73 protein-coding genes, 3 tRNA genes and 3 pseudogenes (1 of these 79 only partly in view) are annotated in these 80,840 nt (G+C 55.8%); 35 read left to right on the top strand and 44 right to left on the bottom strand.

Annotated features, from left to right (window positions below; all coding sequences use genetic code 11):
- The 5 genes and pseudogenes from N6P30_RS13925 to N6P30_RS13905 form a co-directional block, all read right to left on the bottom strand.
- Nucleotides 1–164: pseudogene (locus N6P30_RS13925) on the bottom strand (site-specific integrase); the annotation flags it as partial.
- A complete protein-coding gene (locus N6P30_RS13920; protein ID WP_008322898.1) occupies nucleotides 97–1,299 on the bottom strand; it encodes a tyrosine-type recombinase/integrase in 1,203 nt (400 codons plus the stop codon). The pseudogene N6P30_RS13925 and the gene N6P30_RS13920, both read right to left, overlap by 68 nt.
- Nucleotides 1,300–1,594: 295 nt before the next feature.
- Entirely contained in the window at nucleotides 1,595–1,894 is a 300-nt protein-coding gene (locus tag N6P30_RS13915) for a hypothetical protein (protein ID WP_001019190.1), read from the bottom strand.
- Nucleotides 1,895–1,914: 20 nt separating this feature from the next.
- A complete protein-coding gene (locus tag N6P30_RS13910) occupies nucleotides 1,915–2,121 on the bottom strand; it encodes a helix-turn-helix transcriptional regulator (RefSeq protein ID WP_154827270.1) in 207 nt (68 codons plus the stop codon).
- Between the two features lie 280 nt (nucleotides 2,122–2,401).
- A complete protein-coding gene (locus tag N6P30_RS13905) occupies nucleotides 2,402–3,247 on the bottom strand; it encodes a DUF6387 family protein (RefSeq protein WP_001067212.1) in 846 nt (281 codons plus the stop codon).
- 480 nt (nucleotides 3,248–3,727) lie between these two features.
- On the opposite strand from N6P30_RS13905, the gene N6P30_RS13900 reads away from it, so the two are divergent.
- The 3 genes from N6P30_RS13900 to N6P30_RS13890 are packed head-to-tail and all read left to right on the top strand — an operon-like array spanning nucleotide 3,728 to nucleotide 7,940.
- The gene (locus tag N6P30_RS13900) at nucleotides 3,728–4,939 is read left to right on the top strand and encodes an integrase domain-containing protein (RefSeq protein WP_023294366.1); all 1,212 of its coding nucleotides are present in this window, start codon (nucleotides 3,728–3,730) and stop codon (nucleotides 4,937–4,939) included.
- 9 nt (nucleotides 4,940–4,948) lie between these two features.
- A complete protein-coding gene (locus N6P30_RS13895; protein ID WP_094316794.1) occupies nucleotides 4,949–6,580 on the top strand; it encodes a VPA1262 family N-terminal domain-containing protein in 1,632 nt (543 codons plus the stop codon).
- Nucleotides 6,573–7,940, top strand: coding sequence for a hypothetical protein (locus N6P30_RS13890; RefSeq protein WP_023294368.1), 1,368 nt, complete (start codon nucleotides 6,573–6,575; stop codon nucleotides 7,938–7,940). The genes N6P30_RS13895 and N6P30_RS13890 overlap by 8 nt, the downstream gene beginning before the upstream one ends.
- A 206-nt stretch (nucleotides 7,941–8,146) precedes the next feature.
- Here the strand turns inward: N6P30_RS13890 and N6P30_RS13885 are convergent, their stop codons facing one another.
- The 3 genes from N6P30_RS13885 to N6P30_RS13875 are packed head-to-tail and all read right to left on the bottom strand — an operon-like array spanning nucleotide 8,147 to nucleotide 9,709.
- Nucleotides 8,147–8,713, bottom strand: a complete 567-nt coding sequence (locus tag N6P30_RS13885; protein ID WP_023294369.1) for a phage polarity suppression protein — start codon at nucleotides 8,711–8,713, stop codon at nucleotides 8,147–8,149.
- Between the two features lie 16 nt (nucleotides 8,714–8,729).
- On the bottom strand, nucleotides 8,730–8,975 hold the full coding sequence (locus tag N6P30_RS13880; RefSeq protein WP_023294370.1) for an ogr/Delta-like zinc finger family protein: 246 nt from the start codon (nucleotides 8,973–8,975) through the stop codon (nucleotides 8,730–8,732).
- Nucleotides 8,972–9,709: a hypothetical protein gene (locus tag N6P30_RS13875; RefSeq protein ID WP_023294371.1), complete on the bottom strand. Its 738-nt coding sequence runs from the start codon at nucleotides 9,707–9,709 to the stop codon at nucleotides 8,972–8,974. Before N6P30_RS13875 ends, N6P30_RS13880 begins: the two co-directional genes overlap by 4 nt.
- Before the next feature lie 538 nt (nucleotides 9,710–10,247).
- On the opposite strand from N6P30_RS13875, the gene N6P30_RS13870 reads away from it, so the two are divergent.
- Genes N6P30_RS13870 through N6P30_RS13850 form a run of 5 tightly spaced genes read left to right on the top strand, consistent with a single transcriptional unit; the run spans nucleotide 10,248 to nucleotide 13,948 of the window.
- Nucleotides 10,248–10,514 (top strand): helix-turn-helix transcriptional regulator, encoded by a 267-nt coding sequence (locus N6P30_RS13870; RefSeq protein ID WP_023294372.1) that lies wholly within the window; start codon nucleotides 10,248–10,250, stop codon nucleotides 10,512–10,514.
- Complete coding sequence (locus N6P30_RS13865; RefSeq protein WP_023294373.1) at nucleotides 10,511–11,059, top strand: host cell division inhibitor Icd-like protein; 549 nt, start codon at nucleotides 10,511–10,513, stop codon at nucleotides 11,057–11,059. The genes N6P30_RS13870 and N6P30_RS13865 overlap by 4 nt, the downstream gene beginning before the upstream one ends.
- On the top strand, nucleotides 11,056–11,283 hold the full coding sequence (locus tag N6P30_RS13860; protein WP_001216598.1) for a hypothetical protein: 228 nt from the start codon (nucleotides 11,056–11,058) through the stop codon (nucleotides 11,281–11,283). Before N6P30_RS13865 ends, N6P30_RS13860 begins: the two co-directional genes overlap by 4 nt.
- On the top strand, nucleotides 11,280–11,600 hold the full coding sequence (locus N6P30_RS13855) for a DUF5375 domain-containing protein (RefSeq protein WP_023294374.1): 321 nt from the start codon (nucleotides 11,280–11,282) through the stop codon (nucleotides 11,598–11,600). Before N6P30_RS13860 ends, N6P30_RS13855 begins: the two co-directional genes overlap by 4 nt.
- Before the next feature lie 14 nt (nucleotides 11,601–11,614).
- A complete protein-coding gene (locus N6P30_RS13850) occupies nucleotides 11,615–13,948 on the top strand; it encodes a primase-helicase zinc-binding domain-containing protein (protein ID WP_023294375.1) in 2,334 nt (777 codons plus the stop codon).
- 467 nt (nucleotides 13,949–14,415) lie between these two features.
- Here the strand turns inward: N6P30_RS13850 and N6P30_RS13845 are convergent, their stop codons facing one another.
- The 3 genes and pseudogenes from N6P30_RS13845 to N6P30_RS13835 form a co-directional block, all read right to left on the bottom strand.
- Nucleotides 14,416–15,462 carry a bifunctional transcriptional activator/DNA repair enzyme AdaA gene (locus tag N6P30_RS13845; protein WP_023294376.1) on the bottom strand — a complete coding sequence of 349 codons (1,047 nt, stop codon included), beginning with the start codon at nucleotides 15,460–15,462 and terminating at the stop codon, nucleotides 14,416–14,418.
- Nucleotides 15,446–16,222, bottom strand: a complete 777-nt coding sequence (locus N6P30_RS13840; RefSeq protein ID WP_032664213.1) for an isocitrate lyase/phosphoenolpyruvate mutase family protein — start codon at nucleotides 16,220–16,222, stop codon at nucleotides 15,446–15,448. Before N6P30_RS13840 ends, N6P30_RS13845 begins: the two co-directional genes overlap by 17 nt.
- A 158-nt stretch (nucleotides 16,223–16,380) precedes the next feature.
- Nucleotides 16,381–16,578: pseudogene (locus N6P30_RS13835) on the bottom strand (nucleotidyltransferase domain-containing protein); the annotation flags it as partial.
- A 386-nt stretch (nucleotides 16,579–16,964) separates the two neighbouring features.
- Between N6P30_RS13835 and N6P30_RS13830 the strand changes: the two are divergent.
- Nucleotides 16,965–17,321: a hypothetical protein gene (locus N6P30_RS13830; RefSeq protein WP_008502540.1), complete on the top strand. Its 357-nt coding sequence runs from the start codon at nucleotides 16,965–16,967 to the stop codon at nucleotides 17,319–17,321.
- 105 nt (nucleotides 17,322–17,426) lie between these two features.
- On the top strand, nucleotides 17,427–17,987 hold the full coding sequence (locus N6P30_RS13825) for a YceI family protein (protein ID WP_023294379.1): 561 nt from the start codon (nucleotides 17,427–17,429) through the stop codon (nucleotides 17,985–17,987).
- On the opposite strand, the gene N6P30_RS13820 is transcribed toward N6P30_RS13825, so the two are convergent.
- The 3 genes from N6P30_RS13820 to N6P30_RS13810 are packed head-to-tail and all read right to left on the bottom strand — an operon-like array spanning nucleotide 17,979 to nucleotide 19,832.
- Nucleotides 17,979–18,770 (bottom strand): anti-sigma factor family protein, encoded by a 792-nt coding sequence (locus N6P30_RS13820; RefSeq protein WP_023294380.1) that lies wholly within the window; start codon nucleotides 18,768–18,770, stop codon nucleotides 17,979–17,981. The two genes, N6P30_RS13825 and N6P30_RS13820, sit on opposite strands and share 9 nt — an antisense overlap.
- A complete protein-coding gene (locus tag N6P30_RS13815; RefSeq protein WP_023294381.1) occupies nucleotides 18,767–19,324 on the bottom strand; it encodes a sigma-70 family RNA polymerase sigma factor in 558 nt (185 codons plus the stop codon). Before N6P30_RS13815 ends, N6P30_RS13820 begins: the two co-directional genes overlap by 4 nt.
- Complete coding sequence (locus N6P30_RS13810) at nucleotides 19,305–19,832, bottom strand: tetratricopeptide repeat protein (protein ID WP_023294382.1); 528 nt, start codon at nucleotides 19,830–19,832, stop codon at nucleotides 19,305–19,307. Before N6P30_RS13810 ends, N6P30_RS13815 begins: the two co-directional genes overlap by 20 nt.
- A gap of 758 nt (nucleotides 19,833–20,590) precedes the next feature.
- On the opposite strand from N6P30_RS13810, the pseudogene N6P30_RS13805 reads away from it, so the two are divergent.
- The 4 genes and pseudogenes from N6P30_RS13805 to N6P30_RS13790 all read left to right on the top strand — a co-directional run bounded on the left by N6P30_RS13805 (nucleotide 20,591) and on the right by N6P30_RS13790 (nucleotide 34,293).
- Nucleotides 20,591–29,431 (top strand): annotated as a pseudogene (locus N6P30_RS13805) (BapA/Bap/LapF family large adhesin).
- A gap of 80 nt (nucleotides 29,432–29,511) precedes the next feature.
- On the top strand, nucleotides 29,512–30,915 hold the full coding sequence (locus tag N6P30_RS13800; RefSeq protein WP_023294384.1) for a TolC family outer membrane protein: 1,404 nt from the start codon (nucleotides 29,512–29,514) through the stop codon (nucleotides 30,913–30,915).
- Nucleotides 30,912–33,113 (top strand): type I secretion system permease/ATPase, encoded by a 2,202-nt coding sequence (locus tag N6P30_RS13795; protein ID WP_023294385.1) that lies wholly within the window; start codon nucleotides 30,912–30,914, stop codon nucleotides 33,111–33,113. Before N6P30_RS13800 ends, N6P30_RS13795 begins: the two co-directional genes overlap by 4 nt.
- A gap of 10 nt (nucleotides 33,114–33,123) precedes the next feature.
- Entirely contained in the window at nucleotides 33,124–34,293 is a 1,170-nt protein-coding gene (locus tag N6P30_RS13790; protein ID WP_123277562.1) for an HlyD family efflux transporter periplasmic adaptor subunit, read from the top strand.
- 83 nt (nucleotides 34,294–34,376) lie between these two features.
- On the opposite strand, the gene N6P30_RS13785 is transcribed toward N6P30_RS13790, so the two are convergent.
- The 3 genes from N6P30_RS13785 to N6P30_RS13775 form a co-directional block, all read right to left on the bottom strand.
- Nucleotides 34,377–34,886 (bottom strand): DUF6622 family protein, encoded by a 510-nt coding sequence (locus tag N6P30_RS13785; protein ID WP_023294387.1) that lies wholly within the window; start codon nucleotides 34,884–34,886, stop codon nucleotides 34,377–34,379.
- A gap of 85 nt (nucleotides 34,887–34,971) precedes the next feature.
- Entirely contained in the window at nucleotides 34,972–36,153 is a 1,182-nt protein-coding gene (locus N6P30_RS13780) for a PLP-dependent aminotransferase family protein (protein ID WP_008502551.1), read from the bottom strand.
- 20 nt (nucleotides 36,154–36,173) lie between these two features.
- Nucleotides 36,174–37,061 carry a LysR family transcriptional regulator gene (locus N6P30_RS13775; RefSeq protein ID WP_023294388.1) on the bottom strand — a complete coding sequence of 296 codons (888 nt, stop codon included), beginning with the start codon at nucleotides 37,059–37,061 and terminating at the stop codon, nucleotides 36,174–36,176.
- A gap of 97 nt (nucleotides 37,062–37,158) precedes the next feature.
- Here N6P30_RS13775 and N6P30_RS13770 point away from each other — a divergent pair, with 97 nt between their 5' ends.
- Nucleotides 37,159–37,761, top strand: coding sequence for a short chain dehydrogenase (locus N6P30_RS13770; protein WP_023294389.1), 603 nt, complete (start codon nucleotides 37,159–37,161; stop codon nucleotides 37,759–37,761).
- On the opposite strand, the gene N6P30_RS13765 is transcribed toward N6P30_RS13770, so the two are convergent.
- The 7 genes from N6P30_RS13765 to N6P30_RS13735 form a co-directional block, all read right to left on the bottom strand.
- A complete protein-coding gene (locus tag N6P30_RS13765) occupies nucleotides 37,755–38,489 on the bottom strand; it encodes a class I SAM-dependent methyltransferase (RefSeq protein WP_032664218.1) in 735 nt (244 codons plus the stop codon). The genes N6P30_RS13770 and N6P30_RS13765 overlap by 7 nt on opposite strands.
- 126 nt (nucleotides 38,490–38,615) lie before the next feature.
- Nucleotides 38,616–39,995 carry an amidohydrolase family protein gene (locus N6P30_RS13760; RefSeq protein ID WP_023294391.1) on the bottom strand — a complete coding sequence of 460 codons (1,380 nt, stop codon included), beginning with the start codon at nucleotides 39,993–39,995 and terminating at the stop codon, nucleotides 38,616–38,618.
- A 1-nt stretch (nucleotide 39,996) separates the two neighbouring features.
- Nucleotides 39,997–40,953 (bottom strand): carbamate kinase family protein, encoded by a 957-nt coding sequence (locus tag N6P30_RS13755; RefSeq protein WP_023294392.1) that lies wholly within the window; start codon nucleotides 40,951–40,953, stop codon nucleotides 39,997–39,999.
- Nucleotides 40,950–42,503, bottom strand: a complete 1,554-nt coding sequence (locus tag N6P30_RS13750; protein WP_008502557.1) for a hypothetical protein — start codon at nucleotides 42,501–42,503, stop codon at nucleotides 40,950–40,952. The genes N6P30_RS13755 and N6P30_RS13750 overlap by 4 nt, the downstream gene beginning before the upstream one ends.
- A gap of 11 nt (nucleotides 42,504–42,514) precedes the next feature.
- The gene (locus tag N6P30_RS13745) at nucleotides 42,515–43,930 is read right to left on the bottom strand and encodes a DUF1116 domain-containing protein (protein ID WP_023294394.1); all 1,416 of its coding nucleotides are present in this window, start codon (nucleotides 43,928–43,930) and stop codon (nucleotides 42,515–42,517) included.
- A complete protein-coding gene (fdrA, locus tag N6P30_RS13740; protein WP_023294395.1) occupies nucleotides 43,930–45,471 on the bottom strand; it encodes an acyl-CoA synthetase FdrA in 1,542 nt (513 codons plus the stop codon). Before fdrA ends, N6P30_RS13745 begins: the two co-directional genes overlap by 1 nt.
- A 108-nt stretch (nucleotides 45,472–45,579) precedes the next feature.
- Nucleotides 45,580–46,185, bottom strand: a complete 606-nt coding sequence (locus tag N6P30_RS13735) for an ankyrin repeat domain-containing protein (RefSeq protein ID WP_021241968.1) — start codon at nucleotides 46,183–46,185, stop codon at nucleotides 45,580–45,582.
- 319 nt (nucleotides 46,186–46,504) lie between these two features.
- Here N6P30_RS13735 and N6P30_RS13730 point away from each other — a divergent pair, with 319 nt between their 5' ends.
- A complete protein-coding gene (locus N6P30_RS13730) occupies nucleotides 46,505–47,434 on the top strand; it encodes a LysR substrate-binding domain-containing protein (protein ID WP_023294396.1) in 930 nt (309 codons plus the stop codon).
- On the opposite strand, the gene N6P30_RS13725 is transcribed toward N6P30_RS13730, so the two are convergent.
- Nucleotides 47,431–47,589 (bottom strand): YqaE/Pmp3 family membrane protein, encoded by a 159-nt coding sequence (locus N6P30_RS13725; RefSeq protein WP_008502562.1) that lies wholly within the window; start codon nucleotides 47,587–47,589, stop codon nucleotides 47,431–47,433. The two genes, N6P30_RS13730 and N6P30_RS13725, sit on opposite strands and share 4 nt — an antisense overlap.
- Nucleotides 47,590–47,770: 181 nt before the next feature.
- Here N6P30_RS13725 and N6P30_RS13720 point away from each other — a divergent pair, with 181 nt between their 5' ends.
- From N6P30_RS13720 to N6P30_RS13710, 3 genes are all read left to right on the top strand, one after another.
- A complete protein-coding gene (locus tag N6P30_RS13720) occupies nucleotides 47,771–48,070 on the top strand; it encodes an ArsR/SmtB family transcription factor (RefSeq protein ID WP_008502563.1) in 300 nt (99 codons plus the stop codon).
- Nucleotides 48,071–48,079: 9 nt separating this feature from the next.
- The gene (locus N6P30_RS13715; protein ID WP_021241967.1) at nucleotides 48,080–48,601 is read left to right on the top strand and encodes a rhodanese family protein; all 522 of its coding nucleotides are present in this window, start codon (nucleotides 48,080–48,082) and stop codon (nucleotides 48,599–48,601) included.
- Nucleotides 48,602–48,680: 79 nt separating this feature from the next.
- Nucleotides 48,681–48,860, top strand: coding sequence for a hypothetical protein (locus tag N6P30_RS13710; RefSeq protein ID WP_008502565.1), 180 nt, complete (start codon nucleotides 48,681–48,683; stop codon nucleotides 48,858–48,860).
- Nucleotides 48,861–48,898: 38 nt separating this feature from the next.
- Here the strand turns inward: N6P30_RS13710 and stpA are convergent, their stop codons facing one another.
- Complete coding sequence (gene stpA / locus N6P30_RS13705; RefSeq protein ID WP_008502566.1) at nucleotides 48,899–49,303, bottom strand: DNA-binding protein StpA; 405 nt, start codon at nucleotides 49,301–49,303, stop codon at nucleotides 48,899–48,901.
- A 493-nt stretch (nucleotides 49,304–49,796) separates the two neighbouring features.
- Here stpA and alaE point away from each other — a divergent pair, with 493 nt between their 5' ends.
- Nucleotides 49,797–50,246 carry an L-alanine exporter AlaE gene (alaE, locus tag N6P30_RS13700; protein ID WP_023294397.1) on the top strand — a complete coding sequence of 150 codons (450 nt, stop codon included), beginning with the start codon at nucleotides 49,797–49,799 and terminating at the stop codon, nucleotides 50,244–50,246.
- Between the two features lie 32 nt (nucleotides 50,247–50,278).
- On the opposite strand, the gene N6P30_RS13695 is transcribed toward alaE, so the two are convergent.
- Complete coding sequence (locus N6P30_RS13695; RefSeq protein WP_008502568.1) at nucleotides 50,279–50,623, bottom strand: DUF2002 family protein; 345 nt, start codon at nucleotides 50,621–50,623, stop codon at nucleotides 50,279–50,281.
- 160 nt (nucleotides 50,624–50,783) lie between these two features.
- On the opposite strand from N6P30_RS13695, the gene N6P30_RS13690 reads away from it, so the two are divergent.
- From N6P30_RS13690 to leuA, 13 genes are all read left to right on the top strand, one after another.
- Entirely contained in the window at nucleotides 50,784–51,110 is a 327-nt protein-coding gene (locus N6P30_RS13690; protein WP_008502569.1) for a DUF883 domain-containing protein, read from the top strand.
- Nucleotides 51,111–51,352: 242 nt separating this feature from the next.
- The gene (gene nrdH, locus N6P30_RS13685) at nucleotides 51,353–51,592 is read left to right on the top strand and encodes a glutaredoxin-like protein NrdH (protein WP_023294398.1); all 240 of its coding nucleotides are present in this window, start codon (nucleotides 51,353–51,355) and stop codon (nucleotides 51,590–51,592) included.
- Entirely contained in the window at nucleotides 51,589–51,999 is a 411-nt protein-coding gene (nrdI, locus tag N6P30_RS13680; protein WP_023294399.1) for a class Ib ribonucleoside-diphosphate reductase assembly flavoprotein NrdI, read from the top strand. Before nrdH ends, nrdI begins: the two co-directional genes overlap by 4 nt.
- Nucleotides 51,972–54,116, top strand: a complete 2,145-nt coding sequence (nrdE, locus tag N6P30_RS13675; protein ID WP_023294400.1) for a class 1b ribonucleoside-diphosphate reductase subunit alpha — start codon at nucleotides 51,972–51,974, stop codon at nucleotides 54,114–54,116. Before nrdI ends, nrdE begins: the two co-directional genes overlap by 28 nt.
- A gap of 9 nt (nucleotides 54,117–54,125) precedes the next feature.
- Nucleotides 54,126–55,085, top strand: coding sequence for a class 1b ribonucleoside-diphosphate reductase subunit beta (gene nrdF, locus N6P30_RS13670; RefSeq protein ID WP_023294401.1), 960 nt, complete (start codon nucleotides 54,126–54,128; stop codon nucleotides 55,083–55,085).
- A gap of 330 nt (nucleotides 55,086–55,415) precedes the next feature.
- Nucleotides 55,416–56,618 (top strand): glycine betaine/L-proline ABC transporter ATP-binding protein ProV, encoded by a 1,203-nt coding sequence (gene proV, locus N6P30_RS13665; RefSeq protein WP_008502574.1) that lies wholly within the window; start codon nucleotides 55,416–55,418, stop codon nucleotides 56,616–56,618.
- Entirely contained in the window at nucleotides 56,611–57,675 is a 1,065-nt protein-coding gene (gene proW / locus N6P30_RS13660) for a glycine betaine/L-proline ABC transporter permease ProW (protein ID WP_008502575.1), read from the top strand. The genes proV and proW overlap by 8 nt, the downstream gene beginning before the upstream one ends.
- Nucleotides 57,676–57,684: 9 nt before the next feature.
- Nucleotides 57,685–58,680 (top strand): glycine betaine/L-proline ABC transporter substrate-binding protein ProX, encoded by a 996-nt coding sequence (proX, locus tag N6P30_RS13655; protein ID WP_023294402.1) that lies wholly within the window; start codon nucleotides 57,685–57,687, stop codon nucleotides 58,678–58,680.
- A gap of 184 nt (nucleotides 58,681–58,864) precedes the next feature.
- Complete coding sequence (locus N6P30_RS13650) at nucleotides 58,865–60,049, top strand: MFS transporter (protein ID WP_023294403.1); 1,185 nt, start codon at nucleotides 58,865–58,867, stop codon at nucleotides 60,047–60,049.
- A 314-nt stretch (nucleotides 60,050–60,363) separates the two neighbouring features.
- Nucleotides 60,364–60,894, top strand: a complete 531-nt coding sequence (mprA, locus tag N6P30_RS13645) for a transcriptional repressor MprA (protein WP_008502578.1) — start codon at nucleotides 60,364–60,366, stop codon at nucleotides 60,892–60,894.
- Between the two features lie 126 nt (nucleotides 60,895–61,020).
- Nucleotides 61,021–62,193, top strand: a complete 1,173-nt coding sequence (gene emrA, locus N6P30_RS13640; protein WP_021241959.1) for a multidrug efflux MFS transporter periplasmic adaptor subunit EmrA — start codon at nucleotides 61,021–61,023, stop codon at nucleotides 62,191–62,193.
- A gap of 16 nt (nucleotides 62,194–62,209) precedes the next feature.
- Nucleotides 62,210–63,757, top strand: a complete 1,548-nt coding sequence (gene emrB / locus N6P30_RS13635; RefSeq protein WP_008502580.1) for a multidrug efflux MFS transporter permease subunit EmrB — start codon at nucleotides 62,210–62,212, stop codon at nucleotides 63,755–63,757.
- 204 nt (nucleotides 63,758–63,961) lie between these two features.
- Nucleotides 63,962–65,617 (top strand): 2-isopropylmalate synthase, encoded by a 1,656-nt coding sequence (leuA, locus tag N6P30_RS13630; RefSeq protein ID WP_023294404.1) that lies wholly within the window; start codon nucleotides 63,962–63,964, stop codon nucleotides 65,615–65,617.
- Here the strand turns inward: leuA and N6P30_RS13625 are convergent.
- The 17 genes from N6P30_RS13625 to mltB all read right to left on the bottom strand — a co-directional run bounded on the left by N6P30_RS13625 (nucleotide 65,604) and on the right by mltB (nucleotide 79,845).
- A complete protein-coding gene (locus tag N6P30_RS13625; RefSeq protein WP_032664531.1) occupies nucleotides 65,604–66,368 on the bottom strand; it encodes an AraC family transcriptional regulator in 765 nt (254 codons plus the stop codon). The genes leuA and N6P30_RS13625 overlap by 14 nt on opposite strands.
- A gap of 64 nt (nucleotides 66,369–66,432) precedes the next feature.
- A complete protein-coding gene (gene luxS, locus N6P30_RS13620) occupies nucleotides 66,433–66,948 on the bottom strand; it encodes an S-ribosylhomocysteine lyase (protein WP_008499539.1) in 516 nt (171 codons plus the stop codon).
- 153 nt (nucleotides 66,949–67,101) lie between these two features.
- A complete protein-coding gene (gene gshA, locus N6P30_RS13615; protein WP_008499540.1) occupies nucleotides 67,102–68,646 on the bottom strand; it encodes a glutamate--cysteine ligase in 1,545 nt (514 codons plus the stop codon).
- 83 nt (nucleotides 68,647–68,729) lie between these two features.
- The gene (locus N6P30_RS13610) at nucleotides 68,730–69,158 is read right to left on the bottom strand and encodes a YqaA family protein (protein WP_008499541.1); all 429 of its coding nucleotides are present in this window, start codon (nucleotides 69,156–69,158) and stop codon (nucleotides 68,730–68,732) included.
- Complete coding sequence (gene yqaB / locus N6P30_RS13605) at nucleotides 69,155–69,721, bottom strand: fructose-1-phosphate/6-phosphogluconate phosphatase (RefSeq protein WP_008499542.1); 567 nt, start codon at nucleotides 69,719–69,721, stop codon at nucleotides 69,155–69,157. Before yqaB ends, N6P30_RS13610 begins: the two co-directional genes overlap by 4 nt.
- A gap of 125 nt (nucleotides 69,722–69,846) precedes the next feature.
- Nucleotides 69,847–69,923, bottom strand: a tRNA-Arg gene (locus N6P30_RS13600).
- A 64-nt stretch (nucleotides 69,924–69,987) separates the two neighbouring features.
- Nucleotides 69,988–70,064, bottom strand: a tRNA-Arg gene (locus N6P30_RS13595).
- A gap of 4 nt (nucleotides 70,065–70,068) precedes the next feature.
- Nucleotides 70,069–70,161: transfer RNA gene (locus N6P30_RS13590), tRNA-Ser, on the bottom strand.
- Nucleotides 70,162–70,503: 342 nt separating this feature from the next.
- Complete coding sequence (gene csrA, locus N6P30_RS13585) at nucleotides 70,504–70,689, bottom strand: carbon storage regulator CsrA (RefSeq protein WP_000906486.1); 186 nt, start codon at nucleotides 70,687–70,689, stop codon at nucleotides 70,504–70,506.
- 241 nt (nucleotides 70,690–70,930) lie between these two features.
- Complete coding sequence (gene alaS / locus N6P30_RS13580; RefSeq protein ID WP_023294406.1) at nucleotides 70,931–73,558, bottom strand: alanine--tRNA ligase; 2,628 nt, start codon at nucleotides 73,556–73,558, stop codon at nucleotides 70,931–70,933.
- Nucleotides 73,559–73,689: 131 nt separating this feature from the next.
- A complete protein-coding gene (gene recX, locus N6P30_RS13575; RefSeq protein ID WP_023294407.1) occupies nucleotides 73,690–74,190 on the bottom strand; it encodes a recombination regulator RecX in 501 nt (166 codons plus the stop codon).
- Between the two features lie 68 nt (nucleotides 74,191–74,258).
- Nucleotides 74,259–75,317 (bottom strand): recombinase RecA, encoded by a 1,059-nt coding sequence (gene recA, locus N6P30_RS13570; protein WP_008499546.1) that lies wholly within the window; start codon nucleotides 75,315–75,317, stop codon nucleotides 74,259–74,261.
- Nucleotides 75,318–75,406: 89 nt separating this feature from the next.
- Nucleotides 75,407–75,904, bottom strand: a complete 498-nt coding sequence (gene pncC / locus N6P30_RS13565) for a nicotinamide-nucleotide amidase (protein ID WP_008499547.1) — start codon at nucleotides 75,902–75,904, stop codon at nucleotides 75,407–75,409.
- 130 nt (nucleotides 75,905–76,034) lie between these two features.
- On the bottom strand, nucleotides 76,035–76,919 hold the full coding sequence (locus N6P30_RS13560; protein ID WP_032664228.1) for a metal ABC transporter substrate-binding protein: 885 nt from the start codon (nucleotides 76,917–76,919) through the stop codon (nucleotides 76,035–76,037).
- A gap of 14 nt (nucleotides 76,920–76,933) precedes the next feature.
- Entirely contained in the window at nucleotides 76,934–77,794 is an 861-nt protein-coding gene (locus N6P30_RS13555; RefSeq protein ID WP_021241951.1) for a metal ABC transporter permease, read from the bottom strand.
- On the bottom strand, nucleotides 77,791–78,444 hold the full coding sequence (locus N6P30_RS13550) for a metal ABC transporter ATP-binding protein (RefSeq protein ID WP_023294409.1): 654 nt from the start codon (nucleotides 78,442–78,444) through the stop codon (nucleotides 77,791–77,793). The genes N6P30_RS13555 and N6P30_RS13550 overlap by 4 nt, the downstream gene beginning before the upstream one ends.
- A 300-nt stretch (nucleotides 78,445–78,744) precedes the next feature.
- Nucleotides 78,745–79,845, bottom strand: a complete 1,101-nt coding sequence (gene mltB, locus N6P30_RS13545) for a lytic murein transglycosylase B (protein WP_008499552.1) — start codon at nucleotides 79,843–79,845, stop codon at nucleotides 78,745–78,747.
- 251 nt (nucleotides 79,846–80,096) lie between these two features.
- Here mltB and srlA point away from each other — a divergent pair, with 251 nt between their 5' ends.
- A complete protein-coding gene (srlA, locus tag N6P30_RS13540; RefSeq protein ID WP_003862164.1) occupies nucleotides 80,097–80,660 on the top strand; it encodes a PTS glucitol/sorbitol transporter subunit IIC in 564 nt (187 codons plus the stop codon).
- Nucleotides 80,657–80,840, top strand: the 5' end (the start) of a protein-coding gene (locus N6P30_RS13535) for a PTS glucitol/sorbitol transporter subunit IIB (protein WP_008499553.1). The gene runs 776 nt beyond the window's last position; 184 of the gene's 960 nt are visible here — the first part of the coding sequence; it begins with the start codon at nucleotides 80,657–80,659; its stop codon lies off the right edge, out of view. The genes srlA and N6P30_RS13535 overlap by 4 nt, the downstream gene beginning before the upstream one ends.

Genomic DNA, 80,840 nt, shown 5'->3' with positions numbered 1-80,840 from the left:
TATATTAAGTTTGTAAGATTGATTCCGTTATTTTCAATCGAACTGACGATTTTATGTTCATGCAAAGACATTTTATCAGATTTATTTTTAATTAAATTATTCATCAAATTCTCCTTTGAATAGTTGCTCTTGTTGTTCAAGTGCAGTTTTTTTCGATAGCTCATAAATATGCCTGCGATTATAAATCATTGAAGTTTCTGAACCCGGTCGCCATCCCATGAGATAAGAACGGATTTGTTGCTCTTTTTCATCGGATATGTCCTGATTCTTGTCTATTGCTTTCGAAAACTCATAATTCCATGTATGTCTGAGTTTGTGACCTGTCAATCCCCCTAGAAGTGAGGAGGATTGACGAACAACACTCACCACTTTGTGATATGAAGAAAATGAAATAGGTTGCCCTTGAGTTTTTCCTTCCTTATAAGTAATAAACAGGAAATCATGTTTGTTAGAATTTTTTATGTTTCTTCGATCATTCAGAATATAATCTGAAATTTCAAACATGAGCTTTTTATCAGCAATTAATTTCCTCTCACAAGTTTTAACTAAAGGCTGATACACTCGCGGATCTGTTTTATCATTTGCTCTTCTTCTTATTGCAATTGTCGATTCTGCAAAATCTATATCACCAATTCGCAGATTCAAAAGTTCACCTGCTCTCAGGCCAAAGCAGTGTAATAGCAGGAATATTAGATTGTTTCTTTTTTGCACTTTTTCTGAAAAAGGATTTAATTTGCTACCCGGTGCAAGAATGCTAAACAAAGAATCCAATTGTTCATTATTTAAACTTTTTTCTATATCCATATTATATTTATCATTATTTCTCGGTTTCTTTCGTTTTATGTTGTTTATGAAATCTAAAATATATTTGAGAGTATCCTTCTGTCCTGTATGAGAAAGATGTATTTTGCACAGCCATTCCAGATAGTTAGCTATGGTTGTTATCCGAAAGTACTTAGTTGGTTTTTTGACATTTGAACTTCTAAAATTATCATTCTCGCCATCTCGAAAATTGAATGAAGTGAATTCGATCAAATCTTCAATTTCATGAGGAGCCAGAAATATCCTTTTCTGAATTCTTTCATCAATATTGATATTTTTTCTCATAAAGAATCGATATAACAATGAAATGCTCCCAGCGATAACCTTCATTGTTGATATAGACTCTGACCGATTCCTGACTTGTGTTGTTATATACAAGTTTGGATAATACAATGGCTCACCAGTATCTTTATTTACAACATGACAATATCTCTCACCATTTTCGAACATAAAAGAATCCACACAAATACTGCACATATTTTCCTCCTAAACTTTACAAAAAGTATAATTCCAATATATTAATAATAAGCATTTCGTAGATTTACAAATTTATTTGGATCGATTAAGATATTTATTTAAATTAAAACAGTGAGATAGACGATTATTCTTGTCAAATTATCATCTGGTAGATCTAGTTATTATTATGTACACCTAATACTTCGAAAACTATCTCACTGCCTTGCTAATAAACGGCAACCAAAATAATGTAAGTTATTCTGTAAAGTTTTAAGATAAATTATGCAGCCAAACTTTACATTTTCATAAAAAGCTCTTAATCCATTAGATATAAAATTATCCGCTTCGCTAGGAGTTTCAATTCATCAGGACATTTAATTAGAGATAACCAGGTCTCGTAAACATATATCTGTTTGCAAGCATTAAGCTCAGAGATCGAGTCTAAAGGTTCTCTCAGATTTCCTACAAGGTACTGACTGAGCCAGTAAATGATTTCTTTATTAAACTCGTTATTAGGTAAGTCATAAATCACTTCTTGGTCAAAGATCTTGTAAAAAAGATCTCCGCATAAATTGCACATATGGTTTTCTTCGCTTACAAATTCTTCGATATTCATAAAATCACTCCTAAGTTCAATTAAGCAACATTATTTCGACTTGTTTCGATAACAGACTGAATCCAGGTATCAATCTCACTTTCAACGAAAGCTACTGCACGACTTCCAATTTTGACAGGAGCAGGAAACTTACCATCGTTGATCAGACGATATATCCAGGCTTTTCCGTAGCCAGTTCGTTCGAGAACTTCTGGTAATCGTATTACGCGGGTTGCTTGATTTTTCATTTCGTTATCCCTTGTCGTTGCGGTGAAGTCACTATACGAACAGTTGGGAAAAGAAAAGAGCGAAGCTCCTGAAGCGGAGGTTCTTCGTAGCTATGCAGGATGGTTTTCTCGAAGTTGGTGCCGTACAGAAAAGGGGAACTTGAGAGTAGCTGAAATTCCCCCGTTTTATAGCAAGTGTCAAAATGCCCGGTTTAAAGTAAAAATCGCAAAAAAAAGCACCATTCACAATGATGCCTTTAGTTAATTTTAACAATTAAAACAAATAGTTATAAATGTAATTCTAATCAGATAGTTTCATTACATCAGAGACTTTCATTTGCTTCAAATGGCTATTTTTGTTCATGAAGTAATGGAATTGTCGGATAAAGTCAGTTGTGCAGGATTTAAGAGCCAAAGGCCTGTCGGTATCTTTGATTTGGCTAGACTGCCTCATTTCGCTTTCTTCGTCATCGTCTGTATATAGCAGTCTGGATAACCTGTCGTCAGAGACACGGATTTTTTTAACGGCTGCCCACACCAGGATATCCAGCATAGGTATCACACGATAACTGATGAGTTTCTTGATAGTTCCATACCCAAAGCGAACTGATTCTAAAGGATCTGGTTCGATACCTTTGATTTTACGCCACTGCGGTAATGCAGCTTTAAGCGACTCTGCAATCTCTTCGTCTGTGCCACTTGCCAAATCAATCTCGAACATGACTGTTCGTGAAAACTGATCTGGCATAATATCTGAAAGTGATTCTTCCCGAAGATCTCTGTTTATTGAATAATTGTCATCACCATCCCAAACAAAACCTCCGCGTTGCATAGCAATGATGCTCGTTTCAGCAAGGCGATCAAGAGTTGTTAGAAAAAAATGGGGAGGCTGAAAAAGTTTATTGGCAGGAGTCATGTATCCCAGTTGCCCTTCTTCAATTAAAAAAGGATTGCCACTGAAAATTTTTGAGAAGTAACCCATAAGAGTTCTGCTCTCAAACTCTTCCCGATACTCCTTAAAGAACAAGTTACGAGCCCATATCTCATGGTAAAACTGGAGCAATGAGAGGTCTTCAAATTTGCGATATGTATCAATCTTAAACCAACTCTTGATGTCTTTTGTGTGCTCTGGTGACCAGTTGTTCAAAATCCATTCTCCACCTATGCTGGTACTGCCCTACGGATAGAATTCAGTTTCGCTGAAAAACTACCGCATTCACTAATCGGTGAAAAGCAGATCCTGCTTGCGCAGTTCAGCTACTAGCAGGGAGTTGAACTGAAGAATTTGTTTCCTTTTGATACAATTCTCCAATCCGCTAATCGTGATAACCCATACCATTACGATTTATGGTTCCTTTTTAGAACCACACATAAAATTCAAAGTATAAATAACATTAAAAATCAATGGAATGAATGGCTAATTACAGGGACGCCAGCCCACCAAATAATGATCCGGATACGTCCGGTGAAGTACAGAAAGCCCGCACGGCACAAGCCCTGCGGGCTTTTTTGTGTCTGTCATTGTCCGAGGACATCCGGCTAAATCCGGTGATTATTGGTATACGTTTAGGTATACGGTAGGATGTATACCTAAAAGCGTATACCAATTCATGAAGGAGCGGCCACAGTGGCACGGACAACACGCCCCCTTACCAACACCGAAGTTCTTCGCGCTAAAGCGTTAGAGAAGGATCTAACTCTGCATGATGGCGATGGCCTTTTCCTGATAGTGAAAACCAGCGGGAAAAAGCTCTGGCGTTTCCGTTATCAACGTCCAGCGACAAAACAGCGGACAATGATGGGGCTTGGTGCTTTCCCCGCCCTTTCACTTGCTGACGCCCGAGGGTTAAGAGCGGATTACCTTGCCTTGTTAGCCAACGGAATTGACCCACAAGTTCAGGCCGAAGTTGCAGAGGAACAACAGCAAATCGCTCTGGACAGTATTTTCTCAACGGTCGCCGCTAACTGGTTCCAGCTCAAAAGTAAAAGCGTTACCCCTGATTACGCAAAAGACATCTGGCGCTCATTGGAGAAAGATGTATTCCCTGCCATCGGTGAGATCCCCGTTCAGCAAATTAAAGCCCGAATATTGGTTGAAGCATTGGAGCCAATCAAAGGTCGTGGAGCGCTTGAGACTGTACGTCGACTGGTGCAGCGTATTAACGAGATAATGATTTATGCCGTAAACACTGGTCTGATTGATGCCAATCCAGCATCAGGTATTGGAATGGCCTTTGAGAAGCCCAAAAAACAAAACATGCCGACGCTGCGGCCAGAAGAATTGCCGAAGCTGATGCGTTCTTTAGTCATGTCAAATCTGTCTGTTCCGACTCGCTGTCTCATTGAATGGCAACTCCTGACGCTCGTGCGCCCTTCTGAGGCTTCCGGTGCTCGTTGGGCAGAGATCGATCTCGATGCAAAGCTCTGGACTATTCCGGCCAAAAGGATGAAGGCCAAAAGAGAGCACATCGTACCTTTATCTCCTCAAGCATTAGAAATTTTGGAAGTGATGAAGCCAATCAGTGCCCATCGTGAACACATTTTCCCAAGTAGAAATGACCCTAAACAACCAATGAATAGCCAAACCGCAAACGCTGCGTTGAAACGAATTGGATATGGAGGGAAACTTGTTGCACATGGCCTACGCTCTATTGCAAGTACAGCTATGAATGAAGCCGGTTTCAATGCGGATGTTATCGAAGCAGCTTTAGCTCATTGCGATAAAAACGAAGTAAGACGTGCTTACAATCGTTCAACTTACTTACTCAAAAGAACAGAGTTAATGGATTGGTGGGGAGAAAGCATTCATGAGAATAGTATCACTAAACAATTACGGTAATCATTAATCATGCAAAATATAATCAATGACATCGAATTAGCATTAAAGGATGGAATGCTTGGCTTCAATAATATAATTGAGGTTACCGAAGTTTTCTCATTATCACCTGATAATAAAATCAACAATATTTTAACGCTAATGGTTGCTGAAAATATTAACAAACCGGTCGCCACTGGAGAATCTTTTTTAACAAATAAACTGATTTCTATCAACCAACTCAAGAACTGGCGATTTGGTATTAAAAGATATCATATTGAAATTAATGAACTCTTTCGCAAATTAGAAATTTTAACTCAAGATGGAGTGTGGGATAAAAATCAAAGCGACATTACTAATCTAAAAAAAATAGATAAGTATTTTGTCTCTCCTAATTCATATGAGTCAGTACCAATTAATAATATATTAAAAAATAACTTTCATAATGGAAGTTATGTTTTTGAATGGTTTGACTTCGACAAAGAAAACCATCAAGAATTGTTATCGTCTCCTCAAGCATTACAAAGACTATCTGATAGGATAAATGAAGTTCTACCTATATCCATTTCAAGTGTTTCAGATAGAATAGGGAATTTTTTACTGCAAATACCTAGCACTGTTTTAATGGCTCGTTTTGGGCTAGAAAAACAAAATGAAACATACTCATTAAATTGTAGTATAGCTTGGCATGAATATGCTCACAAAAGGGATCTGATAATAAATTGTCACTTAAGTGAAAATGATAACGTCTGCGAAGGTTACTATACTAAAATTCTAAAAAGTGATGAATCTAATCTTTCATTACCAATAGCAAATAAACGTGCTCATATTGGTACTATCTGGGATCCTGAAAATAACTTTATACTAGCGAGAACCAGACCATCAGCCTTCATATCTCCTAATGCAAGAATTACAACTACAGTTTCCACATTTAAAGAAAGAGTTTTAACGAACAATGGGACATCTAAAGTAATTAGTGTATTAAAGCCAGACAATAATACAAATAAACCTCGGCACGAAAAACCCATTATTAACTGGACGGAAAAAAGGATTTATGAAAATAGCAGCGCCGAGTTAAAGAAAAGCCGTAATTTTGTTCAATACAATTCCAAAGGAATTAATAAAACCCAATCAAAAAGCGAAGCTCTTGAGGATTTAGTTTATTTAATCAATAAATATGGGCAACGTGCAGTCTGGTTATGGGATCCTTATTTAAGCTTTCAAGATATATTCGACACATTATTAATGAACAAATACTCAAACTCCATTATGAAAGCAATTAGCTCATTAGAGTTACCACCGGATTCGAATGAAATATCGTCACGAGAGATTTATGAATCAAAGACACTTCAGACCATAAAAGAATATAACAAAAGCTTTAATGCCTTACCTTTAGAGACAATTAAGACTTTAAATTTAGAGTTTAGATGTAAAACAGGAAATAATGGATGGAGCTTTCATGATAGATTTATTATCTTCCCATCAACTGATTATCATTCGAATACTTTAGCTTGGTCTTTAGGTACATCAGTCAACTCATTTGGCACGAGTCACCATATATTACAAAAAGTACAGGATGCACAATTGATCGCTAATGCTTTCTCAGAGTTATGGGAATCTTTATCAGGAAATGATTGTTTAGTATGGAGCAACAGCAATGTTTAATAATTGGGAGCAATTTCGTAGTTCAGTTAAAAATACTCTTACTATGATTGATCGCATGAGTCATGATAATGGCTATCGCGATTATAAAACAATAGTCGAAAATTCAGAAACTTATTGTTTACTCGACTTTTCGAAAAATAATCACCACTCTAATAACCACAATCAGCATGTAATTCATGAGTTAAAAGAAATATTTGAAGAATACGAAAACTGGTCACCAATTTTTATTTTTATCAGCTATCTCATGAACCCTGAGTTCATTATATCCAAGATCATTGATAAAACATCACCTAATGCTTATTTTTTAAATCAAGCCCGCACTTGTATAATTAATTACTATATACCCAGTGAATTTAGTGAACACTATTCCGAACGTTTCAAAATAAAAGACTTAGATATATCTACACTTGATTCCCCTCATGAGGTTGAAGTTATTGATCGACAATTAAGTTATTACAATGATCTGCTACCAGACATAATACCTAACGATGTCAGGATTTCATTATATGTTTTATCCGAATATAATTGCGAGATGCTTAACGATGTTTTATCTAGTTCAATAAACATCATCAAAACATACTGCCTTTCATCTTGCATTAGCATGGAAAAAAGAATCAACCTAGTAAATTTATCTAATGCAACGCATGTTTCAAAAATTTTGACATTCTACATTTTCAACAATACAAAAACAAATAAGAAAAACATTGAAATTAACAACCATCATTTGGTTAAGTTGTTTGAAACTCTTTACAAAAAAGGAGAGTTTGGCTATTGGATGAAATATATAAATACATATCCGTGTAGATTCCCCGACATACAACCATATTTAGGGGAGGCTTTAGCCCTCATAAATTCTCCAGAGGCACTGGAGTTATACCTTGACTCAATTAAACTACATAACAATGACCTAGACCGCTCTTACACTAACTCCAGAGAATTAGTAGCGCAATGCTTAACAATATTCAAGAAAAGTTCCACTTCGGCTTTACAAGCATATTGCTGGGATAAGGCATTTATTAAATGGAGTAAATGGAATTTTGGACTAAATACAAATGATTTATTATTTTCCATTTCATTATCAGAATTAGACTATCCTGTAATACAATACTTTCTAAACAACACTACTGAAATAGAGAGAGAACAATTTATTGATGATATATGGGAAAAACTATCATCCATTGATAATATATGGCATGATTCACAATCACAGCAAGTTAGCTACTATTACAGATGTGCGTCTACTCTACAATTACCTTTGCATGCAAAATTAGCAAAAGAAAAGAACGACTCAAAAGTAAATCTTTTTTTACGATTTGACCTGGATATTTCAAAATATAACCAGATGCTTTTTGGAGTTTAATACTTTGGCGCGCAATGCTCTCCCCACCACGCCTGCCCGCTTAAGGGGCCGCTTTTAATGCAGGTGCAAAGGCGGCCTCAGGTCGCGCCGCGACTGGCGCTGGTCGGGAGTACAGGGGCGGGAAAACGCATGCAAAACCATGCACCCTTTGGATGCATGGCTTAATTCGGGAAAAATGACGGGATTTACAGGGATTGTTTGACAGGCTACTGCGCGGCCAGTTCGGCGCGTCGACGGGTGTAAATCATGCTCTGTGCAGGGGTGAATTTTTCACGATTATCATCCCGCGAAGGTGCGTCAGGCCTGTATCCGATGGCCGTTAAAATGTCATTGTCCTGTGCGGAATAATTAATTTCATTTCCTGCGGCCAGCCAGACGGAAAGAGCTTCTCGCAGGTATGCTACTGAACGGTCAAGCGCACGGTTTTTTATCATCGTGGGCTGGTTCTTAATTCCCATCAGCTCGGGTGCCAGCGCGGCGGCCAGCTCTGCGCCGTTCTGCTGCATAAAATCGTACAGCCGGTTACGGATGCTGATGCGCTGCACCTCCTCATGCGAGGAAATATAGCGACCGGCGGCCTGATTAACCTCCCATTTTTTTACGTCAATGCGGTCGCGCAGCGACTGTAATCTGCGGGAGCCTGATGCGTTGTCATCCAGCAATAATGCCTGATATTCCTGCTCGGCAGCGGCCAGTTCGGCTCTACGGTTCAACCATGCGGTTTTGTTCGTCTGACAGGCCTCAAACGCCTGCTGTAAGGTCAGGGTGGTCACGGGTTGTCTCTCCTGATTAATGGCGGAACGGTGAGCTGTAACAGCCTTTCACCTGACGTGGAGCTACGGGTGCTGTCGGCACCGGTGCGGGTTTCTCATCGACGACCGGGGAACGGATCACCTCAAAGATGGACTCATGCGTTTTGAATGTCGCCGAGCAGTGCACATTCTGGCACTGCAGGTAACTTTCTTTGACGCTCTCCGACATATAGCGGCTGGTGCGAACGTGGGCCGCCGTGCGGCAGAATGGACAGCGCATCATGACAGTAATCCCCGTGCTTTCAGGTCGGCCTCACGTTCCCGCATTTTTTCCTGCCAGACTTTGCGCTGGCCGGGCGTGGTCGCAACGTCATGCTCCATATGCGGCAGGGTGGAGGCCGACAGACCTGTTTTAAACAGCACGGGTTCATCAGTCAGACGGATATTGCAGCCCCTCACCGCCTGCTCAAGCCACGTTTTCACCTGCTGCATAACGGCATGCTCTGGCTCGACATAGCCCTGATGACCGATGGTGTTGGCAAGCGGATTTTCTTTAACCAGAATGCTGAGTTTCATTGCTCTGACGAGGGCACTGCAGCTTTCACGCAGGGCAACATCGAGTTCATGCTCTGCATACTGACTGAGGGCACCGTGATGTGCCTGACGGTATGCTCTGGCCGTGCGGTCACAGGCTCCCCGGAGGCTATCCAGCTCGAAAGAAAGCACCTCAGCCATGTTGTCACATTCCTGCGCCAGTTCACGCCGTGTCACGCGCTCTATATGGCGTTGTTTCAGCTCATCGGTAATGACAGCACCTCCGGCACGAAAGGCGGTACGCCATGCGCCGGAATCAGTGCCGTTTTCCTGCTCCAGCTCATTTTTTTGGGTTTGCACCTGGCGGATTGCCGTCGTGGTTTCGTCCATACGTCGGGCATTGGTGAGATGCGCTTCTCTGGCCGTTTCGAGGCGTTCTATCGAGGGTTTAAGGTAGTCGGGAATAATAGCGGTCTGCGTCATGTCGGGTCTCCTCTTTGTTTCAATCTGAGGAGATTCTGCCGCGCCAGACACAACAACACGATTCATTGCCGTTGTGGCAAAAATGGCACAAACAGACCTTAAAAACCGGCTGGCCAGAGAAAGGTCTTTGGAAAACCTTACTCACTGTTTGTTTTTTTAATAATAACTATTCACTACTGTTCACTGAAAAGAAAAAGATAAGTAATACAGTGAGATAAAGGGTGAACAGTTGAAGGTATAAGTGTTCACTGACTATTCACTACTGTTCACCCTCCGATTTTATTGCTGATGTCATAGCTTAGACTTTATTTCGATTGATATTGATAAATATATAACTAAAAGGAATCGAAATTGCTGCAATGTAATGCAGTGATTTGCATCTGTTTGCCAGCGTTTGCCTTTGTTTGCCATAGCGAAAAGTCAATGTTTGTTTCCCCGAAAATCTCACATGACCTGAGGGAAAATATAACCATAATAAGGAGCTACCCGAAGCCGGACGGACACGACCGGCACTGTATGGACTTTGTGAGGTAGCCCGATGCACACTGCTTTTTCTTCCCCGTCTTCTGCCCCTGCCGCGCCGCTGATGCCGGTCTCTGACGCCGTTCATGAGCGTTTTATTCGTCTGCCCGAAGTGATGCATTTATGCGGCCTGTCTCGTTCGACTGTTTATGACCTCATCAGTCGGGAGGCCTTCCCGAAACAAATCAGCCTCGGCGGAAAAAACGTGGCGTGGGCGCAGTCAGAAATCACCGCATGGATGGCGGATCGCATTGCCGAACGCAACCGGAGCTATGACGCATGATGATGACCGTTCAGCAAACAGCCCCTTTTTCTGGCTTGCTTCTTTTCGGCATTTCCAGGTATAGTTTTCCCGCTGTCGCAAAATCGGCAGCCGGGCGTGAGAACCCGAGTTTAACTGTGGCGACACCGGACGCGCCATGCGTCTTTTTTTGTGTCTATGCTTTTGCACACCCATTTATCGGGCAACGGTTCTTTGTCTGTTGCGCCGTCAAAATAATGGTGGCTCAGGCGGGGCAGCTTTCGGGCTGGCCGGTTTCCATAGTTGCCGGTTTCTCACCCCCGTCTGGGCTACCACCATCGCGTGAGAACTTCGGTGGTAGCTGTAATCAGCTAACTATGGAGGTTGCCCTTATGGCTACGACCCTCACCCCGTCATATCCGCAGTTTGTCTTTGTGTTTGCCGCCGTTCGTCGTGCAGACCGTAAACCCCGTATCTGTATGCTTCGTACCGTTGCCGGTGATGAACACGCCGCACGTCTTTCCCTCGTTCGCGATTACGTCCTCTCGTTCGCTGGTCGTCTGCCGGTTGCGGAGGTACGCGCATGAGACACACCACCATTACCGCCCGTGACCTCGAATGTCTGGAGCATATGCGCAACGTCGGCCAGCTCGTCGGCGACCTGATGCAGGTGCAGGACTGCGCCACCGTTCGCCGTGACCCGGCGCAACAGTTACAGCTCACCTCCGTGATTTACCTTATGACCGCCCAGCTCGACGGCGTGGTCGAACGCTGCAATCAGCACTGGCTGACCGGGGAGGGCAACGTATGAAAAAGCCATTACCGCCCGTATTACGCGCCGCGCTGTATCGTCGCGCAGTGGCCTGTGCATGGCTGACCCTGTGCGAACGTCAGCACCGCTACCCGTATCTCACCCTTGACACGCTGGAAAGCGCCATTGCCGCCGAGCTGGAGGGTTTCTACCTGCGCCAGCATGGCGAGGAAAAAGGCCGTCAGATTGCCTGTGCACTGCTGGAAGATTTAATGGAAGCCGGACCACTGAATACCGCGCCGTCACTGTCCTTTCTCGGGCTCGCGGTGATGGATGAACTTTGCGCCCGTCACACCACACCGCCTGTACTGCACTGAGGGAGAAAATAACAATGAAAATGAACGTAACGGAAACCCTAAAACAGGCGTGCGGCCACTGGCCACGCATTCTCCCGGCGCTGGGTGTGAAGGTGATTAAAAACCGCCATCAGGCCTGCCCGGTATGCGGCGGCTCTGACCGCTTCCGCTTTGACGATAAAGAGGGGCGCGGCACGTGGTTCTGTAACCAGTGCGGTGCGGGTGACGGACTGAAACTGATTGAGAAGGTATTCGATGTATCTGCCTCAGAGGCCGCCCAAAAGGTGAATGCCGTCACCGGCAATCTGTCGCCGGTCGCCCCGGAGGTGATTGCGGCCACAGAAGCTGAAACCGATGTCGACCGCAAAGCGGCGGCCGAGCTGGCCGCGAAACTGCTGGAGAAAACCCGACCGGCCACCGGCAACACCTACCTGACCCGTAAGGGCTTCCCCAGTCGGGAATGTCTGGCGCTGACGGCTATTCACAAAACCGGCGGCGTGACGTTCCGCGCCGGTGATGTGGTGGTGCCGCTATATGACGATACCGGCGGACTGGTTAATCTTCAGCTTATCCATTCTGACGGTCTCAAACGCACCCTGAAAGGCGGAGCGGTAAAAGGTACATGCCATATCATCGAGGGGCAGAAACAGGCCGGAAAACGTCTGTGGATAGCGGAGGGTTATGCGACCGCGCTCACCGTGCATCACCTGACCGGCGAAACCGTCATGGTGGCGCTGTCGTCCGTGAATCTCCTTTCTCTGGCGAGCCTTGCCCGTCAGAAATACCCGGCCTGTCAGATTGTGCTGGCCGCCGACCGTGACCTCAACGGCGACGGCCAGACAAAAGCCGCTGCGGCCGCAGAAGCCTGCGAGGGCATTGCTGCGCTGCCGCCGGTGTTCGGTGACTGGAATGATGCGTTTATTCAGAAAGGTGAGGAGGCCACGCGGAAAGCGATTTATGACGCCATCCGACTACCGGCTGACAGTCCTTTCACTACCATGAGCGAAGCGGAATTTACCGCCATGAGCACCAGTGAAAAGGCAATGCGGGTACATGAACATTACGGCGAAGCGCTGGCCGTGGATGCGAACGGCCAGCTCCTGTCCCGCTATGAGGCCGGTATATGGAAAATCATTCCGCCGTCGGATTTTGCCCGCGACGTGGCCGGGTTGTTCCAGCATCTGCGCGCGCCTTTCTCGTCAGGGAAAATTGCCTCAGTGGTGGAGACCCTGAAACTGATTATTCCGCAGCAGGACTCCCCTGCGCGCCGTCTGATTGGCTTTCGCAACGGCGTACTCGATACCGCCACCGGCACATTCAACCCGCATCATAAATCACACTGGCTGCGCACGCTCTGTGATGTGGATTTTACCCCGCCGGTGGAGGGCGAAACGCTGGAAACCCACGCCCCGGATTTCTGGCGCTGGCTCGACCGCGCCGCCGGTGGCAGACCGGAAAAACGCGACGTGATACTGGCCGCGCTGTTTATGGTGCTGGCGAACCGCTACGACTGGCAGCTCTTTCTCGAAGTGACCGGGCCGGGTGGCAGCGGGAAAAGTATTCTGGCCGAAATTGCGACCATGCTTGCCGGGGAAGATAACGCCACGTCGGCCACTATTGAAACGCTGGAATCACCGCGTGAACGTGCCGCACTGATTGGCTTCTCACTTATACGCCTGCCTGACCAGGAGAAATGGAGCGGTGACGGGGCAGGACTTAAGGCCATCACCGGCGGTGATGCGGTCTCGGTAGACCCGAAATACAAGGATGCGTACTCCACCCATATTCCGGCGGTGATTCTGGCCGTGAACAATAACCCGATGCGATTTACCGACCGTAGCGGCGGTGTTTCCCGTCGCCGGGTGATCCTGCATTTCCCGGAACAGATTGCCCCGGAAGAACGTGACCCGCAGCTTAAGAACAAAATCGCCCGTGAGCTGGCCGTGATTGTGCGCCAGCTTATGCAGAAGTTCAGCGACCCGATGACCGCCCGCGCACTGCTCCAGTCACAGCAGAACTCCGATGAGGCACTCAGCATCAAGCGCGAAGCCGACCCGACCTTTGATTTTTGTGGTTACCTTGAAGCGCTGCCGGAGCCTGAGGGGATGTATATCGGCAATGCCAGCATCATTCCGCGTCAGCCGCGCCTCTATCTGTATCATGCCTATCTGGCGTATATGGAAGCCCACGGCTACAAAAACACACTCAGCCTCACCATGTTCGGTAAGGGATTGCCAGCCATGCTGAAAGAGTACGGACTGAGTTATGAGAAGCGCCGTAAAAATCAGGGCATACAGACCAATCTGGCGCTAAGAGAAGAAAGCAACGCCGACTGGTTACCGAAATGCGATGACCCCATAGCGAAATAACCTGACCTGACCGGCAATCGCCGGTCTTTTTTTACCTGCAAAACGGCAAAAGTGAACAGTAAAGTGTTCACTGTTCACCAACCATTCACCGCATAAGTTAATGAATATTATAAATAAAAAACATTAGTGAACAGTGTGAACAGTTTTTCTGAAAAAAAGTTTTTTTCTTGATGTGATCTATTCAAAAACAGGTTCACTTAACCACAGGAAGCGCTGCAACAAATCGCCATTGGTATACGCTTAGGTATACCAATGAAAGTTGAATTGGTTAAAATTGCTTTATAACAGATAGTTATGTGAATTATTCAGACTCCGCCAGCCCACCAAAATTCTCCATCGGCGATCACCAGAGTCGACTGATGAAGTTCTGAAAGCCCGCATGGCGCAAGCCCTGCGGGCTTTTTTGTAACCTCAACATGTCCCGCGAAGTCCGTAAAATTTCCCGGCGACACAGCAACATCACGCCATTAAACATTGTTTTTCTCATGCTCAATAAGCCATTCTTTGCGTGAAATCCCCCCTCCATAACCTGTCATCGCGCCATCTTTTCCAATTATCCTGTGACAGGGGATCACAATCGCAATCCGGTTTGCACCATTAGCAGCAGCGACGGCGCGCACAGCATTGGGCTTATTAAGCCGTAGTGAAATGGCCTGATAGTGTGAGGTCTGTCCATAGGGAACAGCACGCAACACATGCCAGACGGATTGTTGAAAATCACTGCCCGGAGCATCTAAAGCCAGATCAAACTGTCGGCGCGTTCCGGCAAAATACTCGCCGATCTCTTTTACTGTCTGCCGGGTATGGCTGTTTTCGCCGGTGACGATTCTGGCGTTAAATAAACGCTGAATATCGCGGAATTCTGTTTCTAACATCCGGCGATCGGTAAACTCCAGCAGACAGACTCCCCGCTCTGTCGCGCAGACAAACATCGGTCCAAGCGTCGTGGTAAACCGGTGAATGACTATCACCTGGGTTGCCTGAGTCGGCGCTGCGCCAGTAAGCCGCTTGTAGGTATAACCAAAGCCGCTAAGCGATTCATAGCCATTGTCCAGCGCAACATCAGTCGCCGTTCGTCCACTTTTTAGCTCCTGCAGGGCAACGTTCACCCGCTGCATTCGCTGGAAAGCCTGAAAAGTGATGCCGTGATGTTGCAGGAACCAGCGCCTTACCCGCTCCGGGCTGATGCCATGCTGACGAAGCTCCGCGTCTGCTACACGGGATTTGATATCGCGCCTGACAAGCGCAAGCGCCTGCTCAACGAATAATGGCGCGCTGTGCGCATTTTCCGCAGGTCTGCAGACTTTACAGGGACGAAAGCCGTCCGCCAGGGCAGATTTGGCATCTTTATAAAATTCGACATTTTCGCGCTTGGGCTTTCGCGCCCGGCATACCGAAATGCAGAATACGCCAGTGGTTTTGACGCCAACAAAAAACACACCAGTGTAGTCTGAAGCACGTTCAAGTAATGCCTGATACCAGATATCACACAGATTTTTATCGGTTATTTTCATCACCAAAAAGTCCTTCAAACGTCTGACGAGATCGGATCGCATGCATGACATCAGTCAGCGTTGACTGCATCGCTGAATGAACAAAATTGCCCATTGAAATACGGCTTACCCCTGCCCGTTTCAGCCTCTCGAATGACGGAAGATCGGGCATACACATGACATTCAAAGGCAATCCCGTTGCCTCTGCAATGAGGCTGATGTCTTTCTCTGACGTGAGGCAGGGAACAAAAAGGCCGTCAGCACCTGCAGCTTTATAGCGTTGACCCCGTAATATCGTCTCCTGCAACGCGTCTTCATGCCCGAGCAGGTAAGTGTCAGTCCGGATGTTCAGAAACAGGCTGTAATTTTCGCTTCTCAGCGTATCGCATACTGTTCTCAGGTTACGGGAAAAATCAGAGGCATCGTCAAGCTGACGAACCCCGTTTATGACTCGGCTGTCTTCGAGGTTAACGCCTGCGACGCCTGTCTGAGCAAGGCGCCGCAGATTGTCTGCTATCTCTTCGGCTGAATCACCATACCCTGCTTCCATGTCAACGCTCAATGGCAGGCTGCTGGCAGCCCGGATCCGGGTGACCATATAAAACAACTCATCAAACGGCACTCCCTGCCCGTCGTCATATCCCAGTGTGGACGCTATAGCTGCACTGGACGTTCCAAGAACCTGGTAGCCTGCTTTTTGCGCTGCGACAGCACTGGCGGCATCCCAGACGTTGGCGATAAGAAGAGGCTCATGCTGATAGTGGCGTTCTGCAAAGTTCATATTCATATCCTCTCGATAGATTGAAAATGAATCTAAGCACTCAGGAAGAACCTCACAACCGAAATTCAGACGACCATTTTTTAGCAAACGTCGTCTGAACATGGGGGGCGGAACTGACCAAAACCTTTCAGGCCCGGGCTCCGGCTTTCAGCATGGCTAAGCAGACGAGGCTCTCCCACATGTTCCCCGGTGAAAGCATGGAGCAGGTGACCCAGTGTTCCGGCGAACACAATACGCTGAGCCATGATCTCGTCATAGTAGAGAGGGTCTACCACAACGACAAAATCAAGATCGGAGTATTGATCGAACCCGCCATGAACAAGCGAGCCGCCAGGGAGAAGGGAGTGAATCTGCGATCATTCCACCACAATCACTACGTCCAGCCCTGACAGAGCTCATTCATCTTCTCGCTTGAGAAGCTACCCTCTCCCTTTGACCAACATCAACGACACCGTCCCTCCCCCTATGGAGAATAAAAAAACACCCCTACCCAGCGCTACGGAATAGCCGCTCAACCCGGAAGGAACTCCACCATGTACAGACCCATAACCGTCATCATATTCATTCTCCTGACGCTCGCCGCCCTCGCGGAAATAGGCGTTTTATCCTTTGGATAATCCTCAGGCTAAATACCTCTCATCAGGGCATGTTGATCTCATTACAGTTTTTTCCTAAAGCCATCCCGTTTCGCCTGTGCCATGCTGAATCACGCTCATAACCGATAACGTTAAATGAGGATATTATGAAAAAAACAATTATCGCATTATCTGCCGTTCTGCTGGCTTCCCCAGTATTTGCTGCGACCACACATGCAACTGACGATACCGTGGCGGCGGCGAACGCAAACGCCAACGAGGCGAAGCAAAAACTGCACGAAGAGCAGAACAAAGGTGAAGAGCTGAAGCTGAAACAGAAGCATGCTGCGGAAGGTAAAAGCGAAAGCTTTGGCAGCAAGGTCAGCGAAGATTCCCAGAAAGCCTGGCATAAAACCAAAGAAGGCACCGAGAAAGGGTGGGATGCCACCAAAGAAGGCGCGGAGAAAGGCTGGAACAAAACCAAAGAAGGTGCCAGCGAGCTGGAAAAGAAAGTCACTGAGTAAGTCGTTATACTCACGAAAAGGTCGCGCTTGCGGCCTTTTTTATTTCTTCGAATATAATGAGCACCTCAGGCGTTTACGCAGTGCGCACTTATCGGAGAAACCACTATGTATCGCCTTTTGGCCTTTCTGACCGTTCTGCTGTTATGCCCTTCCCTGCATGCTGCCCCGAAAAGCTACCTTATCGACACCAAAAACACCGCCATTCGGCTCTCGTGGCACGCCTTCGGCGGCATCCTCTCCTGGGCGACGTTCAGCGGCGTGACGGGTGCCGTAACGCTCAATCCGGATAACGACGTTGACGACCACATCCACGTCACCATTCCCGTAGCAACCCTGGTGGCCTCAAACACGCTGCTCACCTGGCAATTAAAAAGCGACATGTTTTTTGATGCGGAGCACTACCCGACCATCGAGTTCATCAGCTCTCGCGTGGTCGACCAGGGCGCCGGACGGTTCAGGGTGTTCGGCACGCTGACCGTTCGAAACATTGCCCGGCCGGTGATCCTGGAGGCCGCGGTGAAAGACCCGCATGCGCAGGCCCTCACGCTGGATGCCACCACCGCGATATCACGCGCGTCCTACGGGATGGATAAGTTTGCCCTGGTCGTGGACGATCGTATTGCCATCGCCATTGCAATACAGACTAACAAGGTGCCGTCATCCTGAGATCACGCGCTGCAGCCGCTCAGCGTTTCCCCGCAGGTGAGACGGCGGGTTGCGGCCAATCAGGACAAACTGATAGCCCGCCTCCTGCCACCACGCCAGGTTCATGCTGTGCCGCTGCTCCTGTTGGAGCGAGGCCGTCGTCTTCTTATCAACAGGCGAAATGCAGAGGGCCATCGGGCCGTAGTCGGCGTTGATCCAGGCTATCTGCGCGATAGACGTCGTTTCATAGCGCAGCATGCGCACCATTTTAAGCTCTGCCCCCTGCAGGGTAAGCTGCGACAGGTTCAGCGTCATGCCGATGTCCTGCGCGGCCCGTTCCAGCCCGCGCTGCAGAACCGGCGTTGCGCTGTCCATATCCAGCAGCGTCTCGACGCTGTACAGGGACATATATTGCGCTTCGAGGTCGCGGATATGGGCGTTCTCATCCGCAGGCGCAGCTGAGGGACGCAGCAGATACCCCAGCCCGGAACCCACCAGCAAAAAGCTGGCCGAGGCGGCGATCAGCGCCCGTCGGCTGACGCCAGCCGCCGTCGAGACCTGCGGATCGGGAAGTGCCGCGAGACGCGCCTGCATCCTCTCAAGAGGCGCATCATCCAGCAGGCAGGCAAACGCCCCGGCGTAATCCTGGCTGCTTTTCATCAGTTCGTCGGTTCGCCCGGCGAGGCGTTCGTCACATTTTAACTGTTCTTCAAATAACTGCGCGTCGGCGCGGCACATCTCGCCATCTATCCAGGCCACGATGGCGTCGTCGTTATAGGGCGGTGCAAAACGGTGCGCGTTCAAGAGCGTTTCTCCTTTACCGGAGGCAGTGCGTCAGCGGATTTGGCAAGCCGAGCCCGCGCCGTCGCCAGTCGGCTCATCACGGTACCGATCGGCACCGCCAGGGTCTCCGCCGCCTCCTGGTAGGTAAAGCCTTCGACATAAACCAAAAATACCGCGTTGCGCTGGGCTTCGGGCAGCGCATTAACGCGCTGCATCACCTTCAGGTAATGCAGGCGCGTCTCATCCTGTTCGCGGGTGTCGAGCGCCAGCAGCTCGTCGCTGGGGACAAATCCCTGCCCCTGGCGAACGTGTCGTGCCCGAAGCTCAGAGATCCAGATGGAGTGCAGGATCGCGAACAGCCACCTGTCGATGCGCGTGCCAGGCGTGTACTGGCCGCTTCTTTCAAGCGCACGCACGCAGGTGGACTGAACCAGCTCTTCGGCGATATCCCTGTTTCGCGACAGCACCAGCCCATAACGCCAGAGGCGCGTCAGGTGTGCGGCAAGCTGTTGACGAACCTCACGGGTTGCGATGGGTTTTCCCTCCACGAGAAGATCAGGATTCCGGATGTCCATTAATGGCAGCCTGCAGGTCACGGTACTCCTCGCAGGACTGACCACAGATTCCGGCAATGACCTTCAGCTGTTCTTTCGCGAGGTCGGGACGTCCTTTCACCATCCACGCTTCACCGAGATACTCCCGGGCTTTGGCGTAATCCGGGGCGATAGCCAGCGCACGCTGGTAATAACCAATCCCTTCGTCCGTTCGGCCCAGTTTGCGCGTGGCGAACCCGCGATAGTTCCACGCTTCAGCCGTGTTGCCATTTTTCAGCGAATCCAGCAGGTTCAGCGCCGCCTGGTACTCGCCTTTCTTCGCGAGATGGTACGCATAGTTGGTTTTGTCCTGGTCGCTGAGGCTGCTGCTCTTGTCCGGCACGCATTTCTGCGTGGCGCTGTCATACACCTGTCCGGAAGGACAATCAGGCGTTTTGCTCTCGGTACTATTATTGCCCATGGCCAGCGCCAGCGGGGACAGCAAAGAAAAAATCAGCACCGGGATCAAACGAAACGAGGTCGTGTTCATACAAAACTCCAGGGTAAGTGGGGAGTGACGTCAGTAAACGTCCGGCTGACGATTTTTATTCATTCTTCGGTGAATTTTTTTCTGTCCTAAAACCCTGCCTGCACTTCAGTTGTAAAGATAATAAACCAGGTTATTTTTTGTTTTCTCGTTATTATTACTTGCGCCCACTAGCAGAGTTTTAACCCTGTACAAGAATATATTTCATTACCTAAGTGACATAATATATCTTACATCAAAAACGTTACCCTAACTTAAACACACATTAAGCACGCTTAAATAATAACGTTTGACATGATATTTAAAATGCTCCCTACCAATTATCATACTGGGTCGTAAACGTTAAATAACAGAACCACAAAAGAAAACAAAAAGACAGTAAAAAACAACCACATAAAAAACAACAATTATAAAAAAGAGGAATGCATTAATGCCCCACTCATTGTTTCCATCTTTATTTACCAAAGCTTAATTTGCACAACCCTCATTTTCTGTCTATATCATTTTTATATTCCAGAAACCAATTCCTCTATTAATTACAGGGTTTTATAAAATACAAAACACCCATTAAACGGTTTTTTCATAAGTCATTAGATTCGCTCTGATGTTGCCACTCTGACGCATGGCGGGCATCGTGCGCGCTGAATTCTACGGTGAGCGCTGTTTTATAACAGCAGCTGCGCCGGGGGCGCCCTTTACCTTCAGCAGAGATGGCTCGTCTTGCTCGCCGTTCATGACACTTCTGCTGGAGTAATAACAAAATGAGCCAAATCTCTGTTATTTCGTAACTTACTGGCGTAGAAACGACCCTGGAAGGCACACAGGTTACGCTGAACCATTCCTCTGTCGTTGAGCTTCACGTCGAGCGAGCGAGCGTCTCCCACTTCGCGCGAAGCGGTAACGACCTGCTGGTGACACTGCACTCCGGCGAGGTGATCACCCTTAAAAACTTCTATGTGGCGGACGCGCAGGGCGTGAGCCAGCTGGTTCTGCAGGACAGCAACGGCGCATTATGGTGGATTGAAGATCCGACCGGGGCCGCCACGTACGAATCTATCGCGTCCACGGACGTGCTGCTTGCGGCGTCAGGAAGTGACGCCGGTGGCGCCGCCATCTGGCCATGGGCCCTGGGTGGTATTGCCGCTGCAGGGGGCATCGCGGCCGCGGCAAGTAGCGGCGGCGGTGGCGGCGGTGGTGGCAGCAGTAACAATTCGGCCGATCCGGATACGACTGCACCAAATGCACCTTCCGGCCTTAAGTTCTCCTCAGACGGTAAAACCGTCACCGGTTCCGCCGAACCCGGCAGCACCATCACGCTGAAAGACGCGAACGGCAACGTCATTGGCACAGGAAAAACGGGCAGCGACGGCAACTTTAGCGTCTCCCTCGGGACACCGTTGACCAACGGCGAGCAGGTAACCGCCACCGCGACGGATAACGCCGGGAATATCAGCCAGGGTTCAAGCGTCACCGCACCGGATCTCACCGCACCCGATGCACCAACGATTGGCAGCGTAATCGACGATATCGCCCCTCAGACGGGGACGGTGACCAACGGCGGCAGCACCAACGATCGGCGGCCGCAGCTCTCCGGCACTGCCGAAGCGGGCTCCACCGTGACGATTTATGACGGCGGAACAGCCATTGGCACCGCGGTCGTCGCCAGCAATGGCACATGGACATTCACCCCGTCCGTCGACCTGAATGAAAGCACCCACCAGATTACCGTACGGGCAACCGACGCCGCCGGCAACACCGGGCCAGCCTCACCGGTATTCACCCTCACCGTCGATCTTACCCCTCCGACAGCGCCCACCGCGATTGTGCTGCTCGACGATACGGGCCTTATTCGAGGAACAATCACGTCGGGCGTGCCTACCGATGCCTCGCAGCCGATCCTGGCGGGAACGGGCGAACCCGGTGGAACCATCACCATTTACGATAACGGCGTGGCGATTGGTACAACGACGGTGCTGCCTAACGGTACCTGGAGCGTTACCCCAGGGGGCCCGCTCCCGGACGGAACGCACTCGATCACCGTCACTGAAACCGATGCCGCCGGAAACCAGAGTACGGCCTCTGAGCCTATCATCTTTACCGTGGACACCACGCCGCCGTCAGCCCCAGGAAACCTCGTGGTGTCGAATGATGGCGGTACCATCAGCGGCATCGGAGAAGCAGGCAGCACGGTGACCATCCGTGAAGGCGATTTCACCCTTGGCACAGTGGTTGTTGATAGCCAGGGGAACTTCAGCCTGACGCTGAGCCCGCCGAGGATCAACGGCGAAATCCTGACCGCTGACGCCACCGACACGGCGGGTAACACCAGTCCGACCACCTCCGCGGCGGCACCGGACATTACCCCGCCGCAGACCCCGGTCATCCTGTCGGTGATCGATGACGTGCAGGCCACCACCGGCCCCGTGGCCCAGAATGGGCTGACCAACGACCGGGCACCGACCGTGAACGGCACGGGCGAGGCAGGTTCGACCATCACGATTTATAACGGCAGCGATGCCCTCGGTACGGTGGTTGTTCCCTCCTCCGGCCAGTGGAGCTTTACGCCGCCCACACCGCTGACCGACGGCACCTGGGTGCTGACCGCGAAGGCGACGGATCCCGCCGGTAACCCGAGCGGGATATCAAACACGTGGACAATTAACGTTGACGGGACGGCACCTGGCGCCCCGGTGATTTTACAGGTTGTAAACGATATACCAGGGCAGACCGGCGCGATCGACGTGAACGGGACCACCAACGACGCCACCCCGACGCTCAGCGGTACCGCTGAAGCAAACGCGACGATCAGCCTGCGCGTGGACGGTGTTGAAATTGGTACAACCGTTGCCAATGGCCTCGGCGTATGGAGCTTTACCCCTTCCTCCCCAATCGGTGAAGGCCCCCATGCTCTGACCGCCGTCGCGACCGATGCGGCAGGCAACCCCGGCCCCGTCTCCAACACCTGGACCCTGACGGTTGACAGCGTCGCGCCTGCGGCGCCGGTCATTACCCAAGTGCTGGATGATGTGCCGGAGCGCCTCGGCGCGCTCAATTCTGGCGACAGCACCAACGACACCACGCCAACGCTCAACGGCACGGCTGAACCGGGCTCAACCGTTACCATTCGCCTGGATGGTGCCGATCTTATTACGATCCCGATCGACGGCAGCGGCACCTGGACCTATACCCTTCCCACGCCGCTTGACGAAGGTCCTCATACCTTTAGCGTCGTCGCCACCGACGCGGCGGGTAACACCAGCCAGCCGTCAGACGACTTCACCCTGAACGTCGATATCACTGCGCCAGCGGCGGCCACCATCGCCACCGTGATCGACGACGTCGGCGGCGTACAGGGTTCGCTCAACAGCGGCGATACCACGGATGACACTCGCCCCCTGCTGCAGGGCACCGCCCCGGCAGACACGGTGATCACCGTCTATGACGGCACGACTCTGCTTGGCACCGCCATCCTCAACGGCAGCGGCGGCTGGAGCTTCACGCCCGTGACCCCGCTCACCGACGGTCCGCATTCCCTGACGGTGCACGCCACGGACGCCGCGGGCAATACCACCATCTCAACGCCATTTGAACTGACGGTGGACACCCTCACCCCGGACGCCCCTGACAATCTGAACCTGGCACCAGAAGGTACGCCACTAACCGGTAGTGCCGAAGCGGGAAGCCTCATCACGGTGAAAGACAGTAATGGCAACGTCATTGGTACCGGGGTTGCCACTGGCGGTAACTTCTCCATCGCTGTCAGCCCCGCTCAGCAGGATGGCGCGACCCTGACCGTGACCGCGACAGATGCTGCCGGGCATGAAAGTCCCGTTGCGAATTACACCGTCACCGGTACGGAGCCGAATCTTCCTGACGTGCCCGTGATCGTGGCCATCAACGATGACGTCGACCCAATCATTGGCGACGTGAAAGGCAAAACGACCAACGACACCACCCCAACCCTCACCGGTACGGCTCAGGCGGGAAGCCAGATCGCTATCTACCTGGACGGTGGCGTGACGCCCGTCTCGACGGTCACTGCCGACGGCAGCGGCAACTGGAGCTATACCCCAGCCGCGCTTGGCGAGGGGCTGCACACCTTTGAGGTGACCGCGACCCTCAACGGCCAGACCAGCGGCCGCTCTCCGGCGGCCAGCGTCACCGTTGACCTCACCGCGCCGGGCACGCCGACCATCGGCGCCGTGATTGACGACGTCGGCCCGGGCACCGGCCCGCTGACCAGCGGCCAGACCACCAACGACAACCAGCCGACGCTCACTGGCACCGGCGCGGTGGGCGATACCATCTCGATCTACAACAACGGCGTGCTGCTGGACAGTGTGGTAATCGGCAATACCGGCACCTGGAGCTACACCACGCCTGTCCTGGCAGAGGGCAATCACGTCCTGACCATCCGCGAGACCGATCCGGCGGGGAACCAGAGCGGTCCTTCGGCGGGCTTCACCGTCGTGGTGGATTCCGTTTCCGCCACGCCGGTCATCACCAACGTCACGGATAATGTGGGCAATGCCGCCACCACGGTGGTCAGCGGCGAGCTCACCAACGACGCCACGCCAACCCTTACAGGGACAGCGGACGCAAACAGCGTGGTGACTATTTTCGACGGCGGCACGCAGATTGCCGTAGTGACGGCTGACAGTACCGGCGCATGGACGTTTACTCCTGATACCGCCCTCGGCGAAGGCTCGCACAGCTTCACCGTCCGGGCGACCGACCCGCAGGGCAACCTCAGCGCGGTCTCCGCCCCCTGGAGCGTGGTGATTGACCTGACGGCACCGACGGTTCCAACGCTGGATAATGTGAACGACGACGTCCCTGGCGGCGTCCTGGGTAACCTCACCAGCGGCCAGGTAACCAACGACAGCACCCCAACCATCAGCGGCACCGGGCTGGCGGGCAGCACTATCCACATCATGAATAACGGCACGCAGATTGGTACAACGACCGTTGACGGAAGCGGGAACTGGTCCTTTACGCCGACCACGCCGCTGGGCGACGGCAGCTACTCCCTGCGCGCGTATGCAACGGATGCGGCAGGCAATGCCTCGGCCAACTCATCGGTCTTCACCTTTACCGTGGATACCGCAGCCCCCGGCGTGCCGGTGGTGACCAGCGTGGTTGATGATATCGGTCCGGTCACCGGGACGCTCACGTCGGGTAACAGCACCAACGACGCGCGTCCGACCTTCAGCGGCACGGGCGAAGTGGGTTCTACCGTGCACGTGCTCGTTGATGGCAACGAAATTGGCACGGCGGTGGTCAATGCCCAGGGCAACTGGAGCTTCACCCCGGGCAGCGATCTGGCCGAAGGTCCACACGCCATCACCTTTAACGCGACCGATGCGGCAGGCAACACCGGCGCCACAACGGCACCGTTTAACCTGACGGTCGATACGGGCGTGCCGTTAGCGCCGGTCATCTCGACCGCGGGTGACAACGTGGGCAGTATTCAAACCCCGCTCTCTTCCGGGCAGAGCACCGACGACACCACGCCGACGCTGAACGGCACCGCGACCGCCAACGCCACGGTCACTGTTTATGAGAACGGACAGCCGGTCGGCACCGTGCAGGCGGACGGCACCGGCGCATGGAGCTTTACGCCATCAGCGCCGCTGGGCAACGGCAGCCATACCTGGACCGCCACGGTCACCGATGCAGCGGGCAACGTCAGCCCGACCTCGCCGGGCTTTACCCTGATTGTTGATACCGCGGCACCGAACGCGCCGGTTATCAGCCAGGCAATCGACGACGTGGGCAGCATCACCGGCCCGCTCACGTCCGGGCAGACAACCGACGACACCCAGCCGCAGCTTGTTGGGACCAGCGAACCGTTTGCCACCGTGAAGATCTATGAGGGCACCACCCTGGTCGGCACGGGCACCGCGGACGGCAGCGGCAGCTGGAGCATCGTGCTCACCCCTCCGCTGACCGCGGGCGCGCACAGCTTTACCGCGCAGGCCACGGATGCGGCAGGCAATACCAGCGTGTCGTCCACCAGCTTCAGCCTCACTGTCGACACCACGCCGCCTGCGCTGCCGGTGCTGACCAGCATTCTGGATGACGTGGGCAATGCGGCGACGCCAGTTGCCAACGGTGGGTTCACCAACGACGCGCAGCCGACCCTCAGCGGTACGGCGGAAGCGGGAGCCACGGTGAAAATCTTTGATAACGGCGTACAGATCGGCAGCGTGACGGCGACCGGCGGCGCGTGGAGCTTTACGCCATCTCCGGCGCTGAGCAACGGCGCGCACACGTTGACCTTCACCGCCACCGATGCGGTGGGCAACGCCAGCGCCCCCACCGCCGGATATGTCATTAACGTCGATACCCTCCCGCCAGCCGCGCCGGTCATCAGTTCGGTCATTGATGATGTCGGCAGCGTCACCGGGCCCGTGACCGGTACAAACCCGACTAACGACACCCGTCCAACGCTGAGCGGGACCGCCGAAGCGAATGCCACGGTTCGGATCTACGACGGCATCACGCTGGTGGGCACGGTCACCGCCGATGGCAGCGGCAACTGGACCCTGTCACAAACCACCACCACGTTGACGCAGGGCACGCATAACTTTACCGCGACGGCCACCGATGCGGCGGGCAACACCAGCGTGGCGTCAGCCGTGACGACGATTATCGTCGATACGACCGCGCCAACGGCGCCGACCGGAACCTTCAACGCCGACGGTAGCGTCCTGACCGGGAGCGCGGAGGCGGGCAGCACCGTCACTATCCGCCTTGCGGACGGTTCAACGGTGACCGCCATTGCGGGCAGCAACGGCACCTACAGCTACACCTTCATTAACAAACAGATCGAAGGTCAGACGCTGCAGATCACCGCGACCGACGTCGCAGGCAACACCTCCCTGCCGGGCTCTGCCCTTGCGCCGGTGGTGCCGCTCTCCGCCAGCAATAACGTTGAGGAGCTGAACCTCAGCACCACGGCGACCGTCACCAACAGCCAGTACAGCGACTACGGCTTCCTGCTGGTCGGCGCCGTGGGCAACGTCCTGACGCTGATCGGTAATGACACCGCGCAGGTGAACTTCACGGTGGGCAACGGCGGCAGCGCGGACATCGTGGTAAACGCCAACGCCACGGGAGCGGTGCTCTCTCTGCTCAATACCCTTGAGCTGGTGGTGCAGCACTACGTCAACGGTGTCTGGACAACCGTGGTGGATACCGGCCAGCCGCAGTTTGCCGATCTCCTGACCCTCGGCGCCACCGGCGTCTCGCTGAACCTGACCGGGCTGGCCGACGGCAACTACCGCGTGCTGAGCTACAACACCAACCTGCTGGCGACAGGCTCCTACACCAGCCTCGACGTGGCGGTGAAAGAGACCGGTCCGGGTACGGTCACGGGCGATACCAGCCTCAACGGCAACGTGATCCTCGATACGGACCCGACCGCCGGCAGCGACAACGCGCCGGCCGGCACCACTATCTCCACGGTCACTAACGCGCAGGGCGTGACCACCAGCGTGAACGCCGACGGCACGGTGATCCAGGGCAAATACGGTACGTTGACCATCAACCGCGACGGCAGCTATACCTACAACCTGACCGACACCAGCGCCGCGGTCGTTGGCCGGACGGAGAGCTTCACCTACACCATCACCCATAACGGCGTCAGCGCGTCGGCAAACCTGGTGCTGTCTCTGGGTGCCGGTACGGTCATCAACGGCATTGTGGCAGTGGACGACACGGCCTCGCTGACCTTTGACACCACCGTGAGTGAGGTGAATAACGGCGCCTCGTCTCAGAACGGTTTTACCCTGGTGGGCATTAATCTCGGCAGCACGCTGGGGCTTAACCTGCTGGACGACCTGACCAACCCGATTATTTACAACGTGGAGGAAGGGACGACCCGCACCATGACCATCCAGGCCTCCGTGGGCGGCGTGGCGCTGGCATCGGTGTTCGATCTGTACGTCTATAAGTTCAACAATGCGACCCAGACCTTCGAGCAGGTTCGCGTCGAGTCGGGCTGGCTGCGCGCGCCGCTGCTGGGAGGCACGTCACCGCAGCTAACGCTGAACCTGCCTGCCGGGGAGTACCTGTTCCTGCTGAATACCGCGTCCGGGATCACCGCCCTGACGGCCTACACGCTGAGCGTCCTGCAGGACCATGTCTACAGCGTGGCGAGTATCAGCGAAACGACCACCGGCGACGTGCTGGCGAATGACCCGGTTCCAGCGGGCACGCTGGTTACCGAAGTGAACGGCGTGACGGTCAACAGCAGCGGCACCACCACCATTCAGGGGGAATACGGCACGCTGACCATCAATGCGTCCGGTCAGTACACCTATACCCTGAGGAACGGCGTAGGCGCGGACCATATCAGCACGCCGGATACGTTCGTCTACACCGTTACCGCGCCTGACGGCTCGAAGGATACGGCATCGCTCAACATCACCCCAACCGCGCAGGCAATGAATGCGGTCAACGATGTCAGCGCCACGATGGACCTTACCTCGGTGCACCACACGTCGGTCTACTCGGATACCACCGTGGGCGTCGCCAGCTGGACCACGGCCCTGCTCTCGTCAACCCAGGGCAGCGGCAGCGGAACCTTTGTGGTCGACCCGAACACCGCGCTGCACAACGCGTCGCTGCACTTTAGCGTGGCCTCGCTGCTGGCGCTGGGCGGGCTGACGGTGAACTGGACGATTAGCGATGCCAACGGCGCGATCCGCAGCGGCTCCTTCAGCGGCGCCTCGCTGCTGGGCGGCAGTATCGACGTCCCGCTGACCGGGCTGGATCTCAACGCCGGGACCTATACGCTGAGCTTTACCGGTAGCGTACCGGGGCTCAGCGTTGGGACCATCACCATCACGCCAAGCGTAAACGGCACCACCTACTCGCTGAGTAATTTCGACGTCACCGGCAGCCACACCGTCAACGGCAATATCTTTGACGGCACCGACTCTGGCGGCGTGCTGGATCAGCTCCACTCGGTGGATACCCGTCTGAGCGTGACCGGCTACAACGGCGTGACCACCACGCTGGATCCGTATACCGGCAGCGCAACGGTGAACATTGTCGGCCACTACGGCACGCTGGCGATCGGCGCTGACGGCCATTACACCTATACCCTGAACAGCGGGATATCGCTCTCAACCATGACGTCGAAGGAGACCTTCAACTACACCCTGACCGACTCTGCCGGAAGAACGGATACCGCTACGCTGACCATCAATATGGCGCCGCAGTTCATCAGCTCGGAACATAACGACGCCATCACCGGTACGGCCTACGGCGATACGCTGATTTACCAGGTGCTGAACAGTACGGTGGGGAATGCCACGGCGGGTAACGTCAGCAGCGCCGGAGGCGATCACTGGACCGGGTTCTCGCTGGCGCAGGGGGACAAGATCGACATCGGCGATCTGCTGGTGGGCTGGGACGGTAATACCGCCTCGTTGGGGAATTATATCCATGTCACACAAAGCGGTAGCAACACTGTGATCTCCATCGACCGTGATGGTGCAGGGTCCACCTACACTAATACTGCACTCGTTACGCTTGATAACGTTCAGACCACGTACGACGAGCTTGTTAACCAGCAACACATCATTACCTGATAGCACCTGCAACAGATGACCCGGGCGCACAGCGCCCGGGCATTCATAATAAAGCTGTACTTTTTTATTAGGGACATGACATGGGAATGAAGATGCCTTACTGGTGGCTCTCGTGCTGCCTGATATCTGTGCCCGCTTTCTGCGCAAATCCGGCGGCAACGATCAATACCGGACAGCTTCGCGAAACGCAGGAACTCCCCTCGCTCAACGGCCGCGTAGCCCCGGTGGCGGGCAACGCCGCGCCCGGTTCATTACAGCTTGGCGAGGCCGTCAACCGTGCCGTCACCTGGCATCCGGCCATCAGCGAAGCCGTGGGCAAACTCTACCAGCAGAGCGAAGAGGTGGACGTCGCAAAATCAAAATACTATCCGCAGATTAATGCCGGCGTGGACAACGGATATTCCCACGACGGCGACCAGAACGGCTTTACGCCGTCGCTGGTGCTTTCCCTCTCACAAATGCTCTACGACTTCGGCAAGGTGGCCAGCCAGGTGCGCGCCGAAAGCGCCGGCGTGGCCCAGCAGCAGGCTAACGTGCTGGTGAGTATCGACACCATCGCCCACGATACCGCCGTCGCCATGGTACAGGTGCAAACCTGGCAGCAGATGGTCGACACCGCCAAAGAGCAACTCGACGCCCTCTCCTCTATCGGCACGCTGACCCGCCAGCGTAACGACGAGGGGGCTACGTCGCTCTCTGACGTGGTACAGACCGATGCCCGTATCGAAGGCGCGCGCGCCCAGCTGATGCAATACCAGGCCAGCCTGGACAGCGCCCGCGCGACGCTGATGAGCTTTCTCGGCTGGAACAGCCTGAACGCGATCAGCAATGATTTTCCGCAAAAGCTGGCCCGCAGCTGCGATGTCGCCGAGCCGGACGACCGACTGGTTCCCGCGGTACTCGCCGCCTGGGCGCAGGCTAACGTCGCCCAGGCTAACCTCGACTACGCCGACGCGCAGATGACGCCCACCGTCTCGCTGGAGCCGGAGGTGCGCCACTACCTGAACGATCGCTACGCGGGCAGCGACACGCGGGATCGCACCCAGTATTCCGCCTGGGTGAAAGTGCAGATGCCGCTCTATCAGGGCGGCGGCCTCACCGCCCGGCGTAACGCCGCCGGACATGCGGTGGAGGCGGCACAGTCCACCATTCAGCGCACGCGCCTTGACGTTCGCCAGAAACTGCTGGAAGCCCGCAGCCAGGTGATGAGCCTGCAAAGCACGCTGCAAATTCAGGGTCGCCAGGAGGCGCTCAGCGCACGCACCCGCGAACTGTACCAGCAGCAGTATCTGGACCTCGGCTCGCGCCCCCTGCTCGACGTGCTCAACGCCGAACAGGAGGTTTATCAGGCGCGCTTCACCCAGCAGCAGACCGTTGGTCAGCTGCACCAGCTACAGCTCAACTGCCTGTATAACACCGGGCAATTGCGTCATGCGTTCGACCTTGATAACCGCACCATCCAGACCGTGGAGATCCAGCCATGAAGCAGCGTGATATCCCGCAAGGTGAAAACATGACGGATGCGGCCCTGGCCCAGTGGGCGCAGGCCTTTGGCTTTATCGCCACCCGCTACCGCGTCGCCTGCTCGCCCGGCGCGCTGATCGCAGGCGCACCGTGGCTGAAAGGCAAACCGATGGTGCCCGCCCTCACCCAGCTGGCGCGTGAGGCGGGGCTGTCGTTTCAGCTGCTCACCGCTGACCAGCAGTCAATCAACAGCTGGCGTCTGCCGGTGGTGGTGGCGCTGAATGACGGCCGGGTCGGGGCGATCGAGCACTTCGACGGCGACGACACGCTGGAAGTCAGCTTCTTCGACGACCAGACCTACACCAACCGGCTGTCGATGACGGCCATGCTGCCCGCCATCCGCCACGTCATTGCCCTGCGTCCTCTCGCCGCGCTGAAGGACAGCCGCGTGGATGCTTATATCTCAAAATATCGCCCGGACTGGCTCTACCGGCTGGTGATGCGCGATCTCCGCCCCTACAGCTGGGTGATGCTCGCCGCGCTGTTTATCAACGTGCTGTCGCTTTCCGGGATCGTCTTTTCCATGCAGGTCTATGACCGGGTGATCCCCGCCCAGTCCTACCCGACGCTGTACGTCCTGACCATCGGGGTGCTGATCGCCACCCTGTTTGGCTTCGTGCTGCGCGTGGCGCGCGGCCACATTATGGATCTGCTGGGCAAGCGCTCGGATATGCGCGTCTCGGATCGCGTCTTCGGCCACGCGCTGCGGCTGCGCAACAGCGCGATTCCCCGCTCAACCGGGAGCTTTATCTCACAGCTGCGCGAGCTGGAGCAGATCCGCGAGATGGTCACCTCGTCCACCATCTCGACGATTGTCGACCTGCCCTTCTTTTTACTGTTCGTGGTGGTGCTGGCGATCATCGCCCCGCAGCTGGCGTGGATCGCCCCGGTCGCGGCGGTGATCATGGTTCTGCCCGGCCTGCTGCTGCAGAAGAAGCTAGCGGAGCTGGCAAAGCAGTCGGCCCATGAATCGACCCTGCGCAACGCGGTGCTGGTGGAGAGCGTGCAGGGGCTGGAGGACATCAAGCTGATGCAGGCGGAAAACCGCTTTTTGCAGCAGTGGAACAGCTATATCCAGATCACCGCGGAATCCGGCCTGCGCACCCGCGAGCTGACGCAGAACCTGATCAGCTGGGGGATGACCATCCAGAGCCTGGTTTACGCCGCCGTGATTGTGGTCGGCGCGCCGATGGTGATCGACGGCACCCTGACCACCGGCTCGGTGGTCGCCGCCTCGATGCTGGCCTCCCGCATGATCGCCCCGATGGCGACGCTGTGCGGCGTGCTGGCCCGCTGGCAGCAGGTTAAAGCGGCAAAAGAGGGGCTGGACAGCATCATGCAGCTTCCCACCGAAAACCAGCGCGAGGAGACGCCGATCCGCCAGGACGTGCTGCGCGGCCACTACCTCTTCGAGCAGGCGCAGTTCCGCTATCAGCCGGACGATCCGCGCATGGCGCTGCGCATTAACCGCCTCGAGATCGGGCCGGGTGAGAAAGTGGCGATCCTCGGGCGCAACGGCGCGGGCAAATCGACCCTGCTGCAGGCGATGGCGGGCGGGATGGATCTGGCGGCGGGCGAGCTGCGGCTCGACGGCTTCAGCCTGCCGCATCTCGACGTGGCGGACGTGCGGCGCAACGTCGGCTTTATGACCCAGAACGCGCGGCTGTTTTACGGCACCCTGCGCGAGAACATCACCCTCGGCATGCCGCGCGCCACCGACGAAGAGATCTTCGAGGCGCTGGAGCTGACCGGCGCGGCGGGCTTCGTGCAGAAGCTGCCCAAGGGGCTGGACTACCCGATCATGGAAAACGGCGTGGGGCTCTCCGGCGGGCAGCGCCAGTCGATTCTGCTGGCGCGAATGCTGCTGCGCGATCCGAATATCGTGCTGATGGATGAACCCACCGCGTCGCTGGACGAGCACACCGAGCGGGAATTCATCCAGCGTCTGGGCGACTGGCTCGGGCACCGCACCCTGATCGTCGCCACCCATCGCGTACCGGTGCTGGAGCTGGTGGAGCGCGTGGTCGTGTTGAAAGATGGGATGCTGGTGATGGACGCGCCAAAAGCCCAGGCGCTGAGCAACAGCCGCATGCAGCAGCAACAGCAGCAACAGGCAGCAACCGGACGGGAGTGGAAAAATGAAAATCAGTCAGCGTGACGTGGCGGCAATGGACGATCTGGATAACGCCCTCGACTCCGAAAGCGGCTACACCGGCGCGCGCCGGATCGTGATCTTCTCGCTGCTGATGTTTGTGGTGCTGGGGGTCTGGGTGTGGTTTGGCGTGCTGGATGAGGTGTCAACCGGGTCGGGGAAAGTGATCCCCAGCTCGCGCGAGCAGGTCTTACAGTCTCTCGACGGCGGGATCCTCACCGAGCTGAACGTCCACGAAGGCGATCAGGTGCAGGCCGGACAGGTGCTGGCGCGGCTTGACCCGACGCGTTCCGAATCGAACGTTGGCGAAAGCGCGGCGCGCTACCGCGCCTCGCTGGCCTCCAGCGCCCGCCTGTACGCCGAGGTAAACGATCTGCCGCTGAAATTCCCGCCTTCGCTGGCGAAATGGCCGGATCTGATTGCCGACGAAACCCGGCTGTACAACTCGCGCCGCGCGCAGTTGGAGGATACCCAGCGGGAGCTTCGCGCCGCGTTAGATCTGGCGAACAAAGAGCTGGCCATTACCCAGCGGCTGGTGAAAACCGGGGCCGCCAGCCACGTGGAGGTGCTGCGCCTGCAGCGGCAGAAAAGCGATCTGGAGCTGAAGCTCACCGACGTGCGTTCGCAGTATTACGTCCAGGCCCGCGAGGCGCTCTCCAAGGCCAATGCGGAGGTGGATATGGTGTCGGCGATCCTCAAGGGCCGCCAGGATTCCGTCACCCGCCTGACGGTTAAATCGCCGGTGCGCGGGATCGTCAAAAACATCAAGGTCACCACCATCGGCGGGGTGATCCCGCCCAACGGCGAGCTAATGGAGATTGTGCCAGTGGACGATCACCTGCTGATCGAAACCCGCCTCTCGCCGCGTGATATCGCTTTTATCCATCCGAACCAGGAGGCGCTGGTCAAAATCACCGCCTACGACTACGCCATTTACGGCGGGCTGCACGGGGTCGTGGAGACGATTTCGCCGGACACTATTCAGGACGAGGCCAAGCCGGAGGTGTTTTACTACCGGGTGTTTATCCGCACCAGCCAGGATTACCTGGTCAATAAGGCGGGCAGGCATTTCTCAATTGTGCCGGGGATGATTGCGACGGTGGATATTAAAACCGGCGAGAAAACGGTGCTGGATTACATGATTAAACCGTTCAACCGGGCGAAAGAGGCGCTGAGGGAGCGGTAGTCAATCGCCGGGTGGCGGCTGCGCCTTACCCGGCCTACATGGTTTTCTCCCTCTCCCTGCGGGAGAGGGTTGGGGTGAGGGCATCAGACCGGAACCCGGGCGACATAGACTCCAACATAGCGCGCAAATTTCCCGATAAAGACGCCGGCAAACACGCCGCCGGAGACGATCGCCAGCGCGCTCATGGCGGGCTGCTGCATCGTCTGGGGAGAGACCGCGCTCATCACGCCCAGCACATATTTCACCCCGAACGCCAGCATCATAAACGGCAGCGCGGTGTAGTCGGCCTGGCGGTAAAGGCTGCGCGGCGCCTCTGCGCGGGTAATCACAGCCTGCTTAATCAGGACATACCCCAGCGCGGCACCGGCAAGGATCCCCGCCGTCCACAATGCAACAGTCCCGGGAGTCAGCGTGCGATAGACTATCAGATCGTAAATATCCCAGATAAGAAAGATGCCCGGAATAATGGCAAGCCGCTCCAGCGTCACGGTGGCGGGCCGTCGGGCTTTAAGGCCGCGGGAGATAAGGAAGATAAACAGCACCCACACCCAGACGGGCGTGTGCGTCACAACACCGATCAGAAATTCAAACATGGAGATCTCCATGGACGATTGCGGCCCGTGCCGCCCTGAACGCGTATTGCGCATAACGGCAAAACCACCGTTATGCGCAGGTCTTTTACAGCGATTTTTTCAGGCGTCGAACCGCTTCTATCAGTTGCTCATCCGTTGGGGTGACGAATGACATGCGCAGCGTTGTCTGGTCCGGCTCGTTGCAGTAGAAAAATTCGCCCGGCACAAAGACTACGCCGTTACTTAAGGTTTTTTCCAGCCAGCGGGTAGTGTTCATGCCGTTGTTCATTTTCGCCCACAGGAACATGCCCCCCTTCGGCTTGTGGAACGACATCACGTCGCCCAACTCGGCTTCCAGCTCCGTGGCGAACGTCCGGTATTTCTGGCGATAGGCCTCGCGGATCGTTTTAATCTGATCGGCCAGACGGCCGGTCTTCAGGTACTCATATGTCATCAGCTGAGACAGCGTGCTGGTGTGCAGATCGGTGGTTTGCTTAAGGTTCACCACCGCGCGCTTCAGCCACTCCGGTACCACCACCCAGCCCACGCGGGTACCCGGCGCGAGGATTTTAGAGAAGGTGGAGGTATACACCACGTTCTCTTCGTTGCCGATATCTTTGGCATGGGCAATTAACGGGCGGAAGACGTCATCGGTATAGTTAATTTCGCTGTACGGATCGTCTTCGATAATCACGAAGTCATAGCGCTTCGAGAGTGCCACCAGCTGTTTACGGCGCGCCTCAGACAGCGTAACGCCACCTGGGTTACCAAAGGTTGGAACGATATAGACCGCTTTGATGGTTTTCTTTGCCACCAACGCCTCAAGTTCATCAACCTTCATGCCGTCACCGTCGGTGCCGACGGATTCAAAGTTGGCCTGCGCCAGGCCAAAGACCTGCAGCGCAGCAAGATAGGTTGGACGCTCAACGACAACCGTATCGCCCGGATTCATTAACGCGCGCGCCAGCACGTCCAGAGATTGTTGAGAGCCGGAGGTAATGACGACATCATCGGCCTTACAGGTGATGCCGCGCCCCTCGCAGATGCGTTTAATTTCCTCGCGCAGCCCCGGCACGCCTTCCGTCAGGCCATACTGGAATGCTTCCCCAAAATGCTGCGATAAGACGGCATCAGAGGCAATTTTCAGCCCTTCGCGATCGAACAGGTCCGGGTTTGGGATACCCCCACCCAGCGAAATCACGCCCGCCATTTTGCTATGTTTTAATAATTCACGGATGGCAGAGGATTGCAGGCCCTGCGCGCTGCGGGCGAGTTTGTTTGCAGACATTCTTTGATTACCTTCTTTTTTTATATTGTGCCCAATCTTAGCAGAATATGGGCAATAAATTCCGTCAGCTTAGGCAGCGGCCGCAAATCCTGACGCCACAGTAAATGCACCGGTCTCGGCGCGGGCGTGAACGGTTCCATTACCCGAACCAGCCTGCCGCTTGCCAGCTCTTCCGCCACCAGCACCTCCGGCTGCAGCAACAGCCCCGCCCCCGCGCGCGCCGCCATGCGTAAGCCATAGCCGTCATTGCATCGTAAAACGGCATCGCGCTTCCAGCGCACCTCCCCTTCCACGCCCGGCAGCCGCCACTCGTTGCGCGCGGTCCACACCGTGTGCGAAAGACAGAGGTGATCCACCAGATCGTCTGGCGTTTGCGGCGTGCCGTGTTGCGCTAAATAGTCCGGCGCGGCACAGATCACCATGTTGTAGGGGCACAGGTATTTCGCCACCAGATCGTCGTTGTGAATGTCGCCAATGCGAATGGCCAGATCGACGCCCTCTTCCACCAGATCGACCATCCGGTTAGTCAGATCCAGCTCGATGCGTACCTCCGGGTAGCGCTGCAAAAAGGTTGCCGTCAGCGGGGCGATCGCGCAGCCGCCAAACGACGTAGGCGCCGTGACGCGCAGGGTTCCTGCGGGCGTGGCACGCAGCCGTTCAACCGCGCTTTCGGCAATCGACACCTGCTCCAGAACCCGTCGGGCTTCTTCAAAATAGACGCGTCCGGCATCCGTCAGGCTCTGGCGGCGCGTGTTACGCTCCAGCAGTCGGGTGCCCAGCTGTGCTTCCAGCAGCGCAACGTATTTGCCCACCATCACCGCCGACATCTCCAGCCGCGCCGCCGCGCCGGTGAAGCTGCCGCTTTCCACCACGGCAATAAACGTCTCCATGCTGCGAAGCTTATCCATATTCCAAACCTCTGGTTAGCAATCTTCTAACTTTAGCCCAGTTTATCCGACTTTTAATTTATTAAAGAATGAAGGCTCACAACATAAGGAGTCGGCTATGAAAATCGTCATTATTGGTGCCAGCGGTACGGTCGGTCGTGCGGTAACGGATGAGCTGAGTCGTCGCCACGAGGTCATCCGCGTGGGCCGCACGCAGGGCGACGAGCAGGTGGATATCACCTCGCAGGCGAGCGTTCAGGTGCTATTTGAGAAAATCGGCCCGGTGGATGCCATTGTGTCCGCCAGCGGCGGCCTCTACTTCGGCCCGCTCGCGACCATGAAGGACAGCGACTTCAACCAGGGCCTGCAGGATAAGCTGCTCGGGCAGGTGCGTCTGGCGCTGACCGGCCAGCACTACCTGAACGAAGGCGGCTCGATTACGCTGATAAGCGGGATCGTGGCGCACGAGCCGATTGCGCAGGGGGTAAATGCCACCACGGTGAATGCCGCGCTGGAAGGGTTTGTTCGCGCCGCAGCCTGCGAACTGCCGCGCGGGATCCGCATCAACCTGATTAGCCCAACGGTGCTCACCGAATCGGTCGACACGTACGATGGCTTCTTCCCGGGCTTCGAAAGCGTGCCTGCCGCCACGGTGGCGCAAGCCTATCGTCGCAGCGTGGAAGGCGTGCAGACCGGGCGGGTGTACAAGGTCGGCTACTGAGCCTTGCGGGCGGCGATCAGCACCAGCATCGGGCGCTCCGCCTCTTCGGCCAGCGCGGGCCAGGCGTCAATCTGCGCCTGCGTTGGCCCCCATTCGTTGACGTTGCTTATCGTTAATCCGGCTTTAATCAGCGCGTTAAGCGTGGTGCCCAGCGTACGATGGTATTTGATCACCCCGTCCGCCAGCCAGTTGCTGACGCGCTGGCCTTCGTCCTGATAATGATTCACGCCCCAGAACCGCTCGCCGTTATCGTCGGTCAGCCAACCCTGACGCGAGGCGCAGGTGTAAATCGGGTGCTCCATCGAAAAGACCAGGCTGCCGCCGGGCTTGAGCGCGCGCTGAACCCTGGCGAATAACGTGTCCAGTTCCGGAAGGTAGTGCAGCGCCAGCGAGCTGTAGACGAGGTCGAGGCTGCTTTCGTCGAGCTTGAGAGCGTCCAGATCGCTGCGCTGATAGTAAATCTGTGGATCCGCCGTAAGCTCCGCTGCGCGGGCGAGCATCTTTTCGGAGATATCAACGCCCGTGACCTCAGAGGCGCCCAGTTCGCGCGCGGCGCGGCAGAACCAGCCGTAGCCGCAGCCGAGATCGACAACCGATTTGCCGGTTAAATCGGGCAGCATGGCCTTAAGCGCGGGCCACTCCGGCGCACCGTCCAGCCCCTGCACCGAGCGCGGAAGCTGGGCGTAGCCTTCGAAAAACGCCGGGTTGTCGTAGATGTTTTGTGCCATGGCAGATCCCTCTTTAATAATGTGACGCCCAGTATAAAACATTGCCGGGTGGCGCTGCGCTTACCCGGCCTACGATTTGAGGGTTTCAGTAGGCCGGGTAAGGCGAAGCCGCCACCCGGCTCGCTTTTAGCCCACCGTACCCCAGACCAGATTGCCCTTATGGAACGTCGCGGTGCGCGGGGAGATGCGCGCTACGGCTTCGGCGGAACAGGAGGCGTCCACCAGCACAAAGCTGGCGTCGTCCTGCGCTTTCGGCCAGACGCGTTCACCTTTGTCGTTTAGCGGCAGCACGTCGCCGGTCGCAATTCCCAGCGCGCGGGAGAGCGTCTGCTCGTTCGGGCGGATATAGAGCTGGGCGTAGAGATTGGCTTTTTCCAGCATGTCCCCCAGACCGTACGGCGACCAGTGGTCGATCACGCTGTCGGTGCCGGTCATCACAAACACGCCTTTATCGCGCAGCTGCTTCAGCGGCATATGCAGGGTGCCAATCGGCACGGTGGAGGCGATAGTCACCTGCTGCGCCGCCATGCGGGTAGCAATCTCATCCACCTGCTGCTCGTTGAGCGTGGCCAGCGCGAAGGCGTGGCTGATGGTCAGCTTGCCCTTCAGTTGCGGGGTTTTCTCCACGGTTTCGACCATGTAGTTCACCGCCGCCACGCCCGCCGGGCTGGTTTCGTGCAGGTGAATGTCCACCCCTTTGTCGTAGTCCAGCGCAATCTGGAACATCAGATCGAGAGACTTCTCCATCGCGCCGTCGACGTTGGTCGGGTCCAGCCCGCCCACGTAGTGCGCCCCGGCCTGCATCGCCTCGCGCATCAGCGTTTCGGAATTCGACAGCAGCAGCCCGTGCTGCGGAAACGCCACGATCTCGCAGTCCAATCCGGGCTTGCGGCGCGCCAGCACCGCCTGCAGGTTTTCGAGATTCTTCAGGCCGGAAACCGGCTCAATATTGCAGTGGCTACGGGCGAGGGTGGAGCCTTTCGACTGGATCAGGTCGATCAGCTTTTCCGCACGCTCCTGGGTGTAGGGTTGGAGCTCAGGCAGCAGCTTCTGTTCCAGGCGGATCATATCCTGAATGGTGGTGCCCGCCGGGCGGTTGAGGGAGCGCCACGGGCCGCCGTAAAAGGTTTTATCCAGGTGGATGTGCATGTCGCGCATCGCCGGAAGCATCAGCTTTTTACCCGCGTCGTAGTGCGGCAGGGTCGCGTCGGCGTGGCTGCCGTTATCGCGCAGGGCGACAATTTTCCCGTCTTTGATCTCCAGCGTTTTCAGCTCGGTGCGGGTGCTCGTCGCCACGCTGCCGTCAAAATTAAACCCGGCTTCGAGCAGCACGTTGTCCAGATAGTAATGTTTCGCGGTGATGGTCATCGGTTTACCCGTCTCGCAGGTTGGTTTTGCGGAGTCGGCAGCATACGCGACGGAACCGGTCGCGCCAAACAGCGCGCAGGCGGTCACCATTTTGCCGCTCTGGCTGATGAATTCACGGCGGCTTTTATTTTCACTCATCTTATCTTCCTTCATTCACAATATGGGTACCGGTTTCCCCGCGCAGCGCGGCGGGCAGGCAGTCCGGCGAGGTGATAATCACGCGCTTGCCGCCGTGGTGTAAAAACGCCAGCGAGGCGACGATTTTGGGCAGCATGCTGCCCGTCGGGAAATGGCCCTCGTCTTTGTAACGCGTCATCTGCGCCACGCTCACCGCGTCCAGCGCCTGCTGGTTTGGCTTGCCGAAGTTGATGCACACCTTCTCCACGCCGGTGGTGATCACCAGCACGTCGGCGCGGATCTCGCGCGCCAGCAGCGCGGTGGAGAGATCTTTATCAATCACCGCGTCGACGCTCTGGTAATCGCCCTGCTCAGTGCGCACCACCGGAATCCCGCCGCCGCCCGCGCCAATCACCACAAACCCTTTTTGCGTCAGGGTCTTGATCGCATCGGCCTCGACAATGCGCAGCGGCTGTGGGGAGGCCACCACGCGACGATAGCCCCGGCCCGAATCCTCAACAAAGTGCCAGTCCGGGTGCGCGCGCTGCAGCTCGTCGCGCTGCGCCTCGCTGAAGAACGCGCCGATCGGTTTCGTCGGGTGCGTAAAGCCGGGATCGTTTTTATCTACCTCTACCTGCGTGACGACCGTGACCGCTTTTTGCTCGCCGCGCGCGGCAAGCCGGTTATTGAGCGCCTGCTGGATCAGGTAACCGATGCCGCCCTGCGTATCCGCCACGCAGTTTGCCAGCGGGGTCAGTGGGAGCCCTTCCCGCTCGTGGGCGATTTCGGCGCGGCGCAGATCCAGCCCCACCTGCGGACCGTTGCCGTGGGTGAGCACGATGTCATAGTCGGAGGCCAGCATTTCGAGCACCGACTCTGCCACCGCTTTAACCGCCTGCGCCTGATGTTCAATCGACTGGCTGGCGTTGTCTTTGATAATGCTGTTGCCGCCGATGGCAACGACCATAAGCTCTTTCATACGTGCTCCTTCGCAACAGTACCCGACGCAGCGCTCGTCACTTCCCGGCTGTCGAGAAAATGCTTCACCACAAACATGCCGCCCATCATCAGATACGCGGTGACGAACATCAGCGAACTGCCTTCGGCAAAGCCCACCACCGGCGCGTGGATCACCCCGAACAGCGCCAGCAGTGCCCCGCCCGCGGCAGCCACGGCGCCGCGCAGCGGTTTATTGATGATGGCGAAAATGGCGATACAGCCCCAGAGCATACTGGCGAGCGGTGCCCCGTTCCCCAGATGGACGAGTCCTTCGTAGTAGATCCCTTTGCTGTGCAGCACGTCGGTACCGATTTTCGCGGCATTCGTGCCCGCCGCCCCCATCACGCTGTTCATCATGGTCAGCGCCCAGTTGGCGATCCACGGGAACAGGCAGATGAAGATCACGGGCACTTCCACTTTCGGCGTTTCCCTCACCACCTGGTTGGCGGTGACCACGCCGATAAACACCAGAATCGGTACGATGGCGGTCATCGGGATGATGGCGAGCATAAAGGCTCCCAGCCCGAACAGCGGCACGATGAACATGGTCACGCCGGAGGCCAGGGTGTAGCCGATGCTGGCGCCCATCGCTTTCCAGCCGGGATGGCCGACGTAGACCGTCACCGGGAACGGGTTGCCCATCAGGCAGCCGAGCATCGACGCCAGACCGTTCGCCAGCATCACCTTGCGCGTCGGGTATTCATCCCCCGCCGCGTGGGCACTTTCGATGTTCTCCAGGTCAAAGATGTAGTTCGCCAGACCCAGCGGCACGGCAGAGGCCAGATACGGCAGCGCGTGCGGCAAGCCCTGCAGGAAGCCCTCCACATGCACCTGCGGCGGGTTAAAGCCGAACGATGACATGGACGCTTTGATCGCTTCCGGGCTCTGCAGGCCGGAGATCCATGCCAGGGCCGTACCGGCAATCAGCAACAGCAGACCGGTCGGGATTTTGGCGAAAATCGGCTTTTTACCGAACCAGTTGATGAAGATCAGCAGCAGGACGATGAACGACACGGTCGGCGCTTCGAACGCCTGCAGCATCGGGTTCATCGCCAGCAGCAGCAGGCCCAGGCCGGAGAGGCACGACAGCAGCACGGTGCGCGGGATCATCTTGCGGATGGTTTCACCGAGGAACGAACCGCCCGCCAGGATCATCGCCTCCACGAAGCACCACACCAGGCCAATCTGAATGGCGAACTCCGCATCGCCCGTTTGCTGATAGACCGGCATCAGCACCAGGAAGGTCACGGTAAAAATTGACGGCGCGCTGGGGCCGGACGGCAGCGCGGTGACGTCCGTGCGCCCGGTCTGGCGCGCCATCTGCATGCCGAACCACGCATAGCAAATACTCGCGGCCAATACCGCCAGCCCGAAGGCTGGCGCAATGCGTCCATAAACAATCTCCTTCGGGATGCCGACGACAAAAATGAGCAACCCCATCATGGTCAGCAGATTGGTCAGGTTGTTGGTCATCAACCCGAAATACGCCGCCCAGTCACCTCTTTTCCACTCCAGTTTCATGTTTTTCATGGATGCATGCCTTATAAAAAGTAGCGATCGCGGAAGGTCAACAGCGCCTTTTCAAAACAGCTAAACGGCGGGTGAACGATGCCCGCCCCTATCATGCCGATGCCCGCATCTTTGTGGGCAATGGCGGTGTTAATCACCGGCAGAATGCCGCTGCCCGCGACTCTGGTGATGTCGATGGCGGTCGGGATCCCCATAAAGGAGAGCAGCGGAATGGTGACGTTCGGGTTTTCGCCAAGGGTGATTTCGCGCATCTGACGGGAGAAGTCGATGGCTTCCTCCACCGTGCCGCCCACCAGGGCGACAATCGCCGGGGCCGTCGCCATCGCAAAGCCGCCGATGCCGTAGGTTTCGGTGATCGCGCTGTCGCCGATGTCCAGCCCGGAATCCTCCGGCTTATAGCCCGCGAACATCGGGCCAATCACCTGCTGCGCCGGGCCGGTGAACCACTGCCCCGGCAGGCCGGAGACGCGCAGGCCGAACTCGTAGCCGTTGCGCGCCATGGTGGTCACGACGGTGCTGTATTCAATGCCGTGGGCAGCGTCCAGCGCGGCTTTACACATCGCCATCCACGTCGGGCCGGAGAAGTAGTCGCTGCTGGCGACAAACTCGAATACCTCGCGCTGCTGCGCCACCGGATAGCCCGCCTGGATCAGCCCCGGGGTCAGCGCCTGGATCAGCAGCGTGGTGCCCGCATTGTTGCGGTTGTGGCACTCGTCGCCCATGTGCAGCGCCTGGGCCAGCATCAGGCGCAGGTCGATTTCGCCGATAATCTTCATCGCGTCGCGCAGCATCGGGCCGAGCACGTCGCGCATCCAGTTCAGGCGGTCGATGACGCTCTGGTCGTTGGCGCCCATGCGCAGGATCTTCGCCATCTGCTCGCTGAGGTTGGTGAACGCGCGGTTGCCGTAGGTTTTGTTCTCCACGATGTGCATAAACATCGACGCGGAGGTGACGCCCGCCATCGAGCCCACGCAGTCGTGCTCGTGGCACGGCGAGAAGGCGATCTCCCCGGAGGCGGCAAGCCTGGCCGCATCCTCCAGATCCGTCGCCAGACCTTCAAACACCAGCGCCCCGGTGACCGCGCCTTTCATCGCGCCGCACATGTTTTCCCAGGAGACTGGCGGACCAGCGTGCAGAATGGTGGTGCGGGTCATCCCCGGCACAACGTTAATCGCCTGGTCATAGCCCACCAGCACCGGATGGGACTGAATAATGCGCTCCAGGGCGATTTGGTTAGCGGCGGCAATCTTCTCCGCCAGCGGTTTTTTCGCCAGCTGGTCCAGCGCTTCCACCACCTGCATATTGCCCTGCCCCGGTGGCGTCCAGTCGAGCTGGGTGACGGGAACGTGCTGTTTTTTGAGATCGTCACTGAACATCGCGATGCCGACGTTAATCACGTCCAGCGGCTGGTTAAATAAGATAGTCATTATGCTTTCTCCCCTTTGCAGACAAATTCACGGGCCAGTAATCCGGTGTTGGTGCTGCTGCTGGCCCAGATGACGCCGGCATCGGTTAGCCGCTGGCACTGCTGCGCCAGCTGCTGCGGATCCTGATCGGTACCCAGCACGTAGCCGAGGATCTCCAGCGGACGGTTATCGGCTTTCGCAATGGCCTGCGCCTCTTTGATGGCGTCGAGCATCACCCCGACCGGATCCTCGTGCGCGCCGAAGCCCAGCACGAAGTCCATCACAATCACCCCCACTTCCGGATCGCGGGCTTCCTGCAGCAGGCGGCTGATGCGGTTGGTCGGGTCGATCATCGGGTGCGGCTTGCCGTTGGTGAACTCATCGTCGCCAAAGTCGAGGAAGGTATGGGCTTTACTGACGCTTATGTCGCTCAGGCGCTTAGCCGGATCCGGCTGGATGTTGCTGTAGACGTCGTCGAATTTCGCAAGCGCCGCAAACATCGCCTCGTCGCACAGGGTGCCGCCGCAGAACAGGCCGCGAATGTACTTCTGCTGCGGGGTCAGGCGGGCGCGCACCTCTTCGATCAATGGCCAGTTGAGCGGGTGCAGATCGAGGGACTCTTTTTTGATGCCGGTAAGCAGAACGGCCTTCAGCGCCGCCTCTTTGGTGCCGCGCGCAAACTGCAGTCCGTCCTCATCGGCGGGCGGTTCATTGCGCCCGAGGAAGCAAACAACCACCGGCTTGCGGCAGGCTTTGGCGCGAGCCAGCACCTTCTCTGCCACGGCTGGCGCAGGCGGCTTGGAGATCAGCGCAATCACCTCTGTGCCCTCGTCGGCTTCCAGCATGTCGATGGCGTCGAGCATCATCAGGCCGCCGATCTTCTCGCTAAGATCGCGCCCGCCGGTGCCAATCAGCTGCGACACGCCACCGCCGAATTCATGGATGCGCACGCTTAACTCCTGGCTGCCGGTGCCGGACGCGCCGACGATGCCAATCGGCCCGCGACGCACCGCGTTGGCGAAGCACAATCCCGCGCCGTTGATAATGGCGGTGCCGCAGTCCGGCCCCATCATCAGCAGCCCTTTCTTATGCGCCAGCTGCTTCAGCGCCAGCTCGTCGTCGAGCGACACGTTATCGGAGAAAAGCATCACGTTGAGATCGTTTTCCAGCGCCTGGCGCGCTTCGCGGGCAGCGAAGGTGCCGTTGACGGAAATCACCGCGAGGTTGCTCTCCGGGCGATGTTTTTTGGCGCAGGCAATCGTCGCGTAGCGCGCTTCATGGGAACCCGCGCTCTCTTTACGCGTAAACAGCGCTTCGATGGCCGCCAGGGTTTCATCATTTGCCGCGTCGCCTTTAATGACGATCATCAGGTCGCCGTTTTTGGCCTCATTTAATTCCGGCGTTAACAGCCCGAGGTTTTTTAATACACCTTTGTTCATTTCCGTCGCCATGGCGACAAAGGCCTGCTCGACGCCCGGTAATTTATTGGCTTTGGTGGAAACGGACATCAGTGAAACCGAATCAAAATACGTGTTCTTTTTTATAACGATTTTTGTTGGCATTATTTTCTCCTGAATACGGATAAAAGGGGGCCGCCGTCGTGCAAAATGCACGTCGGTAAAAATGCTTTTTTAAATTAGCGGCCAGCCGGAACGGGCTGACCGGTCGTCTTACGCGCCCGCCGCCAGCAGCAGGTCGGCAATCTCAGAGAAGCCTTTCTCTCGCGCCAGTTCGAGCGGGGTTTTGCCGTATTTGTCGGTCATGTGCGGGTTCGCGCCGTGATCCAGCAGCAGCTTCACAATCTCTTGCTGTTTCGCACCGCCGTCGTTTAACACAATGGCTTCCAGCAGCGGCGTCCAGCCGACAAAGTTGGTGTGGTTAACGTTAATGTCGGTTTTTTCCAGCAGCTCGCGCACGATCTCCACGTGCCCTTTTTCACTGGCAGGGGTAATGCCCACGCCGCCGAAGCGGGTAAGGCGGTCGAGATCCGGATTCGCGGGTAATACCAGCCGCAGGAGGGTTAAATCGTTCGTCAGGCAGCTGATCAGGAAGGGGTTAAAACAGGTCTGGTCCTGTTTATCAATATCTGCCCCGGCGGCAATTAATAACGCCACGCAGGAATAGTGTTTTTTCAGGCTGGCAATCGTAACGGCGGTTCTTTTCTGGCGGTTAGTGGCGTTAATATCCACGCCTTTTTCCAGACAGGCTTTTAGCGCATCGCTATTTCCCTCTTCTGCCGCCAGCAGAAATTCCGTAACCAGTTCAGTTGCAGACATATTCAGACTCCCGATGTTTTATTGCTCTTGACCCGAGAATAGCAACAGCCTGGTCATAAAAGAATCCGCTTAAAAATGATTCATCGACAGTGAATTCATTGTTGAGATAAATTCAACAGTCGGGATAAAACGTGCGTCCGTGCAACCTTTTTCTTATGTTTAACCGCTTTTTAGCGCCTCAGGCTGCATTATTCTTATGGTTGAAAAAGCCTTGCATGACGCGGCTCTGAGTAAAGAGTCAGAACTGTGATCGGCTTCAAATGTGTTGTAAAGGCGTTGTTAAAATATGTTCAAAACTGATGACTGAGGAAGCTGTGATATGAATTCCATCTTTACCGAAGAGAACCTGCTGGCCTTTACCACCGCCGCACGCTTCGGCAGCTTCAGCAAGGCGGCTGCCGAGCTGGGCGTCACCACCTCCGCCATCAGTTACACCATCAAGCGGATGGAAACCGGGCTGGACGTGGTGCTGTTTGTGCGTAACACGCGCAGCATTGAGCTGACCGAGTCCGGGTTCTACTTTTACCGCAAAGCCACCGACCTGCTTAACGACTTCCACGCCATCAAGCGCGGGATTGATACCATTTCACAGGGCATCGAGGCGCGGGTGCGCATCTGTATCAACCAGCTGTTATATACGCCGCGCCATACCGCGCGGCTGCTGCAGGTGCTGAAAAAGCAGTTTCCCACCTGCCAGATCACCGTCACCACCGAGGTCTATAACGGCGTGTGGGATTCGATCATCAATAACCAGGCCAATATCGCCATTGGCGCACCGGACACGCTGCTCGACGGCGGTGGGATTGACTACACCGAGATCGGCGCCATCCGCTGGGTGTTTGCCATTGCGCCGGCGCATCCGCTGGCGTTCGTTCCGGAACCGATAGCGGAGAGCCAGCTGCGCCTGTATCCCAACATCATGGTGGAAGATACCGCACACACCATTAACAAGAAGGTGGGCTGGCTGCTGCACGGTCAGGAGGCGATTCTGGTGCCGGACTTTAATACCAAATGCCAGTGTCAGATCCTGGGCGAAGGGATAGGTTTTTTACCGGAGTATATGGCGCGGGACGCGGTGGAAAACGGGCTGCTGGTGACGCGACGTATCAATAACCCGCGTCAGGACTCGCGCATGCTGCTCGCCACGCAGCATGCCGCGACAGGCCAGGTCACGCGCTGGATCAAACAGCAGTTTGGTCCAGCGGGTGTGCTGACCGATATCTATAGCGATTTACTGTGGCGCGCTTAGCTTTTGCTCTGTACCCAAAATGCGTGAATGAGGCCGGGGAAGTAGCCCAGCAGCGTCAGAAGAATGTTGATGATAAACGCCCAGCCAAGCCCTTTGCCCAACAGCACGCCCAGCGGCGGCAGCAGGATGGTAAAAACAATACGCCAAAAACCCATATTAACACTCCGTGCAAGCTAATCCATTGAAAATAATAGAGAGAACTATTTTTAAGCATAGCCAGTTTTCCTGTCTGCGCCAGTTCCCTGCTCCGCGTTTACCCTCTTTTACGCTTTTGACGCTGGCGTAATGCGCACAATTACTTTAGCATTACCTTAATTAAGTAAATGCTAAAGTACCATGACTGAACTTGAACAGCTTCAGGCCAGCGCAGAGCAGGCCGCAACGCTTTTAAAAGCAATGAGCAACCCGCGTCGGCTTCTGATCCTCTGCACGCTGTGCGGCGCCCCCGGCACCAGCGCGGGGGAGCTGGCCCGCGCGACGGGCCTGAGTCCTTCCGCCACGTCGCAGCATCTGGCGCGCATGCGTGAGGAAGGCCTGATCGCCAGCACCCGCGAGGCGCAGCGCATTCTCTATTTCATTAAAAACGACGCGGTGCATCAGCTTATCAGCACCCTGAAAACCCTTTATTGCCCGTAAGGAGCCGCCATGTCACTTCCCCTTCTTTCGCCGCGCGAGGCCAATGCCCGCATCGCCGATGGCGCAAAACTGATTGATATTCGTGATGCCGACGAGTACGCCCGCGAGCATATTCCCGCCGCGCAGTCCGTGCCGCTGGATACCTTACCCGGCGGACTTAAAACGCAGGCGGGCGAAACGGTGATTTTTCACTGCCAGTCTGGCGCCCGCACCTCAGGCAATGCCGATCGCCTTGCGCAGGCTGCCGCCCCTGCTCAGGCATTTGTGGTCGAAGGAGGCATTCAGGGCTGGAAGCAGGCGGGTCTGCAGACAGTCGAAGACAAAACCCAGCCGCTGCCGCTGATGCGTCAGGTGCAAATCGCTGCCGGGCTGCTCATTCTCTGCGGCGTAGTGCTGGGCTATAGCGTCTCAGACGGCTTTTTCCTGCTCAGCGGCTTCGTGGGGGCCGGGCTGCTGTTCGCCGGTGTAACCGGTTTTTGCGGCATGGCGCGGCTGCTGAAGGTGATGCCCTGGAACCGGCGTACCTCATAAGCAGTAATCGGTGAAATACGCTGTACCCGGTGTCATACGTGGGCTAAGGTGAAGATCGCTAAAACGATGAGGAGGTAATATGTTTTCTGTCGGTGATTATGTACAACCGCGTAAAGGCGGCCCGAAGCTGAAAGTGCTCGAAGTGAACGGTGAAAGCGTGGTGGCGGTACAGGCCAGCAATGAACAAGGCGAGAAATATACCCTGAAAGCCGCCGAGCTGGCGCCGTATACCGAAGACGGTGATTTCGGCGTCTGCTGAAAAGAGTGCCGGGCGGTATGTTCCGCCCGGTTCACGCATTAGATCAGAAAATCATCCAGTGATTTCCCCTCTGCCAGCGCGCTGGCAATAGGCTTTGGCGTACGGCCCTGGCCGGTCCACGTTTTCTCTTCACCGTTCTGGTCAATAAAGCGGTATTTCGCTTCACGCGGCTTACGCTTTTTCGTGGATTTACCCGTCTGCGCCAGTTCAGAGCCCAGCAGATCGGTCGGTGAAATACCATCGGCTTTCATCCGCTCCAGCAGGGCATTAATTTTCTCCTGCTGCTCGGCTCTCTGCTGCTCTAATTCCGCCAGCTCACTACGTTTCTCTTCAGCAACGACCCTGACTTTTTCCAGCATTTCCTCAAGAACGTCCAGGGATAATTCGCGTGCCATGGCGCGCAGAGTTCGGATATTATTAAGATTCTGTAACGTCAAAGACATATTATTTGAAAACCTTTTGTTTAGGGTAAATAGATAAATCACCGACAGAATAATTCATTTCCGCTGAAATATCTACCCGCGGGCTGCCCTGCCAATAGCGTAAATATGTTTAACTGTCGCCGTTAATATTATCTTATAACGTCTGAGCGATACGCAGGGATTCAATCATCACTGCAATATAAAGGGTCAACCTTAATCAAAATTTCAGCATTCTGCGCTACCCACAAAAGCACTGACTCACCTTTCAACATCAAGATAGTTAAGCTCATGATTTAAAACAAAAAACCATCGCACGAGACAGATTATAACGAAGCGAACAAAAAACCATCAATTTTAGAGAATTTTGTGGACAAAACGCGATTAAATAAAAATTAATCACTAGTTGTTAGTTCAAACGTAGAGATATACGCTATACACGTCAAACAAACCAACCTAAAGCACTAACCGCTTCGGGAAAATCGTTTCTTTTGTGTTCTTCTCAAGGAGTTCAGACATGTTCTCACCGCAATCACGCCTTCGCCATGCTGTGGCGGATACTTTCGCGATGGTTGTCTACTGTTCCGTTGTGAACATGTTGATCGAAATATTCCTCTCCGGAATGTCCTTCGAGCAGTCACTTTCTTCTCGTCTGGTGGCGATTCCGGTCAATATTATTATTGCCTGGCCTTACGGTTTATACCGCGATGCCGTCATGCGCTTCGCGCGGCGTGTCAGCCCCGCAGGCTGGGTGAAAAACCTGGCAGACGTTCTGGCCTATGTGACGTTCCAGTCGCCGGTTTACGTGGCCATTCTGCTGACGGTGGGCGCGGACTGGCACCAGATCGCGGCGGCGGTCAGTTCGAATATTGTGATTTCAATGCTGATGGGGGCGGTATATGGCTATTTCCTCGACTACTGTCGCCGCCTGTTTAAGGTCAGCCAGTACAGCCAGGCTAAAGCGTGATGTAAAGCGACTGGCGAACGCCAGTCGCGAATTTACTGTACGTCGCCAAACAGTCCCTTCAAAAACCGTTCCAGCGCCATACGCGAGCTGAAACCGTGCGGAATACCATAATGCTCATGCGTCTCTCCGCCTAAATAGAGCGGAAATTGCTGATAATGATCGCAGGTTTTAATATCCGAGGCAGGCTCAGCAAATGACAGACTTCTGTCTTTCAGCGTCGGGTGAATAATGAGAGCGGTACGTCCCATTCTTGCTTCACGATTAACGTAAACATAATTCTCGCCACGGCGATATCCATACGCTTTTGGCGTCACCTCATCCATGGTGAATCCCTCTTTTTCAAGAACGCGTGCCACCTCGTCAGGTCGTAAATACATATCTTTTCCTCGTTATCTTTTCCTGCCCGGCAACCTTACAGTATTCAGCATTAGCAGGGCTTTCAGAATAGTCCATAAACTGGCGGATATCGCGTGATGCGCTTCAGATATTAAATTTCTGAACTAAACTGAACGGGAACACAAAATTACGGAGGATCGTATGTTTAACAGACCGAACCGAAACGATATTAACGACGACGCTCAGGATATTCGTAATGATGTCAGCCAATTAGCAGACACGCTTGAAGAGGTGCTGAAATCCTGGGGGAGTGACGCGAAGGACGAAGCGGATGCCGCAAAACGTAAGGCTCAGTCTCTGCTCCGTGAAACCCGCGCACGCCTAAATGGCCGCACGCGTACCACACAGGCTGCCTGCGATGCGGTCAGCTGCGCAACGACCTTCGTGCGCGAAAAACCGCTCTGCACACTCGGCACGGTAGCGGCAGTCGGGATCTTCGTCGGCGCTCTGCTTAGCCTGCGTAAGTAAGCCCGAGCCACCAGCCCCGGTCGCCGCTGGCGCCGGGGCTTTTTAATGCCCGCAAGCCTGAAAACCCGTACAACACCCCCTGCCCCGCTGTGCTCATCATCAGGGCATCATCAATCTAAATTTCCCATATCTTGTATGGTTGAAACTTAAGACAACTACATCTAGTATTCCTTTTAGCAAGATACATACAACCTGACGCGATGATTCGCGCCGCTCTCTCATTTTAAATGGAAATACGAATCATGAGCATTATTATTTACACTCGTAACGATTGTGTTCAGTGCCACGCGACCAAACGGGCGATGGAAAGCCGCGGCGTGGCGTTTGAGATGGTGAATATTGACCAGCAGCCCGAGGCCGCCGATACCCTTCGCGCGCAGGGTTTCCGTCAGCTTCCGGTGGTGGTGGCCGGGGAGACCAGCTGGTCTGGCTTCCGTCCGGACATGATCAACCGCCTCGCCGCGCAGGCCGCACGGGCATGATTCGGCTGGTCTTCTTCTCCAGCAGCTCGGAAAACACGCTCCGTTTTATTGAGCGCGTCGGGCTGCCTGCGGTGCGCATTCCCCTCAACGAGCGGGAGCGCATCCGGGTAGAAGAACCGTACATTCTGGTGGTGCCCAGCTACGGCGGCGGCGGTACGGCGGGCGCAGTGCCTCGTCAGGTGATCCGCTTTCTGAACGATCCGCATAACCGCGGGCTAATCCGAGGCGTGATCGCGGCGGGCAATCGCAATTTCGGCGATGCCTTTGGCCGCGCCGGAGATGTCATTTCTCAAAAATGCGGCGTGCCGTATCTCTATCGCTTTGAGCTGATGGGGACGCAGCAGGACGTCGAAAACGTGCGTAAAGGAGTGAACGAATTTTGGCAACGACAACCGCAGAACGGGTAATACAGGCGACGCCGGATTACCACGCATTAAACGCGATGCTTAACCTCTATGATCGGGAGGGACGCATTCAGTTTGATAAAGACCGTGAGGCGGTGGACGCCTTTTTTGCCGCCCACGTGCGGCCCAACAGCGTGACCTTCGCGAGCCAGGATGAACGTCTCGACCACCTGGTTAACGAAGGTTACTACGACGCCCGCGTCCTCACCCGCTACGCACGCGCCTTCGTCGTGAAGCTGTTTGAACGCGCCCACGCCAGCGGCTTTCGTTTCCAGACGTTCCTTGGCGCGTGGAAGTTCTACACCAGCTACACCCTGAAGACCTTCGACGGTAAGCGCTACTTAGAAAGCTTTGAAGATCGCGTGGTGATGGTCGCGTTGACCCTGGCGCAGGGCGATGAAGCGCTGGCGCAACAGCTCACCGACGAGATCCTCTCCGGCCGCTTCCAGCCCGCCACGCCGACCTTTCTCAACTGCGGCAAAGCCCAGCGCGGTGAGCTGGTCTCCTGCTTCCTGCTGCGTATCGAAGATAATATGGAGTCGATAGGCCGCGCGGTGAACTCGGCGCTGCAGCTCTCCAAACGCGGCGGCGGCGTGGCGTTTCTGCTCTCGAACCTGCGTGAAGCGGGTGCGCCGATTAAGCGCATCGAAAACCAGTCCTCCGGCGTGATCCCGGTCATGAAGATGCTGGAAGATGCCTTCTCCTACGCCAACCAGCTTGGCGCGCGTCAGGGCGCGGGCGCGGTTTATCTGCACGCGCACCACCCCGACATTCTGCGTTTCCTCGATACCAAGCGCGAAAACGCCGACGAAAAAATCCGCATCAAAACCCTGTCGCTGGGCGTGGTGATCCCGGATATCACCTTTAAGCTCGCCAAAGAGAATGCCGAGATGGCGCTTTTCTCGCCGTATGACGTCGAGCGAATTTACGGCAAAGCCTTTGGCGACGTGGCGATAAGCGAGCTGTACGACGAGCTGCTGGCCGACGATCGCATCCGCAAAAAAACCATCAACGCCCGCGATTTCTTTCAGACGCTTGCCGAAATTCAGTTTGAGTCCGGCTATCCGTACATCATGTACGAGGACACGGTGAACCGCGCAAACCCGATTGCCGGGCGCATCAACATGAGCAACCTGTGCTCGGAGATTTTGCAGGTCAACAGCGCCTCCCGCTATGACGAGAATCTGGACTACGCGGAGATCGGCAAAGACATCTCCTGCAACCTCGGGTCGCTGAATATCGCCCACACCATGGATTCCCCCGACTTTGGCCGCACGATAGAAACCGCCATTCGCGGGCTGACGGCGGTGTCAGACATGAGCCACATCCGCAGCGTGCCGTCCATCGAGGCGGGCAACGCCGCGTCGCACGCCATTGGACTCGGGCAGATGAACCTGCACGGCTACCTGGCGCGGGAAGGCATCGCCTACGGCAGCCCGGAAGGGCTGGACTTCACCAACCTCTATTTTTACACCGTCACCTGGCACGCGCTGCATACCTCGATGATGCTGGCGCGCGAGCGCAACCAGCGTTTCGCGGGCTTTGAACAGTCGCGCTATGCCAGCGGAGAGTATTTCAGCCAGTATCTGGAAGGCGACTGGCAGCCGAAAACGGCGCGAGTAAGGGAGCTGTTTGCCCGCGCCGGGATCGTCCTGCCCACGCGCGAGATGTGGCAGCAGCTGCGTGATGACGTGATGCGCTACGGCATCTACAACCAGAACCTGCAGGCGGTGCCGCCCACCGGTTCGATCTCCTACATCAACCACGCCACGTCGAGCATTCACCCGATCGTGTCGAAGATTGAAATTCGCAAAGAAGGCAAAACCGGACGCGTTTACTACCCTGCCCCGTTTATGACCAATGAGAACCTGGCTTTGTACCAGGACGCGTATGAGATCGGCCCGGAAAAAATCATCGATACCTACGCCGAGGCGACGAAACACGTGGATCAGGGGCTGTCGCTGACGCTGTTCTTCCCGGATACCGCCACCACGCGGGACATCAACAAAGCGCAGATCTACGCGTGGAAGAAAGGTATCAAGACGCTCTACTACATTCGCCTGCGCCAGCTTGCGCTGGAAGGCACCGAAATCGAAGGCTGCGTGTCCTGCGCGCTGTAAGGAGAAAGGATGAAACTGTCACGCGTGAGCGCCGTTAACTGGAACAAGATCCAGGACGAGAAAGATCTGGAAGTGTGGAACCGCCTGACCAGCAACTTCTGGCTGCCGGAAAAGGTCCCGCTCTCCAACGATATTCCGGCCTGGCAAACCCTGAGCCACACCGAGCAGCAGCTAACGATCCGCGTCTTTACCGGCCTGACGCTGCTGGACACCATTCAGAATACCGTTGGCGCACCGGCTCTGATGGGTGACGCGCTGACGCCGCACGAAGAGGCGGTGATGTCGAACATCAGCTTTATGGAGGCGGTGCACGCCCGCTCCTACAGCTCGATTTTCTCCACGCTGTGCCAGACCAAAGACGTGGACGCGGCCTACGCCTGGAGCGAAGCGAGCGAGTCGTTACAAAGAAAGGCGGAGCTGGTACTGGCGTATTATCGGGCCGACGAGCCGCTGAAGAAAAAGATCGCCAGCGTGTTTCTGGAATCATTCCTCTTCTATTCTGGCTTCTGGCTGCCCATGTACTGGTCAAGCCGCGGCAAGCTCACCAACACCGCCGATTTGATTCGCCTCATCATTCGGGATGAAGCGGTGCACGGGTATTACATCGGCTATAAGTATCAGAAAGGGCTGGAAAAGGTCAGCGACGCGGAGCGCGAGGAGCTTAAAGGGTTTGCGCTCGATTTGCTGATGGATCTGTACGACAACGAGCTGAGCTATACCGAGGAACTCTACGCCGGCACCGGCTGGGAGGAAGACGTCAAGGTTTTCCTTTGCTACAACGCCAACAAGGCGCTGATGAACCTGGGTTACGAGGCGCTGTTCCCGCCGGAAATGGCGGAGGTTAACCCGGCGATTCTCTCCGCGCTGTCGCCCAACGCCGACGAAAACCACGATTTCTTCTCCGGGTCGGGTTCATCGTACGTGATGGGCAAAGCGGTGGAAACCGAGGATGAGGACTGGGATTTTTAATGAACGTTAACGTTCGTTAATTTAATATAAACCCAACAATTTCCTCTCCAATATTTACAAAACAACTACACTGTCATTTCCCCGCCCTATTCGCCTGAACCACCCGATTCAGGCGAAATTCCCCGATGCCGCAGCAAAAAATTGAGAAAAATTCAAATCCCGCTCAGCCCTTTACTCATGGGAAATTCAGCCGTTTCGCCTCCCTGAAAATTTACGTCATAAGCAAACCCAGGGTTGTCTCAGATTCTCAGTATGTTAGGGTTATGCCCGTTAACAATTTACCATGGTAATCATATCGACATAAACAAATAACAGGACACTCTCTATTGCATGGCAATTAAATTAGAAGTGAAAAATCTTTATAAAGTATTTGGCGAGCATCCTCAGCGCGCATTCAAATATATTGAGAAAGGCCTTTCGAAAGAGCAAATTCTGGAAAAAACCGGGCTATCGCTTGGCGTTAAAGACGCCAGTCTGGCAATTGAAGAAGGCGAGATTTTTGTCATCATGGGATTATCCGGTTCGGGTAAATCCACTATGGTTCGCCTTCTCAATCGCCTGATTGAACCCACCCGCGGACAGGTGCTGATTGACGGCGTGGATATCGCCAGAATATCAGACGCCGAGCTTCGCGAGGTGCGCAGAAAGAAGATTGCGATGGTATTCCAGTCATTCGCGCTGATGCCACATATGACGGTGCTGGATAATACCGCTTTCGGCATGGAATTAGCCGGTACACCCGCGCAGGAACGTCAGGAAAAAGCCCTTGATGCCCTGCGTCAGGTTGGGCTGGAAAATTATGCGCATGCGTACCCGGATGAACTTTCCGGCGGTATGCGTCAGCGCGTGGGATTAGCCCGCGCATTAGCCATTAATCCAGACATTTTATTAATGGACGAAGCCTTCTCTGCCCTCGATCCGTTAATTCGCACCGAAATGCAGGATGAGCTGGTAAAATTACAGGCGAAACATCAGCGGACCATTGTCTTTATTTCCCACGATTTGGATGAAGCCATGCGTATTGGCGACCGTATTGCCATTATGCAAAATGGTGAAGTGGTGCAGGTCGGCACGCCGGACGAAATTCTCAATAATCCGGCAAATGATTATGTGCGCACCTTCTTCCGCGGCGTGGATATTAGCCAGGTCTTTAGCGCCAAAGATATTGCCCGTCGAACGCCAAACGGCATTATCCGTAAAACGCCTGGCTTCGGCCCGCGCTCCGCGCTGAAGCTGCTGCAGGACGAAGACCGTGAATATGGTTATCTGGTTGAACGCGGCAATAAATTTGTCGGCGTTGTCTCCATCGATTCTCTGAAAACCGCGCTCAGCGAAAACCAGGGCATCGATGCGGCGTTAATTGACGCTCCGCTTGCCGTGGACGCCGAAACGCCGCTCAGCGAGTTGCTCTCTCACGTGGGGCAGGCGCCTTGCGCCGTACCGGTCGTGGGTGAGGAACAACAGTACGTCGGCATCATCTCCAAACGGATGCTGCTGCAGGCTTTAGATCGCGAGGGGGCAAACAATGGCTGACCAAACTAACCCGTGGGGTACCACTGAAGCGGCGGACAACGCTGCGCAATCCGCCGACGCGTGGGGTTCCACGCCAGCACCCGCCGACGGTGGCGGTGCGGCGGACTGGCTGAACAGCGCACCCGCGCCTGCGCCAGAGCACTTCAATATTATGGATCCGTTCCACAAGACGCTGATCCCGCTGGACAGCTGGGTCACGGAGGGGATCGACTGGGTGGTCACGCACTTCCGCCCGGTTTTCCAGGGGATCCGCATCCCGGTGGATTACATCCTGAACGGCTTCCAGCAGCTGATGCTGGGCATGCCGGCCCCGGTGGCGATTATCCTGTTCTCCCTGATCGCCTGGCAGTTTGGCAGCGCCGGGATGGGTGTCGCCACGCTGATTTCGCTGATTGCCATCGGCGCGATTGGGGCCTGGTCGCAGGCGATGATCACCCTGGCGCTGGTGCTGACCGCCCTGCTCTTCTGCATCGTCATCGGCCTGCCGATGGGGATCTGGCTGGCGCGCAGCCCGCGGGCCGCGAAGATTATCCGCCCGCTGCTGGATGCAATGCAGACCACCCCGGCGTTCGTCTATCTGGTGCCGATTGTGATGCTGTTCGGCATCGGCAACGTGCCGGGCGTGGTGGTCACCATTATCTTTGCCCTGCCGCCGATTATTCGTCTGACCATTCTCGGGATCAATCAGGTGCCTGCGGACCTGATCGAAGCGTCACGCTCGTTCGGCGCCAGCCCGCGCCAGATGCTGTTTAAGGTTCAGCTCCCGCTGGCGATGCCGACCATCATGGCGGGCGTGAACCAGACGCTGATGCTGGCCCTGTCGATGGTGGTGATTGCCTCGATGATCGCCGTTGGCGGTCTCGGTCAGATGGTGCTGCGCGGCATTGGCCGTCTCGACATGGGGCTGGCTACCGTCGGCGGCGTCGGGATTGTGATCCTCGCCATTATTCTTGACCGCCTGACCCAGGCCGTCGGTCGCGATTCACGCAGTCGCGGCAACCGTCGCTGGTATTCCACCGGCCCCGTCGGGTTACTCACCCGCCCCTTTAGAAAATAAGGAACAACGATGCGACATAACGTACTTTTTGCCACAGCGTTTGCCACCCTTGTCTCCACCAGCACGTTCGCGGCTGACCTGCCGGGCAAAGGCATTACCGTGCAGCCGGTGCAGAGCACTATTTCGGAAGAGAGCTTCCAGACCCTGCTGGTCAGCCGCGCGCTGGAAAAACTGGGCTATACGGTGAACACGCCGAGCGAAGTGGATTACAACGTGGGCTACACCTCGATTGCCTCCGGTGACGCCACCTTTACCGCCGTAAACTGGCAGCCGCTGCATGACGATATGTATGCCGCCGCCGGTGGCGATAAGAAATTCTACCGTGAAGGCACCTTTGTCACCGGCGCGGCGCAGGGGTACCTGATCGACAAGAAAACCGCCGACCAGTACCACATCACCAACATCGAACAGCTGAAGGATCCGAAGATCGCCAGACTGTTTGACACCAACGGTGACGGCAAGGCCGACATGATGGGCTGCTCGCCGGGCTGGGGCTGCGAAGCGGTGATTAACCACCAGAACAAGGCGTTCGATCTGGCGAAAACGGTCGACGTGAGCCACGGCAACTATTCAGCGATGATGGCCGACACCATTGCCCGCTTCAAAGAGGGTAAACCGGTGATCTACTACACCTGGACGCCGTACTGGGTGAGCGACGTGCTGAAGCCGGGTAAAGACGTGGTGTGGCTGCAGGTGCCGTTCTCCTCCCTGCCGGGCGAGCAGAAAGATATCGACACCAAACTGCCGAACGGCATGAACTACGGCTTCCCGGTGAACACCATGCATATCGTGGCGAACAAAGCCTGGGCGGAGAAAAACCCGGCGGCGGCGAAGCTGTTCTCGGTGATAAAGCTGCCGCTGGCAGACATCAACGCCCAGAACGCAATGATGCACGCGGGCAAATCGTCTGAAGCGGATGTTAAAGGCCACGTCGACGGCTGGATCAAGGCTCACCAGCAGCAGTTTGACGGCTGGGTGAAAGCGGCGCTGGCGGCGCAGAAGTAAAACCTTTTCCCTCACCCTAACCCTCTCCCCAGACCGTACACTGGGAGAGGACCGGGGTGAGGGGATCAGACCGCACCCAACCTAAACCGCACAATCCAGCACGTAACAATCCCCCCACATTCACAATCATTGGCTATTATGGTTTCCGGAAAAATAATCACTTCACTAACGATTCCTGAAACTAATGACAAAAACCACTCAAGGGCTTAGCCCCGCACTCATCCTTTTAATGTCCGTGGCAACGGGTCTGGCCGTCGCCAGCAACTATTACGCGCAGCCTCTTCTCGACACCATCGCCCGCGCGTTCAATCTCTCCGCCAGCTCCGCAGGCTTTATCGTTACCGCCGCCCAGCTCGGCTATGCCGCCGGGCTGCTGTTCCTGGTGCCGCTCGGCGATATGTTTGAACGCCGGATGTTGATCGTCTCCATGACGCTTCTGGCCGCCGGCGGGATGCTGATCACCGCCAGCAGCCAGTCGCTGACGATGATGATTATCGGTACCGCGCTGACGGGGCTGTTCTCCGTGGTGGCGCAAATCCTGGTGCCGCTCGCCGCGACCCTCGCCTCACCGGAAAAACGTGGCAAGGTGGTGGGCACCATCATGAGCGGCCTGCTGCTGGGGATTTTGCTGGCACGTACCGTCGCCGGGCTGCTGGCAAGCCTCGGCGGCTGGCGCACCGTATACTGGGTGGCGAGCGTATTGATGGTCATCATGGCGCTGGCGCTGTGGCGCGGGCTGCCAAAAGTGAAGCAGGAAAATCACCTGAATTACCCGCAGCTGCTGGCCTCCGTTTTCAGCCTGTTTACCCAGGATAAACTTCTGCGCACCCGCGCCCTGCTGGGCTGCTTCACCTTCGCCAACTTCAGCATTCTGTGGACGTCGATGGCGTTTCTGCTGGCCGCGCCGCCGTTTAATTATTCCGAAGGGGTGATTGGCCTGTTCGGCCTGGCCGGTGCCGCAGGCGCACTGGGCGCGCGCCCCGCAGGCGGGCTGGCCGACAAGGGCAAATCCCATCTGACCACCTCCGCGGGGCTGGTGTTACTTCTGCTCTCCTGGGCGGCAATCTGGTATGGGCACGTCTCGGTGCTGGCGCTGATCGTCGGTATCCTGGTACTCGATCTCACCGTGCAGGGCGTTCACATTACCAATCAGACCGTCATCTATCGCGTGAAGCCGGAGGCGCGTAACCGCCTGACGGCCGGGTACATGACCAGCTACTTTATTGGCGGCGCGGCGGGCTCGCTCATTTCCGCCTCGGCGTGGCAGCATGCTGGCTGGTCAGGGGTATGTGCAATTGGCGCCATCGTCGCCACGATTAACCTGCTTGTATGGTGGCGCGGCTACCATCGCCAGGATGCAATTCACTAAGTTTTACATTGCTTTGGGCCTCTTAGGGTGTAAAGGGGCCCCTCACTCTGTTAATGTAAACGTAATCATTTATCCCAGAAATTTTAATGTGGGTGACATATTTACAATCGGCATGAATAGTTCAGACCCCCGTCCTCACATCCTCTCTTCAGCGGGTTCATCCCCTACGCTTTCTGTGCTCACCGGGTCACGGACTTACCCGGCGCTTTCTGATGGTGACATTAATTTGGCGGATATAACCGCACAAATAATTCATTTACATTATTTGTCACTATCGTTACTATATCGGCTGTAATTAATGAGGTTATGCCCAAATGGATAGTTCGTTTACGCCCATTGAACAAATGCTTAAATTCCGCGCCAGTCGCCATGAGGACTTCCCGTATCAGGAAATCCTGCTGACTCGCCTGTGCATGCACATGCAGGGTAAGCTACTGGAAAACCGCAATAAAATGCTGAAAGCTCAAGGGATTAACGAGACATTGTTTATGGCGTTGATCACGCTGGAGTCTCAGGAAAACCACAGCATTCAGCCTTCTGAGCTGAGCTGCGCGCTGGGCTCCTCCCGCACCAACGCCACCCGAATTGCCGATGAGCTGGAAAAGCGCGGCTGGATTGAGCGCCGTGAAAGCGATAACGATCGCCGCTGCCTGCATTTGCAACTGACCGATAAAGGTCACGAATTCCTGCGCGAGGTGCTGCCACCTCAGCACAATTGCCTGCACAAACTCTGGTCCGCTCTCAGCACCGCCGAGCGCGACCAGCTTGAGCACATCACTCGCAAGCTGCTCACCCGTCTGGACCAGATGGATGAAGAAGGCGCCGTTCTTGAGGCGCTGCGCTAACGCGACGACACGCTCAACAATCCAGATTTATAAGAAAACCGACAGGCCAGCACGTCACACTGCTGGCCTTTCTGACAACAGGTCGGCTCAGCCGATGTGAAAATAAGAAGATCGTGGAGAACAACAATGAGCGCAAATGCGGAGAGCACTACCCCGCAGCAACCGGCCAACAAGAAAGGCAAACGTAAGAGCGCCCTTCTTCTGTTGACCTTGCTCTTTATCATTATTGCCGTGGCATATGGGATCTATTGGTTTTTAGTACTGCGTCATGCTGAAGAGACTGACGACGCGTACGTGGCAGGGAACCAGGTACAAATTATGGCGCAGGTGTCGGGCAGCGTGACGAAAGTCTGGGCTGACAATACCGACTTTGTGCAAAAAGGCGATGTGCTGGTGACGCTCGATCCAACCGACGCCCAGCAGGCGTTTGAAAAAGCGCAGACCGCGCTGGCCTCCAGCGTTCGTCAGACCCGCCAGCTGATGATCAACAGCAAGCAGCTGCAGGCCAACATCGACGTGCAGAAGACCGCACTCGCGCAGGCGCAGAGCGATCTGAACCGCCGCGTGCCGCTCGGCACCGCCAATCTGATTGGCCGTGAAGAGCTGCAGCACGCCCGCGACGCCGTCGCCAGCGCTCAGGCACAGCTGGACGTAGCCATTCAGCAGTACAACGCCAACCAGGCGATGGTGCTGGGCACCAGCCTGGAAAACCAGCCTGCCGTTCAGCAGGCGGCGACCGAAGTCCGCAACGCGTGGCTTGCCCTGCAGCGTACTAAAATCGTCAGCCCAATGACCGGCTATGTCTCCCGTCGTTCCGTCCAGCCAGGGGCGCAGATCAGCCCAACCACGCCGCTGATGGCGGTTGTGCCGGCGGACAACCTGTGGGTCGATGCCAACTTTAAAGAGACGCAGCTTGCGCATATGCGTATCGGCCAGACCGCAACGGTTGTCAGCGACATCTATGGCGATGACGTGAAGTACACCGGCAAAGTGGTGGGTCTGGATATGGGGACCGGCAGTGCCTTCTCCCTGCTGCCTGCGCAGAACGCCACCGGTAACTGGATCAAAGTCGTACAGCGTCTGCCCGTGCGTATCGAACTGGATGCCAAACAGCTGGCGGATCACCCGCTGCGTATCGGCCTCTCCACGCTGGTGACGGTTGACACCGCCAACCGCGACGGTCAGATCCTGGCAAGCCAGGTGCGTAGCAGCCCGGTTTATGAAAGTAACGCCCGTGAAATTAGCCTCGATCCGGTCAACAAGCTGATCGATGACATCGTGAAGGCAAACGCCGGTTAATCCGAAGGTGAGCGTTATGCAACAGCAAAAGCCGCAAAAACCGCTGGAAGGCGCGCAGCTGGTCATTATGACCATCGCGCTGTCGCTGGCGACATTCATGCAGGTGCTGGACTCCACCATCGCAAACGTGGCAATCCCGACCATCGCCGGTAACCTTGGCTCGTCGCTGAGCCAGGGGACCTGGGTCATTACCTCGTTTGGGGTGGCAAACGCCATCTCCATTCCGATCACCGGCTGGCTGGCAAAGCGCGTCGGTGAGGTGAAGCTGTTCCTCTGGTCCACGGTGGCGTTTGTTCTGGCCTCGTGGGCGTGCGGCATGTCCAGCAGCCTGACGATGCTGATTTTCTTCCGCGTCATTCAGGGGATTGTCGCGGGGCCGCTGATCCCGCTCTCCCAGAGTTTGCTGCTGAGCAACTACCCTCCCGCAAAACGTTCCGTCGCGCTGGCGCTCTGGTCGATGACCGTTATCGTCGCGCCTATCTGCGGACCGATTCTGGGCGGGTACATCAGCGATAACTACCACTGGGGCTGGATCTTCTTCATCAACGTACCGATTGGCGCCGTCGTGGTATTGATGACGCTGCAGTCGCTGCGGGGACGAGAGACGCGCACCGAACAGCGCCGTATCGACAGCATCGGGCTGGCGCTGCTGATCCTGGGTATCGGCAGTCTGCAGATCATGCTCGACCGCGGTAAAGAGCTCGACTGGTTCAACTCGCAGGAGATCATCATCCTGACCATTGTCGCGGTGGTGTCGATAAGCTTCCTGATCGTCTGGGAGCTGACGGACGACAACCCGATCGTCGATCTCTCGCTCTTTAAGTCGCGAAACTTCACCATCGGCTGCCTGTGTATCAGCCTCGCCTATATGCTCTACTTCGGCGCGATTGTTCTGCTGCCGCAGCTGTTGCAGGAGGTGTATGGCTATACCGCCACCTGGGCGGGTCTGGCGTCGGCACCTGTCGGGGTGATCCCGGTCCTGCTGTCGCCGATTATTGGCCGCTTCGCCCATAAGCTCGACATGCGTCGGCTGGTGACGTTCAGCTTCATCATGTACGCGGTGTGCTTCTACTGGCGTGCGTATACCTTTGAGCCGGGAATGGACTTTGGCGCCTCGGCGTGGCCGCAGTTCATTCAGGGCTTTGCGGTGGCGTGCTTCTTTATGCCGCTGACCACCATCACGCTCTCTGGCCTGCCGCCCGAGCGTCTGGCGGCCGCGTCGAGCCTGTCGAACTTCACCCGTACGCTGGCGGGCTCTATCGGGACGTCGATCACCACCACCCTGTGGACAAACCGCGAATCAATGCACCACGCGCAGCTGACCGAAGCGGTGAACCCGTTCAACCCTAACGCACAGCAGATGTACAGCCAGCTGCAGGGAATGGGGATGACGGAGCAGCAGGCGTCCGGCTGGATTGCCCAGCAGATCACCAACCAGGGGCTGATTATCTCGGCCAACGAGATTTTCTGGATATCGGCAGGGATCTTTATCGTCCTGCTGGGGCTGGTGTGGTTTGCCAGACCGCCGTTTGGTGCCGGTGGCGGCGGTGGCGGCGCGCACTAGTCTTGTGCGCAGGTTGCTCGTTCTGTGCGACGGTTGCCCGGTGGCGCTACGCTTACCGGGCCTACGAACGTAGGCCGGATAAGGCGGAGCCGCCATCCGGCAAAAAACCGCACCGTGTCCAGAACGCGACAGCCATTGTCAGTGCCGATAAAGCAGCGCGCCTGAAATCGATTCACGATAGTGAAAAGACAACAGGAGCGCATCATGCTGAACACACCCGCCGACAAGTACCAACCCTTTCCCACCCTTTCCCTGCCCGACCGTCGCTGGCCGGAACAACGCATCACCCGCGCGCCGCGCTGGCTCTCGACCGACCTGCGCGACGGAAACCAGGCTCTGGCCGAACCGATGGACAGCACGCGCAAGCTGCAGTTCTGGGACCTGCTGTTAAGCTGCGGGTTTAAAGAGATTGAAGTTGCCTTTCCTTCCGCCTCGCAGACGGATTTCAATTTCGTTCGCCAGCTGATTGAAGAGAAGCGCATCCCGGATGACGTGACGATTCAGGTGCTCACTCAGGCACGGGAAGATCTCATCCATCGCACTTTTGAATCCCTGCGCGGCGCGAAGCAGGCGACCGTGCATCTGTATAACGCCACCGCTCCGCTGTTCCGCCGCCTGGTATTCGGCATGGAGAAAGCGCAGATCGTCGAGCTGGCCACCCGCGCCACGCAGCTTATTCGTCAGCTGTGTGAAGAAAATCCCGACACCCGCTGGCAGTACGAATACTCTCCGGAAACCTTCTGCTTTACCGAGCCGGAATTTGCGCTGGAGATTTGTGAAGCCGTGGCGGAGATCTGGCAGCCTTGCGACGAACGCCCGATGGTGATCAACTTACCCGCCACCGTCGAAGTGAGCACGCCGAACGTCTATGCCGACCAGATCGAGTACTTCTGTCGCCACTTCAGCCGCCGCCGCGATGTCTGCATCAGCGTGCATCCGCATAACGACCGCGGTACCGGCGTCGCCTGCGCGGAGCTGGCCGTAATGGCGGGGGCTGACCGCGTGGAGGGCTGTCTGTTCGGTAACGGCGAGCGCACGGGCAACGTCTGCCTGGTGACGCTGGCGATGAACCTCTACAGCCAGGGTATCAGCCCGACTCTGGATTTTAGCGATATGAACCGGGTGGTGGAAGTGGTGGAAACCTGCAATCAGCTGCCGGTGCACCCGCGCCATCCGTGGGCGGGACGGCTGGCCTATACCGCCTTTTCCGGCTCGCACCAGGACGCCATCAAGAAAGGCTTTGATGCCCGCAGGCCTGGCGATCGCTGGGAGATGCCTTACCTGCCCGTCGATCCCCAGGATATCGGCTGCACCTACGAAGCGGTGATCCGCGTGAACAGCCAGTCAGGGAAAAGCGGCAGCGCGTGGCTGATCGAACACAATCATGGTCTGAAACTGCCCCGCGCCCTGCAGCAGGATTTCAGCCAGCACGTGCAGCAGGAAACCGACCGTCACGGAAAAGAGATGACGCAAAATGCGCTGTGGCAGCTGTTTCGCACCCGCTACGGTCTGGTGGCCACGCCGCATTATGCGCTGCAATCCTACCGCAGCGACAGCCAGCAGGACGGCCAGCTGCGTTTGACGGCCAGCGTCGCCACACATGGGGGTACGCGCCAGCTGGAAGGTCACGGCAACGGTCTGCTCTCCGCCGCCGCTCACGGCCTGAGCCGCTGGGTCAACGCGCCGTTCGTGATTAAGGACTATCACGAGCATACGTTAGGCGAGCGCAGCGACAGCCGCTCGGTGGCGTACATTCGCTGCCTGTTCCAGGACGGCAGCAGCCGCTGGGGCGTGGGCATTGATAGCGACGTGGCGCGCGCGTCGCTTCAGGCGCTCTTTAACGCCGTCAGTCGTTCTTAAAGTAATCGCTGGGGGAGACGCCCATCACCCGACGGAACATGGCCGTAAAGGCGCTGTGGCTCCCGTACCCCAGATCCAGCGCCACGCGCAATACCGGCTGGCCCTGCGCCAGCCGCACTAAGGCTTCCAGCAGACGCGCCCTTCTCAACCACTCGCCGTAGCTTAAACCCGTCTGCTGTTGAAAATGACGGTTCAGCGTGCGCTCGCTCATGTTCATCATGCTCGCAGCCTGCGCGCTGCTCCAGCTTTCCCCCGGGTTTTGTCGGATTTGCAGGCACAGGCGACGTAGCGCCTCGCTTTCCGGCTCCGGCAGGTGAAACGGCAGCACCGGCATAGTGCGGATTTCATCGAGAATCAGTTCATAGACGCGTTCATCCCGGCTTCCGGGTGAGTACGATTCAGGCAACGCAAGGGATACGAGGATCAGCTCGCGCAGCAGCGGCGCGATCTGCACGATCTGGCAGGTGGCGGGAAGATCGGCCCGCGCCAGCGGATCGATAAACAGCGTTCGCGCCGCAACGTTGCCGGTAATGCGCAGGGAATGCTGCGTGCCCGCAGGCAGCCAGACGCCGCGACCGGGAGGCACAACCCAACAGCCCGATGCGGTATCCACTCGTACCACGCCGCTCAGGGTGTGCAGCAGCTGCGCGCAGTCGTGCTTGTGCCAGGGTTCGCTGTCACCATGAACGTAATCATGGGCAAACGGAACGAGAGGACGGTGGATAAAGGAGAAGGTTAAGGTTGTGGTCAAAGGAGGCACCAGCACAATGTAGGCCCGGTAAGCGAAGCGCCACCGGGCATCCACAGGCACAATACTAGATGTGCAGTTCCTGCAGTTTTTCTTTCGGCAGGGCCAGCTCTTCGTTGCTGTTCACGCGAACGTCGCGTTCGATGATGTGGCGCGCGATCTCCTGCGCTTCTTCCAGAGAGTGCATCTGGTAGGTGCCGCACTGGTAAACGTTCAGCTCAGGGATCTGGTTCTGCTCTTTCACCTTCAGTACGTCTTCCATGGCCGCTTTCCAGGCATCTGCCACACGTTTCTCTTCAGGCTGACCAATCAGGCTCATGTAGAAACCGGTACGGCAGCCCATCGGAGAGATATCGATGATCTCAACGCCGTTGCCGTTCAGGTGGTCACGCATGAAACCAGCGAACAGGTGTTCCAGCGTATGAATGCCTTTCTCCGGCATCACTTCTTTGTTTGGCACGCAGAAACGCAGATCGAAGACGGTGATCGTGTCGCCGTGCGGGGTGTGCATGGTCTTCGCCACGCGGACTGCAGGTGCTTCCATACGGGTATGGTCGACAGTAAAGCTATCTAATAACGGCATACGTCACCTCCGATAGTGATTTTTTTTAAAATAAACTGAACTCTTCTACAGAATGCGCGTCTGAGTATATGAAAGACGCGCATTTGTTATCATCATCCCTGAATTCAGAGATGTATATTTTGGCCACAGCGATGTGGCCTTTTTCTTTTCTGCTTAAGCCTGCTTCGCCAGAAACGCCTCAAACGACTCGGTATCCGCCGCTTCAACCTCTTTCTGACGCACAACGGACGCTTCGCGTTCCGCGACAAAATCTGATTCGCTCAGGATTTCTAACGGCTCCTGGATCAGCATTTCACGGTACTCCGCCGAGAGTGAGCGCCCCGTACCACCAATGCCCTGATCAATCATAGAACGCAGAATGCGCGCTGAGAACGTCAGTTCCGGGTTATCAAAGCACGCCACCAGCTGGTCGCAAATCTGTTGATACGCGTCGCCGCCGTCGATGCTGTCCATCGTCCGGGCAACACGCTTCAGGTCACGGAACAGATCTTTGCCGACTTTCGTCAGCGGGAACTGTGCCGTTTCGCAGCCGATACCCAGCGTCAGGCCAGGTTTACGCCCTTCCAGAATCACGCGGTTCCAGTTTGTACGGGTGCAGAGCAGTTCGTCTGAACTCATTTCCGGCGCATCCGCCAGCACGCACCAGACCATAAACAGATCCAGGAAGCGAATCTGCTGTTCATCAACGCCAATCGGTGAGAACGGGTTGATATCCAGCGAGCGCACTTCAATGTATTCGATCCCGCCGCGCTGCAGCGCATCCGACGGGGTTTCGCCGCTGCGCGTCACGCGCTTAGGACGAATTGGCGCATACAGCTCGTTTTCAATCTGCAGGACATTGCTGTTGATCTGCAGACGCTTACCGTCTTTTTCGAGGCCGATTTTTTCGTACTCTTCCGACGGGGTTTTGATCGCCCGCTTCAATCCTGCCACATATTCGTGCAATTCGTTAAACGTAATACCGAGATTGCTTTGCGATTTATTGGTATAGCCGAGATCGCTCAGACGCAGAGAAGTGGCGTACGGGAGATAGTACATTCCGCAGTCGGTCTTCTCGAACGGCAGCGTGGTCGGTTTCCCCTGCAGGAACGAAGAACAGATCGCCGGGGAGGCACCAAACAGATACGGGATCACCCAGCCGAAACGGTAGTAGTTGCGGATCAGGCGGAAGTAGCCTGCTGAGATGGCGTCTTTATCCGTTTCACCGCATTTCGCCTGCCAGAACGCCATTGGCAGCGAGAAGTTGTAGTGCACGCCAGAGATGGTCTGCATCAACGCGCCGTAGCGATTTTTAAGACCTTCGCGATAGAGCGTTTTCAGCCGACCAATGTTTGACGTGCCGTACTGCGCCAGCTCAATCTCCTGGCCCTGCTCGATATAGCACGGCATGCTGAGCGGCCACATACGCTCATCGCCAAGATTGCGCGCGGTGTAGCGATGGATATCGCGCATAATCGTCAGCATATGATCAATATCACCCTCTACTGGGGTGATGAACTCCAGCAGCGCTTCAGCGAAATCGGTTGTGATCCATTTATGTGTCAGCGCCGAGCCTAACGCCTTCGGGTGACCCGTCGTCGCTAAACTGCCGTCCGCGTTAACGCGCAGCGTTTCACGCTCAAGACCACGCTGAATACCCTTCAATGCCTGAGGGTGGTTTTCCAGCCAGGCCAGCGCCTGAGATACGTCCGGGATCAAATTGACCTCCCGCCTGTCAAAGTAATGTTACTCAGCATAATTGTAATGGTTGACGATTGAAGGTCGCGTATTCATTCCACCAATTAGTGCCACCACGTCATACCCTGTAGTGTTGCCCACGCCACGAGAACATAGCGCAACGCCTTGCCAAGGCACAAAAAAAAGAGCACCGGTCCCCAGGAGATGCGCATCCATCCCGCCAGCAGACACAGTAAATCGCCTATTACAGGCATCCAGCTTAATAACAGCGTGGCAGCGCCATAGCGTTTTAGCCAGCCGACTGCCTTTTCCTGCCAGCGCGATTTTTCACGCAGCGGAAAGAAACGCCCAAGAATAACGTTAGTCAGCCCTCCAAGGCTATTACCCATTGTTGCTATTAATACAAGTAGCCAGGGCTGACTCACGCCGGACAACAGCATCGCCACCAGCACCACTTCCGAATTGCCCGGTAACAGCGTGGCGCTGAGAAAACTGCTGGCGAATAATGAGGCAAGTGACAGCGCGTCACTCACAGTAAGCGTACATCCACCGCATCCATTCCGGCATCACGCGCGGCCTGGATCCCAAAATCGGCATCTTCAAACACGACGCACTTTGCCGCCGGGACGCCCATTAATTCTGCGCAAAGCAGGAAGGTGTCCGGTGCGGGCTTGTGACGTTTAACATGATCGGCGGCGACCACGGCAGAAAAATAGTGGCGCAGGCCAAGATGATTGAGCAAGGCTTCTGCAATCGCGCTTTCGCTGCCCGTCCCCACCGACATCGGGCGACGCCCGTGCCACTCTTTTACCACATCAATCAGCGGCAGAGGACGTACGGTATCTAAAAGCATGGCTTTTACCGCATCGGTTTTTTCGCGCGCGAGCAGGTGCGGGTCGAGATCGGCCTGATTCAGTTCAATCACGGCCTGCGCAATACGCCAGGTGGGGGAGCCGTTGAGGGCGATCATCGCCTGAAGGTCGAAACGCATGCCGTAGCGGCCCAGGACGTCGGTCCAGGCTTGACGATGCGTGGGTTCGGTATCCAGAAGGGTACCATCCATATCGAAGATCAAACCGTCATACTGTGCGTACATCGTGCTCTCGCTAACCGATTAACAAAGCATTACTTTATCGTAAATGGTGGTTTTTGTCGCTGATTGCGAAATGATAACAACGAGAGTGATTAAGAACTAAACATCGAAGGGAAAGGCAGATGAGATGGTGCATCCGGGAGGATTCGAACCTCCGACCGCTCGGTTCGTAGCCGAGTACTCTATCCAGCTGAGCTACGGATGCATCGGGATTTACTACTGTACTGCTCGATATTCATATCACTTCTAAAGCAATATGAAGTAATAGATGGTGCATCCGGGAGGATTCGAACCTCCGACCGCTCGGTTCGTAGCCGAGTACTCTATCCAGCTGAGCTACGGATGCAAAATGGCGGTGAGGCGGGGATTCGAACCCCGGATGCAGCTTTTGACCGCATACTCCCTTAGCAGGGGAGCGCCTTCAGCCTCTCGGCCACCTCACCACACAACGCCTCTTTCGAGTGCTTCGAGTAACTCGTTAAGAGCTTCTCGTCGCTGCGTGGCGCATATATTACTTTCTGGGACTTATAAGTCAAACAATTTTCCAAAAGCTTTTATCGTTTGCACAAATCACACGCAATTCGCATGTAAAAGCCGCAAAGAGGGTGTTTTATAAGCGGATTTTGCAGGCATCTTCACAGAAAACTGATGCGGAAAGAACAGTGTTGGGACGAGATAAGGGTAGCGGAGTGGTCAAAAAGAGAGCGATTGAAATTAAACGGTAACTTTGAGCAGGAAAAATAGCGGGAGGGTTGCGTCTCGCCCGACAGCGAGACGCGACAATATCAGTAACTGGACTGCTGGGATTTTTCAGCCTGGATACGCTGGTAGATCTCTTCACGGTGGACAGATACTTCTTTAGGAGCGTTAACACCAATACGTACCTGGTTACCCTTTACCCCTAAAACTGTCACGGTGACCTCATCCCCAATCATGAGGGTCTCACCAACTCGACGAGTCAGAATCAGCATTCTTTGCTCCTTGAAAGATTAAAAGAGTCGGGTCTCTTGTATCCCGGCATTATCCATCATATAACGCCAAAAAGTAAGCGATGACAAACACGTAAAGTGTAAGCAGTCACGGCATCACATTCTGTTAAACGTAAGTTTAGCCGATATACACAAACTCAACCTGACTTTATCGTTATCGATAGCACAGTGAACAAGACGCCATAACGTTACCGCTATGGCGTCTGCTTGTGCTTTGTAGTTATTACAGTTTCGCGCTTACCCAGCTTTCAACGCTGGCTAATGCCGCAGGAAGTGCCGCCGCATCCGTACCACCGGCTTGCGCCATGTCCGGACGACCGCCACCCTTGCCGCCCACCTGCTGAGCGACCATACCAATCAGTTCCCCTGCTTTTACGCGGTCAGTCACATCCTTAGAGACGCCCGCAATCAGAGAAACCTTACCATCTGCCACTGTCGCCAGCACGATAACGGTAGAACCGAGCTGGTTCTTGAGATCGTCGACCATAGTACGCAGCATCTTAGGCTCAACGCCCGCCAGATCGCTGACCAGCAGTTTGACGCCCTTAATGTCTACAGCCTTGCTGGAGAGGTTTGCACTCTCCTGCGCCGCAGCCTGCTCTTTCAGCTGCTGCAGCTCTTTTTCCAGCTGACGCGTGCGTTCCAGCGCAACGCGCACTTTCTCGCCCAGGTTTTGGCTATCGCCTTTCAGCAGCTGCGCGATGTCGTGCAGCTGATCGCTCTGCGCATGCAGGCTGGCAATCGCACCTTCACCGGTCACCGCTTCAATACGACGCACGCCTGCCGCCGTACCCGACTCGGAAACGATGCGGAACAGGCCGATGTCACCGGTGCGCGAGGCGTGTGTACCGCCGCACAGTTCGGTAGAGAAGTCGCCCATGCTCAGCACGCGAACACGTTCGTCGTATTTCTCGCCAAACAGCGCCATCGCACCTTTTTTCTTCGCGTCTTCGAGATCCATGATGTGGGTCTCGATTGGCAGGTTACGACGGATCTGCGCGTTCACCAGATCTTCCACCGCGCGGATTTCAGACGGCTTCATCGCTTCAAAATGCGAGAAGTCGAAGCGCAGCACTTTATCGTTAACCAGAGAACCTTTCTGTGCAACGTGGGTACCGAGCACGTCGCGCAGGGCAGCGTGCATCAGGTGGGTTGCCGAGTGGTTCAGACGAATGCGCGCGCGGCGAGCTTCATCAACGTTAGCCTGGACGCCCTCGCCCACTTTCAGAGAACCGGAAACCAGTTTGCCCTGGTGACCAATCGCCTGACCGTATTTCTGGGTGTCGCTGACGCTAAAGCTGAAACCATTGCCCTTCAGTTCGCCTTTATCGCCAACCTGGCCGCCGGATTCGGCGTAGAACGGCGTTTTGTCCAGAATGACTACGGCTTCCTGACCTGCGCTGATGCTGTCCACGGCTTTGCCGTCAACAAACAGGGCGGTCACTTTGCCGGTCAGTTCCAGCGCCTCATAACCTTTGAATTCAGACGCGCTATCAACGCGGATCATCGCGTTATAGTCTGCACCGAAACCGCTGGACTCGCGCGCACGACGGCGCTGCTCTTCCATCGCGGCTTCGAAGCCCGCTTCGTCAACTTTAATGTTACGCTCGCGGCAAACGTCCGCTGTCAGGTCAACCGGGAAGCCGTAGGTGTCGTACAGGCGGAAAGCGGTTTCGCCGTCCAGGGTGTCGCCCTTAAGCTTCGCCAGCTCTTCGTCCAGCAGCGCCAGACCGCGCTCCAGCGTGCGAGCAAACTGCTCTTCTTCGGTTTTCAGAACCTGCTCAACCTGCGCCTGCTGGCGTTTCAGCTCGTCACCCGCTGACCCCATCACGCCAATCAGTGGCCCAACGAGTTTATAGAAGAAGGTGTCCTTCGCGCCCAGCATGTTGCCGTGACGAATAGCACGACGAATGATACGACGCAGCACGTAGCCACGGTTTTCATTCGACGGGATAACGCCGTCGGCAATCAGGAACGCGCAGGAACGAATGTGGTCTGCGATAACGCGCAGCGATTTATTATTCAGGTCGGTCGCGCCGGTCACTTCCGCAACGGCTTTGATCAGGGTGCTGAACAAGTCAATCTCATAGTTGGAGTTAACGTGCTGCAGTACCGCGGCAATACGCTCCAGACCCATACCGGTATCAACGGACGGCTTCGGCAGCGGCTCCATGGTACCGTCGGCCTGACGGTTGAACTGCATGAAGACGATGTTCCAGATCTCAATGTAGCGATCGCCGTCTTCTTCCGGGCTGCCTGGAGGGCCACCCCAGATGTGGTCGCCGTGATCGTAGAAGATCTCGGTGCACGGACCGCAAGGACCGGTATCACCCATCTGCCAGAAGTTGTCAGACGCGTATGGCGCGCCTTTGTTATCACCGATGCGAATAATACGCTCGCGCGGGATACCGACCTCTTTTTCCCAGATTTCGTAGGCTTCGTCATCGGTTTCATAGACGGTAACCCACAGACGCTCTTTCGGCAGGTTGAACCAGTTTTCACCGGTCAGCAGTTCCCACGCATACTGGATGGCATCGTGTTTGAAGTAGTCGCCGAAGCTGAAGTTACCCAGCATTTCGAAGAAGGTGTGGTGACGCGCGGTGTAACCGACGTTTTCCAGGTCGTTGTGTTTACCGCCCGCACGCACGCAACGCTGTGAGGTTGTGGCGCGGGAATAATTACGCTTGTCGAGACCAAGGAACACATCCTTGAACTGGTTCATCCCGGCGTTGGTAAACAGCAGAGTCGGATCGTTGTTCGGTACCAGGGAGCTGCTGGCAACAACCTGGTGTCCCTTACTATGGAAAAAATCGAGAAACGCCTGACGGATCTCAGCGGTGCTCTTGCTCATAATTATCCTGAAATCAAGCTAACGAAATGTCATAGCCAGCCTGTATCGGTAAACCGTTGGACAGACCAGCTACTGGAAAAAGTGGGAATAAGATAAGTTTTCTTTAGTGGGAAGTAAAATCCCGCATGCGTTCAATCGGCAAAATTACGCCAGATATCCTGAATATCTTCCATCAGAAAGCCGCGGTAGAGCAAAAAGCGCTGGATTTTGACTTTTTCTGAAAATTCACGCGGCAGCGGTTCGCCGTACTTGCGAATCGCCTGCTCTTTTGCCAGTTCACACCAGTCAATCTCGCACTCGCGCATCGCTTTTTCGATGGACTCCCGGGCCACCCCTTTCTGGTTCAGCTCCTGCCGGATGCGCGCAGGGCCGTAGCCCTTGCGGCCGCGGCTGGCGAGAAAGCGGGAAGCAAAGCGATCGTCGTCCAGGTAATGATGCTCATAGCACCAGGCCACCACGCGGTCGTAGTCTTCCGCCGTGGCATCAATCTCTTCCGGCCCGTTTTTACTCATCACCGGAGCCGACAGCTTCCGCCGCAGCTCCTGCTCACTGTGGTCACGCACGGCCAGGATGCGCACCGCACGATCCAGCAAGCGCGCGTAGGCGGGTCGGCGTGATGTCGGTTCACTCATAAAAAACCTGTAGAATCAGAAATGCAAAAAGGGCCGCATCAGCAGCCCTTCATCTTTACACGAGAGACTTAAAAGTCTTCGTTGGTTTCTTCAGCATCCGCAGCATCGACTACGAAATCAGGTTTGGAGTCCTGGTTGTTTAGCAGAAGCTCGCGCACCTTCTTCTCAATCTCTTTCGCCGCAGCCGGGTTCTCTTTCAGCCAGGAGATAGCATTCGCTTTACCCTGACCAATCTTGTCACCGTTGTAGCTGTACCAGGCGCCCGCTTTTTCAATCAGCTTCTCTTTCACGCCCAGGTCAACCAGTTCACCGTAGAAGTTGATCCCTTCACCGTAGAGGATCTGGAACTCAGCCTGTTTGAACGGTGCAGCGATTTTGTTCTTCACCACCTTCACGCGGGTTTCGCTACCGACGACGTTTTCACCCTCTTTCACCGCACCGATACGGCGGATATCCAGACGGACAGACGCGTAGAATTTCAGGGCGTTACCACCGGTTGTGGTTTCCGGGTTACCGAACATCACACCAATTTTCATACGGATCTGGTTGATGAAGATCAGCAGCGTGTTGGACTGCTTCAGGTTACCGGCCAGCTTACGCATCGCCTGGCTCATCATACGTGCCGCGAGGCCCATGTGAGAGTCGCCGATTTCACCTTCGATTTCCGCTTTTGGCGTCAGTGCGGCAACGGAGTCAACAACGATAACGTCAACCGCACCGGAGCGCGCCAGCGCGTCACAAATTTCCAGCGCCTGCTCACCGGTGTCCGGCTGAGAACACAGCAGGTTGTCGATGTCCACGCCCAGCTTACGCGCATAAACAGGATCCAGCGCGTGCTCGGCATCGATGAACGCACAGGTTTTACCTTCGCGCTGTGCCGCAGCAATCACCTGCAGCGTCAGGGTAGTTTTACCGGAGGATTCTGGCCCGTAGATCTCTACGATACGGCCCATTGGCAGGCCGCCCGCGCCCAGCGCGATATCCAGAGAAAGCGAACCGGTGGAGATCGTTTCCACATCCATGGTACGGTCTTCACCCAGGCGCATGATGGAGCCTTTACCGAATTGCTTTTCGATCTGGCCCAGTGCTGCCGCCAACGCTTTCTGTTTGTTTTCGTCGATAGCCATTATTACTCCTGTCATGCCGGGAGAAGCGACTGTGCTTCACCGTGGATTTCTGTTCTGTTGGTGCAATTATACTGTATGGTCATACAGTATCAAGTGTTTTGTAGAAATTGTTGCCAGAGCGTTTTTAACGCATATTCCGTTGCCTGACGGCGCACGCTTTCGCGATCGCCGCTGAAGCACTCCCGACGGGTGATCCCTTCCCCTTTAGACGTGGCAAACCCAAACCAGACGGTGCCAACAGGCTTCACGTCGCTGCCGCCGTCCGGCCCCGCGATGCCGCTAATGGAAATCGCGTAATCTGCCCGCGCCGCCTTGAGCGCGCCAATGGCCATTTCAATGACCACCGGTTCGCTGACCGCGCCATGCTGTTCCAGCGTAGCTTCACGCACGCCAATCATTTGTGCCTTAGCTTCGTTACTGTAGGTCACAAAACCGCGTTCAAACCAGGCGGAACTGCCGGCAATATCGGTAATCACTTTCGCCACCCAGCCGCCGGTGCAGGATTCCGCGGTGGTCATTGTCGCCCCACGCTGCTTAAGCGCCAGGCCAACGATCTCGCTAAGCTGCATCAATTCATGGTCAGTCATTCTCGCTCCAGGCATCAGAAAAACGTGCTGCACAAGATAGCACTTTCTCGTCAGATGTGGGGATGCGCTTCAGGTTTTACGAGGGGGCTTCAGAAAAAAGCCGGTGCAAACGCACCGGCCGTGGAAGAGGTTATTTCATGCTGTCGGCGAGGGTATTCACATTGTGGCGGAACGCCTTGACGTAGGTGTCTGCCACGCCGCCTTTTGCTGACAAGGCCTCCGGGTAAAGTTCTCCCCCTGGCTGCGCGCCCGTCGCCGAGGCAATCTGCTTCACCAGACGCGGATCGAGCTGGTTTTCCATAAACCAGGTTTTTACGCCGTCGGCTTTGATCTGATTGATGATCTCAGCAACCTGCGCCGCGCTGGCCTCGCTCTCTGAAGAGAGTCCTTGAGGTGCCATGAAGGTTACGCCATAAGCGCGGCTGAAATAGCCGAAGGCGTCATGGCTGGTCAGCACCTTGCGCTTCGCCTGCGGGATCTGGCTAAAGCGCGTTTTGGCCCAGCTATCCAGCTGATTGAGCTGCGTGATATAGGGTTTACCGGAGGCTTCCAGCGCGGCTTTGTCCTGCGGATCGGCTTTCACCAGCCCGTTAAGAATATTTTGTGCATATAACGCCCCGTTCGCCGCGCTGTTCCACGCGTGCGGATCGGTCACGGTCTTTCCATCTTCCTCAAGCGTGTGCGTTTTCACGCCTGTTGAGGCGATGACCAGTTGCCCTTTGAACCCGGAGGCTTTCACCAGGCGGTCAAGCCAGCCCTCCAGCCCCAGACCGTTCACCACCACCACATCGGCCTTGCTCAGCGCCGCGCTGTCCTTCGGCGACGGTTCGAAGGTATGCGGATCGCCGTCCGGCCCCACCAGCGTCGTCACCTTCACATGATCGCCGCCCACCTCCTGGGTGATGTCCCCCAGTATCGAAAAGCTGGTGACCACATTCAGCGTTTTCGCCATCACGCCATGCGACATCATCCCCAGCGCGAGCGCCACTGCCACTACTAGTCCTGTACGTTTCATCGTTTCCCCTTGCGTTAAAAATACGCCCGCAGACTGCCAGCGAGCCTGCTTCGCGTACCCAATAAAATGGAAATAAAGAACAGCGCGCTGGCGGTGAGCACAATGGATGGCCCGGCCGGGAGACTCATCGCCCAGGAGAGGCTCAACCCCAGCCATGCGCAGACAATACCGCTGATGCCCGCCATCAGGAGTAACGCCGGTAGCGTGCGTACCCAGCAGCGTGCCGCCACGGCCGGCAGCATCATCAGACCGACGGCCATCAGCGTGCCGAGCACCTGAAAACCGGCCACCAGGTTAAGAACCAGCAGCGCCAGAAACAGTCCGTGCAGCAGGCCGGGCAGCCAGCGGGCGTTCACCTGTAGCCAAGCGGTGTCAAACGCTTCGGTAACCAGGCCGCGATAAAACATCGCCAGCACGATAAGAGTGAACATGCACACGCCCGTGACAAACAGCGCGGCGTCGTTGTCCACGGCGAGGATGGAGCCAAACAGTAAATGCAGCAGATCGACATTCGACCCACGAAGCGATACCAGCGTGACCCCCAGCGCCAGTGAGCCAAGATAAAACCCGGCAAAGCTGGCATCTTCCTTAAGCGGCGTGCGTCGGCTGACCAGACCGGCCAGCAGCGCCACGGTAATGCCTGCGACAAAACCGCCGATACTCATTGCCAGCAGCGACAGGCCGCTGAGCAGGTATCCCACGGCGACGCCCGGCAAAATAGCGTGAGAAAGGGCATCGCCCATCAGGCTCATCCGGCGCAGCTGGAGGAATACGCCGAGCGCGGTGGTGCTGATAGAAAGCGCCAGGCAAACCACCAGCGCGCGGCGCATAAAGCCGTACTCGATGAACGGCTGGAAGAATGTGTGCCAGATCATGCCACCCTCACCCGCTCGGTTTTCCACTGAGGCACATCAGCATCCAGCCGCAACGTCTGCGGGAAGTGGCGCGACACGCGCTCGCTGTCGTGCAGTACCGCGAGCAGCGTTTGCCCCTGCATATACATCTCCAGCATCACATCCATCAGCACGTTACAGGTGGCTTCATCGATGCCGGTAAAGGGCTCGTCCAGCATCACCAGCGGCGCCTGCTGTACCAGGACGCGGGCAAACAACATGCGCTGGAACTGGCCGCCGGAGAGCTCATCAATGGTGGATGATGCCATGGATTCCAGCCCGACCCGCTCAAGCGCGCTGGCAATACGCAACCGCGTTTCGCGACGAAACCCGGAAAGCAGCGAAATGCCCGGCCAGCAGCCCATGCTGACGACATCGCGCACGGTCAGCGGAAACTGCGCCTCCAGCGCGTGACGCTGTGCCAGCCAGCCAATCACCGGCCGCTTCCCCTGCCAGCGAAAACCGCCGCTTACGGGTGGGATAAAACCGGCGAGCGTTTTCAGCAGCGTGGATTTGCCGCAGCCGTTGGCCCCAACAATGGCGGTCATGCTGCCGCGTTCAATGACGCCCGAAAGCGCGCGCGTGACGGGCTGGTGGTCGTAACCCGCAACCAGTTCATTCATCACGATCATGGCAATGCCACCGCCCAGCGCACGGCCAGGCCGAGAAAGACGATAAGCACCAGCGCCAGCAAAAGCCGAACCGGCGCAGAAAGAGAGAAAAGGGACGTTGACATCTCGGCACCAATTTAAATGTTATAACATAACAATAATGAAAGGTGATTAGGATGTAAATGGCAGGTTTGAAAAGGGAGTGTGGAGAAATGTTTCTGCAAAACGCCCTCTCCCGTGGGAGAGGGCATCAGGCCGCACCGTGCGCGCAGCCATGCCGGGTGGCGGCGTTGCCTTACCCGGCCTACCCGTCGGGGTAACTTACTGACTAAACGGTGACGCCGCCGGCACGCGGGCCTGCGATACCGCCAGCCCCAGCTGCCACACGGCCATCGCATAGTGGGTGCTGTGGTTATAGCGGGTGATGGTGTAGAAGTTCGGCAGCCCGTACCAGTACTGATAGCCCGTTCCGACATCGAGACGCAGCAGACTCGCCTGCTGTGCATTGCCCAGCGGCTGCGTTGGCGTTAGGCCTGCCGCGGACAGCTGCGAAATGCTGTAGTTGGTTTTGAAGCCGTTTTCCAGCCCCGGCGCCTGACCGTTCGCCTGCACCGCCACCTGGCCACCCGGCACCCAGCCGTGCGCCTTGAAGTAGTTCGCCACGCTGCCGATGGCATCCACCGGATCCCACAGGTTGATATGACCATCTCCGTTAAAGTCGACGGCATACTGTTTATAGGAGGACGGCATAAACTGGCCGTAGCCCATCGCGCCGGCAAACGACCCTTTCAGATCGAGCGGATCGTCCTGTTCGTTGCGCGCCATCAGCAGGAAGGTTTCCAGCTCGGAAGAGAAATACTCCGCGCGGCGCGGGTAGTTAAAGGAGAGCGTCGCCAGAGCATCCAGAATGCGGGTTTTGCCCATCACGCGGCCCCAGCGGGTTTCCACGCCGATAATCCCGACGATAATTTCAGGCGGCACGCCGTACACCTGCCACGCGCGGTTAAGCGCATCTTCATACTGATTCCAGAACGCCACGCCGTTTTGCACGTTGTCCGGGGTAATGAACTGTTTGCGATAGCGCAGCCACGCCCCGTTTGGCCCGCTCGGCACCTGGGCCGTCGGCGCCTGTCTGTCCATCAGGCGCAGCACGTAGTCCAGACGCTTGGCCTGAGACAAAATTTCGTGCAGCTGCTGTCTGTCAAAGCCGTGCTTGCTCACCATTTTATCGATGAACTGCTCGGCCGCCGGGTTATTCGCGAAGTCGCCGCCCATCTGCATCATATTGTGCTGCGGCTCCAGCAGGAATCCTCCGGAAGGCGCGCCCGCCGTTTGCTGAACGGCTTCGGTCTTAGGTTTGCTACTACAGGCAGACAGCAGAATAAGCGCAGGCAACAGCGCTGCATAACGACGCTTGAACATGAGACATCCATTTAACGGGTTCGATAAGAACCCAGTATGGTAAAGCATCCGCAACACCTCAAGGAAGCGGTACGCACCTCCCCAACGCAAATCCGTGCTTTTTTCCCCCGAAAATCATTCACCACGTCAATTATCTTTCAAAATAATCCATTTTTCTTTCATTGTGAGATCTAACTAACACTTTAAAACCTTTCAAAGTGATTATTATTAGCCACAGATAGACAAAAACAAACGCCCTACAGGAGAGAAGAATGATAGAAACCATCACCCACGGCGCCGAGTGGTTCATCGGGCTGTTTCAGAAAGGCGGGGAAGTGTTCACCGGCATGGTGACCGGGATCCTGCCCCTGCTGATCAGCCTGCTGGTGATCATGAACGCGCTGATTAACTTTATCGGCCAGCAGCGTATTGAGCGCTTCGCCCAGCGCTGCGCCGGAAACCCGCTGTCCCGCTACCTGATACTGCCCTTTATCGGCACCTTCGTGTTCTGCAACCCGATGACCTTAAGCCTCGGTCGCTTTATGCCAGAGAAGTACAAGCCGAGCTACTACGCCGCCGCCTCCTACAGCTGCCATTCCATGAACGGCCTGTTCCCGCACATCAACCCCGGCGAGCTGTTCGTTTATCTCGGGATCGCCAGCGGCCTTACCACGCTTGGCCTGCCGCTCGGCCCGCTGGCGGTGAGCTACCTGCTGGTCGGTCTGGTGACCAACTTCTTCCGCGGCTGGGTGACCGACCTCACCACCGCTATTTTCGAGAAAAAAATGGGCATCCAGCTTGAACAGAAAGTCCATCTTTCAGGAGCAACAGCATGAACCGGATCCGCATTGAGAAAGGCACGGGCGGCTGGGGCGGCCCGCTGGAGTTCGACGCCACCGAAGGCAAAAAGATTGTGTACATCACCGCGGGCACGCGCCCGGCGATCGTCGACACGTTGCGCGATCTGACCGGCTGGGAAGCGGTCGACGGCTTCAAGGAAGGCGAACCGCCGGAAG

This window comes from Enterobacter sp. PL1 (genome assembly GCF_945957325.1).
Taxonomy (GTDB): Bacteria; Pseudomonadota; Gammaproteobacteria; order Enterobacterales; family Enterobacteriaceae; genus Enterobacter; species Enterobacter roggenkampii.
Note: the sequence above shows the minus strand (reverse complement) of the source record. Positions and strands in the feature narration are given on the sequence as shown.

Bases quoted from the DNA above. Each gene is read 5' to 3' on its own strand.
- N6P30_RS13920 (WP_008322898.1), bottom strand. From the start codon at position 1,299: ATGTGCAGTATTTGTGTGGATTCTTTTATGTTCGAAAATGGTGAGAGA.
- N6P30_RS13915 (WP_001019190.1), bottom strand. From the start codon at position 1,894: ATGAATATCGAAGAATTTGTAAGCGAAGAAAACCATATGTGCAATTTA.
- N6P30_RS13910 (WP_154827270.1), bottom strand. From the start codon at position 2,121: ATGAAAAATCAAGCAACCCGCGTAATACGATTACCAGAAGTTCTCGAA.
- N6P30_RS13895 (WP_094316794.1), top strand. From the start codon at position 4,949: ATGCAAAATATAATCAATGACATCGAATTAGCATTAAAGGATGGAATG.
- N6P30_RS13890 (WP_023294368.1), top strand. From the start codon at position 6,573: ATGTTTAATAATTGGGAGCAATTTCGTAGTTCAGTTAAAAATACTCTT.
- N6P30_RS13880 (WP_023294370.1), bottom strand. From the start codon at position 8,975: ATGATGCGCTGTCCATTCTGCCGCACGGCGGCCCACGTTCGCACCAGC.
- N6P30_RS13875 (WP_023294371.1), bottom strand. From the start codon at position 9,709: ATGACGCAGACCGCTATTATTCCCGACTACCTTAAACCCTCGATAGAA.
- N6P30_RS13870 (WP_023294372.1), top strand. From the start codon at position 10,248: ATGCACACTGCTTTTTCTTCCCCGTCTTCTGCCCCTGCCGCGCCGCTG.
- N6P30_RS13865 (WP_023294373.1), top strand. From the start codon at position 10,511: ATGATGATGACCGTTCAGCAAACAGCCCCTTTTTCTGGCTTGCTTCTT.
- N6P30_RS13860 (WP_001216598.1), top strand. From the start codon at position 11,056: ATGAGACACACCACCATTACCGCCCGTGACCTCGAATGTCTGGAGCAT.
- N6P30_RS13855 (WP_023294374.1), top strand. From the start codon at position 11,280: ATGAAAAAGCCATTACCGCCCGTATTACGCGCCGCGCTGTATCGTCGC.
- N6P30_RS13850 (WP_023294375.1), top strand. From the start codon at position 11,615: ATGAAAATGAACGTAACGGAAACCCTAAAACAGGCGTGCGGCCACTGG.
- N6P30_RS13845 (WP_023294376.1), bottom strand. From the start codon at position 15,462: ATGAAAATAACCGATAAAAATCTGTGTGATATCTGGTATCAGGCATTA.
- N6P30_RS13840 (WP_032664213.1), bottom strand. From the start codon at position 16,222: ATGAACTTTGCAGAACGCCACTATCAGCATGAGCCTCTTCTTATCGCC.
- N6P30_RS13830 (WP_008502540.1), top strand. From the start codon at position 16,965: ATGAAAAAAACAATTATCGCATTATCTGCCGTTCTGCTGGCTTCCCCA.
- N6P30_RS13825 (WP_023294379.1), top strand. From the start codon at position 17,427: ATGTATCGCCTTTTGGCCTTTCTGACCGTTCTGCTGTTATGCCCTTCC.
- N6P30_RS13815 (WP_023294381.1), bottom strand. From the start codon at position 19,324: ATGGACATCCGGAATCCTGATCTTCTCGTGGAGGGAAAACCCATCGCA.
- N6P30_RS13810 (WP_023294382.1), bottom strand. From the start codon at position 19,832: ATGAACACGACCTCGTTTCGTTTGATCCCGGTGCTGATTTTTTCTTTG.
- N6P30_RS13800 (WP_023294384.1), top strand. From the start codon at position 29,512: ATGGGAATGAAGATGCCTTACTGGTGGCTCTCGTGCTGCCTGATATCT.
- N6P30_RS13795 (WP_023294385.1), top strand. From the start codon at position 30,912: ATGAAGCAGCGTGATATCCCGCAAGGTGAAAACATGACGGATGCGGCC.
- N6P30_RS13790 (WP_123277562.1), top strand. From the start codon at position 33,124: ATGGACGATCTGGATAACGCCCTCGACTCCGAAAGCGGCTACACCGGC.
- N6P30_RS13785 (WP_023294387.1), bottom strand. From the start codon at position 34,886: ATGTTTGAATTTCTGATCGGTGTTGTGACGCACACGCCCGTCTGGGTG.
- N6P30_RS13780 (WP_008502551.1), bottom strand. From the start codon at position 36,153: ATGTCTGCAAACAAACTCGCCCGCAGCGCGCAGGGCCTGCAATCCTCT.
- N6P30_RS13775 (WP_023294388.1), bottom strand. From the start codon at position 37,061: ATGGATAAGCTTCGCAGCATGGAGACGTTTATTGCCGTGGTGGAAAGC.
- N6P30_RS13770 (WP_023294389.1), top strand. From the start codon at position 37,159: ATGAAAATCGTCATTATTGGTGCCAGCGGTACGGTCGGTCGTGCGGTA.
- N6P30_RS13765 (WP_032664218.1), bottom strand. From the start codon at position 38,489: ATGGCACAAAACATCTACGACAACCCGGCGTTTTTCGAAGGCTACGCC.
- N6P30_RS13760 (WP_023294391.1), bottom strand. From the start codon at position 39,995: ATGAGTGAAAATAAAAGCCGCCGTGAATTCATCAGCCAGAGCGGCAAA.
- N6P30_RS13755 (WP_023294392.1), bottom strand. From the start codon at position 40,953: ATGAAAGAGCTTATGGTCGTTGCCATCGGCGGCAACAGCATTATCAAA.
- N6P30_RS13750 (WP_008502557.1), bottom strand. From the start codon at position 42,503: ATGAAAAACATGAAACTGGAGTGGAAAAGAGGTGACTGGGCGGCGTAT.
- N6P30_RS13745 (WP_023294394.1), bottom strand. From the start codon at position 43,930: ATGACTATCTTATTTAACCAGCCGCTGGACGTGATTAACGTCGGCATC.
- fdrA (WP_023294395.1), bottom strand. From the start codon at position 45,471: ATGCCAACAAAAATCGTTATAAAAAAGAACACGTATTTTGATTCGGTT.
- N6P30_RS13735 (WP_021241968.1), bottom strand. From the start codon at position 46,185: ATGTCTGCAACTGAACTGGTTACGGAATTTCTGCTGGCGGCAGAAGAG.
- N6P30_RS13730 (WP_023294396.1), top strand. From the start codon at position 46,505: ATGAATTCCATCTTTACCGAAGAGAACCTGCTGGCCTTTACCACCGCC.
- N6P30_RS13725 (WP_008502562.1), bottom strand. From the start codon at position 47,589: ATGGGTTTTTGGCGTATTGTTTTTACCATCCTGCTGCCGCCGCTGGGC.
- N6P30_RS13720 (WP_008502563.1), top strand. From the start codon at position 47,771: ATGACTGAACTTGAACAGCTTCAGGCCAGCGCAGAGCAGGCCGCAACG.
- N6P30_RS13715 (WP_021241967.1), top strand. From the start codon at position 48,080: ATGTCACTTCCCCTTCTTTCGCCGCGCGAGGCCAATGCCCGCATCGCC.
- N6P30_RS13710 (WP_008502565.1), top strand. From the start codon at position 48,681: ATGTTTTCTGTCGGTGATTATGTACAACCGCGTAAAGGCGGCCCGAAG.
- stpA (WP_008502566.1), bottom strand. From the start codon at position 49,303: ATGTCTTTGACGTTACAGAATCTTAATAATATCCGAACTCTGCGCGCC.
- alaE (WP_023294397.1), top strand. From the start codon at position 49,797: ATGTTCTCACCGCAATCACGCCTTCGCCATGCTGTGGCGGATACTTTC.
- N6P30_RS13695 (WP_008502568.1), bottom strand. From the start codon at position 50,623: ATGTATTTACGACCTGACGAGGTGGCACGCGTTCTTGAAAAAGAGGGA.
- N6P30_RS13690 (WP_008502569.1), top strand. From the start codon at position 50,784: ATGTTTAACAGACCGAACCGAAACGATATTAACGACGACGCTCAGGAT.
- nrdH (WP_023294398.1), top strand. From the start codon at position 51,353: ATGAGCATTATTATTTACACTCGTAACGATTGTGTTCAGTGCCACGCG.
- nrdI (WP_023294399.1), top strand. From the start codon at position 51,589: ATGATTCGGCTGGTCTTCTTCTCCAGCAGCTCGGAAAACACGCTCCGT.
- nrdF (WP_023294401.1), top strand. From the start codon at position 54,126: ATGAAACTGTCACGCGTGAGCGCCGTTAACTGGAACAAGATCCAGGAC.
- proV (WP_008502574.1), top strand. From the start codon at position 55,416: ATGGCAATTAAATTAGAAGTGAAAAATCTTTATAAAGTATTTGGCGAG.
- proW (WP_008502575.1), top strand. From the start codon at position 56,611: ATGGCTGACCAAACTAACCCGTGGGGTACCACTGAAGCGGCGGACAAC.
- proX (WP_023294402.1), top strand. From the start codon at position 57,685: ATGCGACATAACGTACTTTTTGCCACAGCGTTTGCCACCCTTGTCTCC.
- N6P30_RS13650 (WP_023294403.1), top strand. From the start codon at position 58,865: ATGACAAAAACCACTCAAGGGCTTAGCCCCGCACTCATCCTTTTAATG.
- mprA (WP_008502578.1), top strand. From the start codon at position 60,364: ATGGATAGTTCGTTTACGCCCATTGAACAAATGCTTAAATTCCGCGCC.
- emrA (WP_021241959.1), top strand. From the start codon at position 61,021: ATGAGCGCAAATGCGGAGAGCACTACCCCGCAGCAACCGGCCAACAAG.
- emrB (WP_008502580.1), top strand. From the start codon at position 62,210: ATGCAACAGCAAAAGCCGCAAAAACCGCTGGAAGGCGCGCAGCTGGTC.
- leuA (WP_023294404.1), top strand. From the start codon at position 63,962: ATGCTGAACACACCCGCCGACAAGTACCAACCCTTTCCCACCCTTTCC.
- luxS (WP_008499539.1), bottom strand. From the start codon at position 66,948: ATGCCGTTATTAGATAGCTTTACTGTCGACCATACCCGTATGGAAGCA.
- yqaB (WP_008499542.1), bottom strand. From the start codon at position 69,721: ATGTACGCACAGTATGACGGTTTGATCTTCGATATGGATGGTACCCTT.
- csrA (WP_000906486.1), bottom strand. From the start codon at position 70,689: ATGCTGATTCTGACTCGTCGAGTTGGTGAGACCCTCATGATTGGGGAT.
- alaS (WP_023294406.1), bottom strand. From the start codon at position 73,558: ATGAGCAAGAGCACCGCTGAGATCCGTCAGGCGTTTCTCGATTTTTTC.
- recX (WP_023294407.1), bottom strand. From the start codon at position 74,190: ATGAGTGAACCGACATCACGCCGACCCGCCTACGCGCGCTTGCTGGAT.
- recA (WP_008499546.1), bottom strand. From the start codon at position 75,317: ATGGCTATCGACGAAAACAAACAGAAAGCGTTGGCGGCAGCACTGGGC.
- pncC (WP_008499547.1), bottom strand. From the start codon at position 75,904: ATGACTGACCATGAATTGATGCAGCTTAGCGAGATCGTTGGCCTGGCG.
- N6P30_RS13560 (WP_032664228.1), bottom strand. From the start codon at position 76,919: ATGAAACGTACAGGACTAGTAGTGGCAGTGGCGCTCGCGCTGGGGATG.
- N6P30_RS13555 (WP_021241951.1), bottom strand. From the start codon at position 77,794: ATGATCTGGCACACATTCTTCCAGCCGTTCATCGAGTACGGCTTTATG.
- N6P30_RS13550 (WP_023294409.1), bottom strand. From the start codon at position 78,444: ATGATCGTGATGAATGAACTGGTTGCGGGTTACGACCACCAGCCCGTC.
- mltB (WP_008499552.1), bottom strand. From the start codon at position 79,845: ATGTTCAAGCGTCGTTATGCAGCGCTGTTGCCTGCGCTTATTCTGCTG.
- srlA (WP_003862164.1), top strand. From the start codon at position 80,097: ATGATAGAAACCATCACCCACGGCGCCGAGTGGTTCATCGGGCTGTTT.